Raw genomic sequence first — 107,812 nt, forward strand, 5'->3', positions numbered from 1 at the left:
CAACTGGGCCGCGAAGCAGGCCTCCGGGGAGCTGCTGCTCTTCCTCAACAACGACATGGAGGTCGTGGACCCCTCCTGGCTGGATGAGCTGGTCTCCCAGGCCCAGCGGCCGGAGGTGGGCGCGGTGGGGTGCAAGCTGCTGTTCCCCGAGGGCACCGTGCAGCATGCGGGCGTCGTGGTGGGGATGACGGGCTTCGCGGGACATCCTTTCTGGCGACTGCCAGAGGGGCCCATCTCCACTCCGTTCGGGCACACCGAGTGGACGCGGAACTGGCTGTCCGTCACCAGCGCATGCGTCATCCTCCGCCGCGAGGTCTTCCAGTCACTGGGGGGCTTCGACGAGCGTTTCCAGGTGTGTGGCAGTGACGTGGAGCTGGGCCTGCGGCTGAATGCCCAGGGCCTCCGCGTCGTGTGCACGGCGCAGACGCGGCTCATTCATCATGAGTCAGCCAGCCGGCGCGCGGACGCCATTCCCGAAGCGGACTACTGGCTGTCCTATGCGGCCTACCGGCCGTGGCTGGGGCCGAAGGGCGACCCCTACTACAACCCGCATCTCACGCTGACGGCCACGGACTGCGGCCTCCGCCGACACCCGGAGGATGGCGAGCAACTGGCGGTCCGGACGCTGGGGCGCGACGTTCCGAGCGCGCGGGATGTCCGGGGCGAGCAGCGTGCGCGGGCGCAGCGGCACCTCATCGAGCACCTGGAGGCGTGGGACTTCACGCCCGAACAGGCCCAGACCTCGCGCGAGTCGGCGCCGGCGGCGCTGGCGGCGCTGCGCGCGAAGGGGCGGGTGGAGACGGCAACCTGGTTCGTTCCCGCCTTCGGCCATGTCTACGCGGGCATCCACACCATCTTCCGCTTCGCGGACCTGATGCAGCGCCGCCACGGCGTGCGCAGCGACTTCGTCATCTACGACCAGCCGAACGTGAGGCCCGGTGACATCGAGGCCCGCGTGGCGGCCATCTGCCCGGGCGCGGTCGGGGCGGTGCGCGTGTTGCGCCGGCCAGAGGACGTGGCGCTCCTGCCCGCATGCGACCTGGCGCTGGCCACCGCGTGGACCTCCGCCTATCGCGTGCTGCACCACCCGCGGGCGGGCGTTCGCGGCTACTTCGTCCAGGACTACGAACCGCTGTTCCATGCGGCGGGCACCCCCTCCGCGCTGGCCGAGCAGACCTATGGCCTGGGCTTCTACGGCATCTTCAACACACCCGGGCTCTACGAACACGTCGTGGGCCTGCATGGGATGGAAGGCGCCTGGTTCGAGCCCGCCGTGGATGGGACGTTGTTTCATCCGCGCCGGCCACCGCGCCAGGGTCCTGTGCGTGTGTTCTTCTACGGACGCCCGGGCAATGAGCGCAACGGCTTCGAGCTGGGATTGGCCGCGCTGGCGCAGCTCAAGCGGGAGCTGGGCCCCGCCGTCGAGGTGCTCGCGGCGGGCGCGGAGTGGGACCCCGAGGCCTACGGCGTCAGGGGGCTTGTCACCAATCTGGGAATGTTGCCGGCGGAACGGACAGGGGCGCTCTACCGCGAGTGTGATGTCGGGTTGTGTTTCATGTTCACCCGGCATCCGTCGTATCTGCCGCTGGAGATGATGGCTTGCGGTGTCACGGTCGTCACGAACGACAATCCCACCAACCGGTGGTTGCTGACGCACGGTGAGAACTGCCTGCTTGCCGAGCCGACCCCGAGTGGCGTACTGGCCCGGCTTCGCGACGCCGTCTCCAACGGCGCGCTCCGGGCCCGGCTCGGTGCGAATGCCGCGGAGCGGGTCAGCCGGACGTCGTGGGAGGCCGAGGTAGACCGGGTCATGAAGGGCTTGCTGAACACAGGGGCGCACCCAGCGGGGACGCTGGATGACCGGGCTTCATCCTTGGAACACGCCAGCTGAGCACAGGGTCGCTGGCGGTCGAACATTGGCCCAGGGGGCCGCGGCAGAAGGAATCTCCACCATGCGGGATGACACCCATCTTCACATCGCGTCGTCGCCGGAGCCGAGCGCCCCGCGGCAGGCGCAGCCGGAAGAAGCGGCAAGCAGCCAGTATTGGAAGGCCACGAGCGGCTACACCTATCGGGAGATGATCCGCACGCGTCAGGACGCGGGCAACCCCGGGTATGGCCAACAAGAGGCGCTGCTCACGAAGCTGATGCAGACCGAGCAACGCGCCCTGGGGCGTCCGCTGGACGTCCTGGAGTTTGGCTGCGGCTTCGGGCGGCATGCCTCCTATCTGGCGTCCCTCGAAGGCGTTCGCTACCACGGCTACGACTTCTCCGAGGCGATGATGGAGCCCCTGCGGCACGCGCCGCCCGTGGGGCTGGAGCCTGTGGAAGAGCGGCTCTTCTGTGGGCCGGATGCCCTGGCGGCGGTGGGGGACAGGACGTTCGACGTGGTGTTCACCGTGTCCGTCCTCATCCACAACCCGCCGGAGCGTCTGCCTGGCCTGCTGGAATCGCTGGGCAAGCTGGTGCGTCCCGGCGGATTGCTGTGCCTGGTCGAAAACCAGCTTGTTCCCTTCGGCATCTGGGAGAACGCCTGGCACCAGGGCTGCTGGCTGCACCCGTACGCGGAACTGACGCCCGCTGGCTGGGACATGCATCATGGCGGTGGCCTCCTGGCCACGCATGACGTCTACGTCTTCAAGCGCAACGCGTCCCAAGGCCGTCGCTTCTTCCAGCTCCAGTCCGTCGAGCAGCCCCGGGACGAGCGCCGGGAGGTGACGCTGGAGTCGCTGCACGTCGAGTCCCTGCCCCGACTGCGGGCGTGGACGGAGCACGCGGGCGAGGTGCTCCGGGCGGGGAACGGCCTGACGGGGATGCAGGTGTCCGAGCTGACGGAGCGCCTGACGGTCGAACTGAAGCGGTCGGAGCGGCGGCAGCGCTTGTTGTCGCTTTCGGATGAGCTGGTCCGCCTTCGCGCCGAGCCGACGGTGACTGCTCGGGCGCCGGTCGACACACTGGCGCCGCGGTATGGGCATGACAACGTGGCGGAGGCCGTCGTTGTCGATGCGCCGCTGGATACGACGTGGGCTCACGTCGACCCGCGGCTGTCCCGGGTGGTGCACCTCTTCCACCAGGAGTGGTACGGCATCCGTGCTGCGTCTGGCTACGCGCCGGGACACAAGATTGGCATCACCGCGAATCGCGCGTTGACCGCGGCGGACCACCAGCGCATCGCCGAAACGTGTGAGCGGCTGGGCGCACGGTCCATCATCTTCCAGGGGTTTTCGCCCAATGCCCTGGAAGTCATGCACATGCTTCGCCGCGTGTTCGGCAGCACGCTCAAGCTTTGCTGCGTGTGGCACGGCTCCACGGCCCAGTTCCACTTCGACTTCGAATTGGAGACCTTCAGCCGCTTGCTGGCGCTCCGGGAGCAGGGGCTTCTTGATGCCGTGGCTTGCGTCAAGCCAGAGATGCACTTGATGTCGCCGCTGCTCTTCCAGAAGGTCCTGCTCAACCTTCCTCCGCGGGTGGCGCCGGCGGACCAGCGTCACCGCGCCCCGCCGACGCGGGCCGCCTTCGTGCCCACGCCCAACAACTGGTGGAAGAACTTCTACTCCAACGTCTTCGTCGCCGCGTCACTGCCGGGGATGGAGCGCGTCTTCGTCACCAGTCCTTTCTCGGCCCGCCCGGAGCTGCCCCTCAAGGCGTCCGTCATCAACGTCGGGCCGTTGAACCGTTCGGAGCTGTTCAACCTCATCCGGGAGACGGACGTCGTCCTCAACGTGACGCTCGCCGAGTGTCAGCCGATGACCGCCCTGGAGGGACTGAGTCACGGTGTGGCGTGCCTGACAGGGCCGCTGACCCTGGGGGCTCTGGATGAACACCCCTTTCAGCGGTTGGTTCAGGTCGCGGGCACCGGCTCGCTCGGACAGATTCGCTCGGCGTTGGAGCGGGTCGTCGGCCTCCGGGAGCGTTCGCCGGAGGAGTACGCGCAGATGCTGGAGGACTACACCCAGACGCTCTGTGCCCAGGCGATCAACCACTATCTTGAGTTCGCACAGCCATGAGCATGACCCGCGTCTGCCTCGTTACCGATGAGCTCTACCCCTTCACCCCAGGGGGCATTGGCCGCGTCGCGCACAACCTCATCATGGACTCGCAGCGCCACGGCGCGAACGTGGAGTTCCATGTCCTGTTCCCGCCCACCGTTTCCGTGCAGACGGCCCAGGTGGAGCTCTTCTTCGGGGGGCGGGTGAAGGCGCATCTGTGCGACTTCCGCGAGCCACAACAGACCACCGCGGATGCGCATGGCTTCTATCCGCCCACGGAAGCCTTTCGGGATTCGCGTTGGCACGGTGAGTCGTTGGAGGTGATGCGCTACCTGAAGGCGCGCGAAGCGGAGGGCTTGCGCTTCGACGTCATCGAGTTCGCGGATTTCCGCGGCTGGGCCTTCGCCGCGCTGCAGGAGAAGCACCTGGGCCTGGCTTTCGCGCAGACCACCCTCTCGGTGCGGCTGCACTCCAGCTACGGCACCCTCATGCACCACGAGCCCAACACGCTCGAGGTCGAGAACCTGGGGCGGTACGAAATCGAGCGGAAGTCCTTGCTCGATGCGGACCTCGTGGTGGGGCACCTGCCCTGCATCGCCGAGTTCAACCGGCGTTTCTACGGCTTCGATGACGTGTGGATGCGCAAGGTGCGGGTGGAGTTTCCCCCGGTGGTCATGGAGTCACCGGCGGAGTCGTCCCGGCCGTTCGACGTTCCCGCGACCCAGCGCAACCTGGTGTTCGTCACCAAGATCCAGCCCTTCAAGCAGCCGGATGTCTTCGTCCGGGGCGCCGTGCTGTTGATGCGCACGTGGCCGGAGTACCAGGGCAAGGCCATCCTGGCGTGCCACGCCTTCGATCCGGAGTTCCTCGCCGAGGTCAAGGCGCTCATCCCGTCGGACCTGACGGACCGCTTCGTCTTCATCAAGCCAGGTCCTGACCGCGAAGCCCACATGCGCGCGGGGGTGGTGGTCATCACCTCCAGCTATGAGTCCCTGAATCTCACGGCCTACGAGGCTTCCGTCGCGGGCACCCGGCTGGTGCTCAACTCGGCCTGCCTGGCCTTCGGTGACGACAGCCCCTTCGTCGACGGGGTCCACTGCCACAAGTATGACGGCAGCCTGGACGCGCTGGTGGTGGCCATGCGCAAGGCGTTGGAAGGTCCGGAGCTGGCCCCCGTCCGCTGGACGGTGGACCGTCCCTATTGGGAGCGCCACGAGCGGGAGGCGCCGCCCACGCGAAGCCCTCAGTCGCCGCTGGTCAGCGTGGTCATCATCAATCAGGACCAGGGCATCTTCCTGCCCATCGCGCTGCAAGGTGTCGCCGCCAGCACGTACCCGGAAGTGGAAGTCGTCATCGTGGACGATGGCTCCACGAGCGCCTTCGACATGCAGGTCCTGCAGCGCCTGGAGCGGTCCGCGGCGGAAGGGGAGGGGCTTCGTGTCATCCGCTCCCCGATTCGCCGCGGGTTCGCGGGGGCTCGTAACCTGGGTGTCCGCGCCGCACGCGGGGCATACGTCGTGTTCCTGGAGTCGGACGACAGCCTGTCCCCGGACTTCATCCAGCACGCCGTCGCCGCGCTGGAGGCGCGACAGGAGTTCTCAGGGGTGGTCCCCACCGGGGGCCGCTTCCACTCCAGCGAAGAGCTGGCCAACCGCCAGTTCAAGGGGTTCATGACGTACCTGGGGGATTGCCCGACGTACGCGCTGGCCGCGAACCAGGTCTCCGCGCCCACGGCGCTGCTGCGGCGAACCGTCCTGGAGCAGCACGCCTACAATGAAACCCTGTCCGGCTATGCGGACTGGGATTTCTTCCTGCGGCTCGCGCAGGGGGGACACCGCTTCCTGGTGACGAACCAGGTCCACTTCTTCTCGCGGCGGGGGCATGCCATCACCCCGTCCGCGTCCCAGCAGCGCCAGCACTTCCGCTGGCTGGTGCGGCTCTTCGAAGGCGTGCCCGCGCCACTGCACCCGTCGACGCGGCTCTTCGCCCTGCTCGCGCACTCCCGCGAGGCCATGGTCGACCCATATGGCGCGCTCGACGCGCAGGAGCGTCGGCCGTCCTCCGCGGCGTCTGCGTCCCTGGAGTCCGCCCAGGCGCTGGCCGAGGCCGCGCGCCCGCTGCGCTACGACGTGGTGGATTTGATGAACGCGGCCTTGAAGCGCCTGCCCCTCGTGCACCCCTTGCTCAAGCAGGCCGTCGCGGGCAAACCCGCGCCCGCCAGCGGAGAGGTGGGGAGCGTGAATCCCGGGGATGCACCTCCGCTTCGTTACGTGCTCGTGGACCGCGCGAACACGCTCTTCAAGCGGATGCCCGTCATTCACCGCGCGATTCGGAGCACGGTCAGCCGGCTGACTTGAGCGTCGGCGCGTCCTGCGAGACGGAAGGCGCGCGCCGCGGCGCTTCGGCCGCCGGCGCCGCATTCAGTCGCATCCCCGCGAGCCACGCGGGAACGAACATCAGGGCCACGAGGAACACGGGGTACTGATAGCGCACGTCGGGTGACGGGATGAGCGCGGCGAGCGCCGCCGTATGCAAGACGACGGGGAGCGCCACGGCGGCAAGCCGCCAGGTCCGGTGGCGGATGCATGCCACCGCGCAGGCGAGCAGCAGCAGGTAGAGCGGCAGCGCCGGGCGCCAGAGCAGCCAGGCCAGGTCTGGCTGAAGCGTCCGGACGGTCCACCGGAGAAGGGGCTCACGCAGGCCTGGAAGGAGTGAGTCGGACCGAAGGTGTCGCGCTCCGGGCTCGAGGGTGTCCAGTTCCCCGTGGGGCCCCCTCCAGATGGGAGGGCCATTGATGTGGTCCGAGCCTTGCGAGAGCTTCCACAGCACCGAACTGCTGCACAGCACGTGTGAAAGCACTGGCGCTGCGTCTCGTTGTGTCAGGCGGACGAGGAGCGGAAGCAACGCCTTGTTGTGCCGGGTCAGCGCGTCCATGTCGAAGCGCCCGTCCCAGATGGTGAACACGTTGCTGAAGCAGCGGTAGTTCCACTTGTCGTCGAGCGGGTGGAGCTCCTCGAGGAGGGCCCGTTCGCCGGGCTCCAGGGGCGTTCCTGCCGCCACATGGGCGCCCAGGAATCCGACCAGCGTCATCCCCTTGGGGAAGGGTTTGATGGTGTACGTCTGGCTCAGCACCCAGCGGGTCCCCGAGGCGACGACGAACGTGGCCACGAGCGCGAGCGCGACCGCTTTGTAGCGCTCCCTCCGGAGGAGACCCAGCGCCAGGAAGGTTCCGACCACCGCGGGCAGGCCGTTGTGACGGAACAACATGGCCATGGCTCCCAGCACCACGATGCTCACCCAGAACGGCACGTCCCAGCGCGTGGTGGCGTCGGTGGCGGAGCGGAAGACCCAGATACACAGCGCCAGGATGCAGAGGCTGAACGGGACGTCCTTCCACAGGGTGACGGCCATCGTCCCGTTCACGGGCGCCAGCGCGAACACCGTCGCGGTGAGCGCGATGATGCCTCGGGAGACACCTGCCCTCGCGAGCGCCGCGCAGCCCCAGCCTACGAGCACCGCCAGGCCAGCAATCTGTGCGAGCGCCACCGCCGCGGGTGATTCCCAGAGCTTCTGGAGGAATCGGATGGAGGCGGTGTGGAACAGTGGATGTGCATCATCCATGTGCCCGGAAAGGGCGTCACGCCATTGGGATGTCGAGTCTGGACTCAGCATCCCCGGGTAGACCGTCAGCAGCCAGATGCCAGCCACCACCACGGTGGGGATGGCCGTCAGCAGTCCCACCCAGCGTCGTGGCATGGGCTTGAGGGGCGGTGACGGACGGCCCGTGAGCCAGAGCCCCATCAGGAGCAGGATGCTGCCGAGGACCAGTGCGTGGGCCGCCAACATGACGGTGATTCGAATCCCGGCACTGGAGGCCAATGTGATGGGAGGAGGGTGGAGGACCAGGTCTCGGCGTGCGTCCGTCCCGGGCGGCGAATAGAGGTCGAGCCGCTCGGTTCGACCGTTCACGGTGTACTCCACGATGCCGGAGTGCCCGTGCGCCAACAATTGGAGGACCTTGGGCTGGTGAGCGTCTGCTTCCCAATGCAGGCGCGCCGGCTGATCGAGGTGCGAAAGCCAGGCGCCTCCACCACGGCGTTCCCACTTTCCTTCGGGACGCCAGCCATCCGAAGGCAGCGGGTTGCCGTAGACGTCGAGCAGTCCGAGAACCCACACCTCGCTGCCCTGGGAACTGGGGTTCCGCTCGCCCGTGGCACGGACCGTCACGGACAGCCGCTCCGCGGGCATGAAGGCGTGGAGCGGGGTGGCGACCATCAGGAGCACGGCGACCATGGCGACGACTCCCAGCCAGGTCTGCTGCTGAGCGGGCGAGTAGCGCGTCAGCCGACTATGCAGCCACGGAAGAAGGAAGCGGTAGATCACCACGCCCAATGCCAGGCACCCCAGGACCAGCACGAGGCGGGAGCTCAGGGATTGGAAGGAGAGGGCCCATGCCCCCAGCGTCAATACCCCCGCGGTACAGAGCGCGAGCAACATGCTCATCGCGGCGCGAGGCCAGCGCCGTGGGGCGGGGCGTACGTCAAGGACTGGCACCGGTGCTTCAGGGGATTGCATTGATGGCGTGAGTACCGTACGGAGGGGGGGGCAATGCAAACCTGAGAAGTGTGAGCGCTTCTCTGCGTGTTCGAGCGTCAGGGTATTGCTGTGGGGACTCCGGAATGTCGCTGCCATTCATTACCGTGGTGGTGGGCTTTTTCTTCGTGGTCATTTCCCAGTTCGGCGCGCGGCTCGCGGCACGGCATTCCGTGACGTGGTTCCTTGCCAGTGGCTTCGTGCTCGTGGCGGCCATCCGTCCGGATTGGTTGCTGCCCGTGGCTCGACTGATGGGCATCAGCTTGGTCAGCAACATGGTCCTGGCTGGGCTCACCATGTTCCTGTTCGTTCAGATGCTGGCGCACTACGCGGAGAGCACCCGCGTGCAGCGGCAACTGGGGCAGGTCGTGTCAGCCCTTGCCGCTCAAACGTTTCCCGACGCGCCAGCGACGTCCGAAGGTGGTCGCCCCCGCGTGCTGGTGGTTCTCCCTTGCTACAACGAGTCGGAGAGCCTTCCCGCGCTCGTGCCCCGCCTCACGGCGCTGACTCGCGCCACGTCGGACTGGGAGCTGGATTTCTGCATCGTCAATGATGGGTCGGTGGACGGCACGGCCGGGGTGCTCCGGCGGCTGGCTCCACGGAACCACGTCACACACCACACGAACATCGGCGTGTCCGGGGCGCTGCGGACGGGGTTTCTCCTGGCCCAGCGGTTGGAGGTCAGCTACGTCGTGCAGTGTGACTCTGACGGACAGCATCCCGTTGAGTCCATCCCGGACCTGGTTCGCTCGGCGCGGAGCGGGCAGACGGACCTGCTCATTGGCTCCCGTTTCTGCGATGTCGCGACGGGAGGCACGGACACGTTGGTCAGCACGACGCCGCTTCGCTGGGTGGGCGGTCGCGTCGTGAGCATGCTGCTGGGGATGTTTGGCCAGCGGGCCCAGGTGACGGACCCGACATCGGGCTTCAGGGTGTACTCGCCTCGCGCAGTGGCCACGTTGTTGCGCCTCATGCCGGATGAGTACCCGGAGCCAGAGTCCGTCGCGCTCGTCGCGCTCGCCGGGCTTCGAATCGGAGAGGTCGCGGTCGCGATGCGCCCACGCACGACGGGGACCTCGAGCCTGACGGGGCTCAAAGGGTTCCAGTTCATGACGAAGGTGGCTTCCGCCCTGTTCGGGTTGCGGCTGCGCTCGTTGATTCGCAAGGAGCCGAGCGTTCGCGTGCCGACGGCGGAAGGTGTCGCGCCCCCCGTGGTGTCGCTCACCCCTCGAGAGCCCGCTTCACTTCCACCGGCAGAGGAGGGGCGGTTGGGCGGGTAGCGGGGGCGCGCACGTCAAAGGGGCCCGCTCCGCCGCGTGGAGCGGCCGGCGCTTCAATTGCGGCGCCTGAAGAACCGCTCCATGACCTGATGCCGCAGTGGGCGGGAGTCGTCGTCTGTTCCCGCGACCCAGAGCGCGGCGCGCCTCAAGGTGGCATGGGCGAAGTCGAACCGCTTGAGCGTGGCGTTCATCTTGTCGGCGAAGCGATTCAGGAGCGGTGGAGAGGCCGCGCCTGTCGCGCGCAGATGGAGTTCCTGCCTGTGGGCCCGGCCGAGCTGCATGCGGAGTGCGCGCTCCGGGTGGAGTGGCAACGCAGGGTGCTTCTGGCACAGGTAGGCCATCTGCGCATGACGGTCATTCACGCGCATGCTGCGGGTCATCGAGTCCGGACGCAGCCGGTACAGGAAGAGCGGTTCCGGGATGACGGAGCCCGCGAGCCCTCGCTCGGCCAGGGAGCAGAAGACGTCCCAGTCTTCATAGGCCGTGAGCCACTCGTCGTAGCCGCCGATTTCTTCAATGCGCTGTCGCTCCATCAGCGCGGTGCAGGTGGAGGCCACGTTCTCCGCGAGGAGCGCGTCACGCTCGGTGCCCCAGGGAATCCATCCGCCCACGGGCTGGTCCGGCGACTCGACGAAATAGGAGACGAGTGACGTGACGTAGGCCAGCCCTGGGGTGCTGTCCATCACCGCGACGGCTTTCTCCAGGAAGGTGGGCTGGATGAGGTCGTCCGGGTCCAGCGGGAGGACATACCGGCCCCGCGCCGCGCGCAGACCCGCGTTCCTGGCCGAGCTGAGCCCTCCGTTGGGCTGGCGGAGGATGTGGAGGTCTGGCGCGTGGAGCGTCTCCAGCAGGGCTCGGCTCTCCGAATCCGTCGAGCCGTCATCCACGAGGATGATTTCGTAGTCCGTGAAGGTCTGGGCGCGAATGGACCGCAGCGTCTCGGGGAGGTAGCGCCCCATGTTGTAGTAGGGCACGAGGATGGACACGTAGGGCGTGGCCGAGTCCTTCTTCCTGGGCGCTGCGCTGATGGGGCCCACGTGACGATGGAGCCGCGCATCCGCCACTGCCGCTTCGAACTGGCGGACGATGCTGGCAGGGGCGCAATAGGAAGCGATACGGGCTGGCGCTGTCTGCCGGGCGGCTGCTTGGAGCGCCGGTGCGGACAGGGCTCGCTCGAGCGCGCGGGCAAGCCGCGAAGCATCGTCGCTCCGGAACAGCAAGCCGCTCTGGCCGTCCTCGATGAGTTCGGCGTTGCCCCCTCCATCGCTGCCCACCACGAGCGCTCCAGCGGACATGGCTTCCATGCACACGTGGGAGAAGTGCTCCCAGCGAGAGGGGATGCAGCACACCGTTGCATCCGCGAGCGCCGAGGCGAGGTCTGCCCCCTCGAGCGGAGGTGTGAAGTGGAACCTGTTTCGCCAGGCGGGGGCGATGCGCTGGTCCAACCACTGGCGCAGGGAGCGGCCGAACGGGCCGGTGCGCGTGTCATTCCCGATGAGCCGGACCTCCGCGACGACGCCTTGCTCGAAGAGCGCCTGCATGGCTTCGACGAGAAGATGCACGCCCTTTCGGTACTCCAGGTCTCCTACGTACAGCACCTGGGGCAGCCCTTCGCGGGTACGAGGGGATGAGCGGTGCTCCCGGCGTGCCGCGAACGGAGGTGGAATCACGACGCCGGTGCGCTTCAGCTCCAGCCTGGTGCGGACGCGCTCCATGGCTGGTCCGGAGGGCGACAGCACGAGGTCCGCTTCACGGATGGACGTGTCCTCCATGTGCTCGCGCTGGGCGATGTCCATGTCGAGCGTGGCCACCCGGTTGAGCAGCAGGCGGTCGTGGGTGGAGTCGTGCAATCGCACCGCGAGGACCGCTGGCTCGAAGTGCCCCAGCGTCCGCCGGGCGCGCATCGCGAAATAGCCCTCGCCTGCGTCGTCGGGGAACTCGATGACGTCGAAGGGATGACGCGCGTTGAGTTCCAGCAGGCTTCTGTACGCCGCCCACGCATGCCGAAGGGGGGCGTGTGGAAACGCACCCTTGAAGTCCACCTCTCGCTCATCCACGGCGTGCAGGTTCACGCCGGGAAGGGAGGACACGGCTCGCTGCCAGTCGGCATTCGCCGCCGTCAAGACATGGACCTCATGTCCGGCCTCCGCAAGCGCGCGGCTCATGGTTGCCACGTAGGTCGCGATGTCGCCCCTGTCGAAGGGGGCGAGTTCTTTGGAGACGAGGCAGATGCGCAAGGACCGGACCCTGGACAGAGGAAAGCGTCGAACGGCTGGGAAATACACCCGAACGGCCGCCAGCCTCAACGCTGCCCCTGAGTCACATGCTCATCGCAGGTCGAGGCCGGAGGCTTTCGCGCATCCTCCTCGGCACGCGGGTTCACGAGGATGACGTGCCCAGGAACCGAGTCCTGGGCGTCACCGGCCGCGCTTGCGTGTCCGCTTGGAGGACGCGGCAGGCGTGGGCGCCTGCTGCTCCGCCTTGACGGGGTCGGTGCAGGTGCCCGTGGCTTCGAGCTTCGCCAATCTGCGCTCCAACTCCTTGCGCCATGCGGCCTGGGCACGGGCCTGCTCACGCTGCACGTCGTGCAGGGTGGCCAGCGCGTCGAGGATGGACTCGTTGAACTCCACCTGCTTGCGCAGCACTTCGTTGATGAAGGGCTGGAAGGTGAGGCGGAAGGCGCGCTTGGCCAGGACGAGCGCCGTGCCTGTGAAGCCTCCCCGGTGGGAGGTCGCCGGTTCCGCGTAGCGGCTGTCCATCTTCCCACGCGCCTCCTGGAGCAGCGCGGGCCAGGGCGCGGGCGTGGGTGGGCGGGCCGCCGCGTCCAGTGTCTGGCGAAGCGCCTCCTGGGCTTCATCGGAGGGCGTGGGCAGTTGCTGCGTTTCGCGCGCCACGGCCTCGGCCGTGGGGGTGCGCGTGATGAGGTCTTCAGGTCGCACGTGGGAGGACTCCCGTTGAAGCCAGCGTCGTGAGCAGTGCCTGCAATGCCGTCTCGACGTGAGCCGGCTCCTCCACCACCAACCTGCCACCCAAATGCTCCCGAATGGATGCGAGCAGGGCTGGCTGGCTGGCAGGTGCACAGATGCCCCAGGCTCGCGCCGAGACATGGGGCAGCAGTGTCTGCGCAGATACCGTGTCCGCGCTCAGCAGCACCACGGGCGCGCTCGAAGCCCGCACCGCCGTCTCCAGCGCGGAGGACCCCGGTAGGGCCGTCCTGGGGTTTGAGTCCACCGGTTGGTCCGGCGTGAAGTGCGTCACCGCGACACCATCGTCGTTAATGGGCTCCGGCGACAGGGACGCGTCCTCACCCCACGGACGCAGGGCAAGCACCCGGGCACCTGGCAGGCGCTCCGCCAACCGGCGGGCCAGACGTGAGGCTGGCTCCTCGGGCCGCACGGTGAAGCCTGGGCAGACGAGTTCCACGGTGGCCGCCGTCGTCGTGGCCACCGGGCGCCGAGGCGCCGTACCGGAGCAGATGCCTTCGAAGGCCACGCGGACCTGTTCGGCTACGGCCTCCTGCGACAGCTCGGCGATGCGTTCACGTTGCGCGGTGATGACCTGCGCGCGCAGCCCGGCGTTGCGGTCCAGCACGGCGAGCAGCTTCGCGACCTCGCGAGGCTCGTCCGAGCGCGTGGCGAGCCCCGCGCCGCCCATCGTCTCCGGCACGGCGGCGGCGCCGTAGGCCACCACGGGAACGCCCCGGTACATGGCTTCCAGCAGCGGCACGCCGAAGCCCTCGTGGCGGCTCATGGAGAGGTATGCGGACGCCGTGGCGAAGCAGGCGGAGAGCTGCGCGGCGCTGACGCGTCCCAGGAAGCGGACCTGCTCGGCGCCCAGCACGTCCTTCAACCCGTGCAGATAGGCGCCGTAGGCCCCATCCCGGTGCAGGTAGCCCGCGACGACGAGCCGGCTGCGGGGCTGGTAGAGCCGCTGGTACGCGGTGAAGACGCGCAGCACGTCATCCACCTTCTTGCTGGGCACCGCGCGGCCCACGAAGAGGATGTTGGACATGCCGTCGTCCAGCTCGGCCTGGAGCGCCGGGTCCGGCGCCGTGTCGAACGCCGCCCAGTCGATGGCGAAGGGCAGCACCGCGACGTTCGGGTAGCCCGCGGCGACCAGTTCCTCGGCGCTGAAGCGCGAGTAGGCGAAGGCCGCTTCGACGTGGGGACGCAGCGCCAGCAGTTCATCCCGGGCGGCGTCACACGCGGCGGCCACTTTCCGCTCGAAGCCCTCGAACAGTCTCGCGGGCGTCACGTTGTGGTAGACGAGCACCTTGCGGCCTGGGCTCTTCGCGATGCGTGGCACCAGCCGCGACTCGAAGCTGTGATGCACCAGCAGGACGGCGTCGCGGTCCGCTTCCCGCGCGTAGTCGCGCATCGGGCGGACCTGGTCCTTGCAGGCGTCGTCCCAGGCGTCGGCGTAGATTTCGGAGGCATGGCCCCAGCGGCGCAGCAGGCCCTGGAGATAGCGCACCTGATTGCCCACGGCGTCGCCCCAGGCGAGCCGGGGGAGCACCTGGTGGATGGCGGGAAGCCCGGTCCGGCGGGGAGGGGGGCGCGGTATGCTCACGACCGACTCCCTTACCCCCGTGCAGGGCCGCCCACAAGCCTGGCTTCCCTCGTGCCTTGACGGTTGTGGACCCCTTCGATACGCAGGCGCTCGCTCCGAGCGCATGAGGTCCACGGGACAATGAACGTACTGGTGACAGGTGGCTGTGGCTTCATCGGGTCCAACCTCGTGAAGTATCTGCGCCGTGAGCGGCCTGCCTGGACGGTGGTCAACCTCGACAAGCTCACGTACGCCGGCAACCTGGAGAGCCTGTCCGAGCTGGAGGGCGACCCCCAGCACGTCTTCATCCGGGGCGACATTGGCAATCGCGAGCTGGTGGAGCACCTGATGTCCGTGCACGCCATCGACGCGGTGATGCACCTGGCGGCGGAGAGCCACGTCGACCGCTCCATCCTCGGGCCGGAGGTGTTCGTCACCACCAACGTGCTGGGCACCCAGCAGCTCCTTGAGGCCAGCCGCGCTCGCGGCGTGAAGCGCTTCCTCATGGTGTCCACCGACGAGGTCTACGGCTCGCTGGGGCCCACGGGCGCCTTCACCGAGTCCTCGCCGTTGCAGCCCTCCAGCCCGTACTCGGCCAGCAAGACGAGTTCCGACCTGGTGGCGCTCGCGTATCACCACACGTTCAACCTGGACGTCGTCGTCACGCGCTGCTCGAACAACTACGGCCGCTACCAGTTCCCGGAGAAGTTGATTCCGTTGATGGTGGTGAACGCGCTGCACGACAAGCCGCTGCCGGTGTACGGCGACGGCGGCAACGTGCGCGACTGGCTCCACGTGGAGGACCACTGCCATGCGCTGCTACTGGCGCTGGAGAAGGGCCGGGCCGGCGAGGTCTACAACATCGGCGGCGGGGCGGAGCGGCGGAACATCGACATCGTGAAGGCGATTCTGGGCCTCGTGGGCAAGCCGGAGTCGCTCATCCAGTACGTGAAGGACCGGCCGGGACATGACCGGCGCTACGCCATCGACCCGTCGAAGATTCGCGCGGAGCTGGGCTGGACGCCCGCGCACACCTTCGAGCAGGGCTTGGCGGAGACGGTGCGTTGGTTCGTGGACCACCCTGCGTGGTGGCAGCGCGTCACGAGTGGCGCCTATCGCCAGTACTTCGAAACGCAGTACCGCACGCGCCTGCAGGGGAGGGCCTGAGCCATGCGCTTCCTTGTCACGGGGTCCAACGGGTTGGTGGGCAGCCGCGTGTGTTCCTTGCTCCACCAGGGCGGGCACCAGGTGGTGGGCCTCGGCCGCGGTGCCCGGCGCACGGGCGGAGCATATGGCTACGCGAGCGTGGACCTCACGCGCGAGGCGGACGTCGCCGCCGCCGTGGAGACCGCCGCGCCCGAGGTGGTCATCCACTGCGCCTCCATGACGGAGGTGGATGCCTGCGAGAAGGACCCGGAGGCCGCGTACGCGGGGAATGTCACCGCCGCCGCCGCCGTGGCGCGGAGTGCTCGCAAGGCCGGTGCGCACCTGGTGCACGTGTCCACGGACTACGTCTTCGACGGCGAGGCCGGGCCCTATTCCGAGGACGCGATTCCGAATCCTCGCGGCGTGTACTCAGTGACGAAGCACATGGGGGAGCAGGCCGCGCGCGTGCTCGCGCCCGGTTGCGCCATTGCTCGCACCGCCGTGGTGTATGGCTGGCCTCCGGTGGAGGGCCGGCTCAACTTCGGTGCCTGGCTGGTGACGGCGCTGGAGAAGGGGCAGCAGGTGCGCCTCTTCGAGGACCAGATTGTGTCGCCCAGTTTCGCGGACAACGTGGCCGCCATGCTGGTGGAGCTGGGGACGCGGCGGCTGGGTGGAGTGTGGAACACTTGCGGCGGAACGGTCATCGACCGGGTGGGCTTTGGCCGCGCGCTGTGCGAGGTATTCGGGTTCGATGCGAGGCTCATCGTCCCCACCCGCATGGCGGAGCTGAAGCTCGCCAGCCCCCGCCCGCTCAAGAGTGGTCTGCGGACCGACAAGGTCCGGGCCGAACTTTCCGTTCCTTCCTTGGCGCTCGCGGAGTCCTTGTCGCGCTTCCATGCGACCTGGCTCGCGGCTCGGGGACACTGAAGTGCCGAGGTGGACATGAAGGGCATCATCCTCGCCGGTGGTTCGGGGACGCGGCTGTACCCACTGACGCGCGTGGTCAGCAAGCAGCTGCTGCCCGTGCATGACAAGCCGATGATCTACTACCCGCTGAGCACGCTGATGCTCGCGGGCATCCGGGACGTGCTGGTCATCTCCACGCCGCAGGACCTGCCGCGCTTCCAAGAACTGCTGGGCAGTGGCGACCAGTGGGGCATGCGCTTCAGCTATGCGGAGCAGCCCAGGCCGGAGGGACTGGCCCAGGCCTTCGTCATCGGCCGGGACTTCGTGGGTGCTGACAGCGTGTCGCTGGTGCTGGGCGACAACATCTTCTACGGCCACGGCCTGAGCGAACTGGTGAAGCGCGCGGCGTCGCGTACCTCGGGCGCGACGGTGTTCGGGTACTACGTGAAGGACCCGGAGCGTTACGGCGTGGTGGAGCTGGACGCGAAGAACCGCGCGGTGAGCCTGGAGGAGAAGCCGCTGAAGCCGAAGTCCAACTACGCCGTCACCGGGCTGTACTTCTACGACAACCAGGTGCTGGACATCGCCGCGGGCCTCAAGCCGAGCAAGCGGGGCGAGCTGGAGATTACCGACGTCAACGCGGAGTACCTGCGACGCGGCCAGCTCGACGTGGAGCTCATGGGGCGCGGCTACGCGTGGCTGGACACCGGCACGCACGAGTCGCTGATGCAGGCGTCGAACTTCATCGAAATCATCGAACGCCGCCAGGGCCTCAAGGTGGCGTGCCCGGAGGAGATTGCGTTCCGCATGGGGTACATCGGTGCGCAGCAACTGCTGACGCTGGCCGAGCCCATGCTCAAGAACGACTACGGCCAGTACCTGCGAGCGCTCGCGGAGAACCGGGGGGCCGTTTCGTGAAGGTGACGCCGCTGGAGATTCCGGAGGTGCTGCTGCTGGAGCCCAAGGTCTTCGGTGATGACCGCGGCTTCTTCATGGAGATGTTCCATGCGGCGCGGTACGCGGCCGTGGGCATCCCCGGGCCCTTTGTGCAGGACAACTACTCGCGCTCGGCGAAGGGGACGCTGCGGGGCCTGCACTTCCAGGAGCCGCAGGCCCAGGGGAAGCTGGTGCAGGTGTTGGCGGGCGCCGTGTACGACGTCGCGGTGGACGTGCGGCGCGGCTCGCCCACCTTCGGCCAGTGGGTGGCGGCGGAGCTGTCCTCGGACAATCGCCGTCAGCTCTGGATTCCGCCGGGTTTCGCCCACGGCTTCTGCGTGGTGAGTGACTCCGCGGACTTCCACTACAAGTGCACCGCGCTCTACGCGCCGGAGACGGAGCGGAGCGTCGTGTGGAATGACCCGGACCTGGCGATTCCCTGGCCGGTGAGCGAGCCGCTGTTGTCGCCCAAGGATGCCCAGGCCCCGAGGCTCCGCGACGCGCCCTTGCTTCCGGAGTACGTGGGCTGAACCGTGCCTGGGCATCCGGCTTCCAGCAACGCTGAGGCAGGAGGAGATTCTCCAAGGGGCTCGCGGCTGGCCTCGATTGCGGTGGCCAGCGCGCTGTTCATGGAGTTCGTGGACTCCACCGCGCTGTCGACCGCGCTGCCCCGGTTGTCGCTGGCGTTCGGCACCGACCCCATCCACCTGAAGCTGGCGCTGACGTCGTACATCCTGGCGTTGGCGGTGCTCACGCCCGCGAGCGGCTGGGTGGCGGACCGGTTCGGGCCCCGTCGCGTCTTCATGTTCGCGATGAGCGTGTTCCTGCTGGGCTCGGTGCTCTGCGGCTTCTCTCAGTCGCTGACCCAGTTGGTCCTCTTCCGCACCCTCCAGGGGCTGGGCGGCGCGTTGATGACGCCCGTGGGGCGCATCATCGTGGTGAGCTCGGCGCCGCGAGAGCGCCTGGTGGCCGCCTTGAGCTGGTTCACCATGCCCGCGCTGGTGGGCCCACTGGTGGGGCCTCCGCTGGCGGGCCTCATCCTGGGCGTCGCGGACTGGCCGTGGATTTTCTTCATCAACGTGCCCGTGGGCATCCTGGGCATGCTGGCGGTGGCGCGCTTCGTTCCGCCGCTGCACCAGCCGGACCCGGGGCCCTTCGACACGCGGGGCTTCGTGCTCGTGGCCGTCGCCATCACCACGCTGATTGGCGCGGCGGAGACGGTGGGCATCGGGCTGATGCCGCTGCCGTTGCAACTGGGGCTCGCGGCCGTCGCGTTCTCGTCGATGGGGGCCTACGTGTGGCACGCGCTGCGCGTGGAGCGGCCCGTATTGAATCTCCGGTTGCTGCGCATCGACACCTTCCGGGCCAGCATGATTGGCGGAACCCTGACGCGCATGGGCCTGGGGGCGTCGCCCTTCCTCCTGCCGCTGCTGTTCCAGGTCGGCTTGGGCTGGACGCCCGTCGAGGCAGGGCTGGTGACCATCGGCGGCGGCGTGGGCGCGCTCGCCTGCAAGTCGGTGGCGCCCTACATCATCCGGCGGTTCGGCTTCCGGCAAACGCTCATCTTCGCCAACCTGGCGTCCGCCGTCCTGACCGCGATGCCGGCCTTCTTCCGGAACAGCACGCCGATTCCGCTCATCGTTGGCGTGCTCATGGTCAGCGGATTCATGCGCTCGATGCAGTTCACCGCGATCAACACCGTGGCGTATGCGGACATCCCCCCGGACACGGTGAGCGGCGCGTCCACGCTGTCCGTGGTGACGATGCAGATGGCGCTGGGGTTGGGCATCAGCTTCGGCGGGTTGATGCTGCACCTGGCGCGCGGCGGTGGCGAGGCGCCGTTGACGCCGGACCGCTTCGTGCTGCCGTTCATCGCGGTGGGCATCATGTCGTCGCTGGCCGGACCGCTCTATCGCCGGTTGTCGCCCAATGCCGGGGCGCACATCGGGGGCCGCAGGGTGGGGTGAGCCAAGCGGCTCATGTGCCCGAGCGAAGCCACTCCGCGAGTCTTGCGCGCTTCTTCCCGCGAAGGTTCGTCATCAACGCGCTGTCGCTGATGTTCCACGCTGCGCCGAGGCGCCTGGCCGTGCGCGCCACCCAATCAGGAAGTTGCATCAACTCGCATGCGCCAAGTCCCTGGATGTCCTTGTGCAGCTTTTCGTTGTCGAAGTGGGTGTCGCTCCAGGCGTTTCTATCGAGGCCATCCATTCGGGATGTCTGCCAGACACTGAACCAGCGAGGGGAGCGGCTATCCACGTTGATGTTGCAATGATGGACGAGGGAGTTCGCCGCATGGGTGTCCCCAGCCAGAAAGTAGGTTCTGAACCAGATGGCATCCAGCTCACCGAAGCCCAGGTGCCGCGCCAGGTCGAGCGCGGGCGAGCGCGCGCGACGCCCCTGGAGCAGGGCCTCCATTCGCGCGAACAGGTCGTCCATCACGGGGGTGGAGCGCGCGTGCTTGCGCAAGTCCTCCAGACGGTCCAACTCCCAGCCCTGGCTCTGCACGGCCCGCTCCACATGGGGAATGAGCGCATCGACCGAGGCGTCCGATGCATCCACCGTCAGCACGGCCAGCATGTCCAGTGACACCTGCTCACAGGCCACGACAGCGGTCTGGATGGCCTGGAGCAAGGACGGGGTGTTCGCCAGCGCCTGGAACTTTGCTTTGCGCTGCTTCGAGCCCCACGCATACGTCGTCTCCAGGTCGAGCAGGCCCTGGAGTGCTGCCTTCCAGGTCGCTCGGAGCTCTTCGTCGGAGGCTTCTTGGGGGACCGCTTCGCGTAGGAAGTAGGCGTAAGGCCGGGAGTCGGCTTCGAGCCGACCCAGGAGCGCGCGGATGACAGGGGCAGGGAGCTGCTGGCAGTTACGCCCGAACGACCAGAGGGACGCGGGCTGCCCGTGAATGAGACTCAACGCGGCGTGTGACGCAATGTCGGGGTCGACATCCGCTGGCAGCGTCTTGAGCGTCTTGGTGAACTGCTCCCAGTTCTGGCGGACTGGCGCGCGGAGAATGGATTCCACTTCCGCCACGGAGGGGCGCTGAGGCATGCCCCAGGCTCTACCAGAAACGCTCCGGGCTCACCCGTGACGAAGCTCCATCAGGTGGTTGTGCATTGCCACGGCCGGGAATATGTTGAACCATATGGTTTAGCAATGGCGCCCACCCTCGGGTTGAAAGGAAAAGCCATGTCCTCAGCACAGAGCGTCCAGGTTCGCGTCACACGGCGTTTCAACGCGTCGCCTGAGCGGGTGTTCGACGCGTGGCTCAAGCCGGAGATGGTCGGCCAGTGGATGACCGGGCCGACGGTCCGGGACGAGGAGGTGCTGCGGCTCGCCATCGACCCGCGAGTGGGCGGCAAGTTCTCCTTCTTCGTGCGGCGGGCCGGAGAAGAAATCGACCACGTGGGCACGTACCTGGAGATCGACCGTCCGCGCCGGCTCGTCTTCACCTGGCACATCGACAAGGAGGGGGACGAGCTCAGCCGGGTGACGGTGGAGATCTCCCCTCGCGACACCGGATGTGAGCTGACGCTCACCCACGAGATGGACGCGAAGTGGGCCGACTACGCGAGCCGGACGGAGCAGGGCTGGGCCACCATGATTGACGTGCTCGTCCGCGTGCTGGCGCAGGGCTGACACTCCGGTCATTCGTCGCGCCTCGATTTAAAGGTTAATCTAGTTATGCGGCTAGAGTCGCCTCTCCCGTCCGGGTTGCACCGTGACAACCAGAGAGGTGGCCATGAAGCGCATGACGACATGGAAGCGGACGTTCCTGCTGCACGCCACGTGGGCGCTCCTGGGGGGCACCCCGGCGGCGGCCGTGACGCCGTCGAACGTGACGAAGGTCTCCCGGGTGACGGGCGCGACGCCCGCCGGTGAGCTGCTGCCGAACCCGAACCAGACGCACACGAACCACGACGTCCATGGGACGGACCTGGGCATCGTCTGGGACAAGGGCGGTGGCGAGGTGTTCGTCCTGTTCGGGGACACCTTCGGCGCGGGCTGGTGTGGCAATGGCGGCTGTGGGGGCGGCTGGCGCAGCAACGTCCTGGCGCGTTCGTCCGATACGAACCTGGCCGACGGCTTGTCCTTCTCCTCCATGATTCAGGACGGGCCTCGGCATGCGAAGGAGATCCTCGCGTCCCGGAAGGTCAACTTCGACGAAATCACCGTCATCCCCACCGCGGGCGTCACCATCGGCTCGCGGCACTACATCCACTACATGTCCATCCACCACTGGGGGGAGCCGGGCATGTGGTTCACGAACCATGCGGGCATCGCGTACTCGGATGACCAGGGGCAGAACTGGGTGAAGCACCCGACGGCGCGTTGGCAGAACACGCCGGCCTGGACGAACAACTTCCAGATGGCGGCCTTCGTCAGGAACGGCGGGTTCGTCTACATGTACGCGACGCCGAACGGCCGGTTCGGGAACGTCCACCTGGCCCGCGTGCCGGAGACGGCGCTGCTGGACATCAACGCCTACCGCTACTGGGATGGAAACGGATGGAGCGTGTCGCAGGCGGCGGCGCGGCCCGTCGCCATTGGCATCGCGGGTGAGTTGTCCGTCTCGTACCACGCGCCGCTCGGGCGCTTCCTGATGACGTACCTGAACGAGCACCGGCAGGCGGTGGTGATGCGTGACGCCGCCACGCCCACGGGGCCCTGGAGCGGAGAAAAGGTGCTCGCCAGTGGAGCCGTGTACCCGGGCCTCTACAACGCGTTCATCCACCCCTGGGGCAACACCGGAAACTCGCTGTACTTCGTCATGTCCCAGTGGACGCCGTACAACACCTTCCTCATGCGGGCCACGCTGGCCCACGACGCGCACAGCGACAACCTGCTCTCCGAGCCTGGCTTCGAGACACAGGCGGCCACGCCGGTGATGGCGCCCTGGTATCTGCAAGGTGGTGGCGGTGTGGACCGGGCGCTCGGCAACGCGCGCAGTGGGCAGGACAACGGCTTCGTGTACGCGAGCAGCGGTTGGAATGCGCTCAAGCAGCGCGTCGTCGTCCAGCCCTACACGGACTACACGCTGCGCGGCTGGGTCCGCAGCTCCGCCAACAACACCGCGGGCTACTTCGGGGCTCGCGGGCCGGGCAACGGCCCCATCCTGGGCGAGGTGCCCTTCGGCGCGCTGGGGGCCTACACGGAGCAGGTGGTCCACTTCAACTCCGGGCCGAACGCGCTCATCGAGGTGTATGGCGGCCTCTGGGCCGACAACGTTGATACCTGGCTGCAGCTTGATGACGTCAGCCTGACGCGTGGGAGCAATCTCATCCACCAGGCGGGCTTCGAGCAGCAGTCCACGAGCAACGCCACGTCGCCCTGGTACACCGAAGGCAAGGCGGGCATCGACCGGGGACTCGGCTATGCGCGCACGGGCGCCAACAACGCCTGGGCGCGGAACGACACGGGGTGGAATGCCGTGAAGCAGGAGGTCGCGGTGACGCCGAACACCCAGTACACGCTGACGGGCTGGGTGAAGACGTCCACCAACCACGCGGATGGCTACTTCGGCGCGCGGCTGCTCCGGGGCGGGCCCATCCTCAACGAGGTGCGCTTCGCCCAGCCGCTGGGCAACTACACGCAGTTGTCGGTGTCGTTCAACTCCGGCGCCCAGCACAGCGTGGAGGTGTTCGCGGGGATGTGGGCGAACAACGGCGACACCTGGATTCAGGTGGACGACCTGACGCTGACGCGGAACTGAGGCCCCTTACCGCGAAGGCGGGGAAACGGCCCCGGTGAAGGGGGGGCCTGGTGGCATTTCCTCGACTTCGCGGACGTGGCGGGCGGCATAGCCCCGCACCGCCGCGATGAGCGTCAAGAGGCCGGCGGCGATGAAGCACAGCGCGATGCCCCGGCTGCGCGCATCGAGTTGTTCCAGCGGCCCGAAGAGGGCGGGGATGGCGAAGGAGACGCCGTCCAGGTGGTCCGCCATGACGCCCGCCGCGAGGTACGCCAGCGGCTGGACGGACCAGGCAATCATCCCACGCATGGCGAAGACGCGTCCCCGGAGTGCGGCGGGGACCTGCCCCTGCCAGATGGCCTGGCTGCTTGCATCCATGATGGGGATGCAAAATCCGGCCATGAAGGTGCAATACCCGAGCATCCTCAGGGTGGGGAACAGCCCTGCGAGCACCACGACCGTCCCCAGGCCCAGCCCGACTCCGAGCACCCCATGGATGCGGTTCTTCGGCCCGCCCCACGCGGTCATCACGACGCTCCCCAACAGGAGCCCCAGGCCCCCCGTGGACAGGAGTCCCCCGAGAACGGCGGGGTTGGCGATGTCCAGCACCAGCGGAGGAAGCAGCACCTGCATGGCGGAGAGCGAGCAGTTGGTGGTGACGGAGAACGCGAGCAGACCGAGCAGACCCCGGCGTTCCTTGAGGTAGTTCCACCCTTCGAGGGCTTGTTGCAGCGCGGAGGTGCTCGCATCCGAGGTGCCCCCGCTTCCAGTGGGCAGGCTCCGAATGAGCGACAGCGTGGTGATGGCGGCCAGGCAGCTGATGAAGTCGATCAAGACCACCGTGCCCAGGCTGGTGGCGCTCATCAGGAACCCCGCCAAGGGAGGGGCGATCAGGGGCACGGCGGCATCGCTCGCCTGGACCAGTCCGTTGGCGCGGCCCAGGTGCTTCGCGGGGACGAGTGCTGGCGTCAGGGCGGTGTACGACGTCCGCTGGAGCGCACCGCTCACCGACGCGAGGGCGGTGCCCACGTAGACGTGCCAGGGCGCGAGCTGACCAAACGAGATCAGAATGGCATAGACGAGGGTGACCAACCCCGCGCCGCAATCTCCCAGACGCATCGCGTTCCGGAGATCCCAGCGATCCACCAGCACCCCCACGATGGGTGCCACGAGCACCCCGGGCAGGATGGTCAGCACGGAGATCAGCGCGAAATCCGTGACCGAGCTGGTGAGGCCATACACCCAGAGCCCCAGGGCGAAGCTGGTCAGGGCGCTGCCGAGCTTCGACACCGTCTGGCTGCCCCAGATGATGGCGAAGCGCAGCACGCCGTTCCCTGACTCGCTCATCGCTGCTCAGACGCGGGGGACCTGCGGTGCAGGGAGGAATAGGCCTCTTGCAGCTTCATCCCCAGGGCAATGCGTGCCGCCACGGGACCGACGCGAACCGCTGACGGGATGTCCCACCACCAGAGGTTGAACGCGATGGAGGGGGAAACGGTGTGGACGCGATGCCACCAGTTCACCGGCAGGAAGAGCAGTTCGCCCGGTTCGAGGATGAAGTCGTAATCCGGCCGGAGCCCGCTCGCGGTCATCTTCCTGGCCGCTCCCGCCTCGAGGTCCACTCCGCTCAGGTCCGCGGCCCAGTCGAGCGGTGCCGGTTGGAGGCGCCGGGCCTGGTGAGGCGCATAGAGTTGCCAGCGCTTCTGGCCGGAGAGCTGGGCGTAGAGGTTGTGGGCGCGATCCCTGTGAAGCTGGGCGAAGGTGCCGCGCGGGGCGATCCAGACAGAGGATTCGGTGAGGCGGTTCAACCAGCGGGGGGCATAGTCCGGGAAGCGGACGTCCTCCCGCAGGGAGGGGACGGCCCGAAGCAGCGACGGACCCACCAGATGGTTGATGTCCTCCGGCCGCTTCCCCAGCATCTGGTCCGAGAGTTCATCCAGGTCGCTTTCGAGCGGAAGCGACGAGGAGGCCCCCACCTCGTCCAGATAGGCGGACAGCTTCATCCGCCGTGCGCCGCCCAGGGGCTCCGAAGTGCCTGGCAGGGCGCCCCGCGTGTAGAGCGCCGACCTGATGGTGATCTCGACGCCTCCGTGCATGGCGCGGAACCACTCGAACGTCCACTTCGAGAAGGCGGGCCATTCCTGGACGGCGCCGGTGAAGATGACCGGTTGTCCCGCCTTCTCCCACGATGCGATGAAGTGCTCGCGGGAGACGAGCGGAACCCGGGGGATGGCCTGAGGCATCATGGCGTGCTCCTCCATCCTCCGGGCTACTGCACGGTCACCGCCGTCTCGTGGCCGCGCCGTTTCAAGTCCAGGATCAGCAAGTCGAGCGACATGTTCTCGTCGTTCGTCGAGAAGATCTTGTTCTCGTTGAGGTACTGCGACATCTCGTTGATGAAGCTCTCGATGTACTCGACCTTCCGCGGGTAGTCGTCCTCGTCCGCGTAGCCCAGCAACGAGTCGAACGAGCTGGACCGCTCGTAGCGCTTGCGGAAGGGGGACTTGGCGTAGTCGCGCGAGGTGATTTCGAGCGGGGTGAAGAGGCGCAGCTCAAGCCTCCCTCGGACCGTGAAGAAGGGGCGGACCTTCTTCTCCAGCACGTTCTTTCGCAGGAAGTCCACGGTCATCTTGAGCTGATCCACTGTCTCGCCGGGATAGTTGTGGAACAGCATCAGCTTGTTCACGATCCCCTTCTGGCTGCTGATGTCGAGGATGTTCTGCACCTGCCGGATGGAGACCCCCTTGATCATCTTCTTGAGGACTTCCTGCGAGGCGGACTCCAGGCCCCATTCGATGACGCGGATGCCGGCCTTGTGCCAGAGCTCCAGGATCTTCTCGTCGGTGAACTGGGGCTCGAAGCGGGCATAGGTGAGGATGTTCACGTCGAGGCCGCGCCGGATCAGCTCCTCGGCGATGGCCGTGCCCTCCTTCACCTCCAGCATGTCATCCACGAAGTGGAAGAAGCGCGTGTTGTAGCGCTTCGCCAGGAGCTCGATGTTGTCCACCGTCTTCACGGCGTCGTTGCTGTAGTAGCCGGAGTACGTCTTGTAGTGGTTGCAGAACGTGCACTTGGCGAAAGCGCAGCCGCGCGAGGTGGACAAGGGCAACGTCGGCAGCAAGAACTTGTCGAGGTCGTAGCCATCGAAGTCCGGCCGGAAGATCGAAAGCTGGATGTCGTGGCGCGGCTCGTTGACCTGGATGTTCCCTTCCGCATCCCGGAAGACGACGCCGTCGAGCTGCTCCACGGGCTTGCCGCGCAGGAACTCCAGGAAGGTGGTCTCCGCTTCCTTGAGGAAGGCGTAGTCGATGCAGTCGTTGTTCTTGAGGTACTCTTCCTTGAAGGTGGAGGCGTCCGGTCCCCCGACGGCGATCTTCCCCTGGATGAGCGGCTTGAGGCGCCGAGCGAACCAGAGCGTGGCCTTGCGCTGAATCTGGATGACGGAGAAGCCCACCACGCGCGGGTTGAGGGCCGCCACCTCCCGGACCTTCTGGTGCAGGAAGTTCGTCACCGGGTTGTCGATCTCTCCGCCAGCCTCGTCATAGGTCAGCGCCAGGTCGATGACGATGTGCAGCATCCCGGTCAGCACGAAGATGAGCGAGGCGAGGCTGCTCTCCTGCTCGTCGCAGAAGACCTCTTCGTACTTGCGGGCCTGGAGCTTCTGCTTCACCTGTTCGACCCTGGCGAAGCCAATCTGGTTGTCGATGTAGTGCAGGTAGACGAGCGCGTTGCGAATGCGATCGAAGTCCGCCGGGACGTCGATGTGCGCCTTGGCGAGTTCAGGGAGGAACCGGTAGGCCAGATCCTTCAGCATCTCCTCCGTGAGGAGGAAATCCCGGAGCAGCACGTTGACGTCCTGCTGTTTCACCTTGAAGAAGTTCTTCCTCAGGGCCGCCGTCAACGTGGGCACCGCCAGATGCGGATAGTCCATGTTGTGGTTTGGCATCTTGAGGAGGACCGCGTCGGTGCGGCGCTCGCGGGCGGCCGGCGTGTCGGCGTTGTCCTTCCCAGGCTGGGCGGCGTTGTCGTCGGCCATGGACGGATTGCTTGCCATCGGTGTACCCCAGTGTGATTGGTTCAGCTCTTGCGACCCTTGTCGGTCGCGAGCTCCAGCGAGTTGCGCTCCAGGATCCACCTGTTGTCCACGAAGACGGGGGACTGGCACTCGTAGGTGTCGGCGATCGAATCCAGATCAAACTCCAGCACCACGCTGTTGCTGCTGTGCCGCCACTCATTGTACTGGCCCAGCGAGGCATACCGCTCGAGGAAGGCCTGGTCGAACGCGGCGATTCGGGCCTCCACCGCGGCCTCCACCCCATAGCCTCTGCGCAGCTTCGCGATATCGGCTTCGACGGACTGCTCCTGGTTCATGATCCGCGCGAGGTGCCACAGCTCCTTCAGCGCGTAGAAGTGCTTCACGAAGCCGCCCCGGCTCAGGTTCACCGAGTCGTTCAACTGCGGCCAGCGGGACCAGAGTTCGGCGAGGGCGTTCGCCAGTTGCGCCGAGTCGTCGCCACCGGCCGTGAAGGGGACCTCGACCACTGGGAAGCGAGACAGGAGGTTTCGATCCTCCGGGCTCTCGGAGAGCTTCCGCAGCTCGGAGAGCAGCGCCGGGAGCGTCTGGGGCAGCCGCTCGGCGGTGATGCAGAACCGGAAGTCGATGATGTAGCGCCGCAGGAGGGCGGCCGTGGACCGGAGGCTGTCCGCCAGTCCGGAGAAGTTGTCATGGTCCGTCAGGTGCGGCAGCAGCATGAGCTTCGGCAGCCGGCAGTCCAGGCGGGTGAGGAGGTCGACGAACGACGCATCCGGTTGCGCCGGGCTCAAGATCTTGAAGTTCGGGTCCGGCTTCTGCGAGTCCTTGCGATCCCGGAACACGCCAATGATCTGCTCGAGCTGTGCGCGTACCTGCGCGTTGTCGTGGGGCACCACGAGGAATGCTGTCAGGTGCGCGTAGTGCGTGTTGTGGTACCAGCACAGCTCCTGCTCTATCCGCGCGAGGAGACTCTGCTCATCCTGGACAGGGAGGACATACTCGACGATTCGCTTACGCAATCTTCCTCCACCTTACAGATGGCGGGCTGTTCACGATTCACATGAATTATAACGGTCGGCGGGCGTCAACGCTACCCGGGGCCATTCGCGCTGCGCTGCGTCGGCGCCGGGCCTATCCCTCTTCTTCGGGGCGCCGCGGGGTGACGGGTTTGGGTTTGATGCGGCGCAGCCGATCGAAGTCCGAGGCGCGGCGTGTGTCTTTGAGGACGCCCTCTTGCTTGCGCTCGGTCTCCGTCTGGAGCTCCAGACGGGCGAGGCTCCTGTCCGCCCCGCTGGCGAGCTGCCGTAAGAGCAGCTCGTATTGCCGGTGCATCCGCGCAATGGTCGCCTCGTCGAAGATGTCGGCGTCGTAGCTCCACGAGGCCTCGAGCCCGCCGTCGTGCTCCGTGAGGATGACGACGAGGTCGAACTTCACCGCGTCGAAGTTGGGCGTGACCTGGCTCAAGCTCAGGTCCCCGAGCCGGAGCGGTGGCAGCGGCGTGTTCTGCAACACGAAGAGAATCTGGAAGAGCGGGTTGTAGCTCAGTGAACGCTCAATCCCGAGCTCGTCCACGACGCGCTCGAAGGGCACGTCCTGGTGCTCGTAGGCCTCGAGCGTCAGCGCCCTGACGCGCTGAAGGAGTTCCTGGAAGGAGAGGGAGCCTTGAACCTGGCACCGGAGCGCGAGGGTGTTGACGAAGAACCCAATCAAATCCTCGGTGAGCGGGTGGGCCCGGTTGGCCAGGGGAACTCCCACCACGACGTCCTCGCTGCCCGTCAGCCGGTGAAGCAGCGTGTAGAAGGCCGCCAGCGCGGTCATGAAGAGCGTCGTCCCCTCCTGTCTTCCGAGCTTCTGGAGCGCTTCGGTGTCCTGGGGGCTGAGCCGTCCAACGACGAGCTTGCCGCGGTGGCTCGGAACTTCGGGCCGTGGGAGCGCGGAGGGTAACGCGAGCCGCGCGGGGGCTCCGGCCAGCCGCTGGCGCCAGTACTGGAGCTGGCGCTCAAGGAGCTCGCCCTGGAGCCAGTGCCGCTGCCAGTACGCGAAGTCGGCATATTGGATTGGCAGGGGCGGCAGCGGGTTCTGCTTGCCTGCGCTGAACGCCTCGTAGAGCGCTGTCATCTCGCGGAAGAGCACTCCCAGTGACCAGCCGTCCGAGACGATGTGGTGGAGCGTCACCAGCAACGCGTGCTCCTGTTCGTCCAGCCGCAGCAGGCGGACGCGCAGCAGCGGGGGCTCGGCGAGTTCGAACGGCCGCTCCGCCTCCGCCTTCTCGATCTCCCGGGCACGCGCCTCGCGCTCGCCCGCGGGCAACGCGCGGAGGTCTTCGACCGGCATCTTCAGCGCCAGCGCCGGCACGATGCGCTGGACCGGGCGTCCCTCCTGGGACTCGAACGCGGTGCGGAGCACCTCGTGGCGCTCCAGCAGCGTCTCCACGCATCGCTCGAGCACCGCCACGTCGAGCGCGCCGGTGAGCCGCAGCGCTCCCGGGATGTTGTACGTCGAGGCGTGCGGCTCGAGCTGGGCGAGGAACCAGAGCCGTTGCTGCGAGTAGGACAGTGGCAGGGGGGCGCCCCTGTCCACTGGGGAGAGCGGCCGCGAGGCGGCCTGCCGGGAGCGGCTTGCCGCCTCGATTCGCTCCGCCAGCGTGGCCACGGTGCCGCCCTCGAACAACGACTTCAACGGCAGCTCGATGCCGGTGGTTTCACGCACCCTGGACAGGAGCCGTGTCGCCAGCAGCGAGTGCCCACCCAGCTCGAAGAAGTTCTCGTGAATTCCGACGTGGGTCCTTCCGAGCAACTCGCGCCAGAGCGACACGAGGGTCAGCTCGGCCGCGGTACGAGGTGCGCTCAGGGGGCCTCCAGCCTCTGGGCCGTCCAGAGGCGCTTGGGCAAGCACCCGCCGATCGACCTTGCCATTCGGGGACAGGGGCAGTGCGTGGTGGAACACCACGGCGGATGGAATCATGTGCTCGGGGAGCTGGGGCTCCAGGTAACCCCGCAGGTCGCCGGAGGTGAGGGCGGAGGCGTCCCGGAGGACGACATGCGCCACCAACCGTTTGGTGTCCGCGCGCTCCCCGGCCGCCACCACGGCGGCGTCGCGCACCGCCGGGTGCCTGAGCAAGGTGGCCTCCACCTCACCGGGCTCAATCCGGAAGCCGCGGACCTTCACCTGGTTGTCTACCCGGCCCAGGAACTCGATGCGCCCATCGGCCCTCCAGCAGGCGAGGTCTCCCGTCCGGTACATGCGGCTGCCCGGCTCGCGGCTGAACGGGTCCGGCAGGAACCGCTCCGCGGTCAGGTCGGCATGTCCCATGTACCCACGCGCGAGCCCGTCGCCCGCGCAGTACAACTCACCGGGCGCTCCGAGCGGCACGGGCTCGAGTCCTGCGTCGAGGAGATGGACCCGCGTGCCCGTGACAGGCGCGCCGATGGGGACCGATGCCGTGGTCTCCTCCAGCGCCTCCATGGGGTGGCAGCAGGTGAACGTGGTGTTCTCCGTGGGGCCATAGCCGTTGATGAGCCGGAGCCCGGGGTGACGCTCGAGTACGCGGCGCACGTGGGTGGGGGAGAGCACGTCTCCGCCCGCGAGGAGCTGCCGCACCCCCGAGAGTGCCTCCAGGTGGTGCTCCACCACGTTGTGAAAGAGCCCGGCGGTCAGCCACAGCGTGGTGACCCGATGCCTGGCCACGGTGTCCTCGAGGCGCTCGAGTGATGTCGCGTCGCCGGGGAACAGGACCAGGCGGCCACCGTTCAACAGCGGCCCCCAAAGCTCCAGCGTCGCGGCATCGAACGAGAATGGCGCGAGGTGGAGGAAGGCATCCTCCGCGGACAGCGTCACGTAGTTGGGGGCGGTGACGAGGCGGACCACGGCCCGGTGGGGGATGCACACGCCCTTCGGTTGGCCGGTGGAGCCCGACGTGTACATGACATAGGCGAGGTTCTCGGCTCCCACCGCGTCCGGCACGCCCCCCGCGGACTCACCGGCGATGGTCGACCATCCGGCGTCGAGGCAGAGCCGGTCCGCGAGGGTGCCCTCGAGCGTCGGCTCCAGGGCCTCCTCGGTGAGGACGAGCCTTGCGTCCGCGTCCGTCAGCATCCGCGTGAGGCGCTCCCGTGGGTGGCCCGGCTCGAGAGGCAGGTATGCACCCCCTGCCTTCAGGATGCCCAGCATGCCGATCACCCTCTCGAACGAGCGGCGCACATACAGGCCCACTCGGGTGTCGGGTCCAACGCCGCGGCGCCGGAGGTGATGCGCAAGCTGGTTGCTGCGTCGATCCAGTTCCCCGTACGTCAATCGCTGGTCGTCCAACTCGACGGCGACGGCGTGTGGGTTCCGGGTGGCCTGCTCCTCGAAGCGCTGGTGGAGGGTCGCATCGCGCGGGTACCCACGCCCGGTGCTGTTGGCCCGGGTCATCACCGCCACTTCCGGCTCGGTGAGCAGCGGGAGCCGCGCAATCGGTGCGCCGGGGTGTTCCAGCGCTCCCCGGAGCAGCCGCTCGAAGTGCTCGGCCATGCGGGACACCGCCTCGCTGGTGAGCCAGGTGGTGTCGAACTGCCAGCTCGCCACCCAGCCTTCACCCCTTTGCTCGATTTCGAGTAGGAGGTCGAACTTCGCCTGTTCGGGCAGCACCTCCTCGAAGGAGGTCTTCAGGCCCGGCAGGGTGGGGCCCCCGCCAGGGGTGTCTCGCAGCAGGAACATGAGCTGCAGGAAGGGCGGCCGGCTGGACGTGCGGACTGGCCGGACAGCCTCCACCAGCTTTTCGAATGGCAGATCCTGGTGCGCGAGGGCGGTGAGGGCCACCTCGCGTACCCGTGCCACGAGCTGCTGGAACGTCACGTGCTCGGGAAGGTGGTTTCTGAGGACCAGCGTGTTCACGAAGAACCCGGCCACCCCTTCGAGTGCCCGATGGGTCCGGTGCGCCACCGGCGTGCCGACCACGAGATCGCGTTGCCCGGTGTGCCGGTACAGCAGCGCCTCGAATGCGGCGAGCATCGCCATGAAGGGCGTAGCGCCCTCTGCGTGACAGAGCGCGTGCAATGAGGCCATCAGTGGCGCGGGCAGGGGGCGCCGGACGACGCCGGCCGGACCAGGGATGCTGGAGCGCGTCCGGCGGGACAGGGGGAGCTCGAGCTCCGTCGGTGCGCCCTCCAGTGTCCTCCGCCAATGCGCGAGCTGCTCCGCTTGCACTTCGTCATTGAGCCACCCGCGCTGCCACACCGCGAAGTCGGCGTACTGCACCTCCAGCGCTGGCAGCACCGCCTCACGCCCGGCGCTCCGGGTGCCATAGAACTCGGCCAGATCCCGGAAGAGGAGGTCGAGCGACCACGCGTCGCACACGACGTGGTGGAGTACCACCACCAGGCGGTGCTCCTCTTCGCCCAGTTGGAGCAGCCGCGCGCGCATCAGCGGCGCTCGTGAGAGATCGAAGGGGCGGGCGGCCTCTGCGCGGACCAGCTCCTCCGCGCGAGCCTCGCGCTGCCCGCGAGGCAGCGCGCGCAGGTCATCCACCTCGAAAGGCAGCTCCACCGCGGGCTCGATGAGCTGGATCGGTTCACCATCCCGCTCGAGCAAGCGGGTCCGCAGGATTTCGTGCCGCCGCGTCAGCTCGCTCAGGGAGAACGCGAGCGCGGCGGCGTCGAGCCTTCCAACGAGGTGGAGCGTCCCGGGCATGTTGTAGGCGGCGCTGCCGGGGTCCATCTGGGCCAGCAGCCACAGCCGTTGCTGCGCGAAGGACAGTGGCGGTGGTGCGCTGCGGCTGGCGCGGACGAGCGGCGGAGTGGCACGGGGGGCGGGGGTATTTCCGGCCTGTTCGATTCGCGCCGCCAGCGCCGCGATGGTGCCCTCCTCGAACAAGGCCCTGAGTGGCAGTTCCACCCCGAACGTGCTCCGGAGCCGGGCGAGGACCTGCATGGCCAGCAATGAGTGGCCTCCCAACTCGAAGAAGCCCTGGTCGATGCCCACGCGCTCGAGCTGCAGGACGTCCGCCCAGATTCCGGCGAGCATCGCCTCGGTCTTCGTGCGCGGCGCCTCTCCCTCGAACGAGGAGGGCGGGGGAGGCAGAGCGCGCCGGTCCACCTTTCCGGAGGAGCCATACGGGAACGCGGCGAGCCGGACGATCGCGGCCGGCACCATGTACGGGGGCAGCCGCGCGGCGAGCTGAGCGCGCAGGGCCGACGGCGCCACTTCCGGTGCGGCAACCGCGTAGGCGATGAGCCGTGCCTCCTTCCCCGCGTTCTCCCCCTGGAGGAGGACGATGGCGTCGCGGACGCCCTCACAGGCGCGGAGCGCGGTTTCAATTTCACCCAGCTCCACGCGGAAGCCCCGGACCTTCACCTGGTCGTCGGCGCGTCCCAGGTACTCCAGCACGCCGTCCGCACGCATGCGGGCCAGATCGCCGGTGCGGTACATGCGGCTGCCCGGCGTGGTGGCGTGCGGGTCCGCCATGAAGCGCTCGGCGGTCAGCGCGGGATCGCGGAAGTAGCCTCGGGCCAGGCCCTCACCCGTCAGCCACAGCGCCCCCACGCCGCCCGCCGGTACGGGCTCGAGCCGCCCATCGAGGACGTAGGCGCCCATTGTCCGCAGCGGTTGTCCGATGGGGACGTCGTCCAGCCCCGTTGTCGTCGCGGCTGACAGGTCGTGGCAGGTGGCGGACACCGTTGCTTCGGTCGGCCCGTAGACGTTGATCAGGTGAATGGACGGTGGCGCGTGGCGGTGCCACTGCGTCACCCGGTCGGCGCGCACGCGCTCCCCTGCGACAATCACGAAGCGAAGCGACGCGGGAAGCGTGAGGCCCCTCTCGGCCATCGCGGCGACCACCGTGTGGAAGAAGGCGGTCGGCAGGTCCAGCAGCGTCACCGCCCACCGTTCACACCCGGCGAGGAAGCCCTCCACGGTATCGAGCATCGCCGCGTCACGGAGGACGAGCGTGGCGCCCGTGCAGAGCGCGAGGAAGATCTCCTCCACGCTGGAGTCGAAACTGAGGGAGTTGAACTGGAGGACGCGATCCTCGGGGACGACGCCAAAGCGCACCCGCTCGGCCTGGACGAGGCTTGCGAGGGCGCGATGGGACACCATGACGCCCTTGGGCCGCCCGGTGGAGCCGGACGTGTAGATGACGTAGGCGAGGTTCTCCGGCGTCACGGCGGAGGGCGGCGGCTCATGGCGTGTCTCCCCGGCCTCCACCGTCACCACGGTGACACCCTGGCTGGCGAAGAAGGCCGCGTGGGACGCATGGGTGACGGCGATCCGCGCCTCCGAGTCCGCGAGGACGTCCGCGCGCCGCGCGTTGCTGAACTCGGGGTCCAGCGGTACGTAGGCCCCTCCCGCCTTGAGAATCCCGAACACCGCGATGAGCTGTTCGAACGAGCGTTCGAGGTAGAGCACCACGCGGGTGTCGGGTCCTACGCCCAGCTCGCGCAACCGCCAGGCCAGCGCGTTGGCCCGGGCGTCCAACTGCCCATACGTCAGCGAGTCCTCTCCGGACAGGATGGCGGCCGTCTCCGGCGAGTGCCGCGCGCGCGCCTCGAACCAGGTGTGAACGCAGGCGGGCGGTGGCGTCTCCAGGGCTCGCCCCCATGCGAGCAACCGCGCCCGGTCTTCCGCGGGGTCGAGCTGCAGCATGGCCAGCGGCGCATCGGGCTGGTCCACGGCGCTGCGCAGCAGCGACTCGTATCTCCGCAGCAGCCGCTCGGCCGTCCCGGGCACGAAGAGGTCCACGTTGTATTCGAGCGCCACGTGGAAGCGCCCGTCGAGTTCGGCGATGGAGAGGGCAAGGTCGAGCTGGGCCGTTCCGAGCTCCAGCTCCAGGGACTCCATGGCCACGCCCGCGAGCGAGAGCCGCGCGCCGCCCGTGCCCTGGGCCAGGGCCGCCAGTCCTCTCTCGCTTCGCGGCGGAGATTGCTGGAAGGAGAAAATCGTCTGGAACAGCGGGGAGCGGCTCGCCTGGCGCAGGGGGGCCAGGCGCTCGACGAGGAGGCTGAACGGCATGGCCGCGTGTTCGAGCGCTTCATGGACGGTCCGGCTCGCTTGCGCCATCAACGCGCGGAACGAGAGCCCATCATCCAGTTCCAGGCGCATCACCAACGGGTTGACGAAGTACCCGACCGTCTCCGCCAGCTCGGCGCGATCGCGGCCCACGGTAGGTACGCCCACCCAGAGCTCCCGCTGGCCATTGTGCCGGTGCAACAGCGTGGCATACGCCGCGAGCAACGGGGCGAAGGGAGTCGCCGTTTCGCGGCGAAAGAGCTCCTTCAACCGCGCCGTGAGCGCCGCGTCCAGCACGCGCTCCTTCCTGCCGCCGCGGTACGTCTGCACCGGCGGGCGGGGGTGATCCGCCAGGTGCTCGAGGACCGGCGGGGAGCCCGACAGCCGGTGCCGCCAGTACTCCCAGACGCGCTGTCCGTGCTCACCTTCGAGCCGTTCCTGCTCCCAGCGCACGCCGTCCGCGTAGGAGGCCGCGGGGGCGGGAAGCACCGCCGCGACACCGTCCCGCTCGGCGGGGTAGAGCGCGGAGAGTTCCCGGGCAAGCTGTCCGAGCGACCAGAAGTCCGCGATCAGATGATGCGCCACCACCAGCAGCACCTGCTCGGTCCCGCTCCGCCGGTACAGCCGGACCCGAAGCAGGGGGCCCTGCTGGAGCTCGAACGGGAGCGAGGCCTCTTCGCGGAGCCGGGCGCGCAGCGTGTCGTCACTCCAGGCGGAGGCGTCCTCGTAACGGAAGCCGGCTTCTCCTTCTGGGTGGACCCGCTGGAAGGGCGTCCCTTCATGCGCGTGGAACGTGGTGCGCAGGCTGGGGTGGCGCTCGACGAGCCGGTGCACCGCGCGCCGGAGCAGTCCCTCGTCGAGCGGCTCCAAGACGCGGAGCGCCGCGGCGATATGGTAGGCGGCGCTGTCGGGCGCGAGCTGGTGCATGAACCACAGCGCGCGCTGGCCGTGTGACAGAGGGAAGTCACCCACCTCCGCGCTGGCCGGGCGCTCGGGCTGCCAGCGCGCGCCGGCTGCTCGCGCCGCTTCGACCCCAGCGGCGATCTCCGCCAGGTTGCGGCTGCCCAGCAGGCGCGGCAACGGCACGAGGACGCCCCATCGAAGCTGGAGCCGGTGCTGGAGCTCCACGCTCGATAGCGAGTCCAGGACCAGTTCCTCCAGGCGCGCCGTGGCGGTAACTGGCAGCGACAGAACCTGGGAGACCTCCTCCGCGACTTCGCGCCACAGCGGCGAGTCCTCGGTTCCGGGCGGCGCGTTCTCTGCCGCGGTGAGGGGCCCTGTCCTTGCCGTGTCCAGTGTGGCGTGTGCCAGGACCTGCAGCTCGCCCGCGAGGAACGCCGCGCGGCACGCATGTCGTTGAATCTTCCCGCTCGACGTCTTGGGTACCGAGCCGGGTTCGATCAGGACCACCGAGGAGGCCATCAGCTCGTGCTGCTCGGCCACCGCTCTGCGAATCGCGCTGATGACCTCGTCGAGGCCGCTTTCCACGCGCTGCGCGTTGGCCTCGTAAACGACCACGAGCTGCTCGGTGCCATCCGCTTCCACGGAGAATGCCGCGCCAGAGCCAGGGCGCACCGCCGGGTGGCATTTCTCGACCGTGAACTCGATGTCTTGGGGGAAGTGGTTGAGCCCGCGGATGATGATGAGGTCCTTTGCGCGCCCGGTGACGAAGAGTTCACCGTCGCGGAGGAATCCAAGGTCACCCGTGCGGAGAAACGGGCCCTCGCCCGTGCCGCGCAACCGGGCCTGGAAGGTCCGCGTGGTGGCCTCGGGTTGGCCCCAATAGCCACCGGCCACGCTCGAACCCGAGACCCAGATTTCGCCAATCTCCCCATCGCGCCGGAGCTCGAAGGTCTCCGGATCCACGACAGCCAACCTGCCGTCGATCACATTCCGCCCGGAGCCCACCAACGCGTGTGCCGCGGCGTGCCCGGCCTCCACCGGGATGGCCTGGCCCCTCTGGAGCGCCTGTCCGTCGAAGGACGCCACCTGGGGGGCTTGCCCCACCTCCGAGCCCGAGACGATCAGTGTCGCCTCGGCGAGCCCGTAGCAGGGATAGAACATCTCGCGGCGGAACCCGACCGGGCCGAACGCCTGTGTGAAGCGATCGAGGGTCTCGGGGCGGATGGGTTCGGCGCCGTTGAAGGCCACGCGCCAACTGCTCAAATCCAGACCCTCGCGCTGCTCCGGACGGATTTTTCGCGCGCACAGCGCATACGCGAAGTCGGGTCCTCCGCTGGTGGTTCCGCGGTACCGGGAAATGGCCTTCAGCCAGCGCAGGGGCTGCTGGAGGAAGTCCATCGGTGACATGAGCACGGCCGGGTAGCCCGTGTAGAGCGGCTGGAGGATTCCGCCGATGAGCCCCATGTCATGGTAGGGCGGCAGCCAGATGATGGCCCGGCTTGTCGGGTCCTGCCGGAAGCACCGCCGGATTGCCTCCAGGTTGTGCAAGAGATTGCGGTGGGTGAGCGTTACTCCCTTGGGCAGGCTGGTCGAGCCGGAGGTGTACTGGAGGAAGGCGAGTGAGTCGCCGGAGAGCGGCGGCGGCGTCCACGCATCCGAGGCGCGATCGTCGACTTCATCCGTGACGATCCAACGCAGTTGAGCCAGCTCGGGGGCGATTGGATAGAACTGGCGGAGCAACTCCAGGTGCTCGCTCCGGATGAGGCCGGCGGCGGCCTGGGCGTCGGTGGCGATTGCCTGGAGCCGCAGGAGCGAGCGGTCGTGCCGTGGCGGGTACACGGGGACCGCCACCATCCCAGCGTAGAGACAGCCGAAGAACGCGGCGATGTACTCCACCCCTGGCACATAGAGGAGCAGGATGCGGGTGCCCGGCGGTAGCTCCGCCAGCCGGGCCGCGATGGCCCGGGCGCGACGATCCAGCGCGGCGTATGTCAACCGGTCTTCCTGCGTCTCGCCATCTACCAGGAAGGTGTAGAGGCCGAAGTCCGGCGCTCGTTGAGCTCGCTCGCGCAGAAGCTCCACCAGCGTGAGCGCGTGGGCAGGATTATCGCTGTGATGGCTCATTTGGCGTGGGCATTCTATGCCCAGTTTGGAGCCCGCCGCATCCCGGAGCGGAGCGGGCGGTGGCTTTGCCACAGGGCGTCTGGAGAGGAGTTTCGTGCTGCGGTAAAGTCTTTCCTCTCCCGTCTCCGCGTGGGTGCCTTTTGAGGATCTGTCTCATCGCGCTTCCCTGGTCTCTGTACCGCCATCCATCGGCCGCCCTGGGCGCGCTGTGCGCCTACCTGAAGCAGCAGGAGCCCACGCTCGAGGTGGTGTGCCGTTCTGACTTTCTCGACGCGGCGGCTGCGCTCGGTTTCGGCTGCTACGACCGGATCTCGCAGTCCTCTTACGATGTCGGCGAAATGTTGTACGCAGCGCTGTGTTTTCCGGAGAGGAAGGAGCAGGTGCGCGCCTTCTTCATCTCGCGGATGGAGGAGTCAGGTGCGCCGCTCACGGGAGCGGGCAGCTTCCTCGACCCGGAGATTCACGGCGAGCGTCCTACCTGGTCGAGCGCGTTCGACGTCATCCAGGCCCGCTTGGAGGCGCACCTGGACCGCGTGGCGGAAGAGGTGGCCGGACGCTACCAGCTCGTCGGTTTGACGACTTGCTTCGGACAGCTCTTCGCGAACCTGGCGCTCAGCATGCGAATCAAGCGGCGCTCCACCGGGACGCGGATTGTGCTCGGAGGTTCGACGGTCTCCGAGCGCGTCGGTCCCTCTCTCTTGAAGGAGCTCGACTGCTTCGACTACGTCATCCAGGGTGAGGGCGAGCAGCCGCTGCTGGCGTTGGCGCGCGGACTGGCCGCTGAAGAGGACGTCAGCGGCCTGAAGGGGCTCATCACGCGAGAGACCGCCAGCGCCCTGCCGCGCGGCGCGCCCTTCTGGGAGGTGTCCGACGTCAACAGCCTGCCCATCCCTGATTACAGCGAGTACGCGACCCGGGCGGAGGCGCTCAACTTCCTCTGGCTGATGACGGTGGAAGGCTCCCGGGGCTGTTGGTGGGATCGCGCGAAGCGGACCGGCAACCCCAAGGCGACGTGTCACTTCTGCAACCTGAACGTGCAATGGAGTGGCTACCGCGAGAAGGGGGCCGAGCGGCTCGTTTCAGAGGTGGTGGCCCTCAACGAGCGCTACCACAACAACGTTCTTTTCTTCCTAGACAACATCATTCGGCTCAAGGGGGTGGATGAGTTCGCGCAACGGCTCATCGATACCGGCAAGGACTGGGTCATCTTCTATGAGATGCGTGCCAACATCCGTCCCCACGAGCTGTTGATGTTGTGGCAGGCCGGTGTCCGGTTCGTCCAGTTCGGCATCGAGAGTCTCTCCGAGTCGTACTTGAAGCGGATCGGCAAGGGGACGTCGGTCATCACCAACCTGCAGGTGATGAAGATCTGCCATGAGCTGGGAATCTCTAACGGCGCGAATCTCCTCACCGACTTCCCTGGCGGGCGGCCGGAGGAAGTGGCGGAGACCTGCGAGACCATCCAACGGTACGCGCTCGGCTACGAGCCGCTCTCGGCCAACCGTTTCTGGCTCGGACGCGGGGCCACCGTCCAGGTGTTGAGCCAGGAGTACGGGGTCCGCAACCTGCGCAACGCCGACTTCTACCGGGCCGGGTTGCCCGAGGCGCTCTACGAGCGGCTGTACCTGCTCGATCTGTCGTACGACCAGGACGGACCCGTGGCTGACTGGAGCCACGTCCGCGCGCTCTGCAAGCAGTGGGGGGCCGCTTACTCCGCAGCACGCGCCAGCGAGTACCGGCACCTGCTGACGTACCTCGACAGCGGGCAGTCCATGCGCATCTTCGATGCGCGGACCGGCGTGCTCCGGACCTCCGTGTTCAAGGGCCTCGCGCGCGATGTCTACATGTACTGCGCGGAGATACGCCGCTGGGACGATCTCAACCAGGAGTTCATCGAGCCGGGCAGGGCCACCGCGCAGCAGATTGCGGAGCTCCTCGAGGGGTGGAACCAGCAGGGCTTGCTGTACCGGGAAGGGGAGCGCTTGGAGGGGGGCCGGTTCCTCTCACTGGCCCCCGCCTTCACGCCTGAGCTGGCGTCGCGGCGCATCCGTGCGGCCCACGCGGCGGAATTGAAGCGGCGCGGCGCCAGGGCTGATGCGCCGAAGCCCCATCCCATGCCTCCTCGCGCGGGTGACAAGGCCCCGCCGCCCGTCCAGGTGAAGGCGTAGGCCGGGCGGGTCAGAGCCGGATGGTGGCGTACGTGGAGACGCGCAGGTTCGCTGTCGTCCACGCGGGGAGCCGCGAACGCGCCTCTTCGAGCGGCGGCGTCCATTCCGCGAAGAAGGCTTGTACGTCCACCGGCACCTCCTCCTGGCCCCTCAGACGCAGCGAGACCTCGTAGTGCCCTCCTGGCGGTGCGAGCACGTCGAGGACATAGACCGAGTCCTCCGGCGCCAGCGGCGGGAGGGGGGCCGGGAGCGACCATCCCGCGAGGGCGGCCCGCGGAATCCGCACCCGGCCGAGGTATGCCGCGCCCAATTGGAGGCGCAGCCGCACGGTCCGGAGCGCGGTGGTTCCGTCGTCCTGTGATTCGAGCACCTCGACCTGGGGTGCAGGCAGGTCCGCGGGCGGCACTGGCGCGGTGTAACCACCGCGAAAGCCCGGCATCCGCGCGGCCGCTTGAAGGGGCCCGGGCTGCCCGGAGAGCGCGGCGCGCGGGTCGGGAAAGTCCCAGCTCGAGTAATGCACCTCACTGCGGCCCTCCTGAAGGCGGTGCTCCAGCCAGAGCCGCTTGGGCCGTTCGGGTGTGTACGGGAAGCGCAGGAGCAGCGCGGCCAGGAAGGCCACGCTCACCGTGGCGAAGGCCGTGGCCGATGGGCCGAAGCGGGACTGCTCCTGGACAGGGGCAAGTCCGAGCACGGTCGCCAGGGCCACCGGCAGCGCTGCCAGCAGTGCCACGAGTGGATCGAGTGGTACCCCCAGCCGAAGGTGGCCCGCCACCGGGACGAAGAGCTCCAGCAGGGAGCGCCCCATCTGCACGGTCAGCAGCAAGCCCGGCACCCAGCCCGCATACAGGGCCATCATCCGAGCGCGAGGCGAGGCGAGGAAGGTGGCGGCGATGAGCCCGAGCGCGCCGCCCACGGTCCACCACAGCGCCAGGTAGGCGGTGCCAAGCCCCAGAAGCTGCAACGCTCCCAGTGTCAGCACCCACAGCCAGAGCCCACCGAGCCAGGCCGTGAATACGCGCTCCTGGGGCGCCACGCCCCGGGCGGCCAGCCTTCGCGCCCACAGCGCGCGGGGGAGCAGCGCCCCAGTCACAGCGAGCGTGCCGAAGGCCGCGACGGCCAGCCACGGCGAGGCGTACCAGCCATGTGGGCGTTCGAATGCGTAGTGGGGCAGGAAGCCGAAGGCAATCGGCACCACCAGCGCCACCGCGAGCGAAAGCGTACAGAAGCCGAGCCCCTCGGCGGCCAGGGACAGGCGGACGAGTTTCCGCCGAGTGGCGAGGACGGTGGCGCCAGCCACCAGCAGCGCGGCGGCCGCGGCCCAGGCCCACGCCGCGTGGGCGCTGTACTGGAGCATCCAGCGCCCCAGCACGTCGTAGTAGATGGACGGGCCCGAGCCTTTCCCGTCCGGGAATGGCCGAGTGGCGAGCTCGCGTGTCACGGCCAGCGCGCTTTCGCCCATGTGCTGAAGGCTTCCGGGTTCTACCCGCTCAGGCCGATCCAACGGGGAGTGCACCGCATAGCCGTCCCGGAAGAGGGCGAGATCCAATCCGGAGATGCCCGCGCTGCGGTACACGTGGCCGTCGGTGCCCGCCGGAACCAGTCGATGCTGGAAAAGGTCCTGGCCCAGCACGTCGCCGAACGGTTGGGGCACGGCCCGGGCATAGGCTTCCAGGAGCCAGGATGCGTCCGGCCCGGCCCGGAAGAGGATTGCCCGGCCGCCCAGCCCGGTGGCCTCGAGGTTCAGGAAGGTGCGGACCTGGCTCGCCCACCGGTGCTGCATGAAACCGGCTGCGCCGAGCAGGCCATATTCCTCGGCCCCATTGAAATTGAAGAGGACCGTGTTCTCGAGCTCCGGTCCGTTCGCGAGTGCGCGCGCGACCTCGACCATCGCGGCGATTCCGAGCGCGTCGTCCGCCGCTCCGGCGCCCTCGGGAGAGCTGTCGTAATGGGCCGAGAGGAGCACCGCGTCCGGCCTGCGTCCCGGCAAGCGGGCCACCACGTTCCGGACGGTGTAGGCGACGAGGGTGTCGTCATCGAGATAGAGCCCCTCCGCCTCCTGAATCTCGACCTCGAGGCGCGGAAGCTCGCGCAGCACGCTGGCCAGGTAGGTGGCGGCCTCCTGGTGGGCGGGGGTGCCGGGGATGCGCCGGCCGATGCCCTCTGCCAGGTGCCGCATGACGCGCTGGGCACGCTCTTCGGAGAACTCGGTGGAAGGCGCGTCCGCGGTGCGGGGACTGGGTGTCCGGATTGCTCCGGCCTGGATGGCGACGACCACCAGGGTGAGCCCCAATCCGAGCAGCCAGGGGCGAAGCGCGCCAAACCACGAGGAGGGGGATGGAGGGGCCACGTCGTACCGTGCGAGAGGCGCCACCGTCTCGGCGGCCGTGCCCACGCGAGTCTAAGAGTTCACCGCGCCACCGGAAAGGATGCTTCCGGCAACGCGTTCCGGAGGGCGAGTCCTCCGGAAGAGGTCCACCACCCGGCGCTACTTCTTGAGCTTGCCCAGGAGCTTGTCCAACTTCGACTGGTCCAACCCGGCCAGTGGGAAGTCTGAAGGCGCGAGGACCTGCCGCTCGGGAACCCCGCGCTCCGCGAGCAACGTCCGGAGCGTGTCCAGGTACCGAGCGGAGAGCCGCTCCACGGTGGCGGTCTCATGCAGGTCGGTGCTGAAGTACCAGGTGACATGGAGCTGACCGTCCGCCACGCGGGCAATCACCGCCAGCTTGTGCTGGCGCGTGGGCGCCCGTTGCTCCGGGTGGTCCAGCACGGTGAACCACGGACCCGCGAGGTGGTACTGCCCCACGTACCGGAAGAGCACCTCGGCCTGGGGCGCGCGCGCCAACCGGGCGCGAAGCTCCGCGTCGGGTGAGAGGTAGCGCAGCACCCCGTAGCCCAGGCCCCGGTTCGGCACGGAGCGGAGCTGCTCCTTCACCGTCCGCACGGTGGCGCTGGGCCCCGCCCGTTCCGGCGTGAGCCGCACGGGGTACAGCGAGGTGAGCCAGCCCACCGTCCGGGAGAGATCGACGTCCTCGAAGACGTCCTCGCGCCCGTGGCCTTCGATGTCGAGCAGCACTTCCGGATGACCCGTCCATTCGTGCAGGGTCCAGGCCAGGGTGGCGATCAGCAGCTCGCCAATCTCACACCGGTACGCCTCGGGCAGCTCGTTGAGCAGGAGCCGGCTCTCTTCAGGCGACAGGGCGTGTGTGAATTCCCGCTCCAGGCTTGTGGGAACCTGGGGCTCCGGGCGCTCCACAGGAAGCGGCCGGGGTGGCTCCTTCCCCTGCGCGGTCCAGTGCGCGAGTTCCTCCCGCAGCCGGGGCGAGTCCGCGTAGCCCTGGAGGCGCTCGAGCCAGTCGCGGACCGAAGTGGTCCTGGGCGGCAGCTTGCATTCGCCGCCTCCTCCGAGCTGCTCGTAAGCGAGCTGGAGTTGTTCGAAGAGGACGCGCCAGGAGACGCCGTCCACCACGAGCCGGTGCGCGGCGATCATCAGCCGGCTCGGGCGGTGGGGGCCCAGCTCGAGCAGGGCTGTCACCACCACGGGGCCCCCGTCCAACCGGAGCTTCGCCTGGAGTTCCTGCCCCAGCGCTTGGAATCGCTCCTCGAGCAAGGCGTCAGGGACCGAAGCGAGGTCAATCCGGGTGAACGGCATCGGTGCGCCAGGCGGGGTCATGAGGGCTTCCCAGCCGGAGCCATTGCGCGTCACCCTGAGCCTGAGCACGTCGTGGTGGTTCAGCAGCGCGGTCAATGCCTGCTGGAGCCTGGACGGGTCCAGGGGTTGCCGCGCTTCGAGGGGTACGACAATGCCCCAGCCATCCAGGTCCGGTACTTCCTGCTCCAGGAACCAGCGCTGGATCTGGGTCAGCGGCAGGGGGCCGGTGACCGGGCCCTCGTCGTCGGGAGAGGCAGGTGCCTGGGCCGCGACGCTGGCCAGCTCGGCGATGGTCTGGTGCTTGAAGAGCTGCCGCGGGGTGAGCTTGAGCCCCGCCTGGTCGGCTTTCGAAACGACGAGGATCCCCAGGATGGAGTCCCCACCGACGCTGAAGAAGTTGTCGGTGACCGACACCTCCTTCAGGTTCAGGACCTGGCACCAGATGTCCGCCAGGGTGGCTTCCACGGGCGTCCGGGGGGCAACGAGTTGGCTGCGTTGCCTCCTCCGTGCCTCGTCCAGGGAGGGGAGGGCCTCGTGGTTGACCTTCCCATTCAGGGTGAGCGGCAGCTTCTTCAGGTGGACGTAGACATTCGGGAGCACCTCCTCGATGAGCCGCTCCGCGAGGAAGGCGCGGAGTTGAGCGTGCTCCTGCTCCTGGCGCGAGACGTAGTAGGCGACGAGCACCTCGTTACCGTTCGTGTCCCGTTTCAGCATCATCACGCTGTCGCGCACTTGAGGGTGCTGATTGAGCGCGTGGCGCAGCTCGTTCAGCTCGATACGGTAGCCGTGGTACTTCACCTGGTTGTCCGCCCGGCCGAGGTGCTCCAGGGTTCCGTCGGGCAGGTGGCGGGCGAGATCCCCCGTCCGGTACATCCTGGCACCGGGCGTGGCGCTGAAGGGATTGGGGAGGAACGACTGCGCGGTCAGGTCTGGACGGTTCAGGTACCCCCGGGCGAGCGCAGCACCACCGATGTAGAGCTCGCCGCTCATGCCCACTGCCACGGGCCGCAGCCTCGCGTCGAGCACGTAGACCTGGGTGTTGTCGATGGGGCGCTCGAGCGGGAGGGTGTTGTTCGCGGCGAAGGGCCGCGACGAATCCAGCCGGAACGTCATCACGCCCACCGTCGTCTCCGTGGGCCCGTAGTGGTTGTAGATGCGGCACCCGGGCGCCTGGGCTTGCAGTTCTTCGGCCCACGCGAGGGGCGTCGCCTCGCCGCCAAGGATGAGCCGCTGCCGCGGGAGAAGCGCCCCGGCTGTGCCAGCGCTCGCGAGCGCGCGCAGGTGGCTGGGGACAATCTTGAGCACGTCAATCGGGTTGCGCTGGAGGTACTCCACGAAGGCCGCCGGATCCGACACGCGCTCGGCGGAGATGACGTGCAGGGTTCCACCGAGACAGAGCGCGGGGAAGATGACGGTATTGCCGAGGTCCGCCGAGAAGGTGGAGACGGTGGCGTAGGCAGCGCCTTCGGGCAGGTCCAGCCGCTCCATCACGCTCGCAACATAGTTGTGGAGTTGCCGATGCTCGACGACGACACCCTTGGGACGGCCGGTGGAGCCGGAGGTGAAGAGGACGTACGCGGGGTGCTCCAGCAGGGCTCCGCCGCGTGGGGCACTGGTAGGTTCCCCGGCGAAGGTGGCCTCTTCGTCGAGGCACAGCACCTCGCGCCCCTCGGCCTCGGGTACGGTTTCGCGCAACCGTTTCTGGGTGAGGAGGACCTTCGCCTGGATGTCGTCAAGCAGCCCGGCGAGCCGTTGCCGGGGTTGGCCCGGATCGAGCGGGACGTAGGCCCCGCCAGACTTCAGGACGGCCAGGATTCCCACCATGATTTCGAGCGAGCGGTTGAGGTACAGCCCCACACGCATCTCCGGACCCACGCCCCGGCGTCGGAGCGCGTGCGCCACCCGGTTGGCCCACGCGTCGAGCTGCGCGTAGGTGAGCGTGCGCTCCTCGTAGACGAGTGCCACCCGGTCCGGATGGCGTGAGGCTTGTTCTTCCACCCAGGTGTGGACGCAGCGCGCCGGGTGCTCCCGGGCCGTGGCGTTGAAGTCCACCAGCAACCGTGCCCGCTCGCGTGGGCTCACCGCATCCAAGCCATCCAGCCGCGCCCGCGGCGAGCCGGCTATCTGCTCCAGGAGCGCTTCGAGTTGCCCAAGCACCTGTTCAGCGGCAGCGGGCGGGAAGAGGCTTCGATCGTACTGGAGTTCGAGCGTGAGCGTGGACCGCGTTCGCAGGCAGCAGAGGCACAGCTTGGATTGATCCACGTAGGCGCGTGCCGATTCGAGCCGGAGCACACCCGCGCCCTCGTGCGGCGTCTCCGGCACGTCCTCCCAGCGGAAGCCGATGGCGGGGAAGTCCCGGCCAGGGACGCGCTCGCCATCCGAGGCGGGCCAGACATAGTACCGTTGCCACTCCAGCGCTTCGCGCCGCTCCTGCTGGAGCTGGAGGGCCAGCTCGCCCAGCGGCTGGGCCGCGTCGAGGCGGACGCGGAGCGGCACCCAGCGGGAGAGGGGGCCGACCACTTCCGCCAGTTCCTCGTGCTCGCGTCCGTCGCTCTGAAGGCCCAGCACGAGGTCCGTCTGGCCGGTCAGCTTCCAGAGCTCCGCGCTCCAGGTGGCGAGCAGCAGGCCCTCGAGGGAGCACCCCAGCTCGCGCGCCGCAGCGTCGAGCCGCGACAGCCGCTCGCCGTTCAGCGTCAACTCGAGCGACGCCGGGTCGAACGCCTGCGCCGCGTTCGCGGGCCTTTCAAAGGGCAGTGTCACCGCCGCGCCTGCGGTGGTCCCGTGCTTCTCCCAAAAGGTGGCCGCGGGGTGGTCTCGCTCCGTCAGCTCCTCGCGGAGCTCGTTCTGCCATTCAGAGAACGAGAGGTGAGAGGCCTGCTCTCCGTCCTGCTCCGGTTCCTGGGCTTGCCCTGCGATGTCTCGCTGAAGCTCCGAGCAGAAGCGCCGCAGGGTGGCGGCGTCGGCGCATAGCGCTGGCGCGACCAGCCCCAGCAGGTGCTGCCCGGTGTCCAACGTCATCAGGCTCACGCGCAGGACGGGGCCGGTGTCGAGCTCGAAAGCGCGCTGGCCCACCTGTTGGAAGTGGGCGAGGGCGCGTTCCTCGCGCGTGGCGGCGGGGAAGGTGCGGAAGTCCACCCGGTCCCACTCCACCTCGCCGCTCGCCATCAGCTCCTGCACGGGGGCGTCCAGTCCCGGCAGGCTCGGGAAGCGAGTTCGGAGCGGCTCATGTCGCGCGACGAGCCGCGCCACCGCGTGCTCGAGGGCACCGGGTTGGGGGGCGCCCTCGAGCCGCATCAATGCCTGGGCCCGAAGCGTCTGGTGCTTGCCGTGCAACCGCCACAGACGAAGCTGCTGAGGAGAGAGCCGATACGCTTCGATGCTCAATTGCGAACTCCCATCATCTTCCAGCCAGCACCGCTTGGGACGAGGCGCCGCTCCATTGGCGCACCAGCGCTTCCATCTGCCCCACGTAGTCCCGCTGCTGGACGCGCTTCGTCTCCGAGGAGACGGAGGCGATCTCCAGCGCAAGGAGCTGGTGGGCCAGCCGCATCAGCGCCTTGAACTGCTCCGTCTTGAGCCCCCGCCCGAGCAGGTAGGGGATGATCCAGAAGTCGAATGACCACTGCGGCAACCAGACGGAGTCCTTCATCGTGAGGAACATCCGGTCGATGTGATCCATCGCCTCCAGGCTCTCCATGGTGTCGTGCCGCCAGATGAACCCCTGGCCGGTAATCCCATACTGCTGCCGCTTCGCATCCACGGCGGTACCGGGTTCGCAGTACCAGAGCTGGGTGCGGTAGTAGTCCGGCCGGGTCTCCTGGATGAACGCGAGGGTCTCGTCGACCGTCTCTTCCGTCTCGCCGGGGAAGCCCAGGATGAATGACGCGAAGGTGAGGATGCCGTGGGCATGCAGCCGCTTCATGCCGCTCACGTACTTCTCCACCGTCGCGGCCTTGTTCATGTTGGCCAGGATTCGCGGCGAGCCGGATTCAATCCCAAGGAAGACGCCGCGGCACCCGCTCTGCGCCGCCAGGTCCACGGCCTCATCGTCCGAGTTGCTGCACCGGAAATAGGAGAACCAGTTGAAGCCGTAGCGGCGCTCGATCAGCAACCGGCACAGTTCCTTGAAGCGCTTCAGCGGCACGTTGAACGTATCGTCAATGAAGACGACGTTCTGGGTGCCCAGCTCGGCCATCGCGTCCAGTTCGCGTGCCACCGCATCCAGGCTCGCCAGGGTCAGGCTGCCGGCACGCATGGGATAGGCACAGAACGAGCAACTGTATGCACAGCTCCGGGCGGTGCGGGTCTGGAGCGTGGGGCCCAGGGGGTTCTCCGCCATGCCGCGCCAGTCGATGATGTTCTCGTCGAGGGAGTTGCTTTCCGCCTGCGGTGGGTTGATGCGATAGCGCCCAGCGCGGACGGGCCCTCCCTCGGCGGGGTAGATGAGGTTGGGGACGTCGCCCAGCTCCTGGCCCGCCTTCAGCCGGTCGAGGACCCGCGAGAGCGTGAGTTCGCCCTGGCTCTCGACGACGTAGATGTCCGCACCGAGGTCGTCGAGCACCACCGCGAGTTCATTTCCCTCGTAGCGCCGGTGATGATTGGAAACCAGCGGACCGCCGACGATGATCCGGACGTCGGGGTTGTGCTGGCGGATGAACTGCACCATCTCGATGACGGGATCATTGAGGACGTAGAAGGTGGTGGTGATGGCCACCGCGCGAGGGTTTTGAGCGAGCAGCTCGGCCAGGCGCTCCTTCTCGTGCTGGAACAGGTTGAGGTACGTCACGTCATGGCCGTGGCGGCGCAGGAAGCTGCTGAGATAGACGGCAGCGAGGCTGGGGATGCCTCCAGAGCGGAACGCTGCGTGCGGCGTCCCCGAGGGGAGGGCCCTGCGGTACACGTGGTTCAGCAGGTCCACGTAGTTGAGCCGCTTGCCTTCGAGCTCGATGAAGCTGAACTTCAGATCCCGATACGCTTCGGAGTCCTCGCCATAGCGCCTGATTCCGGCTTCGTACTCGTCGAACGGGGTCTCGTTGTACCCGATGACGATGCAATCGCGACGTGTCGCCTCCGCCATGACCGCTCCCCTGTGCTTCGGCCCGCTGCTGCCGGATCCGCCTCGCCACGGTGAGCTGGGGCTGCTTCCGGGGTGGGCCGGGAGCGCTCCCCTCTACCGCTACCTGCGAATTGCGGATTTTGCGGAATTCTCGCAGACGCTGCTACCTGATTCAACCTGCGCCGGGGGCACCCACTCCTGGAGTCCCTCCATCAACGCACAGAGTCTCTGTTCGGGGTCCCCGAGGAGACGCTCGAGCACGTACTGCATTTTCGCCAGCGCACGGGTGGCCGTGTCCTCGTCAATCCGATCGCGCTGCCAGCCGAGTTCGAGCCTCAGCGGTGGGCCCGGGACTGCCACCAGTGACAGCGGGTAGGGCCAGCGATCGATGATCCGCATGGCCTCTACCGTGAACCCCGGTGCCGTGCGTTCGAGGACGAAGCGGATGGGGTAGTTCTCGAAGCGGAGGACGCTGTCGAACAGGGGGTTGTCGTCTGGCAGCCCGGTCCAACGCCTCAACGCCGAGAGTGGAACGTGGCCGAACTGACGCTGCTCGGCCTGTTGGGCTTGCAACTGGGCCAGCCACTCGAGGACGGGAGCGCCCGGTACCAACTGGACCCGCGTAGGAAGCGTGTTGATGAGGTGCCCGACCATGTCCTCCACACCCGGGAGGTCCACGGGGCGCACGGCCGCGGTCACCCCGAAGACGACCTCCTCGGCGCGAGGGCCATTGGCCAGGACCAGTGCCCACGCACCTTGGATGAGGGTGTTCAGCGTGAGCCGGTGTGTCCTCGCCAGTTCCTGGAGCGCCGTTGTGGTGGCCGGCGCCATCTCGAGCGTTCGTTCCGCATACCGCGCATGCTCCAGAGGTCGCTGCCCGCCGGCTGGGGCGTGGGAGGCCGCCGGTGGTCCGGCCAGGCCCGCCAACTCGCGCCGCCAGTATTCCTCCGCGCGCCAGGGCTGCTGGCGCTGCACCCAGGCGACGAGTTCCCGGAAGGGGGGCCGCGGCGGCAGCTCCACGGGGACACCGCGCGAGAGGCTGCCGTACACCGTGAACACCTCTTCCAGCAGCAGGGACATGCTCCAACCGTCGAGCATGCCGTGGTGGCTGCTCCACACGAGGTGGCATGCCTGAGGCGCGAGCTGGATGAACGTGAGCCGTAGCAGCGGCGGCCGGTCTGGGCTGAAGCCGATCTCACGGTCTGCCTCGAGGAATTGCTCCAGCAGGACGCGCGCCTCACTGTCCGTTCGCTTCGTCCAGTCGAGCCGCTCGACGGGGAGCGAGGGGGCGCGGTGGACGAGCTGGTGGGGCTCCGCCGTCGCCTCCAGCGCCACCGAGCCACGGAGCGCCGGGTGCCGCTCCATCACACGCTGGCAGGCCGCGACGAAGGCGTCCGGCGAGAAGGTGCCCACCAATCGGCACGAGAGCTGGGTGAAGTAAGCCCACGCCCCGGGGTGGGCTCGCGTGTGCTCGAACATCTCGCGCTGGCCAAGCACGAGGGGATACACGTCTTCCGTGCCGGGCGCCTCCGCCAGCAGGCGCTCAAGAGACACCGGTGCCAGCCGCGCAAGCGGGAAACGGGCCGCGCGGCCCCGGTGTCCGCCCGCGCGTGAGAGCGCGACGAGCTCCCTCAGCACCTGGAGGAAGCGCTCCGCGAGTCGGGCGATCGTCGAGGCGTGGTGGCGGGCCTCGCTGTAGGCCCAGCCGATCCTCAGCCGACCGGCGTGGATGAGTCCGTTGACCTCGAGCGCGTGGGTGCGCGGCGCCAGGGGGCTGATGGTCGGGCCTGGGGACTCTTCCGCGGGCCGAAAGAGGCCGTCGCCCGCGAACACCTGATCGAATTGTCCCAGGTAATTGAACAGCACCTGCGCTTCGTCTGAGGGAGGGCCACCGGCGTCACCCTGGCGCAGGTAGCGCAGGACGCCGAAGTCGATGCCCTGGTTCGGGATGCGCTGGAGCTGGGCCTTCACGGATTCCAGCAACTCCAGGAGGCCGCCACCCGCGGGGGCTTCGAGCACCACAGGGAAGATGGAGGTGAACCACCCCACCGTGCGAGAGAGGTCAACGTCATCGAACAGCGGCTCCCGGCCGTGGCCCTCCAGGTCCACGAGCCACCTTCGGCCCCCCGTCCAATTCGCCAGCACGGAGGTGAGCGCGGTGAGCAGGACATCGTTCATCCCGCAGCGGAACGCCTCAGGCACCTCGCGGAGGAGCGCGGACGTCTCCTCCGCGCCGAGTTCCACGGTGTACGTCCGGGCGTCCGCGGCGGTGTCGCTGGCGGCCGATGCTCCGGGCAGGTCCTCCGGGAGCCTTGCCACATTGGAGCGATCCATCCGCCGCCAGTAGTCGAAGGCGGGGGTGGCGGAGGCCGCGTACTCGCGCAGCCGTCTGGACCAGTGCTGGTACGAGGTGGTCTTCGCAGGGAGGTGGATTTCGTGTCCCTGGAGGAGGGACTGGTACGCCGCCTGGAGATCCTCCAGCAGGACACGCCAGGAGAAGCCGTCCACGGCCAGGTGATGGGCGAGGAGCAGCAGGCGTCCCGCCTTCCCGTCGCCGAGGTCGAACCACACGGCCCTCAGCAATGGACCCTGTTGGAGATCCAGGCTCTCTTGCAGGCTCGCCGCGGTGGCCTCCAACTCGCGGCGCTGATGTTCCGGGGGCAAGCCGGAGAGATTGAACATGCTCACGGCTGGCGCGCGCTCCAGCTCGACACAGTGCTGGGTCCAGCCATGCCCGGTTTCTTCAAAGCGCAGCCGGAGCGCGTCGTGATGGGCCAGGAGCGCCTGGAGCGCCGGCTCGAGGAGGTCCGAGCGGAAGGACGCGTGGGTTTCCAGCAGCACGGCCTGGTTGAAGTGGTGGGGGGCGGGTTGGGGCTGCCGGAAGAACCAGCACTGGATCGGCGTGAGTGGGACGTCACCCTTGACCAGTCCCTGCTCCGCGATGATGGCCCCACCGGTACCCGCCGCCGCGGCGAGTTCCTCGAACGTCTGATGATCGAAGAGTTGCTTCGGGGTCAGGTGCAGGCCGGCCCGGTTCGCCCGGCCGATCAGCTGCACGCCCAGGATGGAGTCGCCGCCGAGGTCGAAGAAGTTGTCGCGGATGCCGACCCGTTCCAGGCGCAGGATCTCGGCACCGAGGGCGCACAGCAGGGCTTGCGTGCGGGTCCGAGGCGCGACGTACGCGTGGTGGGACTCGCGTGCGAGCGCCTCCGGCGCGGGGAGTGCCCTGCGGTCCACCTTGCCGTTCGGCGACAGGGGTAGTGCGTCCAGTGGCACCACCACCGAGGGGACCAGGTGCTCCGGGAGCTTCGCGCGAGCGAGCTGGCGCAGCACCTCGGGCGTCACGTCCGCGCCTTCGTTCGGTACTACGTAGGCCACCAGCCGCTTGCTGCCCTCGAGGTCCTCGCGCGCGACCACCACCACTTCGCGGACGCCGGGGGCCTGGCCGAGCACCCCTTCAATCTCGCCCAGCTCGATGCGATATCCTCGCACCTTGACCTGCTCGTCCCTGCGGCCGAGGAAGTCCAGCACACCATCCGGGAAGCGGCGCACCCGATCCCCAGTCCGGTACAGCCTGGCGCCAGGGATGTCGCCGAACGGATCCGGCACGAAGCGCTCCGCGGTCAGCTCCGGCCGGGCCAGGTAGCCGCGGGCCACGCCGTCCCCGCCGATATAGAGTTCCCCGGGCACTCCCACCGGTACGAGGCGCAGGTGCGCGTCGAGCACGTAGAGCCGCGTGTTCGCGATCGGCCGGCCGATCGCTACTGACCCCGTGCGGGCGTCATCCGGCCTGGCCTCGTGGACGCAGCAGCCCACCACCGTCTCGGTCGGCCCGTACTCATTGATGAGCCGTGTCCCTGGGGCATGGCTCCTCCAGGGCTCCAGCGCTTCGGCGGTCAATGCCTCCCCGCCAATGACGAGCGCTCGCGCCTGTCCGGCCAGCGCCGCCGGGTCGAGCTGCCGCGCGAGCAGCTTCAGGTGCGTCGGCGTCAGCTTGACCAGGCTGAAATCTGGCTTCGAGCGGAGTGCCTTGGCCAGCCCCTCCAGCCGGTCGTCCTCTGGGACCAGCGTCACCGTCCTTCCTGCCACCAGCGGCGCGAGCAGGCTCGTCACCGTCAGGTCGAAGGAGATGGAGGAATGCACCGGAGCCCCCGAGCCCTCCACCACGTGGTACGCGCCGGTACACCAGCTCAGGTAGTTTACCACCCCCCGGTGTTCAATCATCGCCCCCTTCGGCGTGCCGGTGGAGCCCGAGGTGTAGAGGACATACGCCAGGTTCCCGGCGGTGACGGGGACCTCCAGATTCGACGTCGCCTCGCGCGCCAGCGGCTCCTGGTCTGCGTCCAGGCACAGCAGTTGCTCTCCCTGCGAGGGGAGCCGATCGGCGATTCGTTCGAGGGTGACCAGCACCGGAACGCGGGCGTCCCGGAGCATGAAACCGAGCCGCTCGGAGGGGTAGGTGGGGTCGAGCGGGAGGTACGCACCGCCCGCCTTGAGGATGCCGAACAAGCCCACCACCAACTCCGGACCGCGCTCGAGGCACAGGCCGACCACCGTCTCGGGGCCAACGCCCATCGCCCGCAGGCGCCTGGCGAGCTGGTTCGCCCGCTCGTTCAGCTCGCGGTAGCAGAGCGTGAAGCCTTCGTGGAGGACCGCGAGGGACTCGGGCGTCCGGCGGACCTGCTCCTCGAAGAGCGTATGAACGCAGGCTGCGTGGGGGTACTCCGTCCGGGTGTCATTCCAGACGGCGAGCAGTTGCTGCTCCTCATCCGCGGACAGGAGCGGGAGCGCGGAGATGCGGCAGCCAGGGTCCGCCACCGCGCCCGCCAGGAGCCGCTGGAAGTGCGCCACCATCCGGCGGATGGTGCCTTCATCGAACAGCTCCGTGCTGTACTCCCACTTGCACTCCAGCCCCCGAGGCGTCTCCGCCACGAAGACGGTGAGGTCCAATTTCGCGGAGGCCTGTTCCACCTCCACCGGCTGAATCGTGAGCCCGGGCAGCGACAGCTCCGAGAGCGCCACGTCCTGGAGCAGGAGTTTGACTTGAAAGATGGACGCATGGCCCCGGCTCCGCTCGGGATTGAGCACCTTGACCAGCTCCTCGAAAGGCAGGTCCTGATGCGCGTACGCGTCCAGCGCCGTGGCGCGCACCTGCCCGAGCAGCTCCCGGAATGGGGGATCTCCTTCGAAGCGGGTGCGCAGCGCGAGCTGGTTGACGAAGAAGCCGATCAGCCCCTGGGTCTCGGCGCGGCTGCGATTGGCCACGTCCGTGCCCACGACGATGTCATCCTGTCCGGTGTAGCGATGAAGGAGCGCTTGGAACGCCGCCATCAGCATCATGAACAGGGTCGCGCCTTCGCGCCGGGCCGCTGCCCGGAGCGCCTCCGCCAGCTCCGTGGGAATGAGGGACGCGAGGCTGGCGCCCGCGCCACTCCACGCCGCCGGACGCGGCCGGTCCGTTGGCAACGCCAGCACCTGCGGCGCGCCCGCGAGCTGCCGCCGCCAATACGAGAGCTGGCGTTCGAGCACCTCCCCTTGGAGCCAGCTTCGTTGCCAGAGCGCGAAGTCCGCGTACTGGATGGGCAACTCCGGTAGCGCGGGCCCGGTGCCGGGGGCCGCGGTGTAGAGCGCGGCCACCTCCCGCACGAGCACGGTCTCGGACCAACCGTCCGAGACAATGTGGTGGAGGGTGAGCAGCAGCACGTGGTCGTCCGGAGCGAGCCGCAGCAGGGTGGTCCGCACGAGCGGCCCCCGGGTCAGATCGAATGGCCGCGAGGACTCTTCCCGAGCCATCCTCGAGGCCATCGCCTCTCGGCCGTCAGGCGGATGTTCCTCGAGCGACACCAACGGGACGGGATGGGGGGCTGGCGGGGTGATGTGCTGGAATGGCTGGTCCTCGGCCATCTGGAAGGTGGTGCGCAGCGACTCGTGACGCCGCACGACCTCGGAGCAGGCGCGCCGGAATGCCTCCACGTCCAGCGGGCCGCGCAATCTGAGCGGCACCGCCATGTTGTACAGGGCGCTGTCCGGCTCGAGCCGGTCGAGGAACCACAGCCGCTGCTGCGCGAACGACAGCGGAATCCGCGGGGGCCGTGGTGCGCTCGGGATGATGGCGTGGGTGGGGGTGGCCGCGTGGGCCTCTCGAAGGAAGTCGATCAGCTCCGATTTGTGGGCGCGCAAGGACGCGCGCAGCTCCTCGGTGAGCACGCCCTTGGGCGCGCTGCAACGGAGCTGCTCCTGCTCCAGCCACAGCCTTACGCCCTGCTGGCGCAGCTCCGTGACCAGCTCGAGGACTGTCACAACTCCACCTCTTCGCGCTCGACGTCCTCCGGCTCGTCCTTGGGAGGGCCCGAGGCCGCCCAGCGGAGGGCCTCGATCTTTTCTGCCAGCCGGGCCACGGTGGTCAGCTCGAACAGGGTCCGCAGCGGCAGGTCGATGCCGAAGAGTTCGCGCAGCCGGGAGTGCGCGCGGACAGCGAGCAGCGAATGGCCGCCGAGCTCGAAGAAATCATCCTCGACGCCGATCGGCTGGCGCGACAGCACCTCTTGCCAGAGCGCCACGAGCCGCTCCTCCACATCGGAGCGAGGGGGCGAGGGCGCACGCGCTTCCTGGGCAGCGGCGGCGTCCGGTATGGGCAACGCCTTGCGGTCCACCTTCCCGTTGGCGTTCAGCGGCAACGCGGGCAACACGACGAAGACAGAGGGCATCATGTAGTGCGGCAGATGTCCCTGGAGGAACTCACGGAGGAGGGTGATGCCCTCGTGGCCGTCGCGGCTGCTGCCCCCGGCAGCTCCGGGCCAGGTGCCCTCGCGCGGCACCACATAGGCCACCAGTTGTTTGCCGCGGGTGGGCAGCTCGCGCGCCACCACCACGGCTTGCCTGACCGTTGGATGCCGGGCGAGCACCGACTCCACCTCACCGGGCTCCACCCGGAAGCCGCGGATCTTCACCTGGAAGTCCGCCCGGTCGAGGAACTCGATGCTTCCGTCGGGGCGATAGCGGCAGATGTCACCCGTCTTGTAGAAGCGCGCCCCGCTGAGGGTGGAGAACGGGTCCGGTAGGAACGATGCGGCCGTGCGCGTGGGATTGTTCAGGTAGCCGCGGCCCACCCCGATGCCGCCAATGTACAGCTCCCCAGCGAGCCCGACCGGCACCGGACGCAGCCGCGAATCCAGGATGTACATCGTCAGGTTCGGCAGCGCGTAGCCCACCGGTACGCGCTCCTCGTCGTCCGGTGGTGGCTGGGACACCGTGTAGAGGTTCGTGTCGTCCGAGGTCTCCGTCGGGCCGTAGGCATTGAGCAGCGGCACGCGCGGGTACAGTTTCAGCCACCGTCTGCAAAGCGCTGGCGGGAGCACCTCGCCGGTGGGAATGAGGCAGTGGAGCGACTGCATCGGCAACCGCGCGGGGTCCATCCGCTCGAGCTGCTCAATCATCGCCGTCAGCAACGCGGGAACCACCTCGAGGACGGTGATGCCTGTCCGGTCCAACTCCGCCAGGAAGCTGGCGGGATCCCGCGTCAGCTCGGTGTCGAGAATCTGGACGCGTGCTCCCAGCAGCAGCGGGGCGAGGAACTGCCAGACGGAGATGTCGAAGCACTGTGAGGCCGTTTGAGCCATCACGTCCGCCGGCCCCAGCCGCAGGAAATCAATCATGCCGCGCATGTGGTTGATCTTCCCAGCGTGCTCCAGCATGGCGCCTTTGGGGGCGCCCGTAGAGCCGGACGTGTAGATGACATACGCCAGGTTCCGCCCGTGGCTGCGGCACGGCGGATCGTCCGCTGGCGCCTGGCGCTCCAGCAGTTCCGGGATCTCCAACGCGCGTGGCCGGGCACCGGCGGGCAGGAGCGCCAGCGCCGCGTCGAGCAGCGCGCGGCGTTCTCGGGACACCACCACCATGGGGGTCTGGCTCTGCCCGAGGATCTGCGCCAACCGCTCGGCGGGGTGGTCCGGATCCAACGGGAGGTAGGCGCCTCCCGCCTTGAGAATCCCGACGATGGAGGCGAGGAAGTCCACCCCTCGATCACCGAGCAGCGCGACGACGATGTCGGGCCCCACGCCTTCCGTGATGAGCGGATGCGCCAGCTGGTTGGCCCGGGCGTTGAGCTCGCGGTAGGTGAGCTGGGCGTCGCGGTGAGTCACCGCGATCGCGTCCGGAGTCCGTGCGGCCTGCTCCTGGATGAGCTGCGGGATGGAGCTGTTGAACGGGTAGTCCGCCCGCTGCTGGTTCCAGTCGAGCAGGACTTGCTGGCGCTCGGCGTCCGGCAGCATCGAGAGTTCGTCCAGGCGCCGCCCGGGGTGATGGGCCAGCTCCTCGAGCAGCCGCGCGTAGTGCGTCAGCAGCCGCGCGAGCGTCGCGTCGTCGAGCTGCCGGCGATCGTAGCTCGCCAGGAGGGTGAAGGCAGGACCGGGGACAACGTCGATGTGAAGGATGTAGCTGGTGAAGTCGTAGGTCTCGATGTCCGTGACGGTCGCGCCACCGCCCGGCGAGGTCTCGGCGTGGGCGAAGGGGAAGCTCTCGAAGACGAGCAGCGTTTCGAAGAGGTTCTGTCCGCGCGGCACCTCGCTCCAGCCGTGAATCTGCACGAGCGAGCTGTACTCGTACTGGCGCGCCTCGGCCTGCTCGCGCTGGAGCTGTTGGAGGTATGGCAGGACGAGGCCATCCGGATCGACCCGCGTCCGCACCGGCTGGGTGTTGATGAACATCCCCACCATGGATTGCGCGCCCGGCAGGTCGGCGGGCCGTCCGGATACCGTGGTTCCAAAAACGACGTCGGACTGGCCGCTATAGCGGCTGAGCAGCAGCGCCCAGATGCCTTGGAAGAGGGTGTTCGGCGTCAGCGCGTGCGTCCGGGCAAGGGCGCGGAGCTGCTCCGACGTCTCTTCGGAGAGAATGAGTGAGGAGCGCCCATGCCAGGAACCCTCGGCCTTCGTGGCCCGCGCCACCGGCAGGGGCGTGGGTGAGGAGAAGCCTGCCAGCCGCTCGCGCCAGAAGTGCTCCGCCTGCCCGGATGATTGCTGTTGGAGCCAGGCAATGTAGTCGCGGTAGGGACGCGTGGCGCTGCGCGCAGGGCGTTCGCCCCGGGCGAGCGCGTGGTACGCGTCGAGGCACTCCTCGAGGAGCAGCCCGAGTGACCAGCCATCCAGCAGCAGGTGATGACAGCTCCAGACGAAGGTGTGGGTCCGAGGGCCGGTGCGGATGAGGAGCAGCCGCATGAGCGGCGCCTGGTCGAGCGCGAACCCGCGCTGGCGATCCGCATCGAGGAGGGCCGCCAGCTCACGACGCTGTGCCTCGGGTGCGAGGTGGCCCCAATCCTGCCGGGTGAGCTGCACGGAGACGGCGCGGTGGACGACCTGGAGGGGCTCCTCCAACTCCTCCCAGGTGAACGAGGTGCGTAGCGCTGGGTGCTGATCGAGGACGTGCTGCCACGCTGCCTCGAAGTGCGCCGGCTCCACGTGCCCCTCCAGTGTGCACGTAATCTGGAGGAAATACTGTCCTGCCTCGGGAGCGTACAGGGTGTGGAAGAGCATCCCCTGTTGCAGGGGCGAGAGCGGGTAGATGTCTTCGATGGCGTGGTGTGACATCAGTCAGCCCGTCCGGTTCGTTGAGAGGGACACGCCGCGAGCAGGGCGGCAATGTGAGAGGTACCGTTGTTTCAATGGCAGTTCAATCCAGGGAACACGTTCCACGCCTATGTATGGGTGGAGCGTGCGCCGCGCGCCCACGCCACGCGTTCGTCGATGCGGCGGCTCAACCGGTAGAGGGCTGGACTGAAGCCCATGCGGGGCCAGGCGCGGGAGGCGGTCAGATTGGTTGCGCGCCAATCGGTGACACAGGCGCGGTATCCCATTCGCCTGGCCTCCTCCACGCCGCGCGCGAACAGCGCACGGCCAACGCCGCGGCAGCGAACGTCCTCCCGTGTGACCCCTACCGTGAAGGTGACGCTATTCGGGGGCGTCAGCACTTCGTCGGGGGACTGTTCAGCAGGGCTGAAGATGGCGAACCCGAGCAGCCGTCCGTCCTGCTCGGCGATCCAGATGCGATCGGCTTCGCCCTCAATCAACTCCGTGTAGTCCTGCGGCCAGTCTTCGGAGAACTCGGGCAGGTACGGCGCGAACACCGGTGACTCGCGCTGGTGCTCGGAGATGAGCCCCGCCATTTCCAGGAGCCGGGCCAAATCGTCCATGCCCGCGCGGCGGATCCGGAGGGGGCTGTCCAGGACGCCAGGCCGAAGGTCCACCGGGTCCAGGGAACGGAGCGCGTGGACTTGCTCATGCCCGAAGCCGGCGCCGTACCAGGCCTCGAGCGCGGGACGATCATGGGCGGGGACGAGCGCGGCGTGAACGAAGCAGCCGTCCTGGGCCCACTGCGCGGCCAGGGCCGCATACAGGTCGCGGTACACCTCGGGACTCGTTCCCGGGGCGAGCGCGTGGCCGGGCGCGAACAGCCAAGCCGAGCGCCCCCATGTGGTGTCGATCCGCAGTGTCCCGAGGGCGAAGCCGATGAGCTGCCCGTTCTGGAGCGCGGCGAAGCCGCTCGTGCGAGGCCGCTGCCGGAGCGCTTCCAGGATCCGCCGCGCTTCGGTGGCTGACTCGGGCTCACCCGGCAACAGCGGGAGCGCGGCCCGGTGGGCGCGGTGCCGCAGGGCGAGCAGCGAGGCGGCCGCTTCCAGGTGCTCGTTCACGAAGGGGACCAGGTTCATGGTCCGAGCTTGTCCCGTCTTCCTCGGACAGTCCATGTTCCCTGGAAGCCACGCCGCGGCCTCACTCCACGGGCTGCGTCAACGCCAGACGCACCAGTCGCATCGCTTGTTCGAGCAGCTTGGGGTCGTCGGATGGGAAGCGGTAGGGGAACCGGTAGCGCGCGCGCAGCGACGCCACACGCCCTGCGAGCTGCTCCGCCGGTTGCGTCTGGAGGATCGCCGCGACGAAGAGCCCGGCGAGCTCCTCCATGTCGTCGGCCATGAGTCCGTGGTACGTGGGCTCGTTCAGGCCGACCCGGAGGACCGGTTCAGGAATGCCGGGCAGCGATGGATAGGCATTGGTGCGGATGCCCGCGTCGAACAGCCGCTGGCTCGCGGTGAACGCGTCCACGCCGGATGCCCGCGTCCGGACCCAGAGCTGATGGCCGGCCGAGAAGCCGCGTTCCTTGCCGTCAAGCTCCAACCCAAGACGATCGAGCGCGGCGCCGAAGCGCCGGGTATTCAGCACCACCTGGGCGGCGTACTGCTCACCCCGGCAGTGCTTGAACTCGAGCAGCGCCAACGCCAGGCTCACCGTCGCGCCGAAGTGGTGGCTGCTCACCATGTACTGCTGGGTTGCTCGGAAGCGCTCGAAGAGCTCCCTCCGGTTGGTGGCGAAGATGGCCTTCTGCGGTCCTGGGAAGGTCTTGTGGGTGGAGCCGCCGAAGGAGTGGGCGCCCTCCGCGAGCGGATTGGGCAGCTGGCGGCCAAGCACCAGACCCATCCAATGGCTTGCGTCGATGTGGAGCAGGGCGTTCGGGGCCTCTCGCTGGACGGCCCGCGCCAGCCGTTCGACGCCCAGGGGAAACAGCGCATTGGACTGATCGATGTAGACGAGCCCCGGCTGGTGGGCGCGCAGCGTCTCGGCGAACTGTGTCTCGTCCACGGTGTGCGCGTCGGGCCCCGTGGCGTAGCAGACCTTCAATCCCAGCCGGGCGGCGACGCTCGCGGTCGCATAGTGCCCGCCCTGGGCGCGGGATAGCAGCATCACCGTGGAGCCTGGGGGGCCTCCGAACGCGGACAGCGTCAGGGTCATCAGGTTCAACCCGGACAGCGCGCGCACGTTGACGAACTCGGCGCCGGCCAGCTCGCGCAGCAGCGGTCTCGCCAGCTCGGTCTCCAGCGAGGACAGCTCTTCTACGCCCCGGAACTCCCAGGGCTCCTCTTCTGCCCCATCATTGAAAAAATAGCGGTGGTGTAGATCGAGCAGCATCGGCAGCTTGGCCAGCGCCGACATGCTGTTCTCGCTCGGCACCATGTTCAGGGTGCGCGCGGCGCGTGTCTCGTGCTGTTCGAGGCGGGTCAGGATCTCTGAGATCTGTTCCAGGTCCACGGACACTCCTTGAGAGAGGCCCGCGAGACAGGCCTCCTCTGTGCAATCCTAACGTCATGTGCCTAGCGCTGGTTCGCTGGCGGAGCCGCGAGCGGCACTTGCATGACTTTCTCATGATTGGCACAATCCTGGACTCTCACCGGAGGGTTCAGGATGAACGTCCGGATGCGCAGCCCCCACGTCGCGTGAGCACGTCCAGACGGCAGCGCGCTTCAGCCGTTCCCGGGCGGGCGCGTGGGCCGGGTGGGGAAGCGTTCGAGGCGGTGAGGAATGGCAAGGTCGACACCGCAGGTGGGTCTCCCTCTCGAGGACGCTTCATCCTTCCTGCTGCACGAGCAGGTCGCGGAGCAGGCCCGGCGCACGCCGGACGCCATCGCGATCTGGTCCGAAGAGGAGGAGGTGTCCTACGGGGAGCTGGAGGCTCGTGCCAACCGGCTCGCCCACCACCTGCGGCGGCTGGGGGTGGGACCCGAGTCCATCGTGGGACTGCACGTCCCTCGCTCCATCGACATGGTGGTCTGTGTGCTCGGCATCTGGAAGGCGGCGGGTGCCTATCTTCCGCTCGATCCGGAGTACCCCGCCGAGCGCCTGCGGCTCTTCCTGGCGGAGGCGCGCGCGGACCTGCTGGTGACCTCCGGCTCCGTGGACGTGCGATGGGAGTGGGGCGGCCATCGCGCCGTCGAGCTGCGGCGGGATGCGGCCCGGATTGCTTCCGAGCCCGATTCTCCGCCCGATAACGGACCCACCGCCGAGCACCTGGCCTACGTCATCTACACATCGGGCTCTACTGGGAGCCCGAAGGGCGTGATGGTGACGCACCAGGCGGTGGCCAACCACTTGCGCTGGCGTCAGGAGACGTACCCTCTGGGCGCGGCAGACGCGTTCCTGCAAAAGGCCTCCCTGAGCTTTGACATCTCGGTCTGGGAGATCTTCGCGCCGCTGATCGCTGGCGCGCGCCTGGTGCTCGCTCGGCCGGGCGGGCAGCGGGATGGAAGCTACCTGGCCGGCTTGATCGCGCGGCAGAACGTGTCCGTCGCGCACTTCGGCCCCACGCTGCTTCGGGTGCTGCTGGCGGCGCCGGAGCTGGAGCGCTGCCTATCGCTGCGGCACGTCTTCTGTGGTGGCGAGGTGGTCCCGGTCTCCTTGTGTGAGCGGTTGCTGGCGCGGGTGCCGGCGCGGCTTCACCACCAATATGGGCCGACCGAGGCGACCATCGATGCCTCCTGCTGGGACTGTGTCCCGGGGGAGACGCGCCCCTATGTCCCGATGGGAGCGCCGGTGGCGAAGACGCGGCTCCATGTCCTGGACGCACGCGGTTTCCTCTCCGCGCCGGGTGAGGTGGGGGAGCTCTTCATCGGGGGCGTGGGGCTGGCGCGGGGATACCTCCGGCGCCCGGACCTCACCGCGGCTGCCTTCGTCCCGGATCCGTTCAGCGAGGAGCCGGGCGCGCGGCTGTACCGCACGGGAGACCTCGTCCGACGGATGCCGGATGGGACGCTGCAGTTCCTTGGCCGCCGCGATCATCAGGTCAAGGTTCGTGGCTACCGTGTCGAGCTGGGTGAGATCGAGGCGGCCCTCGTGGGCCACCCCGGGCTCCGCGAGGCGGTGGTGGTCCATGGCGAAGGGGAGGGCGAGAGCCGACTGGTGGCTTATGTCGTCCCGGCGCGGAATGCCGCGGAGCCGCTTGGGCTCACGGCGCTTCGGGCGTTCCTGGAGCGGTCCTTGCCGGACTACATGGTTCCGGCGGTCTTCGTTCAGTTGGACGGACTTCCCCTGACCCTGACAGGCAAGGTGGACCGTGGCGCGCTGCCCGAGCCATCGGCGTCCAACCGCCTCGTGCCATCAGGCCTTCAGGAGGCGCCGCGGGATTCGCTGGAGGAAAGGCTGTCTCAGCTCTGGGGAGAGGTGCTGCGCGTCGCGCCCCCGGGACGCCACGCGCACTTTCTGGAACTGGGAGGGGACTCCATCCTCGCTGTCCGGATCTCTGCCCGTCTCCGCGAGGCGGGTTGCCGGTGCCGGCCCTCCCAGCTCTTCAGCCATCCCACCATCGCGGAGCTCGCCGGGGTGCTGCGCGCGGCGTCGCAGCAACTCCCGGAGGGAGGGCGCGCCTCCGCTGTCCCGGAGGAAGAGCGGCCCTCTTCTGCCGTGTCAGAGCCGTATCCGCTCACGCCCATGCAGGAGGGAATGCTGTTCCACACGCTGCTCGCGCCCGGTTCGCGCGTGTACCACGAGCAGTTGGAGTTCGAACTCCGCGGTCCGCTCGTTCCGGACCTCATCGAGCAAGCCTGGTGTGAGGTGGGAGCCCGTCATCCGGGGCTGCGGATGCGCTTCCAGTGGGAGGGGCTCTCCGCTCCACGCCAGTCCGAGGCGCGGGAGTTGCCGCCAATCGAGTGGTGGGACTGGCGCTCACAGGAGCCGCTCGCGTTCGAGGAACGGCGCGAGCGTTTTCTCGCCGAGGATCGGGCGCGCGGTTTTGCGCTCACAGACGCGCCGCCGGTGCGCCTGTCGGTGGTCCGGCTGGAGGAGGGGCGGTATTGGGTCGTCTGGATCCTGCACCACCTCGTCTTTGATGGCTGGAGCGCGGCGCTCGTTCTGGGCGAACTCTTCACCACGTACGCGGCGCTCCGGGCTGGGACCCGCCATGCGCTGCCCCCGGCCCGGCCGTACCGGGATTTCGTGCGATGGGTCCGCTCGCGTGACTTCTCCTCGGAGGCTCCGTTCTGGCGGGAATCGCTGGGGCCTGGCGTCTCTCCAACACCCCTGTTCGTGGACCGCCGGCCCACCAACCGCGTGCCGGAGCCGGACGCGGCGCTGCGGCTGCGGCTCGACGCCGGACGGACCGCCCGGCTCAAGGCCCTGGCGGGGCGTCACCGCATCACGCTGAACACGCTTCTGGCGGGAGCGTGGGCCGTGCTCCTGGGGCGCTACAGCGGCCAGCGCGAGGTGATGTTTGGGCTGGCGGTGTCCGGGCGTTCCATCGAACTGGACGGAGTGGAAGGCATCGCCGGGTTGCTGCTCAACACGTTGGCCGTGCGGGTGGAGGTGCCCTCCCAGGCCACCGCCGACGGCTGGCTGCGCACGCTCCAGGCTCGGCTCACCGAGCTCCTTGCTCACGAGCAGACACCGCTCGCCGAGGTCCAGCGGTGGTGCGCCGGCAAGCCCGGTGAGGCGCTCTTCGAGAGCCTGCTCGTCTTCGAGAATTACCCTGCGGAGGCGGCGTGCTGGAGCCCGCCGGGCACCGGGCTCGTTGTCGAGCGCCGCTTCGGCGCGGCGCGTGCTCCCTATGCGCTTACGATCACCGCGCGTCCGGGCGAGGCGCTCGAACTCTGGGCCTCCTACGAGCGCGCCCGGTTCAGCGATGAGGTGATCCAGCGGTTGTTGGGGCACCTGGAGCAGTCACTCTGGGCGCTGGTGGAGGGAGGCTCCAAGGCGTTGGCGTCGCTGGAGTTGCTGCCAGGGGGCGAACTGTCGGCGCTGCTGGAGCGCGGCCGAGGACCGCGAGTGGCACCCGCGGTCGAGGCCGATCTCCCCGCCCTCTTGGAAGCCCAGGCCGCGCGCACTCCGGAGACGGTCGCGGCGGTGTTCCAGGACGAGCGGGTGACGTACCGCGAGCTGGACGCGCGCGCGAACCAGCTTGCCCACATGCTGCGAAGCCATGGCGTCGGTCCAGAGGCGCGGGTGGGGCTCTGTCTCCCGCGCTCGCTGGAGCTGCTGGTCGCGGTGCTGGGGGTGCTCAAAGCGGGTGGGGCATATGTCCCGCTGGATCCAGACTACCCAGCCGAGCGGACGGCCTACATGATGGCGGACGCGGGCGTGACTGTGCTGTTGACGCATTCCGCGGTGCGCGGCCGGCTTCCCACGGGGCAGGTCCGGTCGATCCTCTTCGATGACGTTCGCGGTGAGCTGGCCGCGTTGCCCGCCACGCCTCCGCCGCGATCGGCGCTCTCCACCCGGTTGGCGTACGTCCTCTACACCTCCGGCTCCACCGGGCGTCCCAAGGGCGTGATGGTGACGCACCAGAACGTGCTCAACTTCCTCCAGTCGATGCGGCGCGAGCCGGGGCTGGGGCCCGAGGACGTGGTGCTCGCGCTGACCTCACTCTCCTTCGACATCGCGGGGCTGGAGTTCTTTCTGCCGCTGGCGGTGGGCGCCCGCGTGGTGATTGCTCCGCAGGCGTGGCAACGCGATGGGGCACTCCTGGCCGCGGGGTTGAGCCGGTGCGGCGCGAGCGTGCTGCAGGCCACCCCCGCCACCTGGCAGATGCTGTTGCAGGCCGGGCTCCCGGTGGGCCTGCGGCTGCGAGCCTTCTGCGGTGGAGAGGCCATGTCCCGGCCGCTCGCCTGCGCGCTCGGGGACGCGGCCGTGAGTGTTTGGAACCTGTATGGCCCCACCGAGACGACCATCTGGTCCGCGGTGGCGCGCCTCCAGGGCGAGGAGGCGGAACCGTCGCTCGGACACGCCATCGACAACACGGAGTTGTACGTCCTCGACGCGGTGGGGCGCCCGGTGCCGGTGGGCGTCGCCGGCGAGCTGTTCATCGGCGGTGAGGGGGTGGCTCGGGGCTACCTTGGTCAGCCGGCGCTCACGGCGGAGCGCTTCGTTCCTGATTCCTTCTCGGCCAGGCTGGGGGCGCGCCTGTACCGCACCGGTGATCTCGTCCGCTGGCGGGAGGATGGGGGGCTCGAGTTCCTTGGGCGCATGGACCATCAGGTGAAGGTGCGTGGCCACCGCATCGAGCTGGCGGAGATCGAGACGACGCTCGCCGGGCATCCGGCGGTGGCGCAGGCGGTGGTCGTTGCCCGGGTGCGCGCAGCCGAAGATGTGCGGCTGGTGGCGTACTTCATCCCGCGGACGGGCCAGGACGGGCTGGATGTGCAGGCGCTGCGCCAGTGGCTCTCGGAACGGTTGCCTGGGCCCATGATGCCCACCGCGTTCGTCTCGCTGGCCTGCTTCCCGTTGACGCCGAACGGCAAGGTCGAACGCCGCGCATTGCCAGAGCCGGAGTGGGGGGCGGCTCCACGGGGGACGGGTGCATCCGTCCCGCCGCGGAGCGCCACCGAGCGCGCCGTGGCGGGACTCTGGCGCGAGCTGCTGGGGGGGAGTTCGATTCCCGGCGTGTTCGACAGCTTCTTCACGCTGGGGGGACACTCGCTGCTGGCGGTCCGGTTCGCCATGCGGGCGCACACAACCTTCAGGGTCGAGCTGTCGCTTCAGGCGCTGCTCGAGCAGCCGACCGTCGCGGGGATGGCGGCGGTCATCGACGCGGCGTTGGAGCGCTCACCGGTTCCGAGAGGGGATGCGGAGGTGGATCCGCTGGCCGACGCCGTGCTGCCACCCGGGATCGAACCTCGTGGCGCGATGCCCGCGCGGCCGCGCCCCCCTCGGCACCTCCTGCTGACGGGCGCGACCGGCTTCGTGGGCGCCTTCCTGTTGAAGGAGCTGCTGGAGCGGCTGCCCGCGCGCATCCACTGCCTCATCCGCGCGGCTGGGCGCGAGGAGGCGGGGGCCAGGCTGGAGCGGCGGCTCCGCGCCTATGGACTCTGGGAGGAGCGCTTCCGGGAGCGGATCGAACCTGTCCCGGGAGACCTGGCGAAGCCGGGGCTGGGGCTTTCGTCCGAACAGCTCGGCGCGCTTGCCGGGCGGATCGACGCCATCTACCACTGCGGCGCGGAGGTGAGCTTCCTCTACCCGTACCGGGAGATGCGGGCGCCCAACGTGCAAGCGACGCAGGCGCTTCTGGAGCTTGCGTGCCGGGGCCGGCCGAAAGTGTTCCACCACGTGTCCACGCTGTCCGTCTTCCCGCCGCATCTTCGCCAGGGAGGGGCCCTGCTCACGGAGGACGATGCCATCGAGGGCGCGACGGGCTTCCGCACCGGTTATGCCCAGAGCAAATGGGTGGCGGAGCGGTTGGTGGCGCAGGCCCGCAGCCGGGGAATGCAGGTCGCCATCTACCGCCTGGGCAACGTGACCGGCCACAGCCAGACGGGCGCCTGGAATACCACCGACTTCGTCACCCGAACCCTGAAGAGCTTCATCCAGCTCGGAAGCATGCCGGTGTTGGATGGCACGCTGGACCTGCTCCCGGTGGATTTCGTCGCGAAGGCGATCGTGCACCTGGCGCAAGAGCCGCAATCCCTCGGGAGAACGTTCCATATGAGCCACCCGCGGCCGGTGTCGGCCGGGCTGCTGCAGGGGTGGCTGGAGACGTTGGGCTATTCGCTGCGCAGCATGTCGCAGGCCGAGTGGCTCGATGAGTTGCGGCGGGAGACGGAGCGCCGGGACCACAACGCCCTCTTCGCGCTCGCTCCGCTGATTGGAGCGCGGGAGGCGCCGGGCGGCGCGGGGCCCCTGCAACTGTTTTCATCCTGGGGGCGCGTGGACCACCGGAACACACGCGCGGGATTGGAGGGCAGCGGCATCGAATGCCCGCTGGTGGACGAGTCCCTCTTCCGCACCTACTTCAAGTACTTCGTCGAGAGCGGCTTCCTCCGCGCGCCTGGGGCCTGAGCCCCGGCCCACGCCGGACGGGGCTCTGCCGCCTAGTCGGACACCTCTGGAGGCAGCATGTCCTGGCAGCGCCGGATGCCCCGCTGGGCCTCCACGAGCTGCGGATGGTCGCGCTTCAATGCGCGATAGAGGGGGATGGCCGTCTCGCAGTTGCCGTCATTCTCCAGGGCGCGGGCGCGGGCCATGCGCTTCGAGGCGTCCTCCACCTTGCCGGCGAGTGCCGCCAGCTCGGGCTCGACGGCCTCCAATCCCAGGCTCCGTGCCTGGGCCAGCCGTTTCATCGCGCTGTCCAGCCGGCCTTCGTTGAAGTCATTGCCAATGTCGATGGCCTGTCCCGCCGCGAGCACCTTGAGTTGCCGGGTCGCGACATCGTCGGGCGCCGTCTCCACCGTCCCGGTGGTGGCGTGAGGTGACGCTCCGGCCTCTTTGGCGGGGGGCGCCGGTTGCGCCGGGGAGGCGACTGGAACCAGGGTTCCCTCCTTGACGTCGTCGCCGCTCCCGCCCCGGAGGGCCACGAGGCCCACGCCGCCCAGGAGCAGGAAGCCCGCGATGCTCAGCCCCACCACCGCGCTGGATTTCGAGCGCTTCGGCGCCGCATAGGGGGAGGCCGCGTGCGCCGTCTTGTTGAAGCCCTCTGAGCCCACCCGGAGTCCGGAGGGCGCGGCGGGCTGGGTCAGCGGAATGGGCGCGGTGCCCGTCACCGGCGCGGCCTCCGCCGGGGCGGCGCGCACCAGGGTGGCCTCGGAGCCCTCCGTGCCAAACAGGAGCGTGGCCGGTCGCGCTGGTTCGAGACCGCCGCCGGGGATGGCGGGGTTGACGCCGCTGACGGCGCGGCGGCTGGTGAGGGTGGGCAGCGCGTTGACAAGGTCCGACGCGAAGGCCTCCATGGTGGCGTAGCGCTCCTCGCGGCGCTTCGCGGTGGCCTTCTGGATGACGGCGTCGACGGCTGGCTGTTGGAGGTCCGCCGTCACCTGCGCCAGTCGTGGCATGGGCTGGTGGACCTGCTTCTGCATGATTTCGGAGACGCTGTTGCCGTCGAAGGGCTGCTGACCGGTGAGCAGCTCGAAGAGGACGATGCCCACCGCGTACACGTCCGCGCGGGCGTCCACGTCCAGGCCCATGGCCTGCTCGGGGGACATATAGCGCGGCGTGCCGGCCACCGAGCCCTGGAGGGTGAGCCGTGTCGCGCCGTCGGTGATTCGGGCGATGCCGAAGTCCAGCACCTTCACGTGCCAGCCGCGCATGCCCTGCCGGACCATGATGTTCTCCGGCTTGAGGTCGCGGTGGATGACCTGGCGCGCGTGGGCATAGGCGAGCACGTCCGCCACCTGGAGGACGATGTCCACGGCTTCGTCGAGCGCGAGCCGGCCACACGTGGCGAGCAGGCTCTTGAGGTCATCCCCCTCCACGTACTCCATGGAGATGTAGAGGCTGCCTTCCTCGTCTTGCCCGAAGTCGTGCAGCGTCACCGCGTTGGGGTGGGCCACCCGCGCGTAGCTCTTGGCCTCGTTGAGGAAGCGGCGGGCCACGTCCGGGTCCATGGACAGGCCGCTGTTGAGGAACTTCATCGCCACCTGCTGGCCGATGCCCACCTGTTCGGCCAGGTACACCGAACCCATGCCGCCCTGGCCCAGCCGCCGGAGGATGCGGAAGCGGCCCGCCACGACACGGCCGAGCATCCGGTCCACGGCCGGCGCCACCGTCAGCAGCTCGGTGCCACCACAGGCCGGACAGGCGCCGTCCCACTTCTCATGCTGGACCTCGCACCGCTGGCAGATGAAGAGCGACATGGTGTCCTTGCTGGGCCGGAGGGGAGGGGACCGCGGTCAGCGCGTGGCCGGGGCGTAGCGCTGGAAGAGGATGCGCTCCAGCTCGCGAGCTCCCGCCTCGGGAGACTTCCGCTGGGCGGAGGCCGCGCGGAGCACGTCCGTGCGCGCATCTTGCGGCAGGTCCGTCTCCAGCACCGTCAGCGCGCCGTCCAAATCTCCGGCGCGCTGGAGCGCGGCGGCGCGCCACACGCGGTACTCGGTGCGCTCGGGCGCCGCTGATGCGGCCTTCGCGAACAGGCGCTGCGCCCCGGTGGAGTCTCCACTCTGGAGCGCCGCGAGCCCTTCCAGGAAGGGCGCCTGGGCAGCGGCATTGGCGGACGGCTCCCCCGTGTCGCGAGCCAGGTCGAAGAGCGCGCCGGACTCCCGCAGGCGCGCCGTGGGGAGCGCTTCACCGGCCAGGGCCCGCTGGTGCAGGTCGTCGGTGGTGGCCTGGGAGGCCGTGCTCAGCCGCGCGGCCATGTCCCCGAGGTCCGTGCCCAGGTAGCCCTCGGACACCAGCGTGCGCAGCGTCTCGCCCGCCGCGCCGGGGCCCACCAGCCGGCCTTCCTCCAGCGCGGCGAAGAAGCCGGCCTTCAGCTCCACGTGCCGGGCCGTCATGTCGGGCGGCACCTTGTTGCGCTTCTTGCGGCGCGCGGCCTTCAGCTTGCGCTCGCACAGGGCCAGTTCGCGCTGCGCCTTGGTGCGGTCCTGGATGTCCGGCGCGCTGCGCACATAGGCGCGGTAGGCGGCGCAGGCACCGGGGACGTCCTTTGCCCCCATTCGCGCGCGGGCCAGGCCCAGGTAGGCGGGCAGCAGGGACGGGTTGGCGCGCGTGGCCTGGAGCAACACCTCCGCCGCGTCCTTGTGCTTGCGCTTGTTGTAGAGGCGGGTGCCCTCGGCCAGCAGCGCATCGCCACGGCCGACGGAGGGCCCCACCAGGGGCTCGGCCAGGGACAGGCCACACGTCAGCAGCACACAGGCCCACGTCAGGCGCCGCAGGTCAGAACGCATAGCCCAGCCCTCCGCGAATGTTGCTCGTTCCGGCAATCTTCTTCAGCAGCGTGAAGCTGTGCTGGTACGCGACGGAGGCGTACAGGCCCTCGTACACGAAGATGCGCGCGGTGGCCTGTCCGGACGCGTGCAGGTCCAGCGCGTAGAGGCCGTCCTTGAAGATGGCCGCCTCACCCGCGCTTTCCTTCACCAGCAGTCCTCGGCCCTCCAGTCCCACCTGGATGGCGAAGGACACGGGCCCGAGCACGTAGCGCAGCTGCGGCTGGAGCGCGCGCAGCGACACCGCCTGTACCCGCGTGTCCAGCGACGACACGCCGTCCGGCCCCACGCCGCCCACGCCAGGCGGTACGTCGATGCCCAACGTCCAGGTGTCGCCGGTGGAGGCGTAGGTGGCGCCCACCAGCATGACGCCGAAGAACTGCCCATAGCGGCCGTACTCGACACCCACGCCGCGCAGGTTGCGCGAGCCCGGCGCGCGCACGTCCCGGGTGCGCAGGCTCTCCAGCTCCTCCGAGGTGCTCAGCGGCTGGGACGCCAGCGACGTGCCCGTGAGGCGCTGCATCTCGAACGAGGCCTCCAGGTAGCTCTGCCGCGCCATGGTGGCTTCCTTGCGGCGGCGCATGGCCAGCTTGAAGGCCTGCATGGAGGTGGGCGTCAGCGCGTGCTCCAGCGTGTAGGTCCCGCCGGGCGCGATCTCCGCGTTCACCTCGTGGGGCTCGTAGCCGTCCAGCGTCAGCGACACCCTGCGCGTGCCGGGCTGGATGCCCTGGTCCACCGCGGTGGTTCCCACCGGCTGGCCGTCCACGCGAATCTCCGCGCCCTCCGGCTGCGCCTTCACCACCAGCCGCGCGGGCACCTTCTCCAGCGCGGCGTTCAGCTTCACCTGCTGGCGCGAGCTCATCACGCGCGTCTCTTCCTTCGGAAGGTGCGAAGCCAGCTCGAAGCGGAAGGTGTGCTCACCCGGTAGTACCTCCGTGGTGAAGGGCGTGGAGCCCACCTTCACGCCGTCGATGAAGACGGTGGCCCCTGCGGGCGTCGTCTCCGCCACCACCGTGGCATTGAGCGACAGGAACTTCACCAGCACGCCGGCCAGGGCCTTCTCGAACGCGGGGTTCGCTGTCTCCGCCTGCCCCCGGGCGCCCGTGCCGGGCCGGACGCTGACGGCGCGGAAGCGGTAGCCGGCGTCGTCCTGGCCCACCTGCACCAGCACCACGCGCTCCAGGCCCAGTGACTCCAGGTACGCCTCCAGCGGCTCCCGGCAGCGCGCCTCGCCGGACACGCAGCGCAGGTCGCCACCCTGGCCCTTCAGGTGCATGGCCAGGGCGCCCCGGCCGATGAGCTGCTCCGCCTGCACGTCCTGCGGTATCAGCGCGGCAATCCCTTCCTCGGTGCGTTGCAGCAACGCGTCCTGTCCTGGGTACAGGGCCTGGACGAGCCACAGCGTGTGCGAAGGGGTGGGTGCCTGGGTGTCCGGGGGCATTCCGGGTGTGGCGCCGGCGCTCAGCGCCAGGCTGACACTCAGGAGACAGGAGACGAACATGGCGTCCTCGGGAGAGGGGGCCGCGGCGGAACCGACCGGCGGCCCCCGTCCAAGGTGTACGCCAATGAACGCTCTCCTGCCTAGGGGGGAGGACCGAGAACGAAGGGATTTCCGGGAAGGCGCCTTCCAGGGGCTTCCTGCTCGCCTGTCCTCCGGCCGCATGCAGGGAAGCTGGGGGCTGGAGGTCGCCTGGGGTGTGGGGAATGCGCATCGTTCCCCCGGTCGCAGCACCTCCGAGGAGGCGGAATGGTTCTCCCTGGCAAGGGAATGAGCTGGAAGAAGTTCTTTCTGGCGCTGAAGGACGAGTGGACGCGCGACGAGGTGGGGGACGTCGCTGGCGCGCTCACCTTCCGGGTGATTCTGGCGCTGTTCCCATTCCTGCTGTTCCTGGTGTCGCTGGCGGGCCTCCTCATCGAGCCCGCCCAGGCCCAGGTGCTCATCCAGGAACTGGCGCGGGTGGCGCCCCGGGAAGTGACGTCCATCCTGAGCGAGCGCATCGAGTCGCTGGCGAACAGCCGGCCGGTGGGGCTGCTGACGGTGGGTGGTGTCGGTGCCGTCTGGGCGGCCTCCGCGGGCGTGGTGGCGCTGATGACGGCGCTCAACAAGGTCTACGGCGTGACGGAGTCGCGTCCCATCTGGAAGCTGCGCGGCATCGCGCTGCTGGTGACGCTGGGCGGCGCGGCGGTGGCCATCTTCGCGGCGTTCGCGGTCATCGTCACGCCCGTCATCGCTGGCAAGCTTCCCGGCGGGTTGGGCACCGTGCTCATGTGGCTGCGGCTCCCGGTCGCGGGCCTGCTGATGATGTTCCTGTGGGCGGTGCTGTACTACGTGCTGCCGGACGTGAAGCAGAAGTTCCGTTTCATCACCCCAGGCTCGGTGGTGGGCGTGCTCATCTGGGTGTTCGCGTCGTGGGGCTTCTCCCAGTATGTGGCCAACTTCGGCAAGTACGACGTCAACTACGGCGCCATCGGCGGTGTCATCGTCATGCTGCTGTGGATGTGGATCTCCGCGCAGGTCATCCTGCTGGGCGCGGAGATCAACGCCATCCTCGAGCACCGCTCCCCGGAGGGAAAGGCGCCGGGCCAGAAGGTCCCGGAGCAGGGCAAGGCGCTGACCGCCACCAAGACGGAGCTGGAGGCGGGAGGCGCGTCGCTTCCAGGCGCTCCGGGCTTCCAGCCCGTGGTGGACCCGGTGACGGGCCGGCCCCTGGATGACCCACCGTCCGCTCCACCCAGGCTGCGTGACACGCCGCTCGCGGCGGCCTTCAAGTGGACGCTGGGCATGGGCCTGGGGTTGTTCCTGCTGCGCAAGTCGGCCCCGCGGTAGACGGTCCTTCTCTCCCCAGCGAAGCCGGGGCATTCGTGCGTGACGACGGGTGGCTTTTGACTCGCGGCGCCACTCCGGTGTGAAGGGTTGTCGTCGCAGGGGGGCTTGCGGAGCGCCTACTCCCAGTGCGAGCGTGCGCGCCTTGTTGGCTGGACGACAGTGGCTTCCGTCATCCACTGACAGCCCCCCTCGGACATCCCCGCACCCTGATTGCCCCGGCGCACGGACCGCGTGCGCCCTGGAGTTCCGATGTCTCAGACCCCCTTCTGGCCACTGCGCTGTGGCGCGGTGCTGCTCACGGCTCAGCTCGTCCTTGCGTGTGGTGGCGGTGAGCCCAAGTCTCCACCTCCCACCGACCTCACGCCGCCCACGACGCGCGCCACGCCCGCGGGAGGCGACTTCACCACCTCCGTGGTGGTGACGCTGGCTTGTGACGACGGTGGCAGTGGCTGCGCGGCCACGTACTACACGCTGGATGGCTCCACGCCCGGCACGGGCTCCACGCAGTATCGCGAGCCCTTCACGCTGGGGCGCACCACCACGGTGCGCTTCTACTCCGTGGACGCGGCGGGCAACGCGGAGGCGCCGGGGACGGCGACATTCACCCTGGTGGGTTCGGCGGACACGGAGCCGCCCAGCACGGTGGCCAACCCCGCGAGCGGCGCGTTCAGCAGTCCCCGGAGCGTGGCGCTGACGTGTGACGACGGTGCGGGCAGCGGCTGCGCGGGCACGCACTACACGCTGGATGGCAGCGTTCCCACGCAGGCCTCGCCGCGCTACGCGGCGCCCCTGTCCATCGCCATGTCCACCACGCTGCGCTTCTTCTCCGTGGACCGGGTGGGCAACGTCGAGGCGGTGCGGCAGGCGCGTTACGTCGTGGACTCGGGCGTGCCCCAGGTGGCCGCGACGCCACGGGGGGGCCCGTTCACCGGGACGCGCGTGGTGACGCTGACGTGTGACGACGCTGAGGGCAGCGGCTGCGCGGCCATCCACTACACCACCAACGGCGCCATTCCCTCCCTGGACTCCTCCGTCTATGAGGAGCCCCTGGTGCTGACGGCCACCACGCGCGTGCGCTTCATCGCGGTGGATTGGGTGGGCAATGTCTCCGAGGTGGTGTCGGAGCTCTACACGCGGGAGGTCTCTTCCGAGGACCGCGTGGCCCCCACGACGACGGCGACGCCCGCTGGCGGTGTCTACTGGAGTGCCCAGTCCGTCGTCCTGAGCTGCGCGGATGACGCCGAGGGAAGTGGCTGCGCGGGTACGTACTACACGGTCGACGGCAGCGCGCCGACGACATCCAGCATCCGCTACACGGGCCCCATCACCGTGGCCTCCTCCACCACGCTGCGTTTCTTCTCCATGGACATCGCGGGCAACGTCGAACTGGCGAAGTCCGAGCAGTACACGATGGACACGGTGCCGCCGGTGACGACCGCCACGCCCGTGGGCGGTGTCTACCAGGACGCCGTCACCGTGACGCTGGTGTGCAGCGACGGTGGTTCGGGCTGCGCCGCGACGCGCTACACGCTGGATGGCTCCGCGCCGGTGTCGAGCGCGTTGCTGTACGAGCGGCCCATCACGATGACTCGGAACACGATGCTGCGCTTCGCTTCCACGGATGTGGCGGGCAACGTGGAGCAGGCGAAGCAAGAGTCCTACGTGCTGCCCGACCTGGACCGGACGGCGTCCGAGCAGATCCAGGCCGTGCGCAACGCGGCGAATGGCCCGGTGAACCTCCTCATCAACGGAGCCCGCATCACCTTCATCAAGGACGCCGTGGGCAACGCGGTGAACGACGCGGCGGGTTTCTTCCTCCAGGCGGAGCGGACCGGGCCCGCCGTCTTCGTTCCGGTGGACCCAGCGACGCTGTCCCCCGTTCCGCAGGTGGGAGACCGGGTGCGTGTCACCGTGAATGCGAAGAGCCTCGTCAACGGCCAGACGCGCGCGAGCCTCTCTGGCTTCAACGTGCTCAGCTCGGGGCACTCGGTGTCGGAGCTTCTCCAGGACGTCAGCGACGTGGACGTCACCATCGGTGGGACGCAGCCCGAGTATGAGTCCGAGTACATCTCCATCACCGGCACCATCGGCGCACCCGGGTTCTCCGCCGCGGGGCTGGGGCATCTGCAGGCGCCGCTGACGACGGTGGGCGTGCCGGCGGGCTCCTCGGCCGCGGTCGCGCTGCGCTTGCGCGTGGTGGAGCCTCTCCGTGACAGCCTGGCCTTGACGTCGGGCTGCTCGCTGACGGTGACGTCTCCGCTTTGGATGTTCATGTCCGGCACGCAGATGACGCCCACCATCCAGCCCTCCGTGTGGACGGCGAGCCAGGCCACCGTGCACTCGTGCCCGGCGCCCCGGGTCATCAACGCATGGGCCACGGGCCGCAACACGGTGATGGTGCGTTTCGGCCGCCCGCTCGACGCGGCGAGCCTGGTGGCCAATGGCAGTCAGTTCTCCATCCCGGGGCTGAGCGTCACCCAGGCTCAGTTGCAGAGCCGCACCGAGGTCGCGCTGACGACCAGCAACCAGACGCCGCGCCAGTCGTACACCGTGACGGTGGCGACCACCGTGCGTGACGCGCGCGGCGTCGCGCTGGATCCCTCGGCCACCCAGACCAGCTTCCCGGGCTACGTGCAGACGGCGCGGCTCCGCCTCTCCGAGCTGGCGCCCGCCGTTCCTCAGAACCGCGACCTGGTGGAACTCGTCGTCCTCGCGAGTGGCTCCGTCCAGGGCGCGACGCTGACGGATGGGAACACGGCGCTGGCCACGCTCCCCGATGTGCAGGTGTCGACGGGCGACATCATCGTCATCCACCTCAACCCGGACCGCGTCACGCCCGGGGTGGACGCACCCGCGTCGGAGACGACCAGCCGGACCCAATACCCGTCGAGCCAGTACACCGCGAACCATGACTCGGCCTGGGATTTCCAAGGGGGCACGATGGGTCTCTTTTCGGGCAACCGGGTCCTTCGCATCCGGGACACGTTCGGCACCACCCAGGACGCCCTGGCGGTCATCGAGACCAACGACTCCTTCTTGAACTACCCCGCGATGCTCCAGGCGCTCCAGGCAGAGGGCCAGTGGTGGCCGGCGGACTGCTCCGGTGTGCCCTGCAACTATCCGGATGCGTGGTACGTCTCGGTGGACTGGACCCCGGCCTTCGGCACGCCGGGGCTGGCCATGTCGTTGGGGCGAAACGGGCAGGGGGACACGGACTCGGCGAGTGACTGGTCGGTGAGCATGTCCTCGTTCGGCTACGTCAACCCGTTGCCGTAGCTCGCGCCAGACGGCGCAACGACAATCGCCGCCTCGTCCCGGGAGCGTATCCCCGGGCCGGGCGGCGATTCGTGTTTCCGCGTCGTGCCTGTTCCTACCGGCGGCGCGCGGCGACGTCGGAGTGCTTCTCCACGAACTCCGAGTAGGGCCCGTTGAAGTCGAGCACCTCCTGGCCTGCCTGGAGCGACCAGATGCGGGTGGCCACCTCGGAGATGAGCTCCTGGTCGTGCGTGACGACGATGACCGTGCCCTCGTACTTCTGGAGGCCTTCGGCCAGGGCGGCGATGGACTCGAGGTCCAGGTGGTTGGTGGGCTCGTCGAGCACCAGCACGTTGTCCTGCATGATCATCAGCTTGGACAGGAGCAGCCGCACCGTCTCACCACCGGAGAGGGTGTCGGTGTTCTTCATCCGCTCCTCACCGGAGAAGAGCATCCGGCCCAGCACGCCGGAGATCTCCTCGTTGGTGAGCTTGTCGTGCAGGTCACGCAGCCAGCCGAAGCAGGTGGTGCCCTTGCGCACGACGCCGTGGTGGTCCTGCGGCAGGTAGCCCACGGAGGCCTGGTGGCCCCAGCCAATCTTTCCGCCGTCCGGCTCCAACTGGCCGGCAATCATCTTCACCAGCGTGGACTTGCCCACGCCGTTGCGGCCGATGACGCAGACCTTCTCGCCCTTGCAGACCAGGGCGTTGAAGGGCTTGATGACCTCCTGGCCGTCGAAGGACTTGTGGATGCCTTCGACCATCAGCGTCTGCTTGCCGCTGACCACCTTCTGGTCGAAGCGGATGAACGGGCGCGCGATGTTGGAGCGCTTGAGGTCGTCCGACTTCAGCTTGTCGATCTGCTTGATGCGGCTCTGCACCTGCGAGGCGCGGGTGCCGGCGTGGAAGCGCGCGACGAAGTCCTGGAGCTGGGCAATCTTCTTCTTCTTCTCCTCCGTCTCGGACTCGACGCGGCTGCGCACCTGCGCCTTCTGCCGGACCATGTCGTCATACCCACCGGGGTAGTGGATGATGGTCTCGTAGTCGATGTCCGCGATGTGCGTGCAGATGGCGTTGAGGAAGTGCCGGTCGTGGCTGATGGTGATGAGCACGCCCTCGTAGTCGTGGAGGAAGCTCTCCAGCCAGCGGATGGAATCGATGTCCAGGTTGTTCGTGGGCTCGTCGAGGAGCAGGCCTTCGGGCTTGCCGAACAGCGCCTGCGCGAGCAGCACGCGGAGCTTGAGGCCGCCGGTGAGCTGCTTCATGGGCTCTTCGTGGAAGGCCTGGTCGATGCCAAGGCCCGCCAGCAGGGTGGCCGCGTCGCTCTCCGCCGAGTAGCCGTCCTCCTCGGCGATGACGCCCTCCAGGTCGCCCAGCCGGTTGCCGTCCTCCTCGGTGATGTCGGACTTGGCCAACAGCTCGTTCTTCTCGGACATGGCCGCCCACAGGGCATGGTTGCCCATGAGCACCACGTCGAGGACGCGGTTGTCCTCGTAGCGGAAGTGGTCCTGGCGCAGGATTCCCAGCTTGCGAGGCCGGACGATGTTGCCCATGTCCGCTTCCTCGTCCCCGGCGAGGATCTTCATGAACGTGGACTTCCCGGCCCCGTTCGGACCGGTCAGGCCGTAGCGGCGGCCCGGTGAGAACGTGACGTTGACGTCCTCGAAAAGCTTCTTGGGCCCGTAGGCCTTGGAGACGTTGATGACGTTGAACATGGCGGCGGCGTTGTAGCGGAAATGGTGCGGTGGGCCAAAGCGGCGAGGTGTTTCGCGTTCTGCAGGAGACCGCGAGGACTCCATGTAACCGCTGGGAAGGCGGGAGAATGCCGCCCCGGTGTCGACTTCAGGCCCCGGAAGCGGCGGCGGAGGACGTGAGATGCCGGAAGGCCGGCGGCGTTCCGCCTCGGGCGGAATGCCAGGATGCCTGTACGGCTGTCCAGGAGGGCAGGAGGCCCCGGATGGCGGGTGGGGGAGCGGGCAGGGCAGATGGATGCGGTGCCTGCCGGGCATGACGGGTATAAGCGCCGGCCCATGGCCGTTCGTTTCGAGCTCCTCACCACCGACCCCACGGGCGCCCGTGCAGGCCTCCTGCACACACGCCGGGGTTCCTTCAAAACCCCCATGTTCATGCCGGTGGCCACCCACGCGGGCTTCCGGCACCTGGCCATGGAGGAGGTGAAGGAGGCGGGCGCCAGCATCCTGCTGGCCAACACCTACCACCTGATGCTCCGGCCGGGCGCCGAGGTCTTCAAGCGCTTCGGCGGCATCCACCCCTTCATGCAATGGGATGGGGGCGTGCTCACCGATTCGGGCGGCTTCCAGATCTTCTCCCTGCCGGAGGACCGGCTCATCACGGAGAAGGGCGCCCACTTCCGCAGCTTCTACGACAACAGCCGGCAGCTCCTCAGCCCCGAGTCGAGCATCGCCATGCAGCAGGCCATCAACTCGGAAATCATGATGGTGCTGGACGTGTGCATCGACTCGCGGACCGACGAGGCTGGCACGCGCGAGGCCATGGAGCGCACCCACCGCTGGGCGGTGCGCAGCCTGGAGGCGAAGGCGGCGCGGGACACCGGGCAGGCGATGTTCGGCATCGTCCAGGGCGGCGTCTTCCCTCACCTGCGTGACGAGAGCGCGGACTTCCTGACGAAGCTGCCCTTCGACGGCTTCGCCATCGGCGGTCTGGCCGTGGGCGAGACGAAGGTGGAGCGCGAGTCCATGACGTTGCGCGCCACCGCGTCCCTGCCCGCCGACAAGCCGCGCTACCTGATGGGCGTGGGCACGCCCACGGACCTGGTGGAAGCCGTGCTGCGCGGTGTGGACATGTTCGACTGCATCATCCCCACCAAGATGGCCCAGCAGGGGTATGCGTACACGTTCAGCGGGCTCATCCGCATCTCCCGCAGCGTGTTCCGCCTCTCCGACGAGCCGCTGGACGCGGAGTGCGACTGCTACGTGTGCAAGCGCTACACGCGCGGCTACCTGCAGCACCTGATGCGGGGCAAGCACCACCTGGGCTCGCGCTTCCTGTCCGTGCACAACGTCCGGCACTACCAGAAGCTGATGGGGCGCATCCGCGAGGGCATCCTGGGGGGGACGTACGCGCAGGTGTACCGCGAGCTGAAGGCGGCCATCGCCACGCCCAAGGACTTGAAGGACGAGGCCAACGCGCGCGCGGTGACGCTGAAGGAGGTCGGGTGAGCACCGCACCCGACGCAAACCCGCGCGACGGCGACTTCGAGCTCATCACCCTGCGCAATGGCGCTCGCGCCGTGCGGCACCTGGGCCATGGCGAGGTGATGCATCCCTCCGTGGGGCCATGGCAGGAAGCGCTGCGCCTCTATGTGGAGCAGGCACGGCTGGCGGACCGGCTGCGCCAGCCCGGGCCGCCGCTGGTGATTCATGACGTGGGGCTGGGCGCCGCCACCAACGCGGTGGCCGCGCTCACCTGTGCCAGGCGTCTGGGCGAGGAGCAGCGCCGGCCGCTGGAGGTGGTCAGCTTCGAGGTGGACCTGGCGCCGCTGCGGCTGGCACTGGCGGACGCCGAGGGCTTTCCCTTCCTCCAGCCGTTTCGTGACGCGGCGGAGACGCTGATGCGCGACGGGGTGTGGGAGGCGGAGGGCCTCCGCTGGCGGCTGCTGCTGGGGGACGCGGTGCCTCACCTGGACGGCACGCTGCCCGTGGCGGACCTCGTCTACTTTGACCCGTTCTCTCCAGCGTCCAATCCGGAAATGTGGACCGAAGCGGTGCTGGCCCGCGTGCGCCGCCACTGCCGCGAGGACGGGGAGGGGACGCTGCTGCTCACGTACAGCGCGGCCACGCCTACGCGGGTGACGCTGCTGCTGGCCGGGTTCTTCGTGGGCGCGGGTGTGTCGACGGGGACGAAGGGTGAGACGACGGTGGGCGCCTCGCGGCGTGAGTCGCTGGAGGCGCCGCTCGGTGAGCGGTGGCTGGAGCGATGGAAGCGGTCGTCATCCCGGGCGCCGCACGGTGGGCAGCTCACGCCCGACATCGAGGCGCGCGTGCTGGCGCACCCGCAGTGGCGGTGACGGGTCGGCCCGCAGGGTGCCCTTCGGCACGCCACGCTGTGTGGCTCGGCACGGCGTTGGGTCGGGTTTCCGGGGCGGGTGCTGCTTCCGCCTCTGCGTGCGGGCTCCGAGTGGCGGAAGACATTCGCCGCGGTCCGGGTTAATCGACGGGCCATGCACGACGCCCTTCAGATGGAGGATTGGGGCGGCACCGGTCCGGTGCTGCACCTGGCCCACGCCAACGGCTTTCCTCCGGGGTGCTACCGCAAACTCATCGAGCACCTGAAGCCGCGCTACCGCGTCTTCACGCTTCGCACGCGGTGCCTCGTGCCGGGCTCCGACCCGCGCGAGCTGCGGACCTGGGATGACATGGCGGATGACCTGATTCACGCCCTGCGTGCGCACGGCGTGCAGGGTGCCGTGGGCGTGGGGCACAGCATGGGCGGCGTGGCGACGCTGCTGGCCTCCGCGAAGGCGCCCGCACTCTTCCGGGCCGTGGTGGCGTTGGACCCGGTGCTGTTCACGGGGGCGCGGGAATGGGCGCTCCGTGCCTTGACGCTGCTCGGGCTGCGAAGCCGCGTACCGCCCGCGAGTCTGGCGCGGCGGCGGCGTGAGTCGTGGGGCGCTCGTGAAGAGGCCGCGCGAAGCTATGGCAAGAAGCCGCTGTTCGCGCGCTTCGACCCGGAGTGCTTCCAGGACTACATCACCCACGGCCTCACCGAAGCCCCGAGCGGCGGCTTCCGGCTGACCATCCCCAAGGCCTGGGAGGCGCGTGTCTTCGAGACGTCTCCGAAGGATGTCTGGCGCGAGCTGGGCACCGTGAACGTCCCGTCTCTTGTGATTCGCGGCGGTGAGTCCGACACGCTGACGCGCGACGCGCTGGAGCGGGCCCGCCTCACCTTGAATGATCCCCAGACGGAGGAGCTTCCCGGCACGGGACACCTCTTCCCGCTGGAGCAGCCGGAGCGATGCGCCCAGCGCATCGTCACGTTCCTCGATGGCCTGGAGTCGGCCCGCGCGGCTGCCAGGGCCGCGCGTTGAACCACAGAGGCGGGTGCTGACATGTCCGGCCCCGATGGTCTCCAGGGGCGCTGACCGGACCCCTCCGGAGTGAGCTTGCGAGGTCGCTGTTCGGAAATGTCGGGACTTTTGTCGCGCCAAAACCCCCGACATTTCCGAACAGCGAGCTCCGTGTCCGCGACCTGGCCCCCCACCTGCTCAGGCCACTTCGGGGGGCGGGCACCCAGCCCTTGGGTTCAGCGCTCTTGGGGGCTGGCCCAGCGGCTTGCGCCTCCCGATGGCCCGAGACCTGACGGGGCGCAGTGAGCCTGCGCGCAAACACCCATCCGTCGAGCTCGGCGCTCCTTGGGGCTGGCCCAACGACTTGCGCCCCTCCGGCGGGCCCGGACGCGGCCGGGTACCCTGCGCGCCGAAATCCATCCGTTGGGCTCGGCGCTCCTTGGATTCGGCTCAGCGGCTTTCGCTCTCCGGATGCCCCGGGAGCTGATGGAGCAGGGGCGCTTCCAGGCTCCTCGCCCGTGCCGCCTCGCGCGCGAGGAAGGCCTGCCTCGCGCGCAGGAGGTCCTGGCCTCGCCGTGCTTCGAGGACCTCGAGATAGGGGCCGACACTCTTCCTGACGCGGCAGATTTCCGCGAAGTGTCGAACCTCATCCGAGGTGGTGAGCCCTGAGAGGAGGGCGTCGTGGAGTGCTCGCACGGCGATAGGGAATCCCAACTTGTTTCGATACTTGAACAGGTCCGCGACCGTCTTCGCGACGCCGTAGACGGTGATGGGCAATCCCCAGAGCAGGCGGTGCTCGATGCCCTCGGTCTGTGCTCGCCCCGAGAAGCGGACCACCTGGAGCGGTGGCTGGTCCCAGCGCGGTTTTCGCGCATGCGCTCCAATGGCCATCCAGACCTCTGTGGGGGATTCAGGCAGCAAGCCGTGGACCCACAGCGCGGACTTCAGGCAGAGCACGCCCCGGGGGACGCGCTTCACGGCGATGGCCGCGGCTGTCACCATCGCGCTCGAACGAGCCCAGACGCCGGGCGCGACTTCTCGCAGGGCTCCGACATTGCAACAGCAGGTTGAGCTGGCTGCGTGGAGCGCCATGTGTCTCCAGGTCTCGAGACCGTAGCAACCCCAACGACTCCGCCAATCCGGCCACGGAGGGCCGGGACTTGTAGCCAGGCCTCCGACGCATTCTGCTTCCCATTCCCCATCCCTCCCCAGCGCCTGGTGTTACCGGAGCGCATTCCGGGAACAGCGTACCGGGGAGGCCCGACAGACTTCCTGCGGCTCAGCGTGTGGCCTGCTCCTGGGAGGAGAACGTGAACTCCGCGCGGCGGTTCTTGCGGAACGCCTCTTCCGTCTGGGTGTCGGTCAGTGGCCGCTCTTCGCCGTAGGAGACGATGGAGAGCTGCTTGGGCTCCACGCCGAGGTTGCGCAGGTAGTCGCGCACCACCGCCGCGCGCCGGTGGCCCAGCGCGATGTTGTACTCCGTGGTCCCCAGCTCGCAGGTGTGGCCCGACACCGTCACTCGCGTCAGGGGCCGCTCCCGCAGGCCCGTGGCGAGCTGCGCGAGCATGTCGCGCGACTCGGGCCGCAGCGTGGCCGAGTCGAGCTCGAAGTACACCGGCTCGGCGGACAGAGGGCTCATGGCCCGGCGGGCCGCGTCCTCGTCGTCATCGGAGGTCCGGTTGGACGTTGCCGCCGTGGCGGTGGGGCTGTGCTGCCGGTCCGGCAGGTTGTCCGTGACGGAGGACGTCTTGGGCTTCGAGGCGCAACCAACCAGACTGACCGCGGCGAGGAGAGACAGGAGGGTTCGGTTCATCCCCTGTTTCATCTACAAGGCCCGTGCCGCGCCCCCGGCCCTCTGAGACATCTCAACCCTGGCCCGCTCACCGTTGCAGCGTGCCCAGGTCAGCGTTGCGGATTGCCTTCCGCGCGCTCGCGCCGGTGGATGGTGGAGACGTCGATGCCGAGCAGCTCGGCCGCCTTCGTCTTGTTCCCCCCGCACCGGGCCACGGCCCAGGCGATGTACTCCGTCTCCAACTGCCGCAGGGGAACGATGGTGCGCTGTGCCGCGGCCAGCGGGTGGTTCTCCTGGCTGGTGTCCGAAGGCAAATGGGGGCGCAGTTGCGGCAGATCCACCACCTCCGTCGAGCCGAGCACGACCAGCCGCTGCACCAGGTTCTCCAGCTCGCGCACGTTGCCTGCCCAGGGCAGGGCCCCCAGCGCTGCCAGCGTCTCCGGGGAGAACCGCTGCACGACGGAGCGCGGATTGCGCGCCTTGGCCTGCTGGAGGAAGTGCTCGATGAGCGCGGGGATGTCCTCGCGGCGCTCGCGCAGGGGCGGCAGCCGAAGCGTGACGACGTTGAGCCGGTAGAAGACGTCCGCGCGGAAGCGGCCTTCCTTGACGCGCGTCTCCAGGTCCTGGTGTGTCGCGGCCACCACCCGCACATCCACCGTGCGCGAGCCGTCCGCGCCCACGGCCCGCACCTCGCCGTCCTCCAGCACGCGGAGCAGCCGGGCCTGGAGCTCGGGGGCCATGTCGCCAATCTCGTCCAGGAACAGCGTGCCGCCGTCCGCCTCGACGAAGAGGCCACGCCGGGCCGTGGTGGCGCCGGTGAAGGCGCCTTTGACGTGGCCGAACAGCTCACTCTCCAGAAGCGCGTGTGGCAGCGCGGTGCAGTTGACGGCCACGAAGGGGCCCGCGCGCCGGGTACCCTCGAAGTGCAAAGCCCGGGCGACCAGCTCCTTGCCGCTGCCGCTCTCGCCGCGCACCAGCACCGGGGCGCCGGACCAGGCCACCCGCTCAATCAACGCGTAGAGGTCGCGCATCGCGGCGCTGCTGCCCACCAGGGCGCCCAGGCCCCCACGGTCCGCGGCCTGCTGCTTGAGCGTGCGGTGCTCGGTGCGCAGGCGGCGCTGCTCCAGCGCGCGCTCCAGTGACAGGCGCACCTCGTCCAGCCGGAAGGGCTTGGTGAAATAGTGGAACGCGCCGCGCTTCATCGCCTCCACGGCGCTCTCCACGCCGCCGAAGGCCGTCATCATCACCACGGGCAGGTCCGGGTCCAGCTTGCGCGCGGCGTCGAGCACGTCGAAGCCGTCCACGTCCTGCATGCGCAGGTCGCACAGCACCGCGTCGTAGACGCGCGCGCGCAGCTGGGCGATGGCATCCGCGCCGCCGGTGGCGATGTCGACCTTGTAGCCGTCGTCCGTCAGCGGTTCCTTCAACATCTGCCCCATCTCGACGTGGTCGTCGACGACGAGGACCCTGGCTCTAGACGACATGTCGCTCCTCTCCGGCGGGTGCCGCGGCGGGCCAGCGCACGGTGACGCGGGTGCCTCGCTCTGGCGCGCTGTCCAGTTCGATGCGGCCTCCGTGGTTGCGCACGATGTGCGCAACCATCGTCAGGCCCAGTCCGGTGCCCTGGCCGCGCTTCTTGGTGGTGAAGAAAGGGTCGAAGACCTGGTGGACATGGCGGGGGGCGATACCGCAGCCGTTGTCCTCGACGTCCACGCGCACCATGCCCCAGGCTCCCGGTGCGTCTCCGGTGTCCATGCTCGCGCTCAGCCGGACGCGTCCGCCGGCCCCGCACGCGTCACACGCGTTGAGCACCAGATTGATGAGCACCTGCTGGAACTGGTCGGGGTCGGCCGCCACCGCGGGCGCGGGCGAGGCGACCGTCACCTCCAGCTTCAGGCGCCGCCGCTCGGCCTCCATCCACAGCAACTCCCGCACGCTGTGCACCAGGGGCTCCAGCGGGACTGCCTGCGCGTCCGCGGGCTGGAGCCGGGAGAAGTCGAGCAGCTGGCGCAGCGTCCGGCTCACCCTGTCTATCTGCCCGACGATGGTGCCCAGGCCGGCCGCCTGGGGGTGGTTGCGTCCCAGCTTCTCCTGCACGTACTCGGCCCGGCCGCGGACGATGCCCAGCGGCGTGCCAATCTCATGAGCGATGCCCGCCGCCAACACGCCCACCGTGGCCAGCTTCTCCGCGCGCAGCAGTTGTCCTTCCAGTGCGCGCAGGCTGCTCAGGTCCTCGATGACGACCAGCGTGTGGACCTCCGGCGTGTTCGGCTCCAGCGGCACCGCGTGGACGTTGTACTGGCCGGGCTCTTCGAAGAGGCAGAGCGGTTCACCGTGGAGGCTGCGCACCCGGCCGTCGCTCATGGCCGCGTGAACCAGGTCCTCCAGCCGCTGGATGACGGGGGCCTGGGCCTGGGGAAAGGCCGCCGTCAGGGGCTGGCCCACGACGTCCGCCGGCATGCGGGCGCTCAGCGCGCGGTTGGCGGCGGAGATGTGCCGGGTGGAGGAGAGCGCCAGGACCCCGGTGGGGATGTTGTCGAGAATCTTCTGCGTCTTGTCGTGCAGGTGCGCCAGCCGCTGCGCATGGAGCTGGCTGTCCCGCAGGGCTTCCGCCCGGCTGCGCGCGAGCACCACGTACACACCGAAGGCGATGAGGAACCCGGAGACGAGCACCGCCGCCAGCGACAGGCGCAGCACCAGGCCGCGCTCATGGCTCCGGAGCACGCGCGTCGACGCGAGCGTCGCCACCGGCCAGGCCGCGCCATTCTTGAACCGCACCGGGCTGAAGGTGGCCACCACCTCCGAGTCGCCCAGGCCGAGGTGGGCGGCCTCCTTGCGCTCGATGATGCGCGTGCCGGACTCACCCGCGCGAAGCGCCCGCGCCAGCGCCGCGAGGCCGGGCGTCTGGTGGCCGTCGGTGTCCAGCCGCCGGTACCTGTCCGCCAGGTTCGGGTGGGTCAACGCCGTCGGCGTTCCATGGACACCCAGCACCAGCAGTTGCGTCTCCGAGTCCGACGCGAGCAGCTTCAGCGGGGCGAAGCGCGGCTCGGCGTCCACCAGCACCACGACGACGCCGCCGCTGTCCTGCGCGTCCTCCGGCAACGCGGTGGCGAAGGCGCGCAGCCAGCCCGATTGGGCCCGGGGAAGGGGCGGGGATGAGATGACGTGGCCCGGCGGATGACTGCGGGCCTGCGCCACGGTGAGGGCCAGGTCCTCCGCGGTGAACTGGTGCGTCATCGCCGCCGCGCTGCGCCGGTCCACCAGTCGGAGCCTTTCCTGTCCGTCCGTTCCGAAGACGAGGATGGCCTTGTACTGACCCACCGCCTCCAGCAGGGCGCGCATCTCGCGCCGGTGCTCCTCGGCGGTGCCCGGCTGGGCCAGCAGCTCGCCCGCGAAGCGCAGGTCCTCCTCCGCGCTCTCCAGGGCGGCGGAGACGCCGCGCACGGCCTCCAGCAACTGCGCCTGTCGCTCGCGGGCCATCTGGTCCACCAGCGCCTGCCGGTCGCGCTGCATGAAGTGCAGGACGCCCGCGATGACGCCGGAGAGCATCAGACACAGCAGCAGCACGGGGAGGACAGGCAGGCGCATGAACACGGGAGGCAGGGGCGACACCGGCGCGGGGGCTCCGGTGCTTGCCGGGCCTCCACGCCGCCTGGCAGCGCTTCGTCCCGGAGGAAAGCTCCTCCGGTAGCAACGCCCGTGCCCCCCGGCTTGTGCCTCTGCGCGGAGGCGGCGCTCCATGGCGAAGCGCCGCAATCTGCATGGCCCCCGTTGCATCCTGCCAGGGCCCGCGCGGGTGACGCGCGCTGGCGAAGGCAGGCGGTGACCGCCTCAGCGGCGGGACGCCTGCTGGGTGAGCTGCTGGGACGCCTCGCGCACCTTGCCCTGGATGCGGCGGAGGTTCTGCGGCCCCATCCGCAGCAGGTGCTTCTGCGCGGCCGTCAGCCCTTCGAGCTTCGGGTCGGCGTAGACGAACATTGCGCCCTTGGGGACCACCTCGACGTCACCGTCGATGACAGGGACGGCGAGCACCTGCTCGAAGGCGAGGTGGAGCGTGGCGTCGAAGGTGCTTCCGGGGCGAGCCGTCTCCATGTGGAGGCGCTCGGCCAGGTGACGCACCTCGCGGTAGGTGGACACCAGCACGCCCATGTCGAGCGAGCCCACCACCTTGCCGATGACGTCGTAGCGCGCGTAGCTCTGCTTTTCGATGACGAGCTTGCCGGCCTTGCGGCGTGCCTCGAAGGTGCCGGCCGGAGCGAGGAAGCTCACCGCCTCGCGGGGGCTGTCGCCATGGGCCACGTTGCCCACGACGGTGACGAAGCGGCGCAGCAGGGCCTGCTCCTTCAGCCACGTGGCGAACTCCGGCATGAGCGACGCCCGGGCGAGCCGTGTGCGCAGCAGCGCGTCCATCTCCGAGGAGGAAGGCAGCGGCGGCTCCGCGCGCGGCGCCAATCCGGGGTGGGATGGCTTGGGGATGACCGCCATGGAGGGATGCGGCAGCTCCGTCGCCGACTGGCGCAGCACCAACCACGTGCCCACGCCCGCGAACAGCATCACCAGCGCCGCCACGCCCACGCCCCAGTGCATCCGGCGCTGGGACTTCGTCACCACTTCAGGGTTGCTCATGCGTCCATCCTCCAAGGGATGCCGCATGGGATTGCAGCCGCGATGCCAGCAGAACCGCGCCGCCGTGAAGCCGCGCGGTTCCCTCTGAGACGTGGGCCGTCGTGTGGCTCCGGGGCCACGCTCGGCTGCCTTGCGAGCGTGGCGTGCTGCGCGGCATCCCGTGGCGAAGCGCCACGGGGCGCGCAGGGGGATTGCTACGCGCGAGGCCGGGACGCGCCCGAGTCGTCATCCGTGGCGGAGAGGGCGGCCTCGGCTGGGGCCTCGGACCAGCGGATGTGGAAGGTGGCCGAGGTGCCGTCGAACTCCTCGGGGATGCTGACCACCCTCCACCCGCCGCACAGCTCCACCGCGCGCGCCAGCAGGCCCGCGGAGAAGGTGGGCAGGTCCGCCAGCACGTCGTTCATCCGCAGCTCCACCGAAGTGGGGCTGCGCTCGACGATTTCGACCACACTGAAGTTGTTGCCGGCGCGAAAGCCCATGCCCGCGCGAAGCAGCATCCGCCGCGGCCCGGCCAGCCGGACGACGCCCAGCAGGGCCCGGCCGAAGAAGGTGCCGAAGTACGCGTCCATGAACCGCTCGCCCAGCGAGTAGTAGGCCGCCTCGGCGGGGACGCCGCCGTAGACGTGGCCGGCGGCGATTCGGAGGAACTCCTTCCACTGCTCCAGGGTGTAGGCCCGCTCCAACTTCTGGTCGAGCTCCAACCCCGCCCGGCGCAGGTGCTCACGGCACGCCGGAGTGAGGCGGTTCTCGAGGGCGCGCACGAAGAGCGCCTCGACGGTCTGGTTGAAAACAAGCTTCTCGGAAGGAGTCATAGAGGCGCCCCGTATACACCGGGCGGGCCGTGGGATGCTTGCCTACCGGTGAAGGTTTGTTCAGTGAAACTGTCAGCGAGTGTCAGAACGACCTGCGTCACGTACTGGCTGTCAGAGCGACATGTGGGTGACACGCGCAGGGCGCACCTCCTGGTTCCTTGACGGGGAGTGCAGTTATTCCAGTTCTATCCCATTCGCGCGAGGACCTGGGAGGGGGGCGTCCCCGGGCAGGCACGAGAAGGCCATTGCGCCCTGGCGAGCCCGGCCGCAATGACGGAGGCCATGGACACGCGCGCCCCTGGTACCTCGAAGACGGACCCGTCCTACAACGTGCTCCACCAGCAGCGGACGCGGCTGCCGCTGGACGTCCTCTTCGCGCCGCGCAGCGTGGCCGTCGTCGGGGCCACCGAGCGGCCCGGCAGTGTGGGGCGCACCGTGTTGTGGAACCTCATCAGCAACCCCTTTGGCGGCACCGTCTACCCCATCAACCCGAAGCGGCCCAACGTGCTGGGCATCAAGGCATGGCCGTCCCTGGGGGCCTTGCCGGAGCGGGTGGATCTGGCCGTCGTCGTCACGCCCGCGCAAGCGGTGCCCGGCGTCATCCAGGAGTGCGCGGAGTTGGGCATCCGGGGCGCCATCATCCTCTCCGCGGGCTTCAAGGAGATTGGGGCGGAGGGGGAGCGCCTGGAGCAGGAGATCCTCCGCATCGCGCAGGCGGCCCAGGTGCGCATCATTGGCCCCAACTGCCTGGGGGTGATGCGCCCGCCCAGCGGCTTCAACGCGACGTTCGCCGGCGCCATGGCCCGGCCGGGCAACGTGGCCTTCATCAGCCAGAGCGGCGCGCTGCTGACCTCCATCCTCGACTGGAGCCTGCGAGAGGCGGTGGGCTTCAGCGCCTTCGTGTCGGTGGGCTCGATGCTGGACGTGGGCTGGGGCGACCTCATCGACTTCCTGGCCGACGACCCGATGACGCGCTCCATCCTGCTGTACATGGAGTCCATTGGCGACGCGCGGGCCTTCCTCTCCGCGGCGCGCGAGGTGGCGCTCACCAAGCCCATCATCGTCATCAAGGCTGGCCGCACGGCGCAGGCCGCGCAGGCGGCGGCGTCTCACACGGGCTCGCTGACGGGCAGTGACGAGGTGCTCAGCGCCGCCTTCCGCCGCACCGGCGTGCTGCGCGTGGATTCCATCGCCGACCTCTTCTACATGGCGGAGACGCTGGCCCGGCAGCCGCGCCCCGCTGGCCGGCGCCTCACGGTGCTCACCAACGCGGGCGGCCCTGGAGTGCTGGCCACGGACGCGCTGGTGTCGGGGGGCGGTGAGCTGGCCACGCTCAGTGCGTCCACGCTCCAGGCCCTGGACGCCTTCCTGCCGACGCAGTGGAGCCGCGGCAACCCGGTGGACATCCTGGGAGACGCGGACCCGGAGCGCTTCGCGAAGGCGCTGGAAGTCACCGGCCAGGACGAAGGCAGTGACGGGCTGCTCGTCATCCTCACGCCGCAGGACATGACGGAGCCCACGCAGACGGCGGACCGTCTCAAGCCCTACGCGAAGCTGCATGGCAAGCCGGTGCTGGCCAGTTGGATGGGCGGCTCGGAGGTCGCGGCCGGGGAGCGCATCCTCAACGATGCGGGCATCCCCACCTTCGGCTATCCGGACACGGCGGCGCGCATCTTCAATTACATGTGGCGCTACACGTACAACCTGGCGGGCCTGTATGAGACGCCTTCGTTGGCGCAGGCGGTGAGCAGCGCCCGGGACGACGTGCGCCAGTGGGTGGAGTCAGCACGCGCGGAAGGGCGGACGCTGCTGACGGAGTACGAGTCCAAGAAGCTGCTCGCCGCGTATGGCATCCCCACCGTGGAGACGCGGCTGGCGGTGACGGAGGACGCCGCGGTGGCGGAGGCCGCGGCCCTGGGCTTCCCGGTGGTGGTGAAGCTCCACTCGCTCACGGTGACGCACAAGACCGACGTGGGTGGCGTGCGGCTGAACCTTCCGGATGCGGAGGCCGTGCGCGCCGCCTTCCGAGACATCCGGACGCGGCTGGAGGCGATGGGGCAGGGGAGCGCGTTCGACGGCGTCACCGTGCAGCCCATGGTGCGGCTGGATGGCTATGAGCTCATCGTGGGCAGCAGCGTGGACGCGCAGTTCGGTCCGGTGCTGCTCTTCGGCGCGGGCGGGACGTTGGTGGAGGTGTTCAGGGACCGCGCGCTGGGGCTGCCGCCGCTGAACACCACGCTGGCGCGGCGGATGATGGAGCAGACGCGCATCTACGAGGCGTTGAAGGGCGTCCGGGGCCGCCCGCCGGTGGACCTGAAGGCGCTGGAGCAGCTCATGGTGCGCTTCAGCCAGTTGGTGGCGGAGCAGCGCTTCGTGAAGGAGGTGGACATCAACCCGCTGCTGGCCTCGCCCGAGCGGCTGCTGGCCCTGGACGCGCGCGTGGTGCTGCACCCGGCCTCGGTGACGGAGGCGGAGCTGCCGAAGCTGGCCATCGAGCCGTACCCGAACCAGTACGTAGCGCCCTACCGGCTGCGCAGCGGCGAAGAGATTCTGCTACGGCCCATCCGCCCGGAGGACGAGCCGAAGATGGCGGAGTTCCACCGCACGCTGTCGGAGCAGACGGTGTTCCTGCGCTACGCGGGGCTGATGCAGCTGAGCACGCGCGTGGCGCACGAGCGACTGTCCCGCATCTGCTTCAACGACTACGCGCGGGAGATGGCGCTGGTGGCGGAGCGCAAGGATGGAGAGCTGCTCGGCGTGGGCCGGCTCACGCGGCTGCGGGGCACGCGCGACGCGGAGTTCGCCATCCTCATCAGTGACCCGGTGCAGCGGCAGGGGCTGGGCGCGGAGATGCTGAAGCGGCTGGTGGACATCGGCCGGGACTGGGGCATGGAGCGCATCGTCGCGGACATCCTCGCGGGCAACCGCGCCATGCAGACCATCAGCCGGAAGCTGGGCTTCTCCATCCTCCAGCACGAGGAGCTGTCGCCGGACATGGTGAAGGCCGTGAAGGTGCTCTGACGCGCGCTGGAGTCGGGCGTTCACCATGTCGTCGCCCCCTGAGACAGGGGGCATTGTCCGGACGCCGTCACGCGCGAAACGCCGTCACGCCCGGGGCTGCGACTCCCGGGCGGACGGCTGCGCGTCGTGGCTATGGCTGCTTCGCGTTGAAGAGGGTGGTCTGGATGTTCGAGGCCTCCTGGAGGTGGGCCTGGACCGTCTTCCGAATCGCCATCAGCTCATCCTTGAGCGCCGGGTTCTGAACTTGCATCGCGAGCAGAGAATCCCCCAGCAGGGCGGTACCGGCATGGGCGGCGACCTGCGCATCCATCACCGACAGGTCGAAGGCCGGGGCCTGCGTGGCGCTCACCAGGTCGATGGTCTTCTGGGCCGTCTGCTCGAGGTGCTCCGACACCGGGCTCTCCGCGGGCGCGATGCCCTGGGCCATGGCCAACTGCTCCAGGCGCTGGATGACCTCTGAGTGCATGGTGACCATGCGTGCGTTGAAGTCACGTGCTGTCGGGTCGGTGGCCTGCGCCTGGCCCACCTGGCCCAGCATCACCTCTCCCGCGTTGGCCACCAGGAGCACGCCAAGAATCTGGCCGTCCGTGAGCGTCACTGGCTGGCCCGCGGCCGCCTGCTGGGGCCCCAGTGTGGTCTCGCTGGCGCTGCTCTCTCCGCAGCCGGCGAACATCACGGCCGTCCCCACCATCGCCACACCCAACATCGCTCGTGTGATTCGCATGACTGTTGTCCCCCTCAACTGCTGTTCAGCTGAACGTTGGGCAGTTGAAAAGCACACCGCCATGGCCGGGAAGCACGAGCGAGATGTGCACGCGACAACGCTTCGGTGGACGGGGGGACAGCCCGTGGCGGCGCAGCAACTCGTAGAAGTCCGTGCGGTTGCAGCTGGCCATGCGCGCGCTCCTCGCCCGTGCCGGATTCGCCCAGCATCAGCACCGTGGCTTCCGATGGCGCAACCCGGGCGATGCGCTCGCGCACCATCGGCGATGGCGGGGCCTGCGCACCGCGCGCGAGCTGTCGGATGTCGTCCTGGCGGGCCGAGGCGGCCGGGTCATCGGGGTGGGGGCGGCGTCGAGGTACTGCTCCAGGCAGCCGGGACGTGGAGGGGCACCGGGCCGCATGCGCTGATGGCGTCGATGAACGACGTGCTGGAGGAATTCAGGCAGCAGGGGCGCAGGCCCCGGTCATCCAGACGATGCAGCCGACGCCGTAGGCCACGTCACCTGGGTTGGAACGCGCGGGATGGGTGACACGGTCCGCTCATCCCGTTTGCTGTTCGAGGCAGGCGACACGCGCTCCGGCCGTTCCTCCAGCGCGATTGCAACGCGCGTGGCGGCGTCAAAGCCCCAGCCTCCCACCGGACCGCGAACCTCCCTAGCCGCTGCCGTCGCCGGACGCGCTGCCGCCGCCACGGGCACCGTCCAGCCCCCCACTTCCCCAGGGCCGAGCCACCCGCGCTGCTGCCTCAGTTGGGCAAGCCCGTGGCTCCACCCGGGCCACTGCCTCCTTGGCCGGTGCTGCTGCCGCCCCCCGTCACGCTGTTGCCGCTCGACTGGCTGTCCCCACCGGTGGCGCTGTGGCCCCCCGTGAGGCTGCCCCCTCCTCTGAAGCCACCTCGGCCACCGCCGCTGCCACCACTGGTCCGGCTGCCGCTGTCCCGCGGGCCGCTGCCGGGGGTGAATGCGCTCGCGCCTGGAGTCTCGCTCCGGCTGCCGGTCCCTCCGTGGGCTCCCGTGCCTCCCGTGCCGGTGTCGGCGTGGCCTGGTGCCGGGCCCGGCCCTGCGCCAGCATTCCCGCCGTCATCCGTTGGAGTCGTGGCGGGTGGGGGACCGCCTTCCAGCCCCGCGACAACCGGGGCCTCGGCAACATCGGCCGCGTCCACCATGGGGGCCCGTCGCTGCTCACAGCCGCTCCAGAGGCAGGGCGCGGAAGCCAGACCTCCCAGCAGCGCCGCGCGCTTGAGGCGCGTCATCTTCTGTCTGACGGTTCTCCGCATCCCCACCCCCCTGACTTCAGTCCAGGGTCAACGGTACGGAGCGGGCCGGGGCCCGGGTATCGCGCCCCCGGACCTTGCGCCCGGAGACTCGCGGACACCCCTCCAGGGGGCCTTCCCCCGGCCCTTCCGTGCGGGAAGGGGGCGCCTGCCGTCACGCCGCGTGCCGCCGATTGCGATTTTCCCGGTAGGGGCCGGGCGCGCCGCCTATTGTCCACGGGTGATGGCCACCCCTGAAACCCAAGCTCCGCTCGCCGCACTGCTCCCCAAGAAGGGCGAACCGCCCCTGGACGCGGATGAAATCCTCAACCGCTTCGTCGGCTACGTGGCGGCCAATGGCTTGAGCCTCTATTCCGCCCAGGAAGAGGCCATCCTGGAGCTGCTGGCGGGCAAGCACCTGTTCCTCAAGACGCCCACCGGCTCCGGCAAGTCGCTGGTGGCGACGGCGCTCCACTTCAAGGCCATGGCGGAGGGGAAGGTCTCCTTCTACACCTGCCCCATCAAGGCCCTGGTGAACGAGAAGTTCTTCGCCCTCTGCGACGCCTTTGGCGCGGAGAACGTGGGCATGCTCACCGGCGACGCGAGCATCAACCGCGACGCGCCCATCATCTGCTGCACCGCCGAAATCCTCGCCAACCTGGCCCTGCGCGACGCGAGCGCCCGCGTGGACTACGTCGTCATGGACGAGTTCCACTACTACTCGGACCGCGAGCGCGGCGTGGCCTGGCAGTTGCCGCTCATCGCGCTGCCGGACACCACCTTCCTGCTGATGTCCGCCACGCTGGGCCCCACGCACGTCATCGAGGAGAGCCTGGCGAAGCTCACCGGCCGGGAAGTGGCCACCGTGCGCAGCGCCGAGCGGCCCGTGCCGCTGGACTTCGACTACCGCGAGTCGCCGCTGCACGAGACGATTGAAGACCTGATTGCTCGTGGGAAGTACCCCATCTACCTGGTGAACTTCACCCAGCGCACCGCCGCCGAGCAGGCGCAGAACCTGATGAGCGTGGACTTCTCCACCAAGGAGGAGAAGGAGGCCATCCGGCTGGCGCTCCAGGACGCGCCCTTCGACACGCCCTATGGCAAGGAGTTCCAGCGCTTCCTGCGCCACGGCATCGGCATGCACCACGCCGGCCTGCTGCCCAAGTACCGCCTGCTGGTGGAGAAGCTGGCCCAGCACGGGCACCTCAAGGTCATCAGCGGAACGGACACGCTGGGCGTGGGCGTCAACATCCCCATCCGCACAGTGCTCTTCACGCAGCTCTTCAAGTTCAACGGCGAGAAGCTGACCACGCTGAGCGTGCGCGACTTCCAGCAGATTGCCGGCCGCGCGGGCCGCAAGGGCTTCGACACCCAGGGCAGCGTGGTGGCCCAGGCGCCCGAGTACGTCATCGAGAACATCAAGCTGGCCGCCAAGGAGGCGGCGGGCAAGAAGAAGACGCCCAAGGCCAAGCCGCCGCAGAAGAACTTCGTGCAGTACGACCGGAGCACCTTCGAGCGGCTCCAGAACGGCATGCCGGAGCCGCTGGAGTCCCGCTTCGCGGTGTCGCACGGCATGATTCTCAACCTGCTCCAGAGCGACCACCAGACGGAAGGCAACGGCGGGTACAAGCGGCTGGTGACGCTGGTGCAGCGCAGCCACGACTCGGACTACCTCAAGCGCCGGCACCTCAAGGAGGCCGCGCGCGACTTCCGCACGCTGCGCGAGGCGGAAATCATCGAGGTGGAGAAGGGGCAGGGCGGCTCGGGGGCCACGGTGAAGGTGGCGGGGGAGATGCAGCACGACTTCAGCCTCAACCACACGCTGTCGCTGTACCTGCTCGACACGTTGGAGCTGCTGGACCCGACCACGGACACGTACGCGCTCGACGTGGTGTCGCTGGTGGAGGCCATCCTGGAGAACCCGGACGTGGTGCTCTACGCGCAGCTCAACCAGCTCAAGGGCGAGAAGATCAACGAGCTGAAGGCGCAGGGCGTGGAGTACGACGACCGCATGGCGGAGCTCGAGAAGCTCGAGTGGCCCAAGCCCAACCGCGACTTCATCTACGGCACCTTCAACAAGTTCGCGCAGAAGCACCCGTGGGTGGGCGAGGAGAACATCCGGCCCAAGTCCATTGTCCGGGACATGTTCGAGCGGTTCATGTCCTTCCCGGACTACATCCGTGAGTACGGCCTGCAGCGCAGCGAGGGCGTGCTGCTGCGGTACGTGAATGACACGTACAAGACGCTGGTGCAGACGGTGCCGGAGCGCTTCCGCACGGAGGAGGTGGAGGACTTCATCGACCACCTGCGCGCCACGCTCCGGCAGGTGGACTCCAGCCTGCTGGATGAGTGGGAGCGCATGCGCAACCCGGACGCCGCCGTCGAGGCGAAGCCGGTGGTGGAGCTCAAGCCGAAGGAGCTCACCGACGACCCGAAGGCCTTCGCCGCGCGCGTGCGCGAGGAGCTGCACCGGCTGCTCAAGGCGCTGGGCCAGAAGCGCTACATGGACGCGCTGGCCATGCTGGACAACGCGCTGGGCGAATGGACGGCCCCCAAGCTGGAGCAGGCCATGGCGCCGTACTTCGAGGAGCACAAGGTCGTGGTGCTCACGCCCCAGGCGCGCAAGCCCGCCAACACCTTCTTGAAGGAGTCCGGCACGCGGCTGTGGGAGACCCAGCAGCGCATCATCGACCCGGAAGGGCACGGCGACTGGATGATTGACTGCGAGATCGACCTGCGGGACAGGCGCCTGGATGAAGGCCCCATCCTGATGCTCCGCCGCATCGGCGTGTAGCCCGGCTCAGTCCTCGGAGGCCGGTGTCTCCGAGGGACGCGCCGCCGACAGCGACTCGGGCTCCGGCGGCGTCAGCTCACTCACCTCCAGCCCGCCGCCCGCGCCTGGCGTGAGCACCATCCGCCATTCGCCCGCGGCCAGCACCACGCGGTCCGTTTCACAGCGCACTTCCAGCCCCGCGTCCTCGACGGTCCACGAGCCCGCCCACACCGTCGTGAGCGACTCGCAGCCGGCGTCGTCGCACGCCTGCGTCTCCGCCACCCACACCCGGCCCTCGGGCGCGGCGGGGCAGGACACCGGCTCCGCGTAGCGAAGGACGGGGCCGTCCACCTCGCCCGGGCCCGCGTCGGGGAACATCGGCTCGGAGGGGAGCAGCTCCGCGCCACGCGCGGCCCTCGCCTCCCTCGGCACCCCGTCGAGCATCGCCGTCTCGGCCAGGGCCACCGGCGCGGCCAGCCAGCCACACAGCAACGTCACCTTCCACCCCCGCATCGTCCACATGGCGACAAGCTCCTCGGCCGCGGTGTCGTTCGCGGCCCACGAGAGGCCTGTTGTGCAAGGCCTGGACCGGGCGGGTGTGTGGCTCAGGAGCCACGGGGCCGGGTGGCTTTCGGGCGGTGGCGCGTGCTGGCGCGTTTCGAGGCCGAGTCGCTCGGGAATGACAGACGCATCGCCGTGATTCGCGGGCGCACGTCACTTTCTCGCGCGGAAATGCGGGCCAGTTCGCTGCTCAGCGGCTACCGTCGCACCATATGGCCCGACTGCGTGCCGTGGATCAGCCGCTGCGCCGGGATGTCCGCCTGCTTGGCCGGCTCCTGGGAGAAGTCCTCGTCGAACAGGAAGGGCAGGCGCTCTTCGACCTGGAAGAAGAAGTGCGCCGCCTCGCCATCCAGCGCCGCCGAGGCCCCGTGGCCGGCCGGCGCGCGGTGGCGGCCGAGCTGGCGGAGGTGCTCCAACGCCTGCCGCTGGAACGGGCCGAGCCGGTGCTGCGCGCCTTCTCCGTCTACTTCCAGTTGGTGAACCTGGCGGAGCAGCACCACCGCATCCGCCGCGCCCGCACCCACGCGGAGGTCGCGTCCGCCAGGCCCCAGCGCGGCTCGCTGGAGGCCACGCTGCAAGTGCTCAAGGAAGCGGGCATCCCCGCGGAGCGCGTGCGCGAGGCCATGCGCACCATGCGCGTGACGCTGACGCTCACCGCGCACCCCACGCAGGCCGTGCGCCGCACGCTGCTGGAGAAGCTCTACCGCATGGCGGGCCTGCTGGAGGAGCGGGACCGCTGCGAGCTGACGCCGCGCGAGTCCTCGGTGAACCTGGCGCTGCTGCGCGAGGAAATCACCCTCCTGTGGCAGACGGATGAGCTGCGCCGCGAGCGCCCCACCGTGGGTGACGAGGTGAAGAACGTCCTCTGGTACGTGGAGGAGGTGCTCGCGGACGAGCTGTCCCTGCTGCCCGAGCTGCTGGACTGGGCCTTCGAGCGTGCCTACGGCGAGCCGCTGGGGCCGGTGGACACGCCCGTGCGCATCCACTCATGGGTGGGCGGGGACATGGATGGCAACCCGCTGGTGACGCCCGACGTGTTCGCGGACACGCTGCGCGCGCACCGGGCCCGTGGACTGCGGCGGTTGCTGCTCGACCTGGAGCGGTTGGGCGGGCGGCTGTCCCAGTCGGCGCGTCACGCGAAGCCGTCCGAGGAGCTGCTGAGCTCGTTGGCGAAGGACGCGGAGGAGCTGCCCGACACCGAGCGCCGCTTCGGTCCCCGCACCCCGGGCGAGCCGCTGCGGCACAAGCTGCGCTTCATGGAGGAGCGGCTGCACCGTGCGCTCCACTACGTGACGCAGCAGCGCGCCGGGGTGAGCGTCCCCATGCCGCAGGGCGCCTACCGCACGCCGGAGTCCTTGTTGGCGGACCTGGACGTGCTGGGCCGCGCGCTGGAGGCGTCGAAGGGCACGCACGCAGGCCTTCGCGACGTGCGGCAGGTCCGGGAGCGGGTGCTCGCGCTGGGACTGTCGCTGGCGGAGCTGGAGGTGCGCGCGCCGGCCGAGGACGCGGTGAGCGCGGCGGGCTCGTTCAACGGGGGCCCGGCGCCGACGGAAGGTGGGGCGCGGCTCCTGGAAGTGCTGGCGCGGCTGAAGGAAGCCCAGTCGGAGTCGGGTGAGTCCGCGTGCCGCACGCTCATCCTCAGCATGGCCAGCACCGCCGAGGACGTGCTCGCGGCCTTCCGCTGCTTGAAGCACGCGGGCCTGTGGGACGAGAAGCGGGGCTGCGCCACGGCGAATGTGGTGCCGCTGTTCGAGCAGCTGGGCGCGCTGGACTCGGGCCCGGACGTGCTGCGCACGCTCTTCGCGGACGCGGAGTACCGCAAGCACCTGGACGTGCGCGGTGGCCAGGAAGTGATGGTGGGCTACAGCGACTCCGGCAAGGAGGTGGGGCTCCTGGCGGCCAGCGCGGCGCTGTACCGCGCGCAGGTGGCGCTCACGGAGGTGTCTCGCGAGGCGGGCGTCCCGCTGCGACTCTTCCACGGCCGCGGCGAGTCCGTGGCGCGTGGCGGTGGTCCCGCGCAGGAGGCGATTCTCGCGCTGCCGCAGGGCGCGGTGGCGGGTGGCTACAAGGCGACGGAGCAGGGCGAGGCGCTGGACCACAAGTACGCGCGCCCGGAACTGGCGCGCCGCACGGTGGAGCTCATCCTGGGCGGCGTGCTGCTGCACACGCTGGATGCGCAGCCGCGACCGGAGCCCGAGGCCGAGCGCACCTTCCGCACCGTGTTCGACACGCTGGCGGAGACGGGGCGCAAGGCGTATCGCGCCCTGGTGTGGGAGGACCCGCGGTTCCTGGAGTTCTTCACCGCCGCGACGCCGGTGGAGGAGATTGCGTCGCTGCCCATCGGCTCGCGCCCCAGCAAGCGCAGGGCGGGAGGCCTGGACACGCTGCGCGCGATTCCGTGGGTCTTCGCCTGGACGCAAAACCGAGCCATCCTCCCGGGCTGGTACGGCGTGGGCTCGGCGCTGGAGGCCTTCTCGAAGGAGGAGGGTGGGGCGGCGCAGCTCAAGCGCATGTACCAGGAGTGGCCCTTCTTCCGCGCCGTCATCGACAACGTCACCATGGTGCTGGCGAAGTCGGACATGGCCATCGCCGGGCGTTACGCGTCGCTGGCGCCGCCCGCCACCCGTTCGCTGTGGCGGCGCATCCAGCAGGAGCACCGGCGCACGCGCAGGCAGGTGAAGCGGCTGACGGGCGAGTCGAAGCTGCTCGACAACAACCCGCAGCTCCAGCGCAGCATCTCCCTGCGCAACCCCTATGTGGACCCCATGTCCTTCCTCCAGGTGGAGCTGCTCAAGCGCAAGCGCGAGGGCCAGGCGGAGGTGGATCGTCCACTGTTGCTCACGCTCAACGGCATTGCCGCCGGCATGCGCAACACCGGGTAGGCTCCGCGACGTCGGACATTCGAGGAGACGGCGATGGCCAGGGAGACGTTCAGCGTGGTGGAGGTCAACCCGGCGCACCGCTTCGCGCGGCTGCGGCCCGAATCGGGCGGGCCGCTCCTGCACGCGGGGCTGTACCCGGAGGAGGAGGCCCCGGAGCCGCAGCTCCAACTGCGTGAAGGGGACCGGGTGGAAGGCCAGCGGCGCGGGCAGTCGGTGGCGGACTGGGGCTGGGTGTCCCGCGCCGAGCCGCCCGCGGACGTGGTGGAGCGGATGGGCGAGCTGCTCGCGAAGTTGGAGAAGTACGAGCTGCGCGTGCCCGCCACGGCCTATGACCTGGCCGAGCACCACTGGCGCCAGAGCCGCGCCAACCCGCTGCACCTGGAGCTGCTCGCGCAGTTGCCCACCTTCTTCGACTGGGAGCTTTCCCACCCCTACGACGACGGCGCGCTGTTGGAGCGGCTCCAGGCCGCCATGCAGCCGTACCTGCCCGGTTTCGAGGTGACGCCCCAGCCAGGCCGCGCCGCCTTCCGCCTGGAGCTCGGTGGACAGGACGTGCCGGCACCGGAGGGGAGCCGCGAGGCCCCCGTCTCCACCTTCGAGCCGCTGCTCCTCCAGGTGAACCGCCTGCTGGAGGGGGCCGGGGCCCCGGTGCGCTGGGTGCCCACGGAGGACGACTGGATTCTGGCGCCGCCGGGGCTCGCGGAGTTGCTGGTGCTCCACGGCGTGCTCGGCTCGCGCCAGGGCTGAGCGCGGGGGCGCGGCTAGAGGCCGCTCTCTTCGCGCAGCACGCGCGCGACTTCGTCCGCCATCACCCGGTGGCCTTCGATGCTGGGGTGGATGCCGTCCACCTCCAGCCCGTCGAGGAACAGGTGCACGTTCGCGGGCTGGCGCGTCACCGCCTCCAGGTCGATGATGTCCGGGCCGGCGCCGCCGCCGCGGAGCCACGAGTTGAGCTCCAGCCGCTGGGTCTTCACCACTTCGTAGGGCGCGTAGTTCGACTTCTCCTTGGGCAGCAGGGTGCTGACCCAGGTGCGGCAGAAAGGCGCGAGCCGGCCCAGCATCGTGTTCATCCGCGCCTGGATGACGGACAGGGAGTTCTTGTCGCCCAGGTCGTTGGTGCCCAGCAGGACGATGCAGTCGGTGATGCCCTGGAGCGCCAGCACCTCGCCGTCGAGCAGCGCCAGCGCGTCGTAGAAGCCCTGGCCACTCACGCCCGCGTTCACCACGGGCACGCCCAGCGCGGCCTCCACCTTGGCGGGCCAGGCGTTGCGCGTGTCGTTCTTCGTGTCGATGTAGCCCTCGGTGATGCTGTCGCCAATGGCCACGAAGGCGCGGCCCGTGGGACCTTCCACGTCGACGGTGGCCACGCCGACGGCGCGGTCGAACAGGGTGCCGCCCAGCGCGCCCGTCACCAGCGCATGGTTCCCCGCGCGCGCGAAGCTGCCTGGGAAGGCGCTGATGGCGCTGGCCGCCAGCGCGCCACGGACCTCGAAGGTGATGGCCAGCTCGTCCCGGAACGCCACCGGGAAGTCCACCGGGTCTGACGTCTTCCGCGAGCGCGCGTCCACGGTGAAGCCCTCCGCGCCATCGAAGGAGAGCGTCACCGGCGGGGACGCCAGCGCTCCATTGGCGCCCGCCTGGGCCACGGTGGCACGCACCAGCGTCATGCTTCCGTCGCCCGAGCGGAACGTCACGCGGATGCGCCCGCCGTCACGCGCCACCGGCACGCGCATGCGGAAGGTCGTCACGCTTCCCGCGGAGTGGGACGCGCGGAGCGCTTGATGGAAGCCCGGTTGGAACGAAGTCGCCGGCGGCGCGAAGGGCGGCACGGCCTGCACTTGCCGCCCGTCGTTCAGCACCAACACGGGCGCGACTTCCAGTGACGCGTCCGGCGCGTTCTGCTCCATCGTGGAAGCGCGGCTGTCGTCCTCTGGGGGCAGGTCGCTGTCGGGTGAGTCCGTCACGCTGCCAGCACACGCCAGCAGCGCGCTGCTCGCGCACACGATGACCTTCCGCCACACAGGCTTCATTCCCATTCCCATCCCTCCCGGCTTTGCAGGATGCACACCACACCGTGCCCTGCCAGCCGGCCGTCTGGGAACCCTCCTCCTCCGAAGCCTCGTCTGCCTGGCCGCCCGCCACAGCGACCGGCCTGCTGTCTAAGGAACGCAAGCCCCCACGCCTGGGTTGCCATCCAATGCGCGGCAGCTGCCCGTAGAGCAGGCGGGCGTGCCACCGGGCTGACAGAGCGGGCGGCAGGTGAGGCCGCCTCCCGCATTCACACACGCGCTTCCCGGCGCGCATTGATTGCTGAAGTCGCACGACTGCCCCTCCGTCCGATTGCCGCTGCCCGCGCACAGCGGGCCTGACGTGGACGGGTAGCAACTGAGTGGCGCCTCGCAGTCCTCGCCAAAGGGGTTGCACACCCTGGACGGCGGGCCGCAGACCAGCGGCAGCTCGTCGGTGCCTTCCAGGCGGAGCACGGTATTGCACTCGCTCGCGTTCCCACATTGGGTCGTGGCATGGCATAGGCGCTGGCAGGTGAATCCACTCCCTGTGCCGTCAGGCGCCTCGCGGCAGAACAATCCTGGCCGGCAGGTGTCGTAGGCCAGGCCCCCGTCACCAGGCGCCAGCGTGCAGGGCGCGCCTTCGTCCGCGGTGCCCGGGGCTACGCAGCGCCGCTGGGTGACGCCATTCTCCATCGCATACGTGCAGCGCTCGTCTTGGGCGCAGTCCTGGGCCACCACGTCGCACTCCGCTTCGAAGCAGCGGCTGCCGGTGCCGCCGTCCGCCAGGTCCGCGAAGTAGCAGTCCTGGCCGTCGACACAGCCTTCCTGCCGCGCCACGTTGCAGGCGAAGTCCCGCGCGCCGCCGTCCGCGTCCGTCCCGCCACCGTCCCCGGTGGGCGTTCCGCCTCCATCGGTGCCCGCGTCCTCCTGGCCGCCGGGGCCCGGCCCGTTGCCGCCATTGCAGGCCGCGGTCCAGAGGGCCAAAGCCAGGGTTCCAGTCAACACATAGAGGCGGTCCACACGCATTCCAGAGCTCTCCCGGGGAAGTCTCCGAGGACATAGGCACCCGAATTCGATAGAGGGGGCCTCTTGAATCAGGCGTGGAAAGCAGCGGACACTTGGCTGACGCCCAGGGCCTGGAGGTTGGCTTGGCGCGTCGCCCTGTGGAACTGTGGGTGTGGGAAGCAGCGTGGTGTTCGCCAGGAGCGTCGAACGTGGGGGCTATTGGGTGCGTATGACAACCAAGGCGGCGGATGACATGGAGAACGGGGATCCAGCCGCATACGCGAACCGGCGGGCGGATGAGCGTGTGGCGGCGCGGTTCGAGGTTCGCTTCAACCAGACGCAGGACGCGGCGCGGGCGCTGCGTGCGTACTCCATCAACATCTCCGCGGGCGGCCTGTGCCTGCTGACGCGGAAGTCCTACGACGTGGGCGCCCACGTCCGGTTGTCCATGGCCATTGAAGGCGAGGAGTTCCACCTCACCGGCGTCATCGCCTGGGTGCGCGACGAGGCCGAGGCCATTGGCGTGCGCTTCACGGACATGAGCGACGAGGACCGGGCCCGGCTTCAGCGCGTGGTGGACAGCTTCAAGCGTTAGCGGACAGGGGCACCGCGAATGAGGGTGCCCGCCGCCTCGCCGCGGTCAGCGCTGGGATTCCGTATCGACGTGGCGGAACACGCCCGAGTCGATTTCGGTGAAGCCACACGCCGTGTAGAAGTTGCGCGTCTCCGGCGTCGTCGTCATGGGTGAGACGAGCTGGAGCTGCTTCGCGCTCAGCACCTTGCAGCGCTCCAGAATCTGCCGGATGAGCGCGCGGCCCACGCCGCGACGACGCCAGGTCTCCGTCACCACCAATTCGTCGATGGTGCCCACGCGTCCGCGCAGCCGGAGCTGGGGACGGTGGGAGAAGGACACCATGCCCACGGGCCGGTCCTGCGGGTCGCCTGCCACGAAGATTTCAATCTCCGGATGGCTGACGACCCAGTGGACCGTCTGCTGGTCCGTCCCCTGGGGGTAGCCCAGCTCCTTGAGGAGCGACGCCATGGCTTCGGCGTCACCCCGGCGGGCGCGGCGGATACGGAAGGCCGGCGCATCAGCGCCAGCGACGGGAGTGGCTGTCCGGAAGATTGGCTGTGACAAAGCCTTTGGAGTCTAACGAATGGGCCGCCATCCCTCCAAAGAGGAATGGCGGCCCGGGGTGCTTCCCTCGTGAGACAAGGGGCTCACGAGCAGGCAATTGTGGGTGTCGCTCTTACGGCTGCTCGCTCGCGAGCGACCGGATGGCGGTGGTGATGTCACCCAGCTGCGGCACCGACGCCATCTCCAGCGCGTCCGCCAGGCCGATGCCCGGCAGGAACTTGCCGGCCAGCAGCCGCGGCGGGGCCAGCAGCGAGTAGAACAGCTCCTCCACCGTGCGGCGCACCAGGTGCTCGCCGAAGTTCGTCACCTCGGTGTCCTCGTTGACGAAGAGGACGCGGCCCGTCTTCTGGACGGAGGCCTTGATGAGCTCCCAGTCGTACGGCCACAGCGAGCGCAGGTCGATGACCTCCGCGCTGATGCCGTCCGCGGCCAGCGTCTCCGCGGCCTTCGTGCACAGGGGCAGGGTGCGGCCGTAGCTCACCACGGTGAGCTGCGTGCCCTCGCGCACAATCTTGCCCTTGCCGAAGGGCACCGCGTACGCCTCCAGGCCCGTAGGCCACTGCGGCTTCCACTGGGAGCGGTCTCCCAGCGGCGCGTCGATGAGCTTCGACAGCGCGCGGTCATCCTCCGGCTCGCCCGGAATGCGCTCCTCGCCCTTCACGCGCAGGAGCGCCTTGGGCTCCAGGAACATGACGGGGTTCTTCTCCTGGCACGCGGTGATGAGCAGCCCGTACGCGTCCAGCGGCGTGGAGGGCATGACCACCTTCCACCCGGCGATGTGGGTCATCGTCGCGTCGAACGAGTGCGAGTGGTAGATGGACCCGCGGATGCCGCTGCCCACCGGCGTGCGCACCACCATGGGCAGGTTCCAGTCACCCAAGGTGGACCAGCTGGTGTTGCCCGCCAGCTTCAGCAGGTCGATGGTGTTGTAGACGTAGTCGCAGAACTGGATCTCCGCCACCGGCCGTCCGCCGGCCATGGCGATGCCCATGGCCGCGCCGATGATGCCGCGCTCGTCCAGGGGAGAGTTCCACGTCGTCTTCAGACCCTGCGTGCAGGTGAAGACGCCGCCCAGGGGGGCGCCCACGTCCTCGCCGAAGATGTCGGTGACGCCCAGGTGCTCCTCGGCGTAGTGCAGGGCCATGCGGATGGCCTGTGCCATGTTCGCCATGGGTTACTTGTCCTCCGCGTAGATGTGCTTCCAGATGGATTCGGGGTCGGGCTGTGGCTCGTCGCGCACCTGTCGGGCGGCGGCGGCCATCTCCTCGGTGTACCTGTTGCGCAGCGCGTCCATCTGCTCTCGCGTCAGGACGCCGTCCTTCTCCAGCTTCGCCTCGAAGTCCGTGAGGCAGTCGACCTCGTTGCTCACGTAGTTGGCACCGGAGGCGGACGAGTGGCCGTACAGGCGCGACACGTTGGCCTCCAGGAGGAAGGGCTTTCGCTCCGTGCGCACGTAGGCCATGGCCTCGCGCAGCTCGGTGTAGGCCTCCACGGCGTCGTTGCCGTTGATGGTCTTGCTGCGGATGCCGAAGGCCTTGCCACGGTCGCTGATGCGCTGCTCGCCGTGCTGGCCCTCCGCCGCCGTGGAGATGCCCCACTTGTTGTTGGTGACGATGATGAGGATGGGCAGCGGGTTGACGGGGCGGCTGCTCCACACCAGGCACGAGGCGAAATCGCCCTCGGCCGTGCCGGCGTCGCCACCAGTGACGATGGTGATGCCGTCACCGCCGTGGCGCTTCTGCACCATGGCCGTGCCCGGGGCGATGGCGTACTGGACCTCGATGGGCGAGGACACCGGCGCCACGTTGTACTTCCGGGCGGAGTAGTGGCCCGCGAAGTTGCGGCCGCCCGAATACGGGTCCGTGGCCGTGTTCTTCATCTGCCGCAGGGAGCCGATGGGCTCCTCACCCAGCGCGAGCAGGGTGCCGGACTGCCGATAGTGCGCATGCAGATAGTCGAAGTCGGGGCCCTGGCCCTTCTTCATGAGCAGGCCCAGGGAGACGTTGAACGCCTCCTCGCCGGGGCCGCCAATCCAGAAGTATCCGTGGCCCTGCTTGTACATCTGGATGAGGCGCTCCTCGAGGACGCGCGTCTTCACCATGAGGTCATGGATGCGGACCAGCAGCTCCCGCTCGAGCGGCGCGGACGCTTCTGAGGATTCTTTGATGAGTCGGGGACGAGACACGCGCGACCTTCCTCTGGCTGGAGGGGACGCCCCTATAACCCGGATACGTGCTTCCCGCTCAAGGCAGTTGATGGGCCGCCTGTCGGGACGTCAGGCGGAGAGCACCTTCTGGCGCGGCGCGGCAATCAGCGGGGCTCATCCGTGGCAGGAGTCCGCCCGTGCCGCAGCGCGGTAATTCGCTCGGTGAGTGTGGCCTCGCTGGCCGTCCCGGCGTGCTCGGAGATGAGGGCCAGCGTGTCCTCGGACAGCTGCCGGGCGTGCGAGCTGTCCAGCAGCGAGGCCAGCTCCTGGAGCCGCCCGGTGTGCAGCAGCGCCAGCACCAGGGCATGGCCGGTGCGCGGCAGGGGCGCCTGCGTGAAGGCGGATTGGAGCGAGCCCACGGCCAGCTCCGGCAGCCCGTTGTCCAGGAGCATCTCGCCCACCAGGGCCGGGTCGTGAGGGCCCTCCAGGTCATCATCCGCGTCGGCCGCGCCTGGGGAGCGGGGCGTTCCGCGCAGCTCGTCCATCAGCTGCTCGATGGAGATGGCGCCCGCCGGTGCCGCCTGGGGCTTTCGGACCGCGCGGGGGAGGGTGAACCGACGCTCGGCGGGGCGCCGCTTCGGGGTGCGGCGGAGCTGCTCGAGGTTCATCACCCCCAGCACCATCGCCAGCATCCCCATCCACAGCTGCTTCGACCAGATGGCCAGCCCCAGCACCACCACCGCCGTGGCGATGCCCACGCCGAGCACCGCCCGTTCGTGGCGGTAGCCGCTGCGGGCGCGCACCAGGTCCGCCAGCAGATGTCCACCGTCCAGCGGCTGCATGGGCAGCAGGTTGAAGAGTCCCCAGCCGATGTTGACCCACAGGAACTGCCGCACGCCCTGGTCCGCCAGTCCGCCCGGCTCGCCCAGGGGAACGAGCTGCGACAGGCCCCAGATGAGTCCTCCCGCCAGGAAGCCGATGCCCGGCCCGGCGAAGCTCACGAAGGCCGACTGGTGGTGCGTGAGGTGCGCGGCGTCGTGGGTCTGGGTGGTGCCGCCCATGCCGTGCAGCTCGATTTGAGCGGGACAGCCGTAGCGGCGGAAGGCCAGCGCATGCCCCAGTTCATGGAGCAGCACCGACACGAAGACGATGCCCACCCACAAGGCGAGGCGCGCGGGCTCGGAGATGAGCGTCCAGCCCGTCATCAATGAGACGACGAAGAAGAGCGGATGGAGCCGGACGGGAAAGCCGGCCACGTGGAAGTGGGGCCGCATGGACACCCGACTGTAACGGGCACATCCGCACCGCGCCCGGCGAAGGGGGAGAGGCGCGGCGGACCCCGGGTGAATGACGCAGGGCTTCAAGCGGGCCATGACACTGGCATGACATGGCTTCAGTGACATGCCGGCCGGGGCGTCTTCCCCGGCGCGGCGTGGATGTGGGGACAGGGCCTCGCGAAGCACGAGAAGTGAGATAGAGTCTCGAAACACCCCTGTTTCCCC

The 107,812-nt window shown here is 68.9% G+C and carries 58 protein-coding genes (1 of these 58 only partly in view); 23 read left to right on the plus strand and 35 right to left on the minus strand.

All coding sequences use genetic code 11. From position 1 onward, the window contains the following. The 3 genes from rfbC (FMP39_RS04615) to FMP39_RS04625 form a co-directional block, all read left to right on the plus strand. Nucleotides 1-1,891: the final stretch of an O-antigen biosynthesis protein RfbC gene (gene rfbC / locus FMP39_RS04615; protein WP_141588780.1), read on the plus strand. Its footprint begins 1,937 nt before the window's first position; only the last 1,891 of its 3,828 coding nucleotides appear in the window; its start codon lies off the left edge, out of view; its stop codon occupies nt 1,889-1,891. A 61-nt stretch (nt 1,892-1,952) separates the two neighbouring features. Beyond that, nucleotides 1,953-4,007: a class I SAM-dependent methyltransferase gene (locus tag FMP39_RS04620; RefSeq protein ID WP_141588781.1), complete on the plus strand. Its 2,055-nt coding sequence runs from the start codon at nt 1,953-1,955 to the stop codon at nt 4,005-4,007. Next, complete coding sequence (locus tag FMP39_RS04625) at nt 4,004-6,346, plus strand: glycosyltransferase (protein WP_141588782.1); 2,343 nt, start codon at nt 4,004-4,006, stop codon at nt 6,344-6,346. The genes FMP39_RS04620 and FMP39_RS04625 overlap by 4 nt, the downstream gene beginning before the upstream one ends. Here FMP39_RS04625 and FMP39_RS04630 read toward each other — a convergent pair. Further along, nucleotides 6,330-8,492: a hypothetical protein gene (locus tag FMP39_RS04630; protein WP_228557665.1), complete on the minus strand. Its 2,163-nt coding sequence runs from the start codon at nt 8,490-8,492 to the stop codon at nt 6,330-6,332. The genes FMP39_RS04625 and FMP39_RS04630 overlap by 17 nt on opposite strands. Nucleotides 8,493-8,668: 176 nt before the next feature. Between FMP39_RS04630 and FMP39_RS04635 the strand changes: the two genes are divergently transcribed. Then, complete coding sequence (locus FMP39_RS04635; RefSeq protein ID WP_228557666.1) at nt 8,669-9,862, plus strand: DUF2304 family protein; 1,194 nt, start codon at nt 8,669-8,671, stop codon at nt 9,860-9,862. Between the two features lie 53 nt (nt 9,863-9,915). On the opposite strand, the gene FMP39_RS04640 is transcribed toward FMP39_RS04635, so the two are convergent. From FMP39_RS04640 to FMP39_RS04650, 3 genes are all read right to left on the minus strand, one after another. Further along, the gene (locus FMP39_RS04640) at nt 9,916-12,147 is read right to left on the minus strand and encodes a glycosyltransferase (protein WP_228557667.1); all 2,232 of its coding nucleotides are present in this window, start codon (nt 12,145-12,147) and stop codon (nt 9,916-9,918) included. Nucleotides 12,148-12,279: 132 nt separating this feature from the next. Beyond that, a complete protein-coding gene (locus FMP39_RS04645) occupies nt 12,280-12,801 on the minus strand; it encodes a hypothetical protein (RefSeq protein WP_141588785.1) in 522 nt (173 codons plus the stop codon). Beyond that, complete coding sequence (locus tag FMP39_RS04650; RefSeq protein WP_141588786.1) at nt 12,791-14,431, minus strand: glycosyltransferase; 1,641 nt, start codon at nt 14,429-14,431, stop codon at nt 12,791-12,793. Before FMP39_RS04650 ends, FMP39_RS04645 begins: the two co-directional genes overlap by 11 nt. Nucleotides 14,432-14,551: 120 nt before the next feature. Between FMP39_RS04650 and rfbB the strand changes: the two genes are divergently transcribed. The 5 genes from rfbB (at nt 14,552) to FMP39_RS04675 (ending at nt 19,365) form a co-directional block, all read left to right on the plus strand. After that, nucleotides 14,552-15,577, plus strand: coding sequence for a dTDP-glucose 4,6-dehydratase (gene rfbB / locus FMP39_RS04655; protein WP_141255201.1), 1,026 nt, complete (start codon nt 14,552-14,554; stop codon nt 15,575-15,577). A 3-nt stretch (nt 15,578-15,580) separates the two neighbouring features. Continuing rightward, nucleotides 15,581-16,483, plus strand: a complete 903-nt coding sequence (locus FMP39_RS04660; RefSeq protein ID WP_141588787.1) for an SDR family oxidoreductase — start codon at nt 15,581-15,583, stop codon at nt 16,481-16,483. A 15-nt stretch (nt 16,484-16,498) separates the two neighbouring features. Beyond that, on the plus strand, nt 16,499-17,380 hold the full coding sequence (gene rfbA / locus FMP39_RS04665) for a glucose-1-phosphate thymidylyltransferase RfbA (protein WP_141588788.1): 882 nt from the start codon (nt 16,499-16,501) through the stop codon (nt 17,378-17,380). Beyond that, nucleotides 17,377-17,928: a dTDP-4-dehydrorhamnose 3,5-epimerase gene (gene rfbC / locus FMP39_RS04670; RefSeq protein ID WP_141588789.1), complete on the plus strand. Its 552-nt coding sequence runs from the start codon at nt 17,377-17,379 to the stop codon at nt 17,926-17,928. The genes rfbA and rfbC (FMP39_RS04670) overlap by 4 nt, the downstream gene beginning before the upstream one ends. An 81-nt stretch (nt 17,929-18,009) precedes the next feature. Continuing rightward, nucleotides 18,010-19,365 (plus strand): MFS transporter, encoded by a 1,356-nt coding sequence (locus FMP39_RS04675; protein WP_228557668.1) that lies wholly within the window; start codon nt 18,010-18,012, stop codon nt 19,363-19,365. Between the two features lie 10 nt (nt 19,366-19,375). On the opposite strand, the gene FMP39_RS04680 is transcribed toward FMP39_RS04675, so the two are convergent. Beyond that, complete coding sequence (locus FMP39_RS04680) at nt 19,376-20,446, minus strand: hypothetical protein (RefSeq protein ID WP_141588791.1); 1,071 nt, start codon at nt 20,444-20,446, stop codon at nt 19,376-19,378. Between the two features lie 138 nt (nt 20,447-20,584). On the opposite strand from FMP39_RS04680, the gene FMP39_RS04685 reads away from it, so the two are divergent. Together FMP39_RS04685 and FMP39_RS04690 are read left to right on the plus strand one after the other, a co-directional pair. Continuing rightward, the gene (locus FMP39_RS04685) at nt 20,585-21,034 is read left to right on the plus strand and encodes an SRPBCC domain-containing protein (protein ID WP_141588792.1); all 450 of its coding nucleotides are present in this window, start codon (nt 20,585-20,587) and stop codon (nt 21,032-21,034) included. 112 nt (nt 21,035-21,146) lie between these two features. After that, entirely contained in the window at nt 21,147-23,108 is a 1,962-nt protein-coding gene (locus FMP39_RS04690; protein WP_228557669.1) for a DUF4185 domain-containing protein, read from the plus strand. Nucleotides 23,109-23,114: 6 nt separating this feature from the next. Here the strand turns inward: FMP39_RS04690 and FMP39_RS04695 are convergent, their stop codons facing one another. The 5 genes from FMP39_RS04695 to FMP39_RS04715 form a co-directional block, all read right to left on the minus strand. Next, nucleotides 23,115-24,434, minus strand: coding sequence for an MFS transporter (locus tag FMP39_RS04695; protein WP_141588794.1), 1,320 nt, complete (start codon nt 24,432-24,434; stop codon nt 23,115-23,117). After that, a complete protein-coding gene (locus tag FMP39_RS04700) occupies nt 24,431-25,333 on the minus strand; it encodes a cupin-like domain-containing protein (RefSeq protein WP_228557670.1) in 903 nt (300 codons plus the stop codon). The genes FMP39_RS04695 and FMP39_RS04700 overlap by 4 nt, the downstream gene beginning before the upstream one ends. Nucleotides 25,334-25,356: 23 nt before the next feature. Further along, nucleotides 25,357-27,123, minus strand: a complete 1,767-nt coding sequence (locus tag FMP39_RS04705; RefSeq protein ID WP_141588796.1) for a radical SAM protein — start codon at nt 27,121-27,123, stop codon at nt 25,357-25,359. 41 nt (nt 27,124-27,164) lie between these two features. Further along, entirely contained in the window at nt 27,165-28,139 is a 975-nt protein-coding gene (locus FMP39_RS04710) for a hypothetical protein (RefSeq protein ID WP_141588797.1), read from the minus strand. Between the two features lie 112 nt (nt 28,140-28,251). Next, nucleotides 28,252-38,130: a non-ribosomal peptide synthetase gene (locus FMP39_RS04715; protein WP_141588798.1), complete on the minus strand. Its 9,879-nt coding sequence runs from the start codon at nt 38,128-38,130 to the stop codon at nt 28,252-28,254. A gap of 140 nt (nt 38,131-38,270) precedes the next feature. On the opposite strand from FMP39_RS04715, the gene FMP39_RS04720 reads away from it, so the two are divergent. After that, nucleotides 38,271-40,298 (plus strand): RiPP maturation radical SAM C-methyltransferase, encoded by a 2,028-nt coding sequence (locus tag FMP39_RS04720; RefSeq protein WP_141588799.1) that lies wholly within the window; start codon nt 38,271-38,273, stop codon nt 40,296-40,298. Between the two features lie 10 nt (nt 40,299-40,308). Here the strand turns inward: FMP39_RS04720 and FMP39_RS04725 are convergent, their stop codons facing one another. The 7 genes from FMP39_RS04725 to FMP39_RS04755 form a co-directional block, all read right to left on the minus strand. Beyond that, nucleotides 40,309-42,690: a M28 family metallopeptidase gene (locus FMP39_RS04725; RefSeq protein WP_194858236.1), complete on the minus strand. Its 2,382-nt coding sequence runs from the start codon at nt 42,688-42,690 to the stop codon at nt 40,309-40,311. Between the two features lie 93 nt (nt 42,691-42,783). Next, nucleotides 42,784-47,331: a non-ribosomal peptide synthetase gene (locus tag FMP39_RS04730; protein ID WP_194858237.1), complete on the minus strand. Its 4,548-nt coding sequence runs from the start codon at nt 47,329-47,331 to the stop codon at nt 42,784-42,786. A 13-nt stretch (nt 47,332-47,344) separates the two neighbouring features. Then, nucleotides 47,345-49,024, minus strand: a complete 1,680-nt coding sequence (locus FMP39_RS04735; RefSeq protein WP_141588802.1) for a PhpK family radical SAM P-methyltransferase — start codon at nt 49,022-49,024, stop codon at nt 47,345-47,347. A gap of 99 nt (nt 49,025-49,123) precedes the next feature. After that, nucleotides 49,124-55,303: a non-ribosomal peptide synthetase gene (locus FMP39_RS04740; RefSeq protein ID WP_141588803.1), complete on the minus strand. Its 6,180-nt coding sequence runs from the start codon at nt 55,301-55,303 to the stop codon at nt 49,124-49,126. Then, nucleotides 55,300-58,587, minus strand: coding sequence for a non-ribosomal peptide synthetase (locus tag FMP39_RS04745; RefSeq protein WP_141588804.1), 3,288 nt, complete (start codon nt 58,585-58,587; stop codon nt 55,300-55,302). Before FMP39_RS04745 ends, FMP39_RS04740 begins: the two co-directional genes overlap by 4 nt. Nucleotides 58,588-58,694: 107 nt before the next feature. Beyond that, nucleotides 58,695-59,705 carry a GNAT family N-acetyltransferase gene (locus FMP39_RS04750; RefSeq protein WP_228557671.1) on the minus strand — a complete coding sequence of 337 codons (1,011 nt, stop codon included), beginning with the start codon at nt 59,703-59,705 and terminating at the stop codon, nt 58,695-58,697. A gap of 61 nt (nt 59,706-59,766) precedes the next feature. Then, nucleotides 59,767-61,077: a hypothetical protein gene (locus tag FMP39_RS04755; protein WP_141588806.1), complete on the minus strand. Its 1,311-nt coding sequence runs from the start codon at nt 61,075-61,077 to the stop codon at nt 59,767-59,769. A 291-nt stretch (nt 61,078-61,368) separates the two neighbouring features. On the opposite strand from FMP39_RS04755, the gene FMP39_RS04760 reads away from it, so the two are divergent. After that, nucleotides 61,369-67,584: a non-ribosomal peptide synthetase gene (locus tag FMP39_RS04760; protein WP_141588833.1), complete on the plus strand. Its 6,216-nt coding sequence runs from the start codon at nt 61,369-61,371 to the stop codon at nt 67,582-67,584. 32 nt (nt 67,585-67,616) lie between these two features. On the opposite strand, the gene FMP39_RS04765 is transcribed toward FMP39_RS04760, so the two are convergent. Genes FMP39_RS04765 through FMP39_RS04775 form a run of 3 tightly spaced genes read right to left on the minus strand, consistent with a single transcriptional unit; the run spans nt 67,617 to nt 71,943 of the window. Then, nucleotides 67,617-69,374, minus strand: a complete 1,758-nt coding sequence (locus tag FMP39_RS04765) for a serine/threonine-protein kinase (protein ID WP_141588807.1) — start codon at nt 69,372-69,374, stop codon at nt 67,617-67,619. Between the two features lie 36 nt (nt 69,375-69,410). Beyond that, nucleotides 69,411-70,403 carry a tetratricopeptide repeat protein gene (locus FMP39_RS04770; protein WP_141588808.1) on the minus strand — a complete coding sequence of 331 codons (993 nt, stop codon included), beginning with the start codon at nt 70,401-70,403 and terminating at the stop codon, nt 69,411-69,413. Continuing rightward, on the minus strand, nt 70,393-71,943 hold the full coding sequence (locus tag FMP39_RS04775) for a PEGA domain-containing protein (RefSeq protein WP_228557672.1): 1,551 nt from the start codon (nt 71,941-71,943) through the stop codon (nt 70,393-70,395). Before FMP39_RS04775 ends, FMP39_RS04770 begins: the two co-directional genes overlap by 11 nt. A 246-nt stretch (nt 71,944-72,189) precedes the next feature. Here FMP39_RS04775 and FMP39_RS04780 point away from each other — a divergent pair, with 246 nt between their 5' ends. Both FMP39_RS04780 and FMP39_RS04785 read left to right on the plus strand, forming a co-directional pair. Next, entirely contained in the window at nt 72,190-73,269 is a 1,080-nt protein-coding gene (locus FMP39_RS04780) for a YihY/virulence factor BrkB family protein (RefSeq protein ID WP_141588810.1), read from the plus strand. Between the two features lie 249 nt (nt 73,270-73,518). Beyond that, nucleotides 73,519-76,545 (plus strand): chitobiase/beta-hexosaminidase C-terminal domain-containing protein, encoded by a 3,027-nt coding sequence (locus FMP39_RS04785; RefSeq protein WP_228557673.1) that lies wholly within the window; start codon nt 73,519-73,521, stop codon nt 76,543-76,545. 94 nt (nt 76,546-76,639) lie between these two features. On the opposite strand, the gene FMP39_RS04790 is transcribed toward FMP39_RS04785, so the two are convergent. Beyond that, nucleotides 76,640-78,238 carry an ABC-F family ATP-binding cassette domain-containing protein gene (locus tag FMP39_RS04790; protein ID WP_141588812.1) on the minus strand — a complete coding sequence of 533 codons (1,599 nt, stop codon included), beginning with the start codon at nt 78,236-78,238 and terminating at the stop codon, nt 76,640-76,642. A 315-nt stretch (nt 78,239-78,553) separates the two neighbouring features. On the opposite strand from FMP39_RS04790, the gene tgt reads away from it, so the two are divergent. From tgt to FMP39_RS04805, 3 genes are all read left to right on the plus strand, one after another. Further along, nucleotides 78,554-79,723 (plus strand): tRNA guanosine(34) transglycosylase Tgt, encoded by a 1,170-nt coding sequence (gene tgt / locus FMP39_RS04795; protein WP_141588813.1) that lies wholly within the window; start codon nt 78,554-78,556, stop codon nt 79,721-79,723. Continuing rightward, nucleotides 79,720-80,571 (plus strand): MnmC family methyltransferase, encoded by an 852-nt coding sequence (locus FMP39_RS04800; RefSeq protein WP_141588814.1) that lies wholly within the window; start codon nt 79,720-79,722, stop codon nt 80,569-80,571. The genes tgt and FMP39_RS04800 overlap by 4 nt, the downstream gene beginning before the upstream one ends. A 153-nt stretch (nt 80,572-80,724) precedes the next feature. Next, complete coding sequence (locus FMP39_RS04805; protein WP_141588815.1) at nt 80,725-81,591, plus strand: alpha/beta fold hydrolase; 867 nt, start codon at nt 80,725-80,727, stop codon at nt 81,589-81,591. A 429-nt stretch (nt 81,592-82,020) separates the two neighbouring features. Here FMP39_RS04805 and FMP39_RS04810 read toward each other — a convergent pair whose 3' ends face one another. The 6 genes from FMP39_RS04810 to FMP39_RS04835 form a co-directional block, all read right to left on the minus strand. Continuing rightward, the gene (locus FMP39_RS04810) at nt 82,021-82,572 is read right to left on the minus strand and encodes a hypothetical protein (RefSeq protein ID WP_228557674.1); all 552 of its coding nucleotides are present in this window, start codon (nt 82,570-82,572) and stop codon (nt 82,021-82,023) included. Nucleotides 82,573-82,849: 277 nt separating this feature from the next. Beyond that, entirely contained in the window at nt 82,850-83,383 is a 534-nt protein-coding gene (locus FMP39_RS04815) for an OmpA family protein (protein ID WP_141588816.1), read from the minus strand. An 89-nt stretch (nt 83,384-83,472) separates the two neighbouring features. Next, nucleotides 83,473-84,846, minus strand: coding sequence for a sigma-54 dependent transcriptional regulator (locus FMP39_RS04820; protein ID WP_141588817.1), 1,374 nt, complete (start codon nt 84,844-84,846; stop codon nt 83,473-83,475). Next, nucleotides 84,836-86,950, minus strand: a complete 2,115-nt coding sequence (locus FMP39_RS04825; RefSeq protein WP_194858238.1) for a nitrogen regulation protein NR(II) — start codon at nt 86,948-86,950, stop codon at nt 84,836-84,838. Before FMP39_RS04825 ends, FMP39_RS04820 begins: the two co-directional genes overlap by 11 nt. Before the next feature lie 243 nt (nt 86,951-87,193). Continuing rightward, nucleotides 87,194-87,988 (minus strand): DUF3014 domain-containing protein, encoded by a 795-nt coding sequence (locus tag FMP39_RS04830; protein WP_228557675.1) that lies wholly within the window; start codon nt 87,986-87,988, stop codon nt 87,194-87,196. Between the two features lie 194 nt (nt 87,989-88,182). Continuing rightward, nucleotides 88,183-88,800, minus strand: a complete 618-nt coding sequence (locus FMP39_RS04835; protein ID WP_141588820.1) for a DUF2378 family protein — start codon at nt 88,798-88,800, stop codon at nt 88,183-88,185. Nucleotides 88,801-89,082: 282 nt separating this feature from the next. Between FMP39_RS04835 and FMP39_RS04840 the strand changes: the two genes are divergently transcribed. Beyond that, a complete protein-coding gene (locus tag FMP39_RS04840; RefSeq protein WP_194858239.1) occupies nt 89,083-91,821 on the plus strand; it encodes a bifunctional acetate--CoA ligase family protein/GNAT family N-acetyltransferase in 2,739 nt (912 codons plus the stop codon). A 130-nt stretch (nt 91,822-91,951) separates the two neighbouring features. On the opposite strand, the gene FMP39_RS04845 is transcribed toward FMP39_RS04840, so the two are convergent. Beyond that, on the minus strand, nt 91,952-92,545 hold the full coding sequence (locus FMP39_RS04845) for a DUF4142 domain-containing protein (RefSeq protein WP_228557676.1): 594 nt from the start codon (nt 92,543-92,545) through the stop codon (nt 91,952-91,954). Between the two features lie 1,495 nt (nt 92,546-94,040). Here FMP39_RS04845 and FMP39_RS04855 point away from each other — a divergent pair. Beyond that, on the plus strand, nt 94,041-96,590 hold the full coding sequence (locus FMP39_RS04855) for an RNA helicase (RefSeq protein ID WP_090494154.1): 2,550 nt from the start codon (nt 94,041-94,043) through the stop codon (nt 96,588-96,590). Between the two features lie 6 nt (nt 96,591-96,596). Here FMP39_RS04855 and FMP39_RS04860 read toward each other — a convergent pair whose 3' ends face one another. Then, nucleotides 96,597-97,091, minus strand: a complete 495-nt coding sequence (locus FMP39_RS04860) for a hypothetical protein (RefSeq protein ID WP_090494152.1) — start codon at nt 97,089-97,091, stop codon at nt 96,597-96,599. A gap of 251 nt (nt 97,092-97,342) precedes the next feature. On the opposite strand from FMP39_RS04860, the gene FMP39_RS04865 reads away from it, so the two are divergent. Together FMP39_RS04865 and FMP39_RS04870 are read left to right on the plus strand one after the other, a co-directional pair. After that, a complete protein-coding gene (locus tag FMP39_RS04865; RefSeq protein ID WP_141588822.1) occupies nt 97,343-100,012 on the plus strand; it encodes a phosphoenolpyruvate carboxylase in 2,670 nt (889 codons plus the stop codon). A 33-nt stretch (nt 100,013-100,045) separates the two neighbouring features. Further along, complete coding sequence (locus FMP39_RS04870) at nt 100,046-100,759, plus strand: hypothetical protein (protein ID WP_141588823.1); 714 nt, start codon at nt 100,046-100,048, stop codon at nt 100,757-100,759. 14 nt (nt 100,760-100,773) lie between these two features. Here the strand turns inward: FMP39_RS04870 and FMP39_RS04875 are convergent, their stop codons facing one another. Then, on the minus strand, nt 100,774-102,048 hold the full coding sequence (locus tag FMP39_RS04875) for a GDSL-type esterase/lipase family protein (protein WP_141588824.1): 1,275 nt from the start codon (nt 102,046-102,048) through the stop codon (nt 100,774-100,776). Between the two features lie 123 nt (nt 102,049-102,171). Then, entirely contained in the window at nt 102,172-103,047 is an 876-nt protein-coding gene (locus FMP39_RS04880; RefSeq protein WP_141588825.1) for a hypothetical protein, read from the minus strand. 208 nt (nt 103,048-103,255) lie between these two features. Between FMP39_RS04880 and FMP39_RS04885 the strand changes: the two genes are divergently transcribed. Then, complete coding sequence (locus tag FMP39_RS04885; protein WP_228557678.1) at nt 103,256-103,621, plus strand: TIGR02266 family protein; 366 nt, start codon at nt 103,256-103,258, stop codon at nt 103,619-103,621. Nucleotides 103,622-103,666: 45 nt separating this feature from the next. Here the strand turns inward: FMP39_RS04885 and FMP39_RS04890 are convergent, their stop codons facing one another. The 4 genes from FMP39_RS04890 to FMP39_RS04905 all read right to left on the minus strand — a co-directional run bounded on the left by FMP39_RS04890 (nt 103,667) and on the right by FMP39_RS04905 (nt 107,584). Continuing rightward, nucleotides 103,667-104,068, minus strand: coding sequence for a GNAT family N-acetyltransferase (locus FMP39_RS04890; protein WP_225887811.1), 402 nt, complete (start codon nt 104,066-104,068; stop codon nt 103,667-103,669). A gap of 208 nt (nt 104,069-104,276) precedes the next feature. Next, a complete protein-coding gene (locus tag FMP39_RS04895; protein ID WP_141588827.1) occupies nt 104,277-105,335 on the minus strand; it encodes an alpha-ketoacid dehydrogenase subunit beta in 1,059 nt (352 codons plus the stop codon). Nucleotides 105,336-105,338: 3 nt separating this feature from the next. Further along, entirely contained in the window at nt 105,339-106,349 is a 1,011-nt protein-coding gene (locus FMP39_RS04900; protein ID WP_141588828.1) for a thiamine pyrophosphate-dependent dehydrogenase E1 component subunit alpha, read from the minus strand. 125 nt (nt 106,350-106,474) lie between these two features. Next, on the minus strand, nt 106,475-107,584 hold the full coding sequence (locus tag FMP39_RS04905; protein WP_228557677.1) for a M50 family metallopeptidase: 1,110 nt from the start codon (nt 107,582-107,584) through the stop codon (nt 106,475-106,477). Between the last annotated feature and the right edge of the window lie 228 nt (nt 107,585-107,812).

Source organism: Myxococcus sp. AB056 (genome assembly GCF_006547365.1).
GTDB lineage: Bacteria > Myxococcota > Myxococcia > Myxococcales > Myxococcaceae > Myxococcus > Myxococcus virescens.

Bases quoted from the DNA above. Each gene is read 5' to 3' on its own strand.
- FMP39_RS04620 (WP_141588781.1), top strand. From the start codon at position 1,953: ATGCGGGATGACACCCATCTTCACATCGCGTCGTCGCCGGAGCCGAGC.
- FMP39_RS04625 (WP_141588782.1), top strand. From the start codon at position 4,004: ATGAGCATGACCCGCGTCTGCCTCGTTACCGATGAGCTCTACCCCTTC.
- FMP39_RS04630 (WP_228557665.1), bottom strand. From the start codon at position 8,492: ATGAGCATGTTGCTCGCGCTCTGTACCGCGGGGGTATTGACGCTGGGG.
- FMP39_RS04635 (WP_228557666.1), top strand. From the start codon at position 8,669: ATGTCGCTGCCATTCATTACCGTGGTGGTGGGCTTTTTCTTCGTGGTC.
- rfbB (WP_141255201.1), top strand. From the start codon at position 14,552: ATGAACGTACTGGTGACAGGTGGCTGTGGCTTCATCGGGTCCAACCTC.
- FMP39_RS04660 (WP_141588787.1), top strand. From the start codon at position 15,581: ATGCGCTTCCTTGTCACGGGGTCCAACGGGTTGGTGGGCAGCCGCGTG.
- rfbA (WP_141588788.1), top strand. From the start codon at position 16,499: ATGAAGGGCATCATCCTCGCCGGTGGTTCGGGGACGCGGCTGTACCCA.
- FMP39_RS04680 (WP_141588791.1), bottom strand. From the start codon at position 20,446: ATGCCTCAGCGCCCCTCCGTGGCGGAAGTGGAATCCATTCTCCGCGCG.
- FMP39_RS04685 (WP_141588792.1), top strand. From the start codon at position 20,585: ATGTCCTCAGCACAGAGCGTCCAGGTTCGCGTCACACGGCGTTTCAAC.
- FMP39_RS04690 (WP_228557669.1), top strand. From the start codon at position 21,147: ATGACGACATGGAAGCGGACGTTCCTGCTGCACGCCACGTGGGCGCTC.
- FMP39_RS04695 (WP_141588794.1), bottom strand. From the start codon at position 24,434: ATGAGCGAGTCAGGGAACGGCGTGCTGCGCTTCGCCATCATCTGGGGC.
- FMP39_RS04700 (WP_228557670.1), bottom strand. From the start codon at position 25,333: ATGATGCCTCAGGCCATCCCCCGGGTTCCGCTCGTCTCCCGCGAGCAC.
- FMP39_RS04705 (WP_141588796.1), bottom strand. From the start codon at position 27,123: ATGGCCGACGACAACGCCGCCCAGCCTGGGAAGGACAACGCCGACACG.
- FMP39_RS04715 (WP_141588798.1), bottom strand. From the start codon at position 38,130: ATGAGCCATCACAGCGATAATCCTGCCCACGCGCTCACGCTGGTGGAG.
- FMP39_RS04735 (WP_141588802.1), bottom strand. From the start codon at position 49,024: ATGGCGGAGGCGACACGTCGCGATTGCATCGTCATCGGGTACAACGAG.
- FMP39_RS04745 (WP_141588804.1), bottom strand. From the start codon at position 58,587: ATGTCACACCACGCCATCGAAGACATCTACCCGCTCTCGCCCCTGCAA.
- FMP39_RS04750 (WP_228557671.1), bottom strand. From the start codon at position 59,705: ATGAACCTGGTCCCCTTCGTGAACGAGCACCTGGAAGCGGCCGCCTCG.
- FMP39_RS04765 (WP_141588807.1), bottom strand. From the start codon at position 69,374: ATGTCGCTCTTCATCTGCCAGCGGTGCGAGGTCCAGCATGAGAAGTGG.
- FMP39_RS04770 (WP_141588808.1), bottom strand. From the start codon at position 70,403: ATGCGTTCTGACCTGCGGCGCCTGACGTGGGCCTGTGTGCTGCTGACG.
- FMP39_RS04775 (WP_228557672.1), bottom strand. From the start codon at position 71,943: ATGTTCGTCTCCTGTCTCCTGAGTGTCAGCCTGGCGCTGAGCGCCGGC.
- FMP39_RS04780 (WP_141588810.1), top strand. From the start codon at position 72,190: ATGGTTCTCCCTGGCAAGGGAATGAGCTGGAAGAAGTTCTTTCTGGCG.
- FMP39_RS04785 (WP_228557673.1), top strand. From the start codon at position 73,519: ATGTCTCAGACCCCCTTCTGGCCACTGCGCTGTGGCGCGGTGCTGCTC.
- FMP39_RS04790 (WP_141588812.1), bottom strand. From the start codon at position 78,238: ATGTTCAACGTCATCAACGTCTCCAAGGCCTACGGGCCCAAGAAGCTT.
- tgt (WP_141588813.1), top strand. From the start codon at position 78,554: ATGGCCGTTCGTTTCGAGCTCCTCACCACCGACCCCACGGGCGCCCGT.
- FMP39_RS04805 (WP_141588815.1), top strand. From the start codon at position 80,725: ATGCACGACGCCCTTCAGATGGAGGATTGGGGCGGCACCGGTCCGGTG.
- FMP39_RS04810 (WP_228557674.1), bottom strand. From the start codon at position 82,572: ATGGTGACAGCCGCGGCCATCGCCGTGAAGCGCGTCCCCCGGGGCGTG.
- FMP39_RS04815 (WP_141588816.1), bottom strand. From the start codon at position 83,383: ATGAACCGAACCCTCCTGTCTCTCCTCGCCGCGGTCAGTCTGGTTGGT.
- FMP39_RS04820 (WP_141588817.1), bottom strand. From the start codon at position 84,846: ATGTCGTCTAGAGCCAGGGTCCTCGTCGTCGACGACCACGTCGAGATG.
- FMP39_RS04825 (WP_194858238.1), bottom strand. From the start codon at position 86,950: ATGCGCCTGCCTGTCCTCCCCGTGCTGCTGCTGTGTCTGATGCTCTCC.
- FMP39_RS04830 (WP_228557675.1), bottom strand. From the start codon at position 87,988: ATGAGCAACCCTGAAGTGGTGACGAAGTCCCAGCGCCGGATGCACTGG.
- FMP39_RS04835 (WP_141588820.1), bottom strand. From the start codon at position 88,800: ATGACTCCTTCCGAGAAGCTTGTTTTCAACCAGACCGTCGAGGCGCTC.
- FMP39_RS04840 (WP_194858239.1), top strand. From the start codon at position 89,083: ATGGACACGCGCGCCCCTGGTACCTCGAAGACGGACCCGTCCTACAAC.
- FMP39_RS04845 (WP_228557676.1), bottom strand. From the start codon at position 92,545: ATGCGAATCACACGAGCGATGTTGGGTGTGGCGATGGTGGGGACGGCC.
- FMP39_RS04855 (WP_090494154.1), top strand. From the start codon at position 94,041: ATGGCCACCCCTGAAACCCAAGCTCCGCTCGCCGCACTGCTCCCCAAG.
- FMP39_RS04860 (WP_090494152.1), bottom strand. From the start codon at position 97,091: ATGTGGACGATGCGGGGGTGGAAGGTGACGTTGCTGTGTGGCTGGCTG.
- FMP39_RS04865 (WP_141588822.1), top strand. From the start codon at position 97,343: ATGGCCCGACTGCGTGCCGTGGATCAGCCGCTGCGCCGGGATGTCCGC.
- FMP39_RS04870 (WP_141588823.1), top strand. From the start codon at position 100,046: ATGGCCAGGGAGACGTTCAGCGTGGTGGAGGTCAACCCGGCGCACCGC.
- FMP39_RS04875 (WP_141588824.1), bottom strand. From the start codon at position 102,048: ATGGGAATGAAGCCTGTGTGGCGGAAGGTCATCGTGTGCGCGAGCAGC.
- FMP39_RS04880 (WP_141588825.1), bottom strand. From the start codon at position 103,047: ATGCGTGTGGACCGCCTCTATGTGTTGACTGGAACCCTGGCTTTGGCC.
- FMP39_RS04885 (WP_228557678.1), top strand. From the start codon at position 103,256: ATGACAACCAAGGCGGCGGATGACATGGAGAACGGGGATCCAGCCGCA.
- FMP39_RS04890 (WP_225887811.1), bottom strand. From the start codon at position 104,068: ATGGCGTCGCTCCTCAAGGAGCTGGGCTACCCCCAGGGGACGGACCAG.
- FMP39_RS04895 (WP_141588827.1), bottom strand. From the start codon at position 105,335: ATGGCGAACATGGCACAGGCCATCCGCATGGCCCTGCACTACGCCGAG.
- FMP39_RS04905 (WP_228557677.1), bottom strand. From the start codon at position 107,584: ATGCGGCCCCACTTCCACGTGGCCGGCTTTCCCGTCCGGCTCCATCCG.